This window comes from Desulforamulus aeronauticus DSM 10349, from assembly GCF_900142375.1.
In the GTDB taxonomy this organism is placed as follows: domain Bacteria; phylum Bacillota; class Desulfotomaculia; order Desulfotomaculales; family Desulfotomaculaceae; genus Desulfotomaculum; species Desulfotomaculum aeronauticum.
This window is the reverse complement of sequence record NZ_FRAR01000010.1, coordinates 1-115,343: the sequence shown is the minus strand read 5'-3', so window position 1 is coordinate 115,343 and position 115,343 is coordinate 1. Positions and strand designations below refer to the sequence as shown.

General features: G+C 46.3%; 114 protein-coding genes and 2 riboswitches (1 of these 116 running past the window's edge). Of the genes, 94 read left to right on the top strand and 20 right to left on the bottom strand.

The window, feature by feature from the left end; all coding sequences use genetic code 11:
• The 11 genes from BUA78_RS06775 to fliY all read left to right on the top strand — a co-directional run.
• Positions 1 to 256 carry the 3' end of a MinD/ParA family protein gene (locus BUA78_RS06775; protein ID WP_072912343.1) on the top strand. Its footprint begins 584 nt before the window's first position, so 256 of the gene's 840 nt are visible here — the last part of the coding sequence; the start codon falls outside the window, past its left edge; it ends in the stop codon at positions 254 to 256.
• Between the two features lie 11 nt (positions 257 to 267).
• Complete coding sequence (locus BUA78_RS06770) at positions 268 to 930, top strand: flagellar brake protein (protein WP_072912341.1); 663 nt, start codon at positions 268 to 270, stop codon at positions 928 to 930.
• A gap of 15 nt (positions 931 to 945) precedes the next feature.
• Positions 946 to 1,701, top strand: a complete 756-nt coding sequence (locus tag BUA78_RS06765) for a sigma-70 family RNA polymerase sigma factor (RefSeq protein WP_072912339.1) — start codon at positions 946 to 948, stop codon at positions 1,699 to 1,701.
• A 31-nt stretch (positions 1,702 to 1,732) separates the two neighbouring features.
• On the top strand, positions 1,733 to 2,509 hold the full coding sequence (gene flgF, locus BUA78_RS06760; protein ID WP_072912338.1) for a flagellar basal-body rod protein FlgF: 777 nt from the start codon (positions 1,733 to 1,735) through the stop codon (positions 2,507 to 2,509).
• 39 nt (positions 2,510 to 2,548) lie between these two features.
• Positions 2,549 to 3,343: a flagellar hook-basal body protein gene (locus tag BUA78_RS06755; RefSeq protein WP_072912336.1), complete on the top strand. Its 795-nt coding sequence runs from the start codon at positions 2,549 to 2,551 to the stop codon at positions 3,341 to 3,343.
• A 19-nt stretch (positions 3,344 to 3,362) separates the two neighbouring features.
• Positions 3,363 to 3,863: a chemotaxis protein CheD gene (locus BUA78_RS06750; RefSeq protein ID WP_072912334.1), complete on the top strand. Its 501-nt coding sequence runs from the start codon at positions 3,363 to 3,365 to the stop codon at positions 3,861 to 3,863.
• Positions 3,864 to 4,634, top strand: coding sequence for a CheR family methyltransferase (locus tag BUA78_RS06745; protein ID WP_072912332.1), 771 nt, complete (start codon positions 3,864 to 3,866; stop codon positions 4,632 to 4,634).
• A gap of 24 nt (positions 4,635 to 4,658) precedes the next feature.
• Positions 4,659 to 5,276 carry a chemotaxis protein CheC gene (locus tag BUA78_RS06740; RefSeq protein WP_072912330.1) on the top strand — a complete coding sequence of 206 codons (618 nt, stop codon included), beginning with the start codon at positions 4,659 to 4,661 and terminating at the stop codon, positions 5,274 to 5,276.
• A gap of 23 nt (positions 5,277 to 5,299) precedes the next feature.
• Positions 5,300 to 5,668, top strand: a complete 369-nt coding sequence (locus BUA78_RS06735; protein WP_072912329.1) for a response regulator — start codon at positions 5,300 to 5,302, stop codon at positions 5,666 to 5,668.
• 165 nt (positions 5,669 to 5,833) lie between these two features.
• Positions 5,834 to 6,826, top strand: a complete 993-nt coding sequence (fliM, locus tag BUA78_RS06730) for a flagellar motor switch protein FliM (RefSeq protein WP_072912327.1) — start codon at positions 5,834 to 5,836, stop codon at positions 6,824 to 6,826.
• Positions 6,819 to 8,036, top strand: coding sequence for a flagellar motor switch phosphatase FliY (fliY, locus tag BUA78_RS06725; RefSeq protein ID WP_072912325.1), 1,218 nt, complete (start codon positions 6,819 to 6,821; stop codon positions 8,034 to 8,036). The genes fliM and fliY overlap by 8 nt, the downstream gene beginning before the upstream one ends.
• Before the next feature lie 72 nt (positions 8,037 to 8,108).
• On the opposite strand, the gene BUA78_RS06720 is transcribed toward fliY, so the two are convergent.
• Together BUA78_RS06720 and BUA78_RS06715 are read right to left on the bottom strand one after the other, a co-directional pair.
• Positions 8,109 to 8,540 carry a hypothetical protein gene (locus BUA78_RS06720; protein WP_072912323.1) on the bottom strand — a complete coding sequence of 144 codons (432 nt, stop codon included), beginning with the start codon at positions 8,538 to 8,540 and terminating at the stop codon, positions 8,109 to 8,111.
• Between the two features lie 14 nt (positions 8,541 to 8,554).
• Positions 8,555 to 8,884 carry a nucleotide pyrophosphohydrolase gene (locus BUA78_RS06715; protein ID WP_072912321.1) on the bottom strand — a complete coding sequence of 110 codons (330 nt, stop codon included), beginning with the start codon at positions 8,882 to 8,884 and terminating at the stop codon, positions 8,555 to 8,557.
• A gap of 168 nt (positions 8,885 to 9,052) precedes the next feature.
• Between BUA78_RS06715 and BUA78_RS06710 the strand changes: the two genes are divergently transcribed.
• The 32 genes from BUA78_RS06710 (at position 9,053) to hisIE (ending at position 45,212) form a co-directional block, all read left to right on the top strand.
• Positions 9,053 to 9,763, top strand: a complete 711-nt coding sequence (locus BUA78_RS06710) for a hypothetical protein (RefSeq protein WP_072912318.1) — start codon at positions 9,053 to 9,055, stop codon at positions 9,761 to 9,763.
• 157 nt (positions 9,764 to 9,920) lie between these two features.
• A complete protein-coding gene (gene hpt, locus BUA78_RS06705) occupies positions 9,921 to 10,460 on the top strand; it encodes a hypoxanthine phosphoribosyltransferase (protein ID WP_072912315.1) in 540 nt (179 codons plus the stop codon).
• A gap of 12 nt (positions 10,461 to 10,472) precedes the next feature.
• Positions 10,473 to 12,014, top strand: a complete 1,542-nt coding sequence (guaA, locus tag BUA78_RS06700; protein WP_072912312.1) for a glutamine-hydrolyzing GMP synthase — start codon at positions 10,473 to 10,475, stop codon at positions 12,012 to 12,014.
• A gap of 842 nt (positions 12,015 to 12,856) precedes the next feature.
• Positions 12,857 to 13,081: a hypothetical protein gene (locus BUA78_RS19665; RefSeq protein WP_084082332.1), complete on the top strand. Its 225-nt coding sequence runs from the start codon at positions 12,857 to 12,859 to the stop codon at positions 13,079 to 13,081.
• A gap of 8 nt (positions 13,082 to 13,089) precedes the next feature.
• Positions 13,090 to 13,368, top strand: coding sequence for a helix-turn-helix domain-containing protein (locus BUA78_RS06685; protein WP_238456748.1), 279 nt, complete (start codon positions 13,090 to 13,092; stop codon positions 13,366 to 13,368).
• Positions 13,369 to 13,370: 2 nt separating this feature from the next.
• Positions 13,371 to 14,936: a type I restriction-modification system subunit M gene (locus BUA78_RS06680; RefSeq protein WP_072912304.1), complete on the top strand. Its 1,566-nt coding sequence runs from the start codon at positions 13,371 to 13,373 to the stop codon at positions 14,934 to 14,936.
• The gene (locus BUA78_RS06675; RefSeq protein WP_072912302.1) at positions 14,929 to 16,038 is read left to right on the top strand and encodes a restriction endonuclease subunit S; all 1,110 of its coding nucleotides are present in this window, start codon (positions 14,929 to 14,931) and stop codon (positions 16,036 to 16,038) included. Before BUA78_RS06680 ends, BUA78_RS06675 begins: the two co-directional genes overlap by 8 nt.
• A gap of 27 nt (positions 16,039 to 16,065) precedes the next feature.
• Positions 16,066 to 19,191, top strand: a complete 3,126-nt coding sequence (locus tag BUA78_RS06670) for a type I restriction endonuclease subunit R (RefSeq protein ID WP_072912301.1) — start codon at positions 16,066 to 16,068, stop codon at positions 19,189 to 19,191.
• Between the two features lie 464 nt (positions 19,192 to 19,655).
• Positions 19,656 to 20,252 carry a PilZ domain-containing protein gene (locus tag BUA78_RS06665; RefSeq protein ID WP_072912299.1) on the top strand — a complete coding sequence of 199 codons (597 nt, stop codon included), beginning with the start codon at positions 19,656 to 19,658 and terminating at the stop codon, positions 20,250 to 20,252.
• A 371-nt stretch (positions 20,253 to 20,623) separates the two neighbouring features.
• Entirely contained in the window at positions 20,624 to 22,426 is a 1,803-nt protein-coding gene (ade, locus tag BUA78_RS06660) for an adenine deaminase (RefSeq protein ID WP_072912297.1), read from the top strand.
• A 140-nt stretch (positions 22,427 to 22,566) separates the two neighbouring features.
• Positions 22,567 to 22,666, top strand: a riboswitch (purine riboswitch).
• Positions 22,667 to 22,925: 259 nt separating this feature from the next.
• Positions 22,926 to 24,302, top strand: a complete 1,377-nt coding sequence (locus tag BUA78_RS06655) for an NCS2 family permease (RefSeq protein ID WP_072912295.1) — start codon at positions 22,926 to 22,928, stop codon at positions 24,300 to 24,302.
• Between the two features lie 18 nt (positions 24,303 to 24,320).
• Positions 24,321 to 24,854, top strand: a complete 534-nt coding sequence (gene purE / locus BUA78_RS06650) for a 5-(carboxyamino)imidazole ribonucleotide mutase (RefSeq protein WP_072912293.1) — start codon at positions 24,321 to 24,323, stop codon at positions 24,852 to 24,854.
• Between the two features lie 32 nt (positions 24,855 to 24,886).
• A complete protein-coding gene (gene purB, locus BUA78_RS06645) occupies positions 24,887 to 26,179 on the top strand; it encodes an adenylosuccinate lyase (protein WP_072912291.1) in 1,293 nt (430 codons plus the stop codon).
• A 111-nt stretch (positions 26,180 to 26,290) separates the two neighbouring features.
• Complete coding sequence (gene purC, locus BUA78_RS06640; protein ID WP_072912290.1) at positions 26,291 to 26,998, top strand: phosphoribosylaminoimidazolesuccinocarboxamide synthase; 708 nt, start codon at positions 26,291 to 26,293, stop codon at positions 26,996 to 26,998.
• A gap of 184 nt (positions 26,999 to 27,182) precedes the next feature.
• Positions 27,183 to 27,431, top strand: coding sequence for a phosphoribosylformylglycinamidine synthase subunit PurS (gene purS / locus BUA78_RS06635; protein ID WP_072912288.1), 249 nt, complete (start codon positions 27,183 to 27,185; stop codon positions 27,429 to 27,431).
• Positions 27,432 to 27,434: 3 nt separating this feature from the next.
• Complete coding sequence (gene purQ, locus BUA78_RS06630) at positions 27,435 to 28,136, top strand: phosphoribosylformylglycinamidine synthase subunit PurQ (protein WP_072912286.1); 702 nt, start codon at positions 27,435 to 27,437, stop codon at positions 28,134 to 28,136.
• Positions 28,137 to 30,362: a phosphoribosylformylglycinamidine synthase subunit PurL gene (purL, locus tag BUA78_RS06625; RefSeq protein WP_072912283.1), complete on the top strand. Its 2,226-nt coding sequence runs from the start codon at positions 28,137 to 28,139 to the stop codon at positions 30,360 to 30,362.
• Positions 30,347 to 31,771 (top strand): amidophosphoribosyltransferase, encoded by a 1,425-nt coding sequence (purF, locus tag BUA78_RS06620; RefSeq protein ID WP_072912280.1) that lies wholly within the window; start codon positions 30,347 to 30,349, stop codon positions 31,769 to 31,771. The genes purL and purF overlap by 16 nt, the downstream gene beginning before the upstream one ends.
• 14 nt (positions 31,772 to 31,785) lie before the next feature.
• Positions 31,786 to 32,838: a phosphoribosylformylglycinamidine cyclo-ligase gene (gene purM, locus BUA78_RS06615; protein WP_072912277.1), complete on the top strand. Its 1,053-nt coding sequence runs from the start codon at positions 31,786 to 31,788 to the stop codon at positions 32,836 to 32,838.
• Between the two features lie 47 nt (positions 32,839 to 32,885).
• The gene (gene purN, locus BUA78_RS06610) at positions 32,886 to 33,512 is read left to right on the top strand and encodes a phosphoribosylglycinamide formyltransferase (protein ID WP_072912275.1); all 627 of its coding nucleotides are present in this window, start codon (positions 32,886 to 32,888) and stop codon (positions 33,510 to 33,512) included.
• A gap of 366 nt (positions 33,513 to 33,878) precedes the next feature.
• Entirely contained in the window at positions 33,879 to 35,423 is a 1,545-nt protein-coding gene (purH, locus tag BUA78_RS06605) for a bifunctional phosphoribosylaminoimidazolecarboxamide formyltransferase/IMP cyclohydrolase (RefSeq protein WP_072912272.1), read from the top strand.
• 17 nt (positions 35,424 to 35,440) lie between these two features.
• On the top strand, positions 35,441 to 36,706 hold the full coding sequence (purD, locus tag BUA78_RS06600) for a phosphoribosylamine--glycine ligase (protein ID WP_072912269.1): 1,266 nt from the start codon (positions 35,441 to 35,443) through the stop codon (positions 36,704 to 36,706).
• Between the two features lie 226 nt (positions 36,707 to 36,932).
• Complete coding sequence (locus BUA78_RS06595; protein ID WP_072912266.1) at positions 36,933 to 37,259, top strand: YerC/YecD family TrpR-related protein; 327 nt, start codon at positions 36,933 to 36,935, stop codon at positions 37,257 to 37,259.
• Positions 37,260 to 37,270: 11 nt separating this feature from the next.
• A complete protein-coding gene (gene hisZ, locus BUA78_RS06590) occupies positions 37,271 to 38,476 on the top strand; it encodes an ATP phosphoribosyltransferase regulatory subunit (RefSeq protein ID WP_072912263.1) in 1,206 nt (401 codons plus the stop codon).
• Positions 38,477 to 38,637: 161 nt separating this feature from the next.
• A complete protein-coding gene (hisG, locus tag BUA78_RS06585) occupies positions 38,638 to 39,306 on the top strand; it encodes an ATP phosphoribosyltransferase (protein ID WP_072912260.1) in 669 nt (222 codons plus the stop codon).
• Positions 39,293 to 40,606 (top strand): histidinol dehydrogenase, encoded by a 1,314-nt coding sequence (hisD, locus tag BUA78_RS06580; RefSeq protein ID WP_072912258.1) that lies wholly within the window; start codon positions 39,293 to 39,295, stop codon positions 40,604 to 40,606. The genes hisG and hisD overlap by 14 nt, the downstream gene beginning before the upstream one ends.
• Positions 40,590 to 41,675: a histidinol-phosphate transaminase gene (gene hisC, locus BUA78_RS06575; RefSeq protein ID WP_072912255.1), complete on the top strand. Its 1,086-nt coding sequence runs from the start codon at positions 40,590 to 40,592 to the stop codon at positions 41,673 to 41,675. The genes hisD and hisC overlap by 17 nt, the downstream gene beginning before the upstream one ends.
• A 1-nt stretch (position 41,676) precedes the next feature.
• Positions 41,677 to 42,270, top strand: coding sequence for an imidazoleglycerol-phosphate dehydratase HisB (hisB, locus tag BUA78_RS06570; protein WP_072912252.1), 594 nt, complete (start codon positions 41,677 to 41,679; stop codon positions 42,268 to 42,270).
• Between the two features lies 1 nt (position 42,271).
• Complete coding sequence (gene hisH, locus BUA78_RS06565; RefSeq protein ID WP_072912249.1) at positions 42,272 to 42,883, top strand: imidazole glycerol phosphate synthase subunit HisH; 612 nt, start codon at positions 42,272 to 42,274, stop codon at positions 42,881 to 42,883.
• The gene (hisA, locus tag BUA78_RS06560; RefSeq protein WP_072912247.1) at positions 42,880 to 43,611 is read left to right on the top strand and encodes a 1-(5-phosphoribosyl)-5-[(5-phosphoribosylamino)methylideneamino]imidazole-4-carboxamide isomerase; all 732 of its coding nucleotides are present in this window, start codon (positions 42,880 to 42,882) and stop codon (positions 43,609 to 43,611) included. Before hisH ends, hisA begins: the two co-directional genes overlap by 4 nt.
• A 4-nt stretch (positions 43,612 to 43,615) precedes the next feature.
• The gene (gene hisF, locus BUA78_RS06555) at positions 43,616 to 44,374 is read left to right on the top strand and encodes an imidazole glycerol phosphate synthase subunit HisF (RefSeq protein WP_072912244.1); all 759 of its coding nucleotides are present in this window, start codon (positions 43,616 to 43,618) and stop codon (positions 44,372 to 44,374) included.
• 154 nt (positions 44,375 to 44,528) lie between these two features.
• Positions 44,529 to 45,212 carry a bifunctional phosphoribosyl-AMP cyclohydrolase/phosphoribosyl-ATP diphosphatase HisIE gene (gene hisIE / locus BUA78_RS06550; RefSeq protein ID WP_072912241.1) on the top strand — a complete coding sequence of 228 codons (684 nt, stop codon included), beginning with the start codon at positions 44,529 to 44,531 and terminating at the stop codon, positions 45,210 to 45,212.
• Positions 45,213 to 45,264: 52 nt separating this feature from the next.
• On the opposite strand, the gene BUA78_RS06545 is transcribed toward hisIE, so the two are convergent.
• Positions 45,265 to 45,726 (bottom strand): hypothetical protein, encoded by a 462-nt coding sequence (locus BUA78_RS06545; RefSeq protein ID WP_072912238.1) that lies wholly within the window; start codon positions 45,724 to 45,726, stop codon positions 45,265 to 45,267.
• 145 nt (positions 45,727 to 45,871) lie between these two features.
• Between BUA78_RS06545 and pcrA the strand changes: the two genes are divergently transcribed.
• From pcrA to BUA78_RS06520, 5 genes are all read left to right on the top strand, one after another.
• Positions 45,872 to 48,046: a DNA helicase PcrA gene (gene pcrA / locus BUA78_RS06540; protein WP_072912236.1), complete on the top strand. Its 2,175-nt coding sequence runs from the start codon at positions 45,872 to 45,874 to the stop codon at positions 48,044 to 48,046.
• A gap of 29 nt (positions 48,047 to 48,075) precedes the next feature.
• Positions 48,076 to 48,954 carry a lipid II flippase Amj family protein gene (locus BUA78_RS06535; RefSeq protein WP_072912233.1) on the top strand — a complete coding sequence of 293 codons (879 nt, stop codon included), beginning with the start codon at positions 48,076 to 48,078 and terminating at the stop codon, positions 48,952 to 48,954.
• Between the two features lie 19 nt (positions 48,955 to 48,973).
• Positions 48,974 to 50,980: an NAD-dependent DNA ligase LigA gene (ligA, locus tag BUA78_RS06530; RefSeq protein ID WP_072912230.1), complete on the top strand. Its 2,007-nt coding sequence runs from the start codon at positions 48,974 to 48,976 to the stop codon at positions 50,978 to 50,980.
• Between the two features lie 137 nt (positions 50,981 to 51,117).
• On the top strand, positions 51,118 to 52,293 hold the full coding sequence (locus BUA78_RS06525) for a PQQ-binding-like beta-propeller repeat protein (RefSeq protein ID WP_072912228.1): 1,176 nt from the start codon (positions 51,118 to 51,120) through the stop codon (positions 52,291 to 52,293).
• A gap of 3 nt (positions 52,294 to 52,296) precedes the next feature.
• On the top strand, positions 52,297 to 53,658 hold the full coding sequence (locus BUA78_RS06520; RefSeq protein WP_072912225.1) for an S-layer homology domain-containing protein: 1,362 nt from the start codon (positions 52,297 to 52,299) through the stop codon (positions 53,656 to 53,658).
• 48 nt (positions 53,659 to 53,706) lie between these two features.
• Here the strand turns inward: BUA78_RS06520 and BUA78_RS06515 are convergent, their stop codons facing one another.
• Positions 53,707 to 54,144, bottom strand: coding sequence for a RidA family protein (locus BUA78_RS06515; RefSeq protein WP_072912222.1), 438 nt, complete (start codon positions 54,142 to 54,144; stop codon positions 53,707 to 53,709).
• Positions 54,145 to 54,320: 176 nt separating this feature from the next.
• Between BUA78_RS06515 and gatC the strand changes: the two genes are divergently transcribed.
• The 12 genes from gatC to BUA78_RS06455 all read left to right on the top strand — a co-directional run bounded on the left by gatC (position 54,321) and on the right by BUA78_RS06455 (position 69,677).
• Positions 54,321 to 54,602: an Asp-tRNA(Asn)/Glu-tRNA(Gln) amidotransferase subunit GatC gene (gatC, locus tag BUA78_RS06510; protein ID WP_072912220.1), complete on the top strand. Its 282-nt coding sequence runs from the start codon at positions 54,321 to 54,323 to the stop codon at positions 54,600 to 54,602.
• Between the two features lie 126 nt (positions 54,603 to 54,728).
• Positions 54,729 to 56,186 (top strand): Asp-tRNA(Asn)/Glu-tRNA(Gln) amidotransferase subunit GatA, encoded by a 1,458-nt coding sequence (gatA, locus tag BUA78_RS06505; protein WP_072912217.1) that lies wholly within the window; start codon positions 54,729 to 54,731, stop codon positions 56,184 to 56,186.
• A gap of 12 nt (positions 56,187 to 56,198) precedes the next feature.
• Positions 56,199 to 57,638 carry an Asp-tRNA(Asn)/Glu-tRNA(Gln) amidotransferase subunit GatB gene (gene gatB / locus BUA78_RS06500; RefSeq protein ID WP_072912214.1) on the top strand — a complete coding sequence of 480 codons (1,440 nt, stop codon included), beginning with the start codon at positions 56,199 to 56,201 and terminating at the stop codon, positions 57,636 to 57,638.
• 277 nt (positions 57,639 to 57,915) lie between these two features.
• The gene (locus BUA78_RS06495) at positions 57,916 to 59,526 is read left to right on the top strand and encodes an L-lactate permease (RefSeq protein WP_072912212.1); all 1,611 of its coding nucleotides are present in this window, start codon (positions 57,916 to 57,918) and stop codon (positions 59,524 to 59,526) included.
• A gap of 343 nt (positions 59,527 to 59,869) precedes the next feature.
• Complete coding sequence (gene nifV, locus BUA78_RS06490; protein ID WP_072912209.1) at positions 59,870 to 61,003, top strand: homocitrate synthase; 1,134 nt, start codon at positions 59,870 to 59,872, stop codon at positions 61,001 to 61,003.
• The gene (locus BUA78_RS06485) at positions 60,975 to 62,261 is read left to right on the top strand and encodes a 3-isopropylmalate dehydratase large subunit (protein WP_072912207.1); all 1,287 of its coding nucleotides are present in this window, start codon (positions 60,975 to 60,977) and stop codon (positions 62,259 to 62,261) included. The genes nifV and BUA78_RS06485 overlap by 29 nt, the downstream gene beginning before the upstream one ends.
• Before the next feature lie 8 nt (positions 62,262 to 62,269).
• A complete protein-coding gene (locus tag BUA78_RS06480) occupies positions 62,270 to 62,770 on the top strand; it encodes a 3-isopropylmalate dehydratase small subunit (RefSeq protein ID WP_072912204.1) in 501 nt (166 codons plus the stop codon).
• Positions 62,771 to 62,782: 12 nt separating this feature from the next.
• A complete protein-coding gene (locus tag BUA78_RS06475; RefSeq protein WP_072912201.1) occupies positions 62,783 to 63,784 on the top strand; it encodes an isocitrate/isopropylmalate dehydrogenase family protein in 1,002 nt (333 codons plus the stop codon).
• 276 nt (positions 63,785 to 64,060) lie between these two features.
• Positions 64,061 to 64,444 carry a carbohydrate-binding protein gene (locus BUA78_RS06470; RefSeq protein ID WP_072912198.1) on the top strand — a complete coding sequence of 128 codons (384 nt, stop codon included), beginning with the start codon at positions 64,061 to 64,063 and terminating at the stop codon, positions 64,442 to 64,444.
• Positions 64,445 to 64,592: 148 nt separating this feature from the next.
• The gene (locus tag BUA78_RS06465; protein WP_072912195.1) at positions 64,593 to 65,828 is read left to right on the top strand and encodes a glycosyltransferase family 4 protein; all 1,236 of its coding nucleotides are present in this window, start codon (positions 64,593 to 64,595) and stop codon (positions 65,826 to 65,828) included.
• A 44-nt stretch (positions 65,829 to 65,872) separates the two neighbouring features.
• Complete coding sequence (locus BUA78_RS06460) at positions 65,873 to 68,341, top strand: mannose-1-phosphate guanyltransferase (protein WP_072912192.1); 2,469 nt, start codon at positions 65,873 to 65,875, stop codon at positions 68,339 to 68,341.
• Positions 68,342 to 68,474: 133 nt separating this feature from the next.
• On the top strand, positions 68,475 to 69,677 hold the full coding sequence (locus tag BUA78_RS06455) for an alanyl-tRNA editing protein (RefSeq protein WP_072912190.1): 1,203 nt from the start codon (positions 68,475 to 68,477) through the stop codon (positions 69,675 to 69,677).
• Positions 69,678 to 70,110: 433 nt separating this feature from the next.
• On the opposite strand, the gene trmL is transcribed toward BUA78_RS06455, so the two are convergent.
• The 3 genes from trmL to BUA78_RS06440 are packed head-to-tail and all read right to left on the bottom strand — an operon-like array spanning position 70,111 to position 71,616.
• Entirely contained in the window at positions 70,111 to 70,569 is a 459-nt protein-coding gene (trmL, locus tag BUA78_RS06450; RefSeq protein WP_072912187.1) for a tRNA (uridine(34)/cytosine(34)/5-carboxymethylaminomethyluridine(34)-2'-O)-methyltransferase TrmL, read from the bottom strand.
• Positions 70,569 to 71,204 carry an endonuclease III gene (nth, locus tag BUA78_RS06445; RefSeq protein ID WP_072912185.1) on the bottom strand — a complete coding sequence of 212 codons (636 nt, stop codon included), beginning with the start codon at positions 71,202 to 71,204 and terminating at the stop codon, positions 70,569 to 70,571. Before nth ends, trmL begins: the two co-directional genes overlap by 1 nt.
• Positions 71,194 to 71,616 carry a CoA-binding protein gene (locus BUA78_RS06440; RefSeq protein WP_072912183.1) on the bottom strand — a complete coding sequence of 141 codons (423 nt, stop codon included), beginning with the start codon at positions 71,614 to 71,616 and terminating at the stop codon, positions 71,194 to 71,196. The genes nth and BUA78_RS06440 overlap by 11 nt, the downstream gene beginning before the upstream one ends.
• A gap of 96 nt (positions 71,617 to 71,712) precedes the next feature.
• Between BUA78_RS06440 and BUA78_RS06435 the strand changes: the two genes are divergently transcribed.
• Both BUA78_RS06435 and BUA78_RS06430 read left to right on the top strand, forming a co-directional pair.
• The gene (locus BUA78_RS06435; protein WP_072912180.1) at positions 71,713 to 72,021 is read left to right on the top strand and encodes a LysO family transporter; all 309 of its coding nucleotides are present in this window, start codon (positions 71,713 to 71,715) and stop codon (positions 72,019 to 72,021) included.
• 84 nt (positions 72,022 to 72,105) lie between these two features.
• On the top strand, positions 72,106 to 72,705 hold the full coding sequence (locus tag BUA78_RS06430; RefSeq protein ID WP_072912177.1) for a LysO family transporter: 600 nt from the start codon (positions 72,106 to 72,108) through the stop codon (positions 72,703 to 72,705).
• Between the two features lie 128 nt (positions 72,706 to 72,833).
• Here BUA78_RS06430 and BUA78_RS06425 read toward each other — a convergent pair whose 3' ends face one another.
• On the bottom strand, positions 72,834 to 73,511 hold the full coding sequence (locus BUA78_RS06425) for a CPBP family intramembrane glutamic endopeptidase (protein ID WP_072912175.1): 678 nt from the start codon (positions 73,509 to 73,511) through the stop codon (positions 72,834 to 72,836).
• A 269-nt stretch (positions 73,512 to 73,780) separates the two neighbouring features.
• Between BUA78_RS06425 and BUA78_RS06420 the strand changes: the two genes are divergently transcribed.
• The 17 genes from BUA78_RS06420 to BUA78_RS06340 all read left to right on the top strand — a co-directional run bounded on the left by BUA78_RS06420 (position 73,781) and on the right by BUA78_RS06340 (position 91,901).
• Entirely contained in the window at positions 73,781 to 74,461 is a 681-nt protein-coding gene (locus tag BUA78_RS06420; protein WP_072912172.1) for a DUF4912 domain-containing protein, read from the top strand.
• Positions 74,462 to 74,475: 14 nt separating this feature from the next.
• Positions 74,476 to 76,089, top strand: coding sequence for a glycoside hydrolase family 57 protein (locus tag BUA78_RS06415; RefSeq protein ID WP_072912169.1), 1,614 nt, complete (start codon positions 74,476 to 74,478; stop codon positions 76,087 to 76,089).
• Positions 76,090 to 76,222: 133 nt separating this feature from the next.
• Positions 76,223 to 76,957: a bacillithiol biosynthesis deacetylase BshB1 gene (bshB1, locus tag BUA78_RS06410; RefSeq protein ID WP_238456746.1), complete on the top strand. Its 735-nt coding sequence runs from the start codon at positions 76,223 to 76,225 to the stop codon at positions 76,955 to 76,957.
• Positions 76,954 to 78,078, top strand: a complete 1,125-nt coding sequence (bshA, locus tag BUA78_RS06405; protein WP_072912166.1) for an N-acetyl-alpha-D-glucosaminyl L-malate synthase BshA — start codon at positions 76,954 to 76,956, stop codon at positions 78,076 to 78,078. Before bshB1 ends, bshA begins: the two co-directional genes overlap by 4 nt.
• A gap of 6 nt (positions 78,079 to 78,084) precedes the next feature.
• Positions 78,085 to 78,396, top strand: coding sequence for an antibiotic biosynthesis monooxygenase family protein (locus tag BUA78_RS06400; RefSeq protein WP_139257275.1), 312 nt, complete (start codon positions 78,085 to 78,087; stop codon positions 78,394 to 78,396).
• 41 nt (positions 78,397 to 78,437) lie between these two features.
• On the top strand, positions 78,438 to 79,226 hold the full coding sequence (locus BUA78_RS06395) for a C40 family peptidase (RefSeq protein WP_072912160.1): 789 nt from the start codon (positions 78,438 to 78,440) through the stop codon (positions 79,224 to 79,226).
• Positions 79,227 to 79,310: 84 nt separating this feature from the next.
• Entirely contained in the window at positions 79,311 to 80,000 is a 690-nt protein-coding gene (locus BUA78_RS06390; protein ID WP_072912157.1) for a DUF2225 domain-containing protein, read from the top strand.
• A 95-nt stretch (positions 80,001 to 80,095) separates the two neighbouring features.
• Positions 80,096 to 83,740: a DNA polymerase III subunit alpha gene (locus BUA78_RS06385; protein ID WP_072912154.1), complete on the top strand. Its 3,645-nt coding sequence runs from the start codon at positions 80,096 to 80,098 to the stop codon at positions 83,738 to 83,740.
• 104 nt (positions 83,741 to 83,844) lie between these two features.
• Positions 83,845 to 84,513 carry a TrkA C-terminal domain-containing protein gene (locus BUA78_RS06380; protein ID WP_072912151.1) on the top strand — a complete coding sequence of 223 codons (669 nt, stop codon included), beginning with the start codon at positions 83,845 to 83,847 and terminating at the stop codon, positions 84,511 to 84,513.
• A 90-nt stretch (positions 84,514 to 84,603) separates the two neighbouring features.
• On the top strand, positions 84,604 to 84,834 hold the full coding sequence (gene mtrB / locus BUA78_RS06375) for a trp RNA-binding attenuation protein MtrB (protein WP_072912148.1): 231 nt from the start codon (positions 84,604 to 84,606) through the stop codon (positions 84,832 to 84,834).
• Between the two features lie 169 nt (positions 84,835 to 85,003).
• Positions 85,004 to 85,195 carry a putative signal transducing protein gene (locus BUA78_RS06370; protein WP_072912146.1) on the top strand — a complete coding sequence of 64 codons (192 nt, stop codon included), beginning with the start codon at positions 85,004 to 85,006 and terminating at the stop codon, positions 85,193 to 85,195.
• Positions 85,196 to 85,225: 30 nt separating this feature from the next.
• Positions 85,226 to 86,077, top strand: coding sequence for an acetyl-CoA carboxylase, carboxyltransferase subunit beta (gene accD, locus BUA78_RS06365; protein WP_072912143.1), 852 nt, complete (start codon positions 85,226 to 85,228; stop codon positions 86,075 to 86,077).
• Positions 86,078 to 86,089: 12 nt separating this feature from the next.
• Positions 86,090 to 87,034, top strand: coding sequence for an acetyl-CoA carboxylase carboxyltransferase subunit alpha (locus BUA78_RS06360; RefSeq protein ID WP_072912140.1), 945 nt, complete (start codon positions 86,090 to 86,092; stop codon positions 87,032 to 87,034).
• An 88-nt stretch (positions 87,035 to 87,122) separates the two neighbouring features.
• Complete coding sequence (pfkA, locus tag BUA78_RS06355; protein WP_072912137.1) at positions 87,123 to 88,085, top strand: 6-phosphofructokinase; 963 nt, start codon at positions 87,123 to 87,125, stop codon at positions 88,083 to 88,085.
• 28 nt (positions 88,086 to 88,113) lie between these two features.
• Complete coding sequence (gene pyk / locus BUA78_RS06350; protein ID WP_072912135.1) at positions 88,114 to 89,865, top strand: pyruvate kinase; 1,752 nt, start codon at positions 88,114 to 88,116, stop codon at positions 89,863 to 89,865.
• 266 nt (positions 89,866 to 90,131) lie between these two features.
• Complete coding sequence (locus tag BUA78_RS06345) at positions 90,132 to 90,731, top strand: DedA family protein (protein WP_072912132.1); 600 nt, start codon at positions 90,132 to 90,134, stop codon at positions 90,729 to 90,731.
• Between the two features lie 240 nt (positions 90,732 to 90,971).
• On the top strand, positions 90,972 to 91,901 hold the full coding sequence (locus tag BUA78_RS06340; protein ID WP_072912129.1) for an SGNH/GDSL hydrolase family protein: 930 nt from the start codon (positions 90,972 to 90,974) through the stop codon (positions 91,899 to 91,901).
• Between the two features lie 28 nt (positions 91,902 to 91,929).
• Here BUA78_RS06340 and BUA78_RS06335 read toward each other — a convergent pair whose 3' ends face one another.
• Entirely contained in the window at positions 91,930 to 92,157 is a 228-nt protein-coding gene (locus tag BUA78_RS06335) for a hypothetical protein (RefSeq protein WP_072912126.1), read from the bottom strand.
• 295 nt (positions 92,158 to 92,452) lie between these two features.
• On the opposite strand from BUA78_RS06335, the gene trpE reads away from it, so the two are divergent.
• From trpE to BUA78_RS06290, 9 genes are all read left to right on the top strand, one after another.
• Positions 92,453 to 93,979 carry an anthranilate synthase component I gene (gene trpE, locus BUA78_RS06330; protein WP_072912124.1) on the top strand — a complete coding sequence of 509 codons (1,527 nt, stop codon included), beginning with the start codon at positions 92,453 to 92,455 and terminating at the stop codon, positions 93,977 to 93,979.
• The gene (locus tag BUA78_RS06325; RefSeq protein WP_072912122.1) at positions 93,960 to 94,541 is read left to right on the top strand and encodes an anthranilate synthase component II; all 582 of its coding nucleotides are present in this window, start codon (positions 93,960 to 93,962) and stop codon (positions 94,539 to 94,541) included. The genes trpE and BUA78_RS06325 overlap by 20 nt, the downstream gene beginning before the upstream one ends.
• Before the next feature lie 25 nt (positions 94,542 to 94,566).
• Positions 94,567 to 95,604: an anthranilate phosphoribosyltransferase gene (trpD, locus tag BUA78_RS06320; RefSeq protein ID WP_072912119.1), complete on the top strand. Its 1,038-nt coding sequence runs from the start codon at positions 94,567 to 94,569 to the stop codon at positions 95,602 to 95,604.
• Positions 95,601 to 96,413, top strand: coding sequence for an indole-3-glycerol phosphate synthase TrpC (trpC, locus tag BUA78_RS06315; RefSeq protein WP_072912117.1), 813 nt, complete (start codon positions 95,601 to 95,603; stop codon positions 96,411 to 96,413). The genes trpD and trpC overlap by 4 nt, the downstream gene beginning before the upstream one ends.
• Positions 96,388 to 97,023, top strand: a complete 636-nt coding sequence (locus tag BUA78_RS06310; RefSeq protein WP_072912115.1) for a phosphoribosylanthranilate isomerase — start codon at positions 96,388 to 96,390, stop codon at positions 97,021 to 97,023. Before trpC ends, BUA78_RS06310 begins: the two co-directional genes overlap by 26 nt.
• Entirely contained in the window at positions 97,010 to 98,200 is a 1,191-nt protein-coding gene (trpB, locus tag BUA78_RS06305; RefSeq protein ID WP_072912113.1) for a tryptophan synthase subunit beta, read from the top strand. Before BUA78_RS06310 ends, trpB begins: the two co-directional genes overlap by 14 nt.
• Complete coding sequence (gene trpA, locus BUA78_RS06300; protein ID WP_072912110.1) at positions 98,197 to 99,018, top strand: tryptophan synthase subunit alpha; 822 nt, start codon at positions 98,197 to 98,199, stop codon at positions 99,016 to 99,018. The genes trpB and trpA overlap by 4 nt, the downstream gene beginning before the upstream one ends.
• 195 nt (positions 99,019 to 99,213) lie before the next feature.
• A complete protein-coding gene (sigI, locus tag BUA78_RS06295) occupies positions 99,214 to 99,960 on the top strand; it encodes an RNA polymerase sigma-I factor (RefSeq protein WP_072912107.1) in 747 nt (248 codons plus the stop codon).
• Positions 99,953 to 101,065, top strand: coding sequence for an anti-sigma-I factor RsgI family protein (locus tag BUA78_RS06290; protein WP_072912104.1), 1,113 nt, complete (start codon positions 99,953 to 99,955; stop codon positions 101,063 to 101,065). The genes sigI and BUA78_RS06290 overlap by 8 nt, the downstream gene beginning before the upstream one ends.
• Positions 101,066 to 101,125: 60 nt before the next feature.
• On the opposite strand, the gene corA is transcribed toward BUA78_RS06290, so the two are convergent.
• Both corA and BUA78_RS06280 read right to left on the bottom strand, forming a co-directional pair.
• Positions 101,126 to 102,094 carry a magnesium/cobalt transporter CorA gene (gene corA / locus BUA78_RS06285; protein WP_072912101.1) on the bottom strand — a complete coding sequence of 323 codons (969 nt, stop codon included), beginning with the start codon at positions 102,092 to 102,094 and terminating at the stop codon, positions 101,126 to 101,128.
• 164 nt (positions 102,095 to 102,258) lie between these two features.
• Positions 102,259 to 102,426: riboswitch (M-box (ykoK) riboswitch) on the bottom strand.
• 140 nt (positions 102,427 to 102,566) lie between these two features.
• Complete coding sequence (locus tag BUA78_RS06280; RefSeq protein WP_072912098.1) at positions 102,567 to 103,298, bottom strand: hypothetical protein; 732 nt, start codon at positions 103,296 to 103,298, stop codon at positions 102,567 to 102,569.
• Between the two features lie 337 nt (positions 103,299 to 103,635).
• Between BUA78_RS06280 and BUA78_RS06275 the strand changes: the two genes are divergently transcribed.
• On the top strand, positions 103,636 to 105,351 hold the full coding sequence (locus BUA78_RS06275) for a [Fe-Fe] hydrogenase large subunit C-terminal domain-containing protein (RefSeq protein WP_072912095.1): 1,716 nt from the start codon (positions 103,636 to 103,638) through the stop codon (positions 105,349 to 105,351).
• Between the two features lie 94 nt (positions 105,352 to 105,445).
• Positions 105,446 to 105,613, top strand: coding sequence for a hypothetical protein (locus tag BUA78_RS20170; protein ID WP_175548980.1), 168 nt, complete (start codon positions 105,446 to 105,448; stop codon positions 105,611 to 105,613).
• Between the two features lie 160 nt (positions 105,614 to 105,773).
• Here the strand turns inward: BUA78_RS20170 and BUA78_RS06270 are convergent, their stop codons facing one another.
• Positions 105,774 to 106,229 (bottom strand): hypothetical protein, encoded by a 456-nt coding sequence (locus tag BUA78_RS06270; RefSeq protein WP_072912093.1) that lies wholly within the window; start codon positions 106,227 to 106,229, stop codon positions 105,774 to 105,776.
• Positions 106,230 to 106,446: 217 nt separating this feature from the next.
• On the opposite strand from BUA78_RS06270, the gene BUA78_RS06265 reads away from it, so the two are divergent.
• The 3 genes from BUA78_RS06265 (at position 106,447) to BUA78_RS06255 (ending at position 108,684) form a co-directional block, all read left to right on the top strand.
• On the top strand, positions 106,447 to 107,415 hold the full coding sequence (locus BUA78_RS06265; RefSeq protein WP_072912090.1) for a sulfite exporter TauE/SafE family protein: 969 nt from the start codon (positions 106,447 to 106,449) through the stop codon (positions 107,413 to 107,415).
• Between the two features lie 76 nt (positions 107,416 to 107,491).
• Positions 107,492 to 107,869, top strand: a complete 378-nt coding sequence (locus BUA78_RS06260; RefSeq protein WP_072912087.1) for a PadR family transcriptional regulator — start codon at positions 107,492 to 107,494, stop codon at positions 107,867 to 107,869.
• A complete protein-coding gene (locus tag BUA78_RS06255) occupies positions 107,866 to 108,684 on the top strand; it encodes an extracellular solute-binding protein (RefSeq protein ID WP_072912085.1) in 819 nt (272 codons plus the stop codon). Before BUA78_RS06260 ends, BUA78_RS06255 begins: the two co-directional genes overlap by 4 nt.
• Before the next feature lie 22 nt (positions 108,685 to 108,706).
• On the opposite strand, the gene BUA78_RS06250 is transcribed toward BUA78_RS06255, so the two are convergent.
• The 5 genes from BUA78_RS06250 to BUA78_RS06230 form a co-directional block, all read right to left on the bottom strand.
• Complete coding sequence (locus BUA78_RS06250; RefSeq protein WP_072912082.1) at positions 108,707 to 109,120, bottom strand: metal-dependent transcriptional regulator; 414 nt, start codon at positions 109,118 to 109,120, stop codon at positions 108,707 to 108,709.
• A 79-nt stretch (positions 109,121 to 109,199) separates the two neighbouring features.
• Entirely contained in the window at positions 109,200 to 110,042 is an 843-nt protein-coding gene (locus BUA78_RS06245) for an ATP-dependent DNA ligase (protein ID WP_072912079.1), read from the bottom strand.
• 89 nt (positions 110,043 to 110,131) lie between these two features.
• Positions 110,132 to 110,533, bottom strand: coding sequence for a YidH family protein (locus BUA78_RS06240; protein WP_238456745.1), 402 nt, complete (start codon positions 110,531 to 110,533; stop codon positions 110,132 to 110,134).
• Positions 110,534 to 110,798: 265 nt separating this feature from the next.
• Positions 110,799 to 112,265, bottom strand: a complete 1,467-nt coding sequence (locus tag BUA78_RS06235) for an aminotransferase class I/II-fold pyridoxal phosphate-dependent enzyme (protein WP_072912077.1) — start codon at positions 112,263 to 112,265, stop codon at positions 110,799 to 110,801.
• Between the two features lie 69 nt (positions 112,266 to 112,334).
• Positions 112,335 to 112,754 carry an EamA family transporter gene (locus BUA78_RS06230; protein WP_072912075.1) on the bottom strand — a complete coding sequence of 140 codons (420 nt, stop codon included), beginning with the start codon at positions 112,752 to 112,754 and terminating at the stop codon, positions 112,335 to 112,337.
• 127 nt (positions 112,755 to 112,881) lie between these two features.
• Between BUA78_RS06230 and BUA78_RS06225 the strand changes: the two genes are divergently transcribed.
• Positions 112,882 to 113,361, top strand: a complete 480-nt coding sequence (locus BUA78_RS06225) for a YhcN/YlaJ family sporulation lipoprotein (protein WP_072912072.1) — start codon at positions 112,882 to 112,884, stop codon at positions 113,359 to 113,361.
• 83 nt (positions 113,362 to 113,444) lie between these two features.
• On the opposite strand, the gene BUA78_RS06220 is transcribed toward BUA78_RS06225, so the two are convergent.
• From BUA78_RS06220 to BUA78_RS06210, 3 genes are all read right to left on the bottom strand, one after another.
• Positions 113,445 to 113,663 carry a sulfurtransferase TusA family protein gene (locus BUA78_RS06220; protein ID WP_072912069.1) on the bottom strand — a complete coding sequence of 73 codons (219 nt, stop codon included), beginning with the start codon at positions 113,661 to 113,663 and terminating at the stop codon, positions 113,445 to 113,447.
• A complete protein-coding gene (gene yedE / locus BUA78_RS06215) occupies positions 113,623 to 114,726 on the bottom strand; it encodes a YedE family putative selenium transporter (RefSeq protein ID WP_072912067.1) in 1,104 nt (367 codons plus the stop codon). The genes BUA78_RS06220 and yedE overlap by 41 nt, the downstream gene beginning before the upstream one ends.
• Positions 114,727 to 115,079: 353 nt before the next feature.
• A partial coding sequence (locus BUA78_RS06210) for an IS3 family transposase (protein ID WP_139257273.1) occupies positions 115,080 to 115,343 on the bottom strand: 264 nt, incomplete at its 5' end.

Genomic DNA, 115,343 nt, shown 5'->3' with positions numbered 1-115,343 from the left:
TTGGCAAACCTATCGCACCATAGAGGCTACAACCAAACAATTCTTAGAAGTTCAGTTAACGAACTTGGGGTTTATTCCCCATGATACTACTGTAGTTCAGGCAGTAAAACGTCAACAACCGTTTATTTTAATGGCTCCCTCGGCTGCTGCGTCCCAAGGAATTGTGAGAATCGTAAACCAACTGCTGCCTAGGGAAGAGGAGCCGCCGCGGGGTATACAAGGTTTCTTTGGCAAATTAATGCGTTTATTCGGCTAGGAGCTGAGAATGTGACAGATAAGCTAAAGATTGGCCAAAAGCTAATCATTCTCCCTTTTCATACTGAAGAACAGTTTGTAAGTTCTGTTTATGACTTGGATACCAAGGGTATCTACGTTCCCATACCTTTCAACAATAATCATCCCCTGGTTTTAGGACACGGGGAAAAGGTTCGTGTCAAATATATGGGCAAGACAAGTACGTACCTTTTTGTTACCGAGGCTGTCGGCAGAAAAGTAGAGCAGGATAAACTGCCTATGTATATTTTAAAGTACCCCAAACAAGAGGACATTACCAGGATTCAAATGAGGGAATTTGCACGAGTACCTGTCATGATGGATATTCAGTTTGCACTACCTCCGACCAAAAACCAAGAACCGGCCTTTCAAAAGGCTTATACTGTGGATTTAAGTGGCGGGGGACTGAAAATAGCCCTTAAGGAACCCGTTAAAGCCGGCACAACTTTCTTACTTAGTTTTACCCTTTACATCAGAGCTAAGAAAAAACAGCAGGAGTTTCAACTGTTGGCCAAGACAATACGCTGCCAACTGGTGGATCAAGAAGCTAGAATTTATCATGCCAGCTTAAAGTTTTTGGATATTCGACCGGCTCAGCAAGATCTAATTATGGCCTATGTTTTTGAACGCATGGTGGAAATAAAACGCAGACAGTAACTGGAAGTGGAAAGTATGTCGAATGAGAAGATATGGGAAAAATATTTAACCACCCGTGATGTGGAAGCCCGGCACATGTTAATTTTGCAGCATCTGCCCTTAGTAAGGCATTTGGCTGGACGTGTGGCGGTAAAGCTTCCTGCCTTTATTCAGCAGGAGGATTTAGAAGGCTATGGTGTCATTGGACTCATGGAAGCTCTTGAGAAATACGATCCTGCCATGGGTAACAGTTTTGATTCCTATGCCTACCATCGCATTCGGGGAGCCATGTTGGATGAGGTACGCCGGCAGAATTGGCTGCCCAGAACCGCTTGGCAAAAATACCAGTTATTAAAGACGACCAAGGAACGCTTGGAAGGGGAGCGGGGTGAAGCCGTCTCCGATGAGGTTTTGGCTAAGGAAATGGGTGTTTCTTTGGATGAGCTGCATCAGTTGGTTTTTCATGCCAACAAGATGTATTTGCAATCCTTGGATGAAGAAGTAATGGGGAACGATGGCAGCCAGGTGAGCAAATTGGAGATGGTTGAGGATAGTAACAGTCCTGATCCCTTAAGTATCATCGAAGAAAAAGAAAATAAAAGACTGTTGGCAGAAGCAGTGGGAGAATTAGGAGAAAGGGATCAGCTAATCCTGTCCCTTTATTATACGGAAGAGTTAACCTTGAAGGAGATAGGCCAGGTTTTGGAGGTTTCGGAATCCAGAGTTTGCCAACTCCATAGTCAGGCTATGAAAAAATTACGGAAGCATTTACAGGATATGATGAACAATTAAGTGTTGATAACGGTTATTGGGAGGGAAAAAGATGCTGCGAGGCCTATACATTGCCACAAACAGTTTGGATGTGCAACAGGCTAAAATGAATACTATTTCGAATAACCTGGCCAATATATCCACCACAGGTTATAAAAGAAATCAAGTGGTAGATAGTAAATTCGCGGATTCTCTGCAATTGGCCTTGGAGGCCAACGGACCCGGTGGTAAGCGTCAGCCTTTGGGTGAGGGCATCCTGGGCAATATGGTCACGCAGGTGCACATAGATTTTACCGCCGGTCCCCTGTCGGAGACCGGCGGTGTTACGGATTTTGCACTGGAAGGCAAGGGTTTCTTTGTGGTTGAAAATGAGGCTGGGGAACAGTTTTATACCCGGGATGGCTCCTTTCACCTGGACGGCGAAGGAACTTTGCTAAACAGTGAAGGATTCCAGGTACTGGGTGAAGGGGGATCCATCACCATTGAAGATGCCGGGAAGAAGCTAGCGATCAAAGAGGATGGCACGATCCTGGTGGGTGAAGGCACCGACATAGAAGAGTTAGATAAACTGCAAATTGTGGAATTTGCCGACCCAACCCTGCTAAAGAAAACCGATGGCAATTATTTTACCGACCCCGAGGGAACTGCAGAGGAGGCGATGTCCACCAAGGTAGTTCAAGGGTGGTTGGAAAGAACCAACGTAGATCCTGTGGAAGAGATGATTGATATGATTCCGGCGCTCCGTGTCTATGAATCCAGCCAGCGGCTGGTGCAGATTAATGATCAGTTGCTGGATAAAGCCATTAATCAAGTGGGACGTGTAAAATAAGAACTTTTGCTAATAATTTTTAAATAAGTAGGTGATTTCATGTTATTAAAAACTCTGAACAGCGGTGCCTCGGGTATGCGAGCTCACCAAATAAAGCTGGATGTCATTGGTAACAACGTTGCCAACGTCAACACAACATCCTTTAAGAAGAGTCGGGTCAATTTTGCGGAAATGGTTCGCCAGGCCGTAGGTGATGAGGGGGTTCCTACAACCAATAATCCTCGCCCCGAAGAGGGCAGCGGGGTAAGAATGGTATCCATTGCCAGAATGATGGACCAGGGAAATCTGATTCATACCGGCCGGGAATTGGACTTGGCCATTGAGGGGGAGGGCTTTTTTAAAGTTGTTCCCATCGATGGAGACAGTGACCAGGAGTATTACACCAGGGATAGCACTTTCTATATAAATAATGAGGGACTGGTGGTTAATTCCCAGGGCTATCAACTAGATGAAGGTATTACTTTAGATACTACTGAGTATAAGTCCTTTGCAGTGGACGAAAATGGTACCATTTGGGGAGTTCCTGCAGATAGTACGGGGTCTCGGGAAGAAGTGGGAAACATCCAGCTTTACACCTTCCAGGCACCGGCCAATTTAGCCAAGAAGGGTGATAATCTCTATATGGCCACAGAGGCCAGCGGTGAGCCCGAAGGAGAGACTCCCGGTACTGAGGGGAGAGGCTTTATTCGTCAAGGCTATGTAGAACTTTCCAACGTGGATTTGGCTACCGAAATGATTGGCATGATTGAGGCGCAGCGGGCCTATGCCTCTAATGCCAAAACTATTCAAACCGTTGACGAGATGTGGGAACGAGCCAATAACATGCGCAAATAAAACATAAAGGGGGGCAGACATGGCACTGGCAAAGGTAAATGAGGAAATACAAGTCGGGATTGCTGATTATAAGGTGGCAAACTCCCCCCATCGACTGATAACGTTAGGCTTGGGTTCCTGTGTTGGGGTAGCCTTGTATGATTCTGCAGCCAAGGTTGGGGGGCTGTTGCACATCATGCTTCCCGACAGTACACAGTTTAACAATGTAACCAAGCCTGCTAAATTTGCCGATACCGGGATTCCTTTAATGATTGATCATATTAAACGTCAGGGCGGTAATCCTCACCGATTAACAGCTAAACTAGCCGGGGGAGCTCAAATGTTTTCTGGCCTGGATGAAAAATTTGTCTTAAATATTGGCCAGCGCAATGCGGCGATGGTACGTGAAATACTCCAGAAAATAGGTATTCGCGTGCTAGCCGAAGAATTAGGCGGCAATCGTGGCCGAACCATGATTTTCGATACCGCTAATGGGCAAGTTACTATTCGTACTATTGGATCTCCACTGAAGGTGATATAAATGACAGATTTTAATCGCTTTAAAGAAAGAATTTATCAGACCTTTGGTCTGGATTTAAACAGTTATAAAGAAAACCAACTCAAAAGACGTTTGGATAATTTACTTTCTCGCAAACAATATGCGGATTACCAAGCCTTTACTAACTACCTAGTTAGCAATAGAAGTGCTTGGCATGAATTTTTAGATTATCTAACGATTAACGTATCCGAATTTTTTCGAGATACTAAAATGTTTCAAAGCCTCGAAAGTAAGGTATTGCCAGAACTGTTACAGAAGAAAAGCAATCTTAAAGTTTGGAGTGCAGCCTGTTCCAATGGCTGCGAGCCCTATTCCCTGGCCATTATTTTGGAGGAAATTGCTCCGGGCAGAAGGCACCAGATAGATGCCACTGATTTGGATAAAACCATTCTGCAATCAGCAGCCACCGGAGTATATGGGGCGGATGCGATTCGTAATGTGACCAAAGACAGGTTAGCAAAATATTTCATCCTGGCACAAGGGAAGTACCAAATTACCAACCAAATTAAAACGAAGGTTAACTTTAAACAGCACAACCTGCTGGCTGATGAATATGCACGAGGTTACGATCTCATTGCCTGTCGGAATGTAACTATTTATTTTACCAGGGAAGCCCAGGATAAAGTAAACTCTCGTTTTGCCCAGTCTCTGAATCCTGGAGGATACTTATTTATCGGCGGCAGTGAAACCATCTTTAATTACGCGGAATTGGGATTTGAGAAGATATCCCCATGTTTTTATAGGAAGAAATAATGGTGGCTGAAAGGATGGGATGATATGTCTGATCACCAGCTATTAACAGAGACTCATATGGATGTGCTAAGGGAAATAGGCAACATTGGTCTTGGTAATGCAGCGACTGCTTTGGCTACCATGGTAAACAAGAAAATTGATATGGCGGTGCCTCAAAGTAAATTTCTTGCCATGGATGAGGTAATGGAAATCGTTGGCGGTTCAGAAGAGGTGGTAAGCTGTGTCAGTTTACGGTTAGAAGGCGATGTTCCCGGACAAATCTTATTTTTATTTAATTTAAACAGCACCCTTAGTTTGGTGGATACCTTGCTGGGGGTGGAGCATGGAACCACCAAGGAATTGGATGAAATGGGAGAATCCGTCGTCAAAGAAATTGGCAACGTATTAACCGGTTCATTTCTTAGTGCCATAGGAACCTTGACAGGTTTAAATATGATACCCACGGTGCCTATGTTTGCAACGGATATGTTGGGGGCAGTCCTCAGCACCTCTCTGGTGGCAGGGGGCTATGTGGAGGAGCATATTTTAACCATTGAAACGTTATTGATGGAAGACCATCAACAGATTAAAGGGCACTTTTTCTTAATCACCAAAGAGGGTGCCTTGGAAACTTTATTTGGTTCTTTGGGACTAACACTTTAATACTTAGGAGGAGCTGTAAAAACATGAGTAAGCGTATCCTGATTGTGGATGATGCGGCATTTATGCGGATGATGATTAAAAATATACTTAGTAAGAATGGTTATGAGGTTGTTGGGGAAGCAGAAAATGGCGCTATGGCCTTGCAAATGTTTACCGAACTAAAACCCGATCTGGTAACCATGGATATTACCATGCCGGAAATGGACGGTATTCAGGGTGTAAAGGCTATCCGTGGGGTAGACCCTAATGCAAATATTGTTATGTGCAGTGCCATGGGGCAGCAGTCGATGGTAATGGAAGCGATTCAGGCTGGGGCCAAGGATTTTATTGTCAAGCCCTTCCAACAGGATCGTATCCTACAAGCCATTGAACGTGTACTGTCCAGGGGCTAAGGATACGTGTTATCTTGGCTATCGGAAAGTATAAAACTTTCCCACATGCATAAGGGCAAACTAAGCTTCCACCGGCATCTAAAGATTTGGCGTATCCTAAAGGACATAACCGAAAGGTCGCAGGTAAACAAGCCAAGTTTTTCTAAGTTAAAGGGGGTGTAAAAGTTGTCCAAGGAAGTACTAAGCCAGGGAGAAATTGATTCGCTACTTGCTGCACTAATGTCCGGAGATGTACCCCAGGAAACCATTGAAGCGAAAGAACATAAGAAACTAAAACTTTATGATTTCCGCAGGCCAAACAAATTTACCAAGGAACAGCTGCGCACCCTCCAGGTTATGCACGAGGGATTTGCCAGATTGTTAACCAACTTTTTATCCGGGTATTTACGGTCTGCCATTACCATCGAAATGGCTTCCATTGGTCAATTTACCTACGAGGAGTTTGTCAATTCGGTTCCCAATCCCACGGTAATGACAGTTTTTAGTCTGTCTCCTCTTAAGGGAACAGCTCTTATGGAAACGAACCTGCAGTTTTTGTTTCCGGTGATTGATTTACAGTTTGGTGGGCCGGGAGAAATGCCTTTAAAAATAAGGGAACTTACCGATATTGAGTTGTCGGTGGCCAACCGAATTATTAAAAGGCTATTGGATCATTTAACCATCTCCTGGAAAGATTTTGTTTCCATTACACCTAAGATTGAATCCATTGATGCTAATCCACACATTCATCAACTGATGTCACCTAATGATATCGTGGCGGTGGTTACATTATCTGCTGGTGTAGGTAGTGAAGTAAGGGGACTCATTAACCTCTGCTTACCCTATAGCCTATTGGATTCGATTCTTTCTAAGTTTTCTTTAGCCAACCAATTTACTCGGAACACAGAGCAGGAAGAAACAGATTTGCGTTCATTGGAATACTGGTTGGGTGAGTCTGATGTGGAGGTTAATGTGGTAGCGGGACAGGCAGATATTTGTGTCAAGGAGTTCTTACAGCTTCAGGTAGGGGATGTACTTCCCTTGGACAGAAGTTTTACCCAAGATCTCGATATGTATATAGGTGAAGAATTAAAGTATAAAGTCCAAGTGGGAACGGTCGGCCAGAGCCTGGCGGTTCAGGTGACCTCACTGGCCGAGGAGGCGTGGGAAATTGTCTAAGCTATTAAGCCAGGAAGAAATAGATGCTTTAATGAAGGGTCAAGTAACAAGTGTAGATGAGGAAATTCCTCAGGTGCCAGAGGAGGCACTACCGGAAACCGATCTTCCGTTAGAGCCCTCGGTAGGTGCTCCGGCCATTGAGTCTGTAGATATCGCCAACTTGTTATCACCGGAGGAAATAGATGCTTTGGGGGAAATTGGTAATATCTCCATGGGCTCTGCCTCCACTACCCTGTCTGAAATATTAAGCCAAAAGGTGAATATTACCAGTCCGAAGGTAAAGATTCTCACCAAGCAGGAATTATTTGATTCTTTTACGGTTCCTTATCTCGTCATTAAAGTGGATTTTAGTGAAGGCCTTAATGGGTACAATTTACTGGTAATTCGACTGAATGATGCTGCCACCATGGCCAGTTTAATGATGGGTGGGGGAGGGACCCCCTTGTCCGAAGAAATATCGGATCTGGAGATTAGTGCGGCCTCAGAGGCTATGAATATGATGATTGGTACGGCGGCTACTTCTTTATCGCAAATGTTTCATCGGCCCATTAACATTTCGCCACCGCAAACCAATTTATTAAAAACACAAGGAGATCCTTTGGCGCAACCGCCGGAGGATATAGAAGATGTAATTGTAGTTGTTTCCTTCTCCATGAAGATCGGTGAACTGGTGGATACCGAGATTATGCAAATCATGAGCGTAGACACGGCCAAAGAAGAGGCTAGTCTTTTGCTGATGGATATCTTTGGCGTGGAAGAAGCTGCTGCTCCTCAGGCACAACAGACAGCTCCTGCATCTATCAAAACCGACGGTTTGGATCCGTTGGCTGCTTTGCTGGTGGAAGATGAACGGCCGCCTGCGCCACCTCCGGCACAAGCGCCGATTGTATCACAGCCATCCAGTGTGGTACAGGAATACAAAGCGCCTTCACTGGGATCTCTGGAGCAGAGAAATTTAGAGTTGATTTTGGACATCCCACTCCGGGTAAGTGTAGTTTTGGGCAGAACCAAGCGTCCCATCAAAGATGTACTGAAAATAGCTCCCGGTTCGGTAGTTGAGCTGGATGCAATAGCCGATGAGCCTGTGGAAGTACTGGTGAACGGAACGCTGGTGGCCACCGGTGAAGTGGTGGTCGTCAATGAAAATTTTGGTATTCGTATCACCAATATCATTAGCCCTATGGAGAGAATTAAGCGTTTAAGTAAATAAAAGGGCAAGCTAAGCCTCCGTCGGTGTCTGAGACTAGTGGAGGCTTAGTTTTTAGTGTTCGTTAGCGTTTTTTTATTCATGAATGATCAAAGCCAGGGCATATTGACCGTCTTCTACGGCTTGCAAGGCGGCTAGGAGATCGTCTGAGTAGGAGATGAGATCAGCTTGCTCATGTTGGCTAAAGCCGAGGATAGTCTCTAGAACAACTTGCTTTAACAAGCTTAGGGTAGAGTGTTCACCATTGGCCACCTTTTGTAGGAGACTGCTCTTATCTTTCAGCGTGTTGATAAATGAACAGTCACCACCAGGATACAGAGTGAAGACCGGTAGGGGAGCATTGTGGGAATTTTCACTAAGTGCTTTCATGCGTCCCAGTAAAACACCCAGGTTAGTAAACCCATGGGAAAGAATATAATCTTCTTGTAGGAAGTCCTTGGTTAGCCTGTCCAGGATGGACAGAGGATGAAGACTACCTGCTTTTTTAAGTAGAACTATTTTAGCCATTCGAAGACACCCTCCTACTGTTCCTCAGGTTGGATGCGGGTCCAGCGGTTGCTGTCCCGTTCCCGATATTTATTCATCATATCTTGAAAGGCCTTGTCCAGGTCGATGTTTAAGGAATTAGCAAAACAGCCGATAATGAACAAAATATCCGCCAGTTCCAAAGCTAGGTTTCCCTCTGCTTCCTCCTCTTTCTTAGGCTTTTGGCCATAATGGTGATTGACCTCCCGGGCCAGTTCACCCACTTCCTCTGTTAACCTGGCCAGCATGGAAAGGGGGTGCCAGTAGCCCTCCTCAAACTGACTGATCCAGCCATCTACATCATTTTGCATATCCTTAAGACTCACAGAAACCCCTCCAAATTATCCAACGAAATGATACAGGTATATTATACCATTGACTCCCTTATATTGTTACCCCTGGAGCCTTTTTCATGTGTTGGGTGTGTTATTGGCATAAAGTATCCCTTTTAACCGTATTATTAAACAAGAACAAAGCACCTGGGGGGGTTAATTGTGCTCACACCAAGATGGATATTCTTAAATAGACGCAGGCTTGGACCAATTGCGGCGGTTGCTGGATTAATTTTACTGATGATTGTCATCAGTAAGTTTTGGTTTTTCGGAACCACCCGTGTAGATGAGGCAAAAACCTTGGAAGAAGCCTTGGATAAAACCTTTGCCAGTCAGAGTTTTCGCTTTGTGGTGGAATCGAAACTGGTAGGGGAAAATGAGTTTTACAGCAAGGTTGAGGGTGAGCGAGTATTGCCGGACAAGGTACATATTAAGGGGACAGTTCTTAAGACCCCGGTTGAATTTACTCAGATAGACAACAATACTTACATGAAGGACCCCTTCTCCGGTAAATGGCTTACCCTAAAAGATATGAAGATGTCCCAAACAGAGTTGTTTGTAAGCGAATTAAATCCGTTAGCCAATTTTAATTTTAAAGATATACCCGAACAATCCTTGGTGGGTGAAGAACGGTTAGATGGCACTAAATGTTTGGTCTATGAGCTGAAACCTAACGTAGAGAATGTTTTTTTAGAAGATCAATTTGATGATTTTTATTATAAGGTGTGGGTAGATAAAAATGAACTCACCATCCGTCAGGCCACCATCCGAGCTAACAAAGTGGGTAGTGACCCCGGTGGTTTAGAAATCCTCATTAAACTTTGGGATTATAACGGAGTTTTAAAAATTGATGTTCCAGTGGAACAGCAATAAATTATTTGGCCGTTCTTGACAAGAACGGCATTTTTAATGGGACTCCAGGAGAACCTAAACATGAGAATAAAAAAGGAAGTTTTTATGACGCCTATTGACGAAAAAAAGACTTTTTTGTTATGCTCTGTTGGTAGAATATTGGCAAGGAGTGAAAAACATGCATCCCGATGTGGAAAAAATACTGTTAGATGAAGAGCACATCAAAGAGCGGGTAGCTCAGTTGGCCCTGCAGATTTCTCAGGACTACCAGGGTGAAAGTATCCTGATGGTAGGGATTTTGAAGGGTGCCATGGTCTTTTTAGCTGATTTGGTGCGCCATATCAATGTTCCCACTTTTTTTGATTTTATGGCAGTATCCAGTTATGGAGCCGGTACTGTTTCTTCCGGAGCAGTACGTATTTTAAAGGATTTGGATAAAAGCATCCATGGCAGACATGTCATTATTGTGGAGGACATTGTGGATACCGGTCTAACCTTGCAGTATTTAGTAGAAAACATCAAAGCCCGGGGACCTGCTAGTTTGAAAGTTTGTACGTTGTTGGACAAGCCTAGCCGCCGTAAAGTGGAGGTACCTATTGATTATAATGGTTTCTCCATTCCCGATGAATTTGTGGTGGGTTATGGTTTGGATTATAACGAGAGATACCGTAATTTACCCTATATTGCTGTATTAAAACCAGAAATTTACCAGATTTAAGGAGGACATGGCATGTCTTTAGCCGAACAGGAACTGATTTTAGTCCTGGACTTTGGAGGGCAATACACCCAACTTATTGCTCGCCGCATTAGGGATTGCAATGTATACTGCGAAATTGAACCTTATAACGTAGCAATCGATAAAATTAAAGCAAAACAGCCCAAGGGTATTATTTTCTCTGGTGGACCGTCCAGTGTTTACGGGGAGAATGCACCTACCATTGATCCACGGGTATACGAACTAGGTGTTCCAGTATTGGGCATTTGCTACGGTATGCAACTCATGACCCACCAACTGCAGGGTAAAGTAGTTTCTGCAGAAGATCACGAGTATGGCCGTACCAACCTGAAGATCGTTCAGTGTGATAATTTATTTAAAGGATTGGCAGCAGATGAAGAATGCTGGATGAGCCATGGAGACCGCGTAGAGGCAGTTCCTCCGGGTTTTGAAATAACTGCCAGCACTGATAAGGCTCCCATTGCAGCCATGGCCAATAAAGAAAGAAGTCTTTATGCAGTGCAGTTCCACCCGGAAGTTTTACATACCCCCAGGGGTACAGAAATATTAAAGAACTTCCTCTTTGCTATCTGTAGCTGCAGTGGCACCTGGAATATGGGTTCTTTCTCCACAGAAGCCATTCAGGAGGTCAAGCAACGGGTAGGTAACCGCAAAGTACTTTGCGCCCTGAGTGGCGGTGTGGACTCTTCGGTAGCAGCCGTATTGGTACACCGAGCAGTGGGCGATAATCTCACCTGCGTCTTTGTGGATCACGGGTTGTTGAGGAAAAATGAGGCCGAGCAGGTAGTCAAGACCTTCCGTGACTTATTTAATATTAAACTGGTGCATGTGGATGCTTCCGAGCGTTTCCTGGAAAAATTAAAGGGTGTTACCGACCCGGAACAAAAACGGAAGATCATTGGTACTGAATTTATCCGAGTGTTTGAGGAAGAATCCAGAAAACTAGGCGAAATTGATTTTCTTGTACAGGGCACCCTGTATCCCGACGTGGTGGAAAGTGGCACTGCCACGGCAGCGGTGATTAAATCCCACCATAACGTGGGGGGACTGCCCGAAGATATGAAATTTGAATTGGTGGAACCCCTACGCTGGCTGTTTAAGGACGAAGTTCGTCGGCTGGGTGAGGAATTAGGCCTACCCGCTGAAATTGTTTGGCGCCAGCCTTTCCCCGGCCCAGGTCTTGCAGTAAGGATTCTGGGAGAGATTACTAAGCCGAAGCTGGAGATTTTGCGGGAAGCAGATTTCGTGGTTACCGATGAAATCAAGCGGGCAGGCTTAGATAGGGAAATCTGGCAATACTTTGCCGTTCTGCCCGATATGCGCAGTGTTGGTGTCATGGGTGACGGTCGTACCTATGCTTATGCTGCCGTAGTACGGGCTGTCTACAGCCACGATGGCATGACTGCCGACTGGGCTAAGATTCCTCACGACATCCTGGGCAATATCTCCACTCGCCTGGTGAACGAGGTGGCCGAGATTAACCGAGTGGTTTATGACATCACCTCCAAGCCTCCTGGCACCATTGAGTGGGAGTAGGATTGAGGTGGCGTAATGCCTTGGTTTATAAGGGTTAGATAGGTTTGATTTCTTTGTACTGGTGGTTTAGAATTTTGACTGTTTTTTAGGTCATCTAAACCACCAGTTTTGTTTTACCAGCAAAAGGAGAAACTCAAAGGAGCTGGTACTATGAAATCAAAAAATGGACTTAAACGAAAGAGTATGTTAAAGAACCAGGATTTAGCATTTGTGGAGTTACAGAAACAAAAGGTTAACAATCTATCAGAGTATACAATTCAGTTTTATAAGGTGAGCTGCAGGACATTTAGTAAGTTTGTAAACCTAGAAGAATTAAAAGTATTTAATGTTACCAGGGATTTGATAGACGATTACATCCTTTTTCTAAGGGATACTGGGGGTAAAAGGATGTTACTATAAATACATATATTCATGGGATTTCCTCAATCATTAAATATGGTATGGATTAATAATAAAGTTCCCTTTTAAAGAGATAAAAACGGTTATTGAGGGTTTTTTATAAAATAGTGTGAGTTAAGGAGACAATAACATAGCGTATATTAAAGGGGCTGTCTTACTGCGACAGGCCCATTATATTTTGAGACGGGATTGATTAATATGGAAAAAGCTAAAACATGTTGTTTTACAGGGCATCGCAGATTGCCGAAAGATAAAATCAAGCGCATCATAATACGCCTTAACCAAGAGGTAGATAACCTCATCAGTCAAGGCGTAACAAACTTTATATAGGGAGGTGCGCTTGGGTTTGATCAGATAGCAGCCTCATTGATTGTTGCGAAAAAGGAGATGGGGTATAACGTCCGGCTGATATTTGCTTTTCCTTGAAGAAATCAAGATGAACTTTGGAACGCAGAACAGAAAAGCTATATCGTGGGTTGATTGGTGAAGCGGATGAGATTATTTATGCTTCTAAGGATTACACCGACGGCTGCATGAAAAAGCGGAATCAATATATGGTGGATAGGTCGGCTTATTGCATTTGTGCTCAAGTATATCCGACTGGGGGAACAGCGCAGGTGAGATATGCAAGAGAAAAGGAGTTGCAGATTATCAATGTGGCCGGCTGAGGAAAAAATTGCCGAAAAATACACACAATGCTATGTCATGTGCTATACTTTTCGGTGGGGTGATGTTTATGAATTTTCCTTCCATCGTCAAATATTCGCGTGAAAAGCTGGGCATGAGCCAAGAGGAAATGGCACACGCCCTACAAATTAGCTTTTCGACCATCAATAGGTGGGAAAACGGAAAAACTCATCCTAACAAAATGACTCGCTCAGTGTTTTTTGATTTCTGTGAGAAACATGGAATTAAGGCGCGAGAAATGCTTCAAGAAGATAATCAGGGGGAATAGATATGGCAGTATTAAATAGTTCAATTGAGAAAAAATTGTGGGATGCTGCTGACGCCCTGAGAACTAATTCAAAATTGAAGTCGTCAGAATATGCTACTCCAGTTTTGGGGCTGGTGTTTTTGCGATTTGCAGATTACCGTTTTACACAGGCATCACTTGTGATTGACAAAGAATTTGAAAACAGCCGGAGAGAGCCGAGCGCAATTGACTATCAAAGGTTGCCCGGTGTAATGTTTGTGCCTCCCAAGGCGAGATATAATTATTTGCTTAATCTTCCAGAAGGTGAAGATATCCAGCAAGCTGTTATTCAGGCGATGAAAGATATTGAAGAAGTGAACCCAAAGTTGAAAGATGTGTTATATAAACACTATACTCGTGTGCCCAAAGACCTACTTCTATCTCTTTTGAAAACATTCTCAGAGATTGACATGCAAGAGCATAATGGTGATACCTTTGGTGCTATATATGAGTATTTTCTTAGTAAGTTCGCCTTGTCCGAAGGGCAAAAAGGTGGCGAATTTTTTACGCCAACCACGCTGGTTCAGCTTATCGTAGAGATATTGGAACCGAACAAAGGGAATATTCTCGACCCTGCCTGTGGCAGCGGCGGTATGTTTGTGCAAAGCGCAAAATTTGTGAATCGACATAGTGGGAATGCTAATAGTGATATTAGTATATTCGGACAGGAGAACATCACCGATACCGTCCGGCTATGTAAAATGAACCTTGCTGTTCATGGATTAGAAGGCGATATAAAGGAGTTTAATACATACTATCAAAATGTACACGGTTGCTATCAGAAAATGAATTATGTCATGGCCAATCCGCCCTTCAACGCAAAGGGTGTTGATAAAGAGCGTATTAAAGGCGATAAGCGATATCCTTTTGGCATCCCGACAAATGACAACGCAAACTATCTGTGGATTCAGGAGTTTTACAGTGCCATGAAGCCGGGGCAAGGTAAAGCTGGTTTTGTTATGGCTAATTCTGCTGCCGATGCACGGGGCAGCGAGCTTGAAATCCGTAAAAAGATTATTCAGTCGCAAGCTGTTGATGTGATGATATCAATCGGCTCCAACTTCTTCTATACGGTGACACTGCCCTGTACCCTTTGGTTTTTCGACAATCATAAGGAACGCCATACCAGAAAAGATACGGTGATGTTCATTGATGCTCGCAATATCTTCACACAGATTGATCGCGCCCATCGTGAATTTTCACCTGAACAGATTGAGTACATTGCCAACATCGTGCGGCTCTATCATAATAAGGATATTGAAACTCGTGATGGAAGCGGGACTTTGCTTGCTGAAAATTTTCCTGATGGAAAATATCAAGATATTGCAGGGCTATGCAAGGTTGCCACCATTGAAGAAATTGAAGCGCAGGGCTGGAGCTTGAATCCGGGGCGCTATGTGGGCACTGCGGTCGAAGAGTTTGATGAAGAAGATTTTTGGGAGACTTTCTCTGCGCTGAATAGCGAATTGCAATCGTTGAATAGTGAGGCCCAGGAACTGGTAAGGACAATAGAACAGAATTTTCTATTGCTGGTGAAGGGGAATGAGTGATGTTACATTATCATCTGTCTGCGTAGATATATTTGACTGTGAGCACAAAACCGCACCGACTTCGCAATCGGGATATCCGTCAATACGCACGCCAAACATTGGACGAGGTTTTATCATTTTCAATGATCTGAATCTTGTTGATGAAGATACATACAAAGCATGGACAAGGAGAGCGGTTCCTCAGAAAGATGATATTATTTTTGCCCGTGAAGCACCTGTTGGCAATGCAATTATTATCCCTGAAAATTTTTATCCTTGTTTGGGGCAAAGAACGGTCTTGATTCGCCCGAATAGTGATATCGTAAATCCGCGATATCTGCTATATAGTCTGCTTGGCAATGAAATGCAAGCACAAATACACTCCCTAACCAATGGTGCTACTGTACATCATCTAAACGTAAAAGATATCAAAAATCTTAAGATTATAAATTTTCATGAAAGAGCTGAGCAAGACAAGATAGCAGAAATGATAACTGTATACGACAACCTAATTGAAAACAACAATCGCCGCATTGCCATTCTGGAAAAAATGGCGCAGAAGCTCTACCGAAATGAAAGCTTGAAATCGGAAACCACTTGTCTGCTCGGAGAACTTGTAAGGTTCAGACGTGGAAAAACTATTACCAAAGCCACAATATCCGAAGGTAATGTTCCGGTGGTAGCAGGTGGCATCCAGCCTGCTTATTATCATAATCGAGCAAATGCAAAAGCACCCGTATTAACGGTGAGCGCATCAGGTGCAAATGCTGGATATGTCAATTTATATCATGCTGATATATGGGCATCAGACTGCTCTTTTATAGATATCAACGACACCGAGAATGTATATTATTTTTATGTAGCAATGAAAGATTTGCAAAATCAAATTACTTTTATGCAAAGAGGCTCGGCACAGCCTCATGTATATCCAGATGATATATCGAGGCTTGAGATACCGGCTTTGTCGCGAGAATTGGTGGATAACTTAAACAAGATATTAACTGATATCTTTAATTCCATCGGGAATCTCAAAAGTAAGAACGAAGTTTTACACAAAACCCGCGACCACCTTCTCCCACGCCTAATTTCAGGCGACATTGATGTATCAAAGATAGAACTATAACGATTAAACAAGTTTAGGGGTGAGTTGATGAACTCATACACCGAAGACCATCTGGTTGAGCAGCCGGCGATGGAACTGTTGCAATCCATAGGATGGGAAACTAAAAATTGTTATGATGAAGACTTCGGTAAGGAAGGCACGTTAGGGCGTGAAACTACTTCTGAGGTAGTTTTAACGCGCTACCTTCGTGATGCCATAAAGCACCTCAATCCACACATAAATCTCGATGCTGTTGATATCGCTGTTAATGAGATAACGAGAGACCGTTCCAGCCTCAGTCCGTTAAAGGCTAATCAGGAGATTTATCAATTGCTTAAGGATGGTGTGCCGGTTACATATCGAGATGAATACGACGAACAGGTAGATGGTCGGGTTTATATTGTTGATTGGAAAAATCCAGAGAACAATCATTACCTTATGGTCAATCAGTTTTGGGCTTCAGGTCCAATTTATAAGCGCCGCGCAGATATTGTTGGCTTTGTAAATGGTATCCCATTTGTGTTTATGGAGCTAAAGGCAAATCATAGAAATATTGCTGATGCCTATAATGCCAATTTACGCGATTATAAGGACACTATTCCGCAAATATTCTGGTACAATGCTCTGATTATCTTATCAAACGGTAGCCATAGTAAGGTCGGCAGTATAACATCTACCCTCGACTTTTTCAATGAATGGAAGAGGGTAGATTCCGAGGAGGAAGAAATCAAGGTCAGTCTTGAAGCGATGCTTCGAGGTGTGTGTGACCACGGCAAGCTCTTGGATATTGTAGAAAATTTTGTTCTCTACAAAGATGATGTGGCAAAAATAGTACCTAAAAATCATCAGTATTTGGGTGTAAATAATGCCATAGAAGCCGTACATGACATTAAAAACCGTGATGGCAAGTTGGGTGTCTTCTGGCACGCTCAGGGCAGCGGCAAGAGTTTTTCGATGGTTTTCTTCACTCAAAAGATACTCCGCAAGATACCGGGCAACTGGACGTTTGTTGTGGTAACGGATAGAAACGATTTGGACGACCAAATCTATAAAACCTTTAGCTCTGTTGGTGCAATCAATGAGGATTGTCAGGCCGATAGCTGCGAAGGGTTGCGCCAAATGCTTAAAGAAGACCACAAAATGGTCTTTACGCTGATACAGAAATTCCAATGGGAGGGTGTAGCCAAGCCTGTCACTCTCAGGGATGATGTTATCGTCATAACGGATGAGGCGCACCGTAGCCAGTATGATACGCTGGCACAGAATATGCGTAGAGCGTTGCCCAATGCCTCTTTTATCGGCTTTACTGGAACGCCGCTCATGCAGGGCGATGCAGTTACTCGTGATGTGTTCGGGAATTATGTAAGTGTATATGATTTTTCTGCCGCCATTGAGGATGGGGCGACGGTTCCGCTTTACTATGAAAATCGCATACCTGAATTGCAGCTTATCAATGAGGACTTAAACGACGATTTGAACCATGTGATAGAAGATGCCATGCTGGATGACGACCAAGAGGCTCGGATGGAGCGTGAGTTTTTGCGCGAGTATCATCTTATCACCCGCGAAGAACGCCTTGATAAAATCGCTGAGGATATCGTTTCCCATTATATGAATAGAGGCTATATGGGGAAGGCGCTTGTTGTAAGCATTGACAAAATGACCGCTGTAAAGATGTATTTTAAGGTAAAAAATGAATGGGCAAAATATCTGGCAAAACTCAAATCAGAGTTGGCAACGGCAAGCGATAATGAAGCAAAGGCTTTGGAGATTAGAATCAGCTATATGGAAGAAACCGACATGGCTGTTGTTATATCCTCATCGCAAAATGAGGTTGACGATTTCCGAAAGAAAGATATTGATATCTTACCTATCCGCAAGCGTATTCAGAAAGAAACGCTTGATGAGCATTTCAAAGATGCTGAACACCCGATGCGCATAGTTTTTGTATGTGCCATGTGGATTACAGGATTTGATGTGCAATCGCTTTCTACTGTTTATCTGGACAAGCCAATGCGAAACCATACCCTTATGCAGACCATTGCAAGAGCCAACCGTATTTTTGAGGGTAAAACAAATGGGTTGATTGTCGATTATGTCGGCGTATTTCGAAATTTGCAGAAGGCACTATCTATTTACGCAAAGCCCGGAACCGGTGGGATAGATGTGCCGGTTAAGAACAAGGAACAGCTTGTAAATGACATGATCGAAACCATAAGTCAAGTTAAGGGTTTCTGCCTTGAGAACAATATTGACCTAAATCGGACTATCGCGGAAACCAGAGGGTTTGAGAAAATAGCCCTTATGGACGATATGGTTGATGCTTTGGTCGCTTCGGACGATACAAAGAAAAAGTTTATGCAATATGCTTCTTTGGCTTGGCGTATTTTCAAAGCAATTTTGCCAGATGCGAAAGCAAATCAATTTGAGGCTGTGTGTCAACTGCTAAGGAGTTTATCTGAAAAAATCCGTTCTTTAACGGCTCCACCCAATATTGACCATGTAATGGCTGACATTGAGCAGGTGCTTGATTTGTCAATTGATGCAGAGGGGTATATCATAGCAGAGGATGCGGAAAACACTATAGACCTTTCTGGCTTAGATTTTGAGAAGATGCGACAGGGTTTTGCTAAGAAGCACAAGAACACGGAAATGCAAAAACTGAAAACAAAAATTGAGCAGGTATTATTCAATATGGTTGCTCAAAACAGAACCAGAGCTGATTATTTGGAGCGCTTTGAGAAGATGATTGAAGAATATAATTCGGGAAGTAAAAATGTTGACATCATCTATAAGAATCTTGTTGATTTGGCTGAAACATTGAATGATGAACAAAAACGTCATATTCAAGAGAATCTATCCGAAGAGCAATTGGCCTTATTCGACATTTTGACTAAGCCGGAGTTTGATTTGACCGAAAAGGAGAAGCAACAAGTGAAGGTGGCGGCTCGCCAGCTACTTGAAACCCTAAAAACCGAGAAACTTGTGCTTGACTGGAGGAAAAAGCAGCAAGCTCGTGCGGAAGTCCTGTACACAATAGAAAAAGTTTTGGATGATGATCTTCCACGTTCTTTTTCAACAGAGCTTTATCGCAAGAAGTGTGAATTGGTTTATCAACACATTTATGATAATTACTATGGTGATGGACGCAGCATCTACGACATTGCCAGTTAACAATGGTTGATAACAAAACCTTGATAGCTTTTTGATAACACAATATCAGCGAACATCGAGAAGGTGGATAACTGGTATCAAATGGAGTAAAAACCTATCACGAAACATAAACAGAATTGTTTAGAACAGGCTTTAAATTTGCGAGTGGGAGTAGGGTAAAAACAGCTTCTTTATGGATGAATAGTTTGACCAGTTGTTCCTAAAAAGAACAGCTGGTCATTTTAGACATGCATTTTAGAGATGAGATGTTCGAATATTATACATTTTTTTGTTTTTACACGCATAATTTCTGGCATGGTTTTTGTATTAGTAAAGGTTAACCTCTTTGGTGTATTGTTATTAGGGTGGCTATATAGGCCACTCTTTTTATTTGATATTTTTCCCAACTATTTTCCATGTAAAGAAGGATAAAAGAAAAATATGGCAAATTTCTACATATCGGATATCTAGTTAGGGGTAGTTGCATGAACTCGAAAGTGGATACTTTTGTCCCAGGTACGCCCATTAGTATTATCTGTTCTTTGGATGACTTGGCGTATGCTGGGGAGATTGTGGCAAATTACGGCAGCTTTTTAGTTATCAAGACAGCTCGAGGTTGTCTTCCAGCTGGCCAACAGATGCAAATAATGGTTCAGCAGGTAAGCTGCCCAATATCCTTTGAGAGCTATATTTGCTTTATGGATGAGGAAAATCACAAGGGATATTATTGTATCCACGTACCCGTTGACCTAGTCAGCAAAGAACGACGTAAGTATCTTCGATTAAATATTGAACTGAAATTGACCTATGAAGTTGAAGCTCGGCTGATTCAATCAAAGACCATCAATGTCTCCGCTGGAGGAGCCTATTTTTTTACACCAGAACGTTTAGCCTTGGGGCAGGAGATTAAACTGGAGCTTCATCTGCCGGAGGTAGTGCTGCTTTTAAAGGCGAAAGTGCTGCGGGTAATGCAAAATGCAGCCAGTGTTGAGTTTTATGAAGAAATCGATAAATTAGAGGTATTGGCAGATTTTTTGTACCGTTTCTCCTTAGTCAAGCAGATTTTTAACGCCACAGAATAGGGTGTTTATTTTGTTGGCAAGGGGAGACAGCCTTACTGCTAGAAAGTAGTTATTAAGTATAATAGCCAATATGCTTAGGAATTGGCCCGGGCGTTGCTACCCAGCAACCGTAATGGCTGGATTACGGAGGGAAAATATACCGCGGGTTCCACAACCTCCGGGAGGTTGGTTTTGCTCTTAGCGGTACAGGCGATTTTACGTTACACCGCTAGGAATAAAAGCCCAGGCGGCAGGTTTCACTCTATCAAGATGAGACCTGCCGCCTGGGCTTTTATGAAGGCCATTGGCTAATTGGCTAAAGCTGTGCCCAGTTGCCAGTGATAATTTAGGCAAAATCTTTTCATACTATCAGTCAGTAGGAGGAGTTCGACATGAAAAAAAGATATTCTTTAGCGGAAGTTACACAGGAATTGGCGTTTGTGGCTATGGGCCGTAAACCGGCAGAGGTGGTTTTAAAGAATGGCCGACTGGTTAATGTAAATACCGGGGAAATTATGCCGAACATGGATATCGCTATTACCCACGGTCGAATTGCTCTGGTGGGAGATGCTTCCCATACCATTGGTGAGGGTACTCAGGTGATCGATTGTCAGGGCAATTATCTGACCCCCGGCTTTATGGATGGCCATATCCATGTTGAGAGCAGTATGATGACAGTACGAGAATATGCCCGCAGCGTGGTACCCCGGGGGACCACCACCATTTATATGGACCCCCACGAAATTGCCAACGTGCTGGGCATGGATGGTATAAAATTAATGATTGAGGATGGTAAACAAGTACCGCTGCGTGTTTACGTAGCCATGCCTTCCTGCGTACCGGCTACACCCGCCTTTGAAGATGCCGGTGCTGTGCTGGGGCCGGATGAAATTCGGGAGGCGATGCAGTGGGAAGCGGTGGCCGGACTGGGAGAAATGATGAATTTTCCCGGTGTAATGTATGGCGATCCCAGCATTCATGCTGAACTTCAGGCCACCTTGGGGGCCAACAAGACCATCACCGGACACTTTTCCATTCCAGAAACCGGTCAGGGGTTAAACGCCTATGTGTCCACCGGCATTCGTTGCTGCCATGAGTCTGTACGGGCGGAGGATGCTTTGGCTAAAATGCGGTTGGGTATGTATGCTCAGCTCAGGGAAGGTTCTGCTTGGCACGATGTTAAAGAAACCATTAAAAGCATTACTGAAAACCGTATTGATAGCCGCTACGCCACATTGGTTAGTGATGATACCCACCCGAATACCTTGCTATCTCTGGGCCACTTGGATCATATTGTGAAAAGGGCTATTGAGGAAGGGGTAAACCCGGTGACTGCTATCCAAATGGTTACCATTAATGTGGCCCAGTGCTTTAGCATGGACCGTGATTTAGGCAGTATTTCCCCAGGTCGCTGGGCAGATATTCTCCTCATTAGCGATCTAACCAAAGTGAAGGTGGAAAAGGTTTTGGTTAACGGAGAACTGGTGGCAGCAGGGGGACGTATGTTGGTAGACCTGCCACCGGTAACGTATCCTGAATTTGCCCGTCAGTCCATGCACCTGGCAGCACCTTTAAAACCGGAAGACTTTATTGTCTCCACGAGTAACCCCGAAACCACCAAGGTACAGGTGCGTGTCATGGAAATTATGGAAGCCAAGGTGGGCACCTTGGCCCGTGAATGCCTGCTGCCGGTACAACAGGGCGAAGTAGAAATTGATCTGGCGCAAGATATCATCAAGGTGGCTGTTATTGAACGTCACAAAGCCACGGGAACGATGGGTAAAGGTTTTGTCAAGGGTTTCCACCTAAAGGCAGGAGCGGTGGCTTCCACCGTCGCTCACGACAGCCATAACCTGTTAGTGGTCGGTACCAATGATAACGATATGGCGCTGGCTGGGAACAAGCTGGTCGAGGTAGGTGGCGGTATGGTGGCAGTACGGGACGGCCAAGTGATTGCCTTACTACCTCTGCCCATTGCCGGCTTAATGTCTGACCAATCGGTGGAACAGGTGGCAGAGTTAGTGGAAGAGTTGGATCAGGCCTGGAAAAAGTTGGGTTGCCATTTAATTTCACCCTTTATGACCATGGCCTTGTTGCCTTTGGCAGTGCTGCCGGAATTAAGACTTACCAACCGGGGCTTGGTGGATACCGTCAATTTCCAATTTATTGATTTAATTGTATCTGAGCAAGTATAGAAAAGAAAATAATAACTGAAAAGTTAGTATGGATAGCACCATCCCCTGCGACAATATTATTTTCTATGCCCCGCGATTTGTAAATTGTAAAAATTTGTCCTAACTCGTTGACAAACGTTCTTGGTCTTGTTACTATTGGGTTGTGCAAATTGAATATTTTCCGTATATGCTTGGGAATTGGCCTGAGCGTTTCTACCCGGCAACCGTAATTGCTGGACTACGGAGGGAAAGTGTACCTAGGGTTCCACAGCCTCTGAGGGGTTGGTTTGGTCCAAGCGGTACAGGCGTTTACGCTACACCGATAGGGATAAAAGCCCAGGCGGTAGGTTTCACTCTGATGAGCTGGAATCTATCGTTCTGGGTTTTTTTGGTTTTCTTAGATGGCTGTTACATCCTCTGTTTGTATGGAAAAAATGTAAGAGGTAATAATAACCTGGAAAAACCAAGGAACACTGGGTACACCGAAATTATCTTTTTTATTCTAAGGAGGAAGCATCACGTGTTGGAACAGTTATTTAAACTCCAAGAAAACAAAACCACAGTTAGAACTGAAATTGTGGCAGGCCTAACAACCTTTATGACCATGGCCTACATTCTGTTCCTCAACCCCAATATCCTTGCCGGAACCGGTATGGATAAGAATGCAGTGTTCTTTGCCACCGCTGTGGCAGCCGGTGTTGTTACCATTGCCATGGGTCTGTTTGTTAATTTCCCCATTGCACTGGCTCCCGGCATGGGTCTGAACGCTTACTTTGCTGCAGTGGCTGCTCAGGGAGTGGGTATGCCCTGGCAAGTTGCACTAGGAGCCGTATTTATTTCTGGTATTATATTTTTTATTCTTACAATAACTCAGGTTCGTCAAATCTTGATGGTGGCCATTCCTAATTCACTAAAACGGGCTATTACTGTTGGTATCGGCTTGTTTATCACCGTCGTTGGTTTAAAAATGTCCGAAATTACCATTATTAAAGCGGGTCCCGTCATTCCTCCTACCCTGGAAGCCTTACAGAAGGATGGCGGCGTAGCTACCCTAAATTTCTTCGAATGGAACATTTTCATGGGTTCCTTCCATAACCCCTCTACCATGTTGGCGATTATTGGCCTAGTCATCACTGCTATTCTAATGGCGAGAAAAGTAAAGGGCTCCCTGTTAATTGGTATTGTTATTTCCACTCTGATTGGTATCCCTATGGGAGTTACCGTCATCCCCGAAAATTTCACCCCCTTTTCCATGCCTAATTTCAGTGGTTTATATGTAGGCCATCTGGATATTATGGGTGCTTTGAAAATGGGTCTCTGGACAGTGGTATTTACCTTTACCTTTGTGGAACTGTTCGATACCTTCGGTACTTTAGTAGGAACCGCCAACAAAGCGGGTCTGCTAGATAAGAATGGTCAGTCCCCGAAAATTGGTAAAGCTATGCTGGTGGATGCACTGGGTGTTTCCTTTGGTTCCTTTATGGGTACCAGTACCGTAACTTCTTATGTAGAAAGTGCTGCCGGTGTAGGCGAAGGAGGACGTACCGGTTTGACCGCTGTGACCACCGGTGTGATGTTCCTGCTGGCGCTGATTATTGCACCGCTGGCCGGTTTAATTCCCAGTGCCGCCACTTCTCCTGCTTTAATCATTGTCGGACTTTTGATGGTATCTGCTATCAGTGAAATCGATTTTAATGATTTTGCCGAAGGGTTTCCTGCCTTTATGACACTGATTTTAATGCCCTTAACTTATAATATTGCCAACGGTATTGCTGCTGGGATCATTTTCTACACTATTTTAAAAGTGTTGTCCGGCCGGGCTAAAGAGGTTCACTGGATGATGTATCTGCTCTTTGTCATCATTGTTGCTCGCTTTGTTTTCTTAGGTGGAGAATAAGTTTAGGAGGTTTGAACGATGAATCCTCAGGTTGGTATTGTACTAGGTAGTGACTCTGATCTGCCCTTGATGAAAGACGCTGTCAAGCTGTTCGATAAGATGGGGATTTCTTATGAACTAACCATTTCTTCTGCTCACCGGGCACCAGAAAAAACAGCTACCTATGCTAGAACGGCTGAAGACAGAGGCCTCAAGGTAATTATTGCTGCTGCTGGCTTGGCAGCGCACCTGCCTGGCGTTATTGCGGCTCACACCATACTACCCGTGATTGGGGTGCCGGTTAAATCCGGTGCATTGGATGGGGTAGATGCTCTGTATTCCATTGCCCAGATGCCGCCAGGAATTCCTGTGGCCTCGGTAGCCATTAACGGGGCGAAAAATGCAGCCATACTGGCAGTACAAATACTGGCCACAGCGGATGAAGCATTGGCAAACAAACTTCGACAGCTTAAAGAGGATTTGGCTCGGGAAGTAGAAGCAAAGGATGCACGCCTAAAGGAGCTAGGTGTTGAAGGCTACTTATACCCTATAGGGCACGAGACGAATAAATAGTTATAGTTCATATGAACGGAGGAACCGATTCCATGATTGATCGCTACACCTTACCTGAAATGAAACATATCTGGTCGGATCAAAACAAGTTTCAAAAGTGGCTTGATGTGGAAATTGCTGCTTGCGAAGCCATGGTGGAACTGGGTCAGGTTCCGGCTGAAGCGGTAGAAAACATTAAGGCCAAGGCCTACTTTACCGTAGAACGTATTTTAGAAATCGAAGAAGTTACCCGGCACGACGTCATTGCTTTTTTAACCTGTGTGGCCGAAAACGTTGGGGAAGACTCTAAATACATCCATATGGGCCTAACCTCTTCTGATGTTGTGGATACCGCGCAATGTGTTCGTATGAAAGAAGCCGGTGAACATGTCCTAAAGCGTTTGCAGCGTCTCCGTGAGGTGTTACTGGAAAAGGCCAAGGAACATCGTCAAACTCTGATGATTGGCCGAACCCATGGTATCCATGCCGAACCCATGACCTTTGGTTTAAAGATGCTGCTGTGGGTGGCTGAAACGGAACGTAATCTTGAACGTTTGGAGCAGGCCATTAAGGCAGTCAGTGTTGGGGCCATCTCTGGTGCGGTAGGAACCTATGCCAATATTGATCCTCGCATCGAAGCGTATGTTTGCCGCAAGCTGGGGCTAAAACCCGCCCGGGTGTCCACCCAAATTCTCCAGCGGGATCGACATGCCGATTATCTTTGCACCATGGCTGTCATTGCCGCCTCCCTGGATAAGTTTGCCACTGAAATTCGCAACCTGCAGCGGACAGATATTTTAGAAGTGGAAGAGTATTTTAATAAGGGACAAAAGGGTTCCTCGGCCATGCCTCATAAGCGTAACCCCATCACCGCTGAAAACGTTTCCGGGCTCAGCCGAGTGGTGAAGGCCAACGCTATGGCAGCTTTGGATAACGTGACTCTCTGGCATGAACGGGATATTTCCCATTCCTCTGCCGAGCGGGTGATTATTCCTGATAGTACTACCGCTCTGGACTTCATGATTTTCCGATTTACTGGCGTTATGGAAAAACTTCTGGTGTATCCAGAGAACATGAAGCGTAATCTGGAAAAAACCTTGGGCTTGGTATTTTCCCAACGAGTATTGCTAGCCTTGGTAGACAAGGGATTAACCAGAGAACAGGCCTACGAACTGGTGCAGCGTAATGCCATGGAAGCTTGGCGTACCGGCACTCGTTTTATTGAATTACTGGAAGCCGATGCAGCTATCAAACAACAACTCACTTCCGAAGAATTACAAAGCCTCTTTGATTACAGCTACCACTTGGGCCATATTGACGATATTTATGCAAGGTTTGGGTTATAGAGTCTAAATCTATGTAGAAATAAGGTGAGTGTAATAAGGTAAGACTTAGATTTTTAACAACCTAAGTCTTACTCTCACCCATCTCACCGCTCAAAAGAGGGAGGAGTTCCTGTGCAGAAGTTAGAGATGATTTATGAAGGTAAAGCCAAGAAGGTGTATCGTACCGACAGCCCCGATTTATATTGGGTGGAGTACAAAGACGACGCCACGGCCTTTAACGGTCAGAAAAAAGGCACCATTGATAACAAAGGCGTGGTAAACAACAAGTTATCTGCTGTTTTCTTTAAAATGTTGGAGGAAAAGGGGATTGCCACTCATTTTGTGCAATTGATTAATGACCGTGAAATGGTTGTTAAAGCTGTGGAAATTATCAAGGTAGAAGTAGTGGTAAGAAATATTGTGGCTGGCAGTTTAGCCAAAAGAGTAGGTTTACCGGAAGGAACGCTTCTGTCGAAAACGGTTCTTGAATATTATTATAAAGATGATGCACTGGGTGACCCACTCATTAACGCTTCTCACATTGCTGCACTGAATTTAGCCACCCCGGAACAAATGGCTATCATTAAAGAAATCTCCCTGCAAGTAAACGATATTCTGCGAGAATTTTTAGCTCCTGCCAACATCGACCTCATTGACTTCAAATTGGAATTCGGCTTACACCATGGTCAAGTGTTGCTAGCTGATGAAATCTCCCCCGACACCTGTCGCTTCTGGGACAAAACCACTGGAGAAAAACTGGATAAAGACCGCTTCCGCAGGGATATGGGCGGAGTAGAAGATGCGTATCAGGAAGTGCTAAAGCGGCTCGGTGGAGAGTAGGGCCGATTTAGAACCTTTAGCCATTAGTACCTAGTTGTTACGATTAATGGTAAGAATAAGTTGATGGAAAGAAAAAGAAAAACCGGCTTACACTTTGGAAAGAAAGTTTTGAAATAAAATCTAAAAAAGCCAATTTACAGAATAGCAAAACTATAAGCTTAACACAAAAAAGGGGGTACTAGCGTTGTTCCAAGCCAAAATTTACGTTACCCTTAGAAAAAGTGTTCTTGATCCGCAGGGCGGTGTGGTCCGTAAGTCACTTTATGCCATGGGATATCAAAATGTACCGGAGGTTCGCATTGGCCGTTATATGGTAGTGGACCTCGAGGTAGCAGATCAAGACGCAGCAGCCAAGCAAGTTCGGGATATGTGTGACAAGCTGCTGGTAAATCCGGTCATTGAAGATTATACATTTGAATTGGTGGAGGTGTAAAGCGTGAAATTTGGAGTGGTGGTATTCCCCGGCTCCAATTGTGACGCCGACTGCCTGCACGCCATCAAAGTTGTCACCGGGCAGCCGGTAGAGTACATTTGGCATAAATCGGGTAGCGTGGATGGTTTTGATTGTATTGTGCTGCCTGGAGGTTTTTCCTACGGAGATTATCTAAGATGCGGTGCGGTGGCCAGATTCTCGCCGGTGATGACACCGGTAATTGACTTTGCCCAAAGGGGAGGGCTCTTGCTGGGCATTTGTAACGGCTTCCAAATTCTCACCGAGGCGGGGCTGCTGCCCGGTGCCTTGCATCGCAATAAAAATCTACAGTTCCTTTGTCACGATACCCATTTAAGAATAGAAAATAATCAGACTCCCTTTACTTCCCTGGCAACGGCAGGACAGGTGATTCGTGTTCCCATTGCCCATGGCGAAGGGAACTACTATGCCGATACAGCTACTATCCAGCAACTGGAAGAGAATAAGCAAGTTTTGTTCCGTTACTGCGATCCCCAAGGGGAAATTACTCCCGCAGCCAATCCCAATGGCTCCGTTAATAACATCGCCGGTATTTGCAACAGACAGGGCAACGTACTGGGCATGATGCCTCACCCGGAGCGCTGTGCAGAAGACATCCTAGGCAATACCAACGGTCAACTTATTTTTCAATCCCTTTTACAACAGTGGCAGAGGAGGTGTGGCTAAATGACATTAGAGCCGCAAATCTGGCGCGAGATGGGCCTCACCGACGATGAATATGAAAGAATTGTGACTATTTTGGGTCGACAGCCAAACTATGTGGAGGTTGGCATCTTTGCTGTGATGTGGTCTGAACACTGCAGTTATAAAACCTCCCGGCCCGCTTTAAAAACCTTGCCCACTGAGGGACCTGCCATTTTGCAAGGACCCGGTGAAAATGCCGGTATTGTTGATATTGGTGATGGACAAGCGGTGGTCTTCAAGATTGAGAGTCATAACCACCCTTCGGCTATCGAACCTTATCAAGGGGCAGCCACCGGTGTGGGCGGCATCTTGCGGGATATCTTTACCATGGGAGCCCGTCCTATTGCAGTGCTGGACAGCCTGCGTTTTGGTGAATTGAACAGCCCTCGGGTACGCTACCTCTTCGATGGCGTAGTAGCTGGTATCAGTGGTTACGGCAACTGCATTGGTGTACCCACAGTGGGGGGCGAAGTATACTTTGCTGATAGTTACGAAGATAATTGTTTGGTCAATGTGATGTGTGTAGGACTCATCGACCAAAAGGATATTAAAAAAGGGGTGGCGTCCGGCGTTGGCAACCCCGTGATGGTGGTGGGTGCAAAAACCGGTCGAGATGGTATTCACGGTGCCACCTTTGCTTCCGAAGAATTATCCGAAGCGGCAGCGGAAAGGCGCCCTGCCGTACAGGTGGGTGACCCCTTTATGGAGAAACTGCTGCTGGAAGCCTGCCTAGAAGTGATTAAAACTGGTTATGTGGTGGGTATTCAAGATATGGGGGCGGCAGGTCTCACCAGTTCCTCCTGTGAAATGGCCAGCCGAGCCGGTACCGGCCTGGAAATGGATTTAGCGTTGGTACCTCGCCGGGAAGAGGGCATGACACCCTATGAACTGATGCTTTCGGAATCCCAGGAACGGATGCTGTTGGTGGTACAACAGGGTACCGAGGAGAAAGTAACAGAAATCTTTGCTAAGTGGGATTTAGACTCAGTAGTGGTGGGCCAAGTTACCGCTGATGGTCTCTTACGCCTAAAGGAAGGCGACAAGGTAGTGGCTGAAATACCGGCCAAAGCCTTAACTGATGAGGCACCGGTGTATCATCGTCCTACGGAGAAACCGGCCTATTTAGCAGAAGTACAGGATTACCCCGTGGATGCCCTGACGATGCCCGATGATTACAATGAGGTGCTGTTGAAGCTTTTGGCTTCACCTAATATTGCCAGTAAAGAGTATGTCTACCAACAGTACGATCATATGGTGGGACTCAACACGGTGGTACGGCCTGGGTCCGATGCAGCGGTGCTACGGGTAAAGGATACCAACAAAGGTATTGCCATGACCACGGACTGCAACGGTCGTTACTGCTACCTGAACCCGAAAACTGGTGCCGCCATTGCGGTGGCCGAAGCAGCTCGCAACTTGGTTTGTTCCGGTGCGAAGCCCCTGGCTGTCACAAACTGTCTCAATTTTGGCAACCCGGAAAAACCCGAAGTAATGTGGACCATTTGGCAATGCGTTGAAGGCATGGCTGAAGCCTGCCGGAATCTGGAGACTCCGGTTACCGGTGGTAATGTCAGTTTATATAACGAAACGAAAGGCAATGCAATTTACCCTACACCTACCATTGGCATGGTCGGGTTGGTAGAAGATTTGAACAAGGTCTGCACCCAGGGCTTTAAACAAGAGGGAGATGTCATTTTCCTGCTTGGCGAAAACCTGCCGGAACTGGGAGGCAGTGAATATTTGAAGATTCATTTCGGGTTGGAACAGGGGAATGCCCCGGTTCTTAATCTGGAATTAGAGAAAAAAGTACAACAATTGGTTTTAGCAGAAATTAAGAGCGGGTTGATCCAATCCGCCCACGACTGCGCTGAAGGTGGTTTGGCCGTGGCTTTGGCAGAATGTTGTATGGCTGGTAACCTGGGCGCAGACATTACGATGGTGCGTCGCTTTAGGGGGGATGCCCTGCTCTTTGGCGAATCCCAATCCCGGATTATCATCTCAATAAATCAAGAACACTCGGTGGAACTGGTAAAGAAAATGGTAGAGGCCGGCGTACCCTATACCCAATTGGGCAAAGTGGCGGGTGATTCTTTGCTGCTGAATGTAGTGAATCCCGGTTGCAGCGGTTGCGGTGGGAACTTGTTGAACCTGCCAGTTGCTAAACTAGCAGAGACCTGGCGGGGGGCGATACCATGTCTAATGCAGTAGAGCCCTTTGTATTACCAGACAAGCCAGTGGAGGAATGTGGTGTTTTCGGCATTTATGGCTCTGGTTTGGATGTGGCCAAGCTAACCTACTATGGCCTCTATGCCTTGCAGCATCGGGGACAGGAAAGTGCCGGTATAGCTGTGGCCAATGGCCAACAAGTGGAACTACAAAAGGGTATGGGACTGGTGCCAGAGGTCTTTACCGGTCATTGCCTGGACAAGTTAACTGGCCATGTAGCCATCGGTCATGTTCGCTATTCGACCACCGGTAGCAGCCAACCCCTTAATGCGCAGCCCTTGGTTTTCCGTTATGCCAAGGGCATGATCGGACTGGCCCACAACGGCAATTTGACGAATATTGCAGAACTGCGGTCGCAGTTGGCTTACAGTGGCTCGGTATTCCAGTCCACCACGGATAGTGAAGTGTTGGTTAACCTCATTGCTCGTTACAATGCTAATAGTTTGGAAGAAGCTTTGATGAAATGTATGATTGATGTTAAAGGAGCTTATTCCCTGTTAGTTATCACCGAAGATGCATTATATGCGGCCAGAGACCCCTATGGCTTTCGGCCGCTCTGTCTGGGCCGTTTGGACAAGGGCTATGTGGTGGCCTCGGAATCCTGCGCCTTAAACACGGTGGGAGCCACCTTTGTTCGGGATATTGAGCCCGGAGAGATCATTCGTATAGATCGGGAAGGTCTTAGCTCCACCCAAGGATTGCAAGCTAAAAACCCGGCTCATTGTATTTTTGAATACATTTACTTTGCCCGCCCGGACAGCACCATGGACGGTTTTAATGTGAACCGGGTACGCAGGGAAATGGGTCGTCAGTTGGCCAGAGAGTATCCGGTGGAGGCAGATATTGTCATTCCTGTACCGGATTCCGGTGTGGCTGCGGCCCGAGGTTATGCGGAGGAATCGGGTATTCCCTTTGAAGAAGGGTTAATGAAAAATCGTTATATCGGCCGTACCTTTATTCAACCTACTCAGCAGATGCGGGAGATTGGCGTAAGGTTAAAACTCAATGCCATTCGGGAAGTGCTGGAGGGTAAGCGAGTGGTGATGGTGGACGACTCCATTGTGCGGGGCACCACCAGTCAGAAGTTGGTGGCTATGTTACGGGAAGCCGGAGCTAAGGAAGTACACCTGTGCATTAGCTCGCCACCGGTATTGCGCTCTTGCTATTACGGTATTGATACCTCCGATGAACAGCAACTTATTGCTGCACAAAAACCCCTGGCGGAAATCAAGCAGACCATTCAAGCCGATGGCCTGCATTACCTAAGTATAGAAGGACTTCTGGACATCTTTACCCCGAAGCAAGATTACTTTTGCACGGCCTGTTTTGACGGTAATTACCCAGTGGAAGTGCCCCGGTCTAAGGATAATGCTAAGTTTAGTCTGGAATAGGGGAGTGTGTACCGATGACAGAAACAAAATCCCAGCCCCTCACCTATGCCAGTGCAGGGGTTGATATAGAAGCTGGCAACCGAGCCGTATCTTTAATGAAGCAAGCGGTACGCAGCACCTTTCGGCCAGGCGTACTGACCGATCTGGGTGGCTTTGGCGGGCTCTTTGCCCTGGACACTAAGAAATATCAAGAACCGGTCTTGGTTTCCGGTACCGATGGGGTGGGCACCAAACTACGGGTGGCCCAGCTAACGGGCCGACACAACACCATTGGTATTGATGCCGTGGCTATGTGTGTCAATGACATTTTGGTGCAGGGTGCTGAGCCCTTGTTCTTTCTGGATTATTTAGCCGTGGGTAAGCTGGTACCGGAAAGGGTAGCCGACATTGTAGCCGGTGTGGCTGAAGGCTGCCGTCAGGCCGGCTGTGCCTTGATTGGTGGAGAAACGGCGGAAATGCCCGGCTTTTACGGCGAAGAAGAGTACGACATCGCTGGCTTTGCGGTGGGTGTGGTAGATCGGCAAAAAATCATTGACGGCAGCACCATTGGGGCAGGAGATGTAGTAATCGGCTTACCCTCCTCGGGATTGCACAGTAACGGTTACTCCCTGGCTCGTAAAGCTCTATTGGAAGTGGCCGGGTATGAGATAGCTACCTTTGTGGAAGCTTTGGGTTGTACCGTGGGGGAAGAATTAATAAGTCCCACCAGGATTTATGTGAAGGCTATGCTACCCCTGCTGGGAAAATACACTGTCAAGGGGATGGCCCACATTACCGGGGGCGGGCTGACTGAGAATATTCCACGCGTCTTGCCTAAAGGTGTTAAGGTGGTACTGAACCGTGACGCTTGGCCGGTATTGCCGATATTTCAGCTAATTCAACAAATTGGCCAGGTCGACGAGGCGGAAATGCTGCGCACCTTTAATATGGGCATCGGCATGGTACTGGTGGTTCCTGCCCTGGAGGCAGAAAATATTCTGCAGGAATTAGCCAGCCAGGGTGAGCGGGCGTATCTAATTGGCAAGGTGGTAGCGGGAAGCCCTGGTGTGGAGTATATTCGCGGTTAATGTGTCAACAGAACCGTCCCCTTGACAACACAGGAGGGTCACTTGTAATGGAGAAACTACGTATAGGTGTCCTAGCCTCAGGACGAGGCTCTAATCTGCAAGCCATACTAGATCAGTGCCAGGCAGGTCTGCTTCCAGCGGAAGTTGTGGTGGTGATCAGCGATAAGCCGGGAGCCTATGCCCTGGAAAGGGCCAGAGCTGCGGGGATTGCTGCTTACAGTGTGCCGGTAAAGGACTATCCCAACAAAGAGGAGTATGAGCAGGCCATTGTCCGTATCCTGCAACAGTTCCAAGTACAACTTCTGTGTTTGGCGGGCTATCTGCGTTTGGTGGGTGAACCACTGCTAAAGGCATTCCCCAACCGCATTATGAACATCCATCCCGCTTTGCTTCCATCCTTTCCAGGACTGCACGGTCAAAGGGATGCGCTGCACTATGGGGTAAAGATATCGGGCTGTACAGTTCATTTTGTGGATGAAGGAATGGACACCGGTCCGATTATCTTACAGGCTGCGGTACCGGTATTAGACGACGATACGGAAGAAACCCTGGCTGCCAGAATTCTGGAACAAGAGCATAGACTTTATCCCCAAGCGGTAAAGCTATTTGCGGAAGGTAGATTAGAAATTCAGGGGCGGCAGGTTGTGGTAAAAACAAAGAGTAAACCGAGTTGAATTAGCTAAAAAGAAAAAAGTAAATGCGTCGCAGGGTATGGTGTTATCCGTAGCGAACGACTTGCGGAGCGTCGTGAACAACACTTGACGAACGGAGGGTGGAATTAGGGGAGCGCGCACAGGACGTGCGCGCTAGCCGAACTGAAACAGGAGGTTGAATTGAGGCGACCCTAATTCCACCCGTAGTGAGTCTTAGTGTTGTCGACGCGGAGTACGGAGTTGAGCGTGGATAACACCATACCCGAACTAACCTTTCATTTATCCTTCAAAACAAAGTCGTTGGCTATGGATAACACCTCACCCTGCGACGCATATTTTTATTGTTTTAAATGCCTCTCTTTTTAGATAAGAGTTTCGAAAGGCGGGATGTTAGTGATAAAACGGGCGTTAATCAGTGTTTCAGATAAATCGGGACTGGTGGAGTTTGCCCGGGGTTTAGCTGCCCTAGGAGTGGAGATCGTATCTACCGGGGGCACCGCCAAAACCCTACGGGAAGCAGCTGTGCCAGTAACCTATGTTTCGGATGTAACAGGGTTTCCAGAAATCCTGGGAGGCCGGGTGAAGACTCTGCACCCCAATGTTCACGGCGGTATCCTGGCCCTGCGTAACGAAGAACACCTGCAGCAACTACAAGAACACAACATTACTCCCATTGATCTGGTAGTGGTTAATCTTTACCCCTTCCGGGAAACCATTGCTAAGCCCGGGGTCACCTTGGTTGATGCCATAGAGAACATTGATATTGGCGGACCTACGATGGTGCGGGCAGCAGCGAAGAATCACGCCTATGTGGGTATTGTAGTGAATCCCGACCGCTATGGTCAGGTGCTGGAAGCTTTGCAGCAGGACGGGAAATTGGGAGAATCCTTACGGCTGGAATTAGCTCGGGAAGCCTTTGCCCATACAGCCAGCTACGACACAGCCATTGCCAATTATCTCTCTGGGGTGATTGGGAAGGAAGAATTCCAGCCGGAACTTAACCTGTCCTTGGTAAAGGCACAAAACCTGCGTTATGGGGAGAACCCCCACCAACGGGCAGCCTTTTATCAAGACCCTACAGTGACTGGTCCCTGCATTGCGAATGCCCGGCAACTTAACGGGAAAGAGTTGTCCTACAACAACATTTTAGATGCCAACAGTGCCCTGGAATTAGTAAGGGAATTCAGCGAGCCCTGTGTCGTTATTATTAAACACAATAACCCTTGCGGTACGGCTGTGGCCGAAACCCTGGTGGATGCTTACCGTAAGGCCTATGAGACAGATACTGTTTCCGCCTTCGGTGGTATCGTAGCCTTGAATAGAGAAGTAGATGCTGAGGTTGCTTCCGAGATGGCAAAAATTTTCCTAGAGGCTATTGTGGCACCGGATTTTGCCCCAGAGGCTTTGGCAATCTTAGCTCAAAAGCCTAACCTGAGAGTCCTGAAAACCGGCGATCTCGGTCAGCAGACCTCAGATGAGCTGGAAGTGAGGAAGGTTAACGGCGGTTTGCTGGTACAGCAGGCAGACAGAGTGGTTGTTCATCCTGAGGAGTTAAAGGTGGTTACCGAAAGGCAGCCTAACCCGGCAGAAATGAAGGAATTGCTGTTGGCTATGACCGTGGTGAAACACGTCAAATCCAACGCCATTGTTTTGGCGAAAGAGGGACAGATTATCGGAGTCGGAGCAGGCCAGATGAACCGAGTAGGTTCTGCCCGGATTGCTTACCAGCAGGCTGGGGAGAAGGCTCCAGGCTCTGTATTGGCCAGTGATGCCTTCTTCCCCTTCCGGGATACAGTGGATGAAGCAGCCAAGTTTGGTATTACAGCCATTATTCAGCCTGGCGGTTCTATTCGGGATGAAGAATCCATTAAAGCCTGCAATGAGCACGGCATCGCTATGGTTTTTACCGGCATCCGGCATTTTAAGCATTAGGAGTGGAGTGAACGCACATGAAAGTATTGGTGGTGGGCGGCGGTGGCCGGGAGCATGCTTTGGTCTGGAAACTTCGCCAGAGTCCGAAGGTAAAAGAAATTTTCTGTGCACCGGGAAATGTCGGGATTGCCCAAATGGCAACCTGTGTCAATATCCAAGCGGAGGATGTTCCCGGACTTTTGACCTTTGCCCAACAGGAACAGATTGACCTAACAGTGGTGGGGCCGGAAATTCCCCTGACCAATGGTATTGTGGATATATTTCAGCAACAGGGACTGAAAATTTTTGGGCCTTCCCGAGCTGCGGCTGAGATTGAAGGCAGTAAGGCATTAGCCAAGGATATCATGGCCAAATATAACATTCCCTCGGCTCGCTATGCTACCTTTGATACCGCTAAGGAGGCCCGGGCTTATGTGAAGCAGTACGGTGCCCCCTGCGTGATTAAAGCAGATGGCTTGGCAGCGGGCAAGGGTGTCATTGTAGCCATGGATGAAGAAACAGCCTTAGCGGCAGTGGATTTTATCATGGCGGAGCGGGCCTTTGGTCAGGCCGGGGACCGGGTGGTTATAGAGGAGTTTTTAGAGGGCGAAGAGGTTAGTGTATTGGCCTTTGTGGATGGGCAAACCATCGTACCCTTGGTGTCCTCCCAGGATCACAAACGGGTGGGGGACCAGGATACCGGTCCGAACACGGGTGGCATGGGAGCCTATGCACCGGCTCCGGTTTATACACCGGAATTGGCCGAGGCGGTGGAAAGGGACATCCTTTATCCCACAGTGAAGGCCCTGGCAGCAGAAGGTAGACCCTACCGGGGTGTTTTATATGCTGGATTGATGGTGACGCCAACCGGACCCAAGGTGCTGGAGTTTAACGCCAGGTTTGGTGATCCTGAGACGCAACCCGTGTTAAGTCTGCTAGAGACGGATCTGGTGGATATTATCGAAGCCATTTTGCAAGGAAGACTGGCTGAACAATCAGTCCAGTGGAAGGATGGGGCAGCGGTCTGTGTGGTGATGGCGGCTGCGGGCTACCCAGGCAGCTATGAGAAGGGCCAGGAGATAACAGGCTTTGAAAAAGTTCCTGAAGGTGTGGTGGTTTTCCATGCCGGAACCACCAGTCGGGAGGGTCAGGTAGTAACTGCCGGTGGTCGCGTACTGGGCGTAACTACCACCGGGAAAGACATACAAGAGGCCATCAAGCGGGTGTATCAGGGAGTAGAGTCCATTCACTTTGCGGGTGCACACTACCGCAAAGATATCGGGCAAAAGGCCGTGAATCGATAGAATGGCCAACAGCCAAAGACCGGTTTTTATGTGACAGCTACTAGATGGTTAAAACTAAATAGAGTAACTAATTGTCGGTTGTTCTTCCAAGCAACCGGCAATTTTGTTTCTTTAAAGTAATAAAATAATAAAGGATTTATCTTGTTAACGTCGAAAAGGGGAACAAGATATAGATGGGGAATGCTTTTCCTGGTCATAATATTAGGTGTAAAGGGAGGGATTTCCTTTGGGTTATCATGGCAAATTAAAAGCGCCTCTTAATGATCGTCTTTTTGAGGCGATACTCGCCCTGAAGGATAATGATGAATGCTATCGGTTTTTTGAGGATATATGTACCGTGGCTGAGCTACATTCTCTGGCTCAGCGCTTGGAAGTGGCCAAGATGTTAGAGGCGAATCGCACCTATGGTGAAATAGCGGGGAAAACGGGTGCTAGCACGGCCACCATCAGTCGGGTAAAACGTTGCCTAAATTACGGTGCCGATGGCTATAAGCTGGTGTTGTCCAGATTGCCGGACCCCAGTCCTTTGGTGGAAGACATTCAAGAATCGTAAGAGGTGAAGCAATGACATCCAGTAGATTTGGCAGACTGGCTCCTGGGGTAAGAGATGTCTTGCCTGCGGAAGCTCATTTGATGCGCAGTTTAAAAGATCAATTTGCTAGTTTAGTGGAAGGGTGGGGTTATCAAGAAGTGGTTACCCCCACCTTTGAGTACATGGAGAACCTAGCTTCAGAAGAAATACAGGAAGATAAGTTCTTTAAATTTCTCGATCGTCAAGGGCATCTGATGGCCCTGCGTCCGGATATGACTCGTCCGATGGCACGGCTGGTGGCCACCAGGATGAAAGGAATCACCCCACCCCTAAGACTTTTTTACCTGGCTAATGTATTTAACTACGAGCAGCCCCAGGTGGGACGGCAGCGGGAGTTTTACCAGGCCGGGGTGGAATTGATGGGCGCTTCTTCACCGGAAGCCGATGCCGAAGCGGTGGCCCTGGTTACTGAATATCTGAAGCAAACCGGTCTGGGCGATTTTCAAGTCAGCATTGGACACGTGGGAATCTTTCATGGCTTGGTTACGCAATTGAATTTACCTGAAGAAGCGGCTCAATACCTGAAAGAGGCATTGGGGAATAAAGATTTTGTCCGAGTGGAAGAAATACTGGCTGCCCATGCTGCTACCCCTGAAGAAGCCAGACGGGCGCTGGACCTTATAGAACTTCGGGGAGGACCGGAAATTTTAGATAAGGCCAGGGAACTAGCCCAGGAGGGTCCCGCCGTGGATGCCATTCTCAACCTGCAGCAATTATATGCGGGGCTTAGCTGTTATGGTGTTGAAAGATATATTACTTTAGACTTAGGGCTTTTAAGAGGCTTGGATTATTATACCGGTCTGGTATTTGAGGGCTACACTGTGGCTGTGGGCTTTCCCATCTGTGGTGGTGGCCGTTATAATCAATTACTGGCTAACTATGGCTATCCCATGCCAGCCACCGGTTTTGCCGTGAATTTAGATCGGGTGCTGGTGGCCCTGGAAAGACTACAGGGTATACCTCAAGAGCCTATGCCTGACGTGCTGGTGGCTTGGGAAAACGAAAGTATGGCGAAAGCACTGACGACAGCACGTGAATTAAGAAATAGTGGACTGAAAGTGGTAACGGCTTTGTTTGAGTACCCCCCAAATAGAGCAAAGTCCGAAGCACGTACCCTAGGGGCGTCCCGGGTGATTTATTTCTATGCTGATGGGAATCAAGAAGAATTTACTGTGTAAAAAAACGCCGGGCAACCGGCGTTTTGCTATAGCAAGTAAAGAAAATATGTTCAGGGTATGGTATTATCCATCTCATCTTTCATAAAAAATTCCCTCTTGACACCACTTCAATACTAATCTACCATATTAATAGTTTAATAAACTAAAGAGGTGATGTAGACTTGGTTGCAGCCAGAGAAATGCTAACCATTGCTTTACCCAAGGGCACCCTATACCAACCCTCGGTCAAGTTACTTGGTTTGGCTGGTTTACAAATAGAGGCGATTCAAAATCCAGGACGTCAACTGTTACTTTATTCTGAGCAGGATGCGGTGCGGTTTATTATCTGTCGCCCAACGGATATTCCCACCTATGTAGAATATGGTGCCGCGGATTTAGGATTAGCGGGAAAAGATACGATTGTGGAACAGCATAAGGATGTTTATGAATTGCTGGATTTAAAATATGGTGGCTGCCGCTTTATGGTAGCTGTACCGGAAGGCAAGGAGCAAGCATTGCAGCAATGGAACCAAACCCGGGTGGCTACTAAATTCCCCCATATCGCAGAGGAATTTTTCCGCCGCCAGGGTATGCAGATGGAAATTATCAAACTGCATGGAAATATCGAGTTGGCCCCCATTGTTGGCTTGGCAGAGATGATTGTGGATTTGGTTTCCACCGGTCGTACGCTGAAGGAAAACAAGCTGGTACCCATTGCAGATGTTTTAAGCTCTACCACACGTTTAATCGCCAACCGGGTTAGCCACCGCCTAAAAAGCGAGAGAATCAATCCGCTGGTGGAGAAAATGCGGCAAATTGTGGAGGAGGGCATACTGGATGGGTGTCATTAGGATCATCAAGGCAACGGATGCAGAACAACTGAGTTCCTTATTAGATAAACGCATCACAAACATAGATGAATTGGCCGCCCGAGTGGCGGCAATTATGGAAGAGGTTCGGCAAACCGGCGATGCGGCCCTTTGTGCCTTCACACGGCGTTTTGATGGTGCTAGCCTGAGTACTGCCCAGTTAAAAGTAAGCCCTGCAGAAATGGAGCAGGCCTATGCAGCGGTGGATCAAGAGGTTTTAAAATCCCTTCGCTTGGCTAAGGACAGGATTGAAAAGTTCCACCAGAAACAATTATCGCGCTCCTGGTTTCAGCCTGAACAGGACGGCACTATCCTGGGGCAGCTTATCCTTCCCCTGGAACGAGTGGGTATTTATGTACCTGGAGGTACCGCTTCCTATCCCTCCTCGGTGCTGATGAACGCTATTCCGGCCAAAGTGGCCGGCGTTGGTCGGATTATCATGGTAACGCCTCCTCAAGCAGACGGCAGTGTTAATCCTTATACCCTAGTGGCAGCAGCCGAGGCAGGGGTGGATGAAGTTTACAAAGTGGGCGGGGCCCAGGCGGTGGCAGCGTTAGCCTATGGCACAGAGTCCATCCAACGGGTGGATAAAATCACCGGGCCGGGTAATATCTATGTTACGCTGGCGAAACGGCTGGTTTATGGTCAAGTGGGTATTGATATGCTGGCTGGTCCCAGTGAAGTGTTGGTGGTGGCGGATGGATCGGCCAACCCGGAATATGCCGCAGCGGATATGCTTTCCCAGGCAGAACATGACCGTCTGGCTTCGGCCATCTTCCTGACTCATGATGAAGACCTGGCCATTAAAGTAGGCGAGGAATTGGAACGGCAACTTACAGAGCTACCCAGGCAGGAGATAGCCCGGTCAGCGCTAACCAACTATAGTGCCATCGTGATTACCGACGGACTTCAGGAATCCCTGGCCTTGGCCAACCAGTTTGCCCCGGAACATCTGGAACTACTGGTAGCACAACCCTTCGAATGTTTGGGACAGATTAAAAATGCCGGTGCTATTTTCCTGGGTGCTTACTCACCGGAACCAGTGGGAGATTATTTAGCTGGGCCCAACCATGTACTGCCCACCAGTGGCACTGCCCGGTTTTATTCTCCTTTAAACGTGGATACTTTTATGAAGAAATCCAGCGTGATTTCTTTTTCCAAAGAAAGCCTACTGCAGCTGGGACCGGATATTGTTCGTCTCGCTGAGGTTGAAGGACTGCAAGCCCATGCCAATGCTGTTAGAGTGCGGTTGAAAGGAAGTGAAGATGGTGTTTCCCTTTGATTTAAGTAGTATCGTTCGGAAAGATTTGGATAAGTTGGTAGCCTATGATGCTCACCTCTATTCCGATGTGGTAAAGCTAGATGCCAATGAAAATCCCTATCCCTTTCCTGCAGAGGTAGCACAGCGGTTGGGGGAATTGATTGCTGATGAAATGCTCAGCCGTTACCCCGACGGGGAAGCCGTCGCTCTGCGCCGGGATATTGCAGCCTATGTAGGGGTAAGCCCGGAGCAACTTATGGTAGGGAATGGCTCTGATGAGTTAATCCTAAACATTCTGCTTACCTTTGGTACCGGTGGTCGGGTACTCATTACCAATCCCACCTTTTCCATGTATCGTATTCATTGCTTGGTGGCCGGGGCAAAACCCATACCGGTACCCCGCCGGGAGGATTTTTCCCTGGATGTACCTGCTCTCTTGTGCTATGCTCGGAAACCAGATTCCCGCGTGCTGTTCATTTGTTCACCTAATAACCCCACCGGCAACGCCTCTACCTTGGAAGAAATAGAAAGTGTACTGCAAGCGGTGAACTGCCTCGTGGTGGTTGATCAGGCCTATCTGGAATTTGGTGGGCAGGATTGTTTACCGTTGCTGCAGCGTTACCCCCATTTAGTGATCCTGCGTACCTTCTCCAAGGCCTATGCTTTGGCTGGACTGCGGGTGGGGTATATGATTGGTAACCCAGATGTGCTGCGCCAAATTAAAAAAGTGAAGCAACCTTTCAATCTAAACTCCTTTTCCCAAGCAGCTGCTAGGTTGGTACTGCAGCACAGGGAAGTCTTTGCCCAGCAAATCCAAGACATTATTGAGAGTCGCAATAAGCTTTGGCAAGAACTGCAAGGGATGGCAGGGGTTACACCCTATCCCTCGGTAACCAATTATATTCTTTTCCGAACTAATTACGAAAGCAAAACAGTTTATCAGGGGCTGCTGGACAAAGGGATATTGATTCGCAAACTGGGTGGCCCAGAATTGCCAGGCTTTCTCAGAGTTTCTGTGGGAACCCCGGAACAAAACCAGCGATTTATCCAGGCATTGTCTGCAGTGCTTGCAGAGTTAGGAGGGGAATAAGGTGGCCCCGGAGCGCAAATCAGAAGTGGCACGGATGACCACAGAAACGCAAATTAAGCTGGTCCTTATCTTGGATGGTACCGGTGAATACCAGGTGACCACCGGGGTAGGCTTTTTCGATCACATGTTAAACCTGCTTAGCAAACACGGGGCCTTTGATTTGATCGTCGAGGCTAATGGTGATACCCATATCGACGATCATCATACCGTGGAAGACGTGGGGATTGCGTTAGGGCAGGCTCTTAAGAGCGCCCTAGGCAATAAGGCAGGGATTACTCGCTATGGTCATGCCCTGGTACCCATGGATGAGGCTCTAATCCTAGCAGCCGTGGATATCAGTGGTCGGGGTCATTTGGAAATGGATTTACCCTTACCGGCTGCCAAAGTAGGCACCTTTGATACAGAATTAGTGAAGGAGTTTTTCCGCGCGTTGGCCCTCAATAGTGGTATCACCTTACATATTCGGATGTTCAGCGGACACAATACCCACCACATTATTGAAGGGGCTTTTAAGGCAGTGGGCCGTGCCTTACGGCAGGCCATGGCGAAGGATAATCGCCTGACCGGAATTCCTTCCACCAAGGGGGTGCTGTAATGTGATTGCCATTATTGATTACGGCATGGGCAATTTGCGCAGCGTACAAAAGGGGTTTGCCCGGGTCGGCTGTGAGGCCTCGATTGTACAGGACCCGGCCGCTGTGGAGGCTGCTCCGGCAGTGGTGCTGCCGGGAGTAGGTGCCTTTGGCGATGCTATGGAGAATTTAAAAAAGTCTGGCATGATAGAAGTGATTCAGCGGGTAGTGGCGGCCAGGAAGCCTTTTTTGGGTATTTGTCTGGGGCAGCAGTTACTTTTTGATGTCAGTGAAGAATTTGGCAATACCCAGGGATTGGGGATTTTTCCGGGCAAGGTAAGACGCTTTCCCGAAGGTCAGTTAAAGGTACCCCATATGGGTTGGAACCAGGCGGTAAAACAGAAAGCCAGCCCCTTGTTGGAGGGAGTTCCCGATGGTTCGGCCTTTTACTTTGTACACTCCTATTATGTGGAACCAGCTGACCCGGAACTGACCATTACTCGTACTGAATACGGGCTACCCTTTGCTTCGGTGGTAGGGCGGGACAATGTCTTTGGCATTCAATTCCACCCGGAAAAAAGTAGCAACCTGGGTCTACGCATTTTGCAAAATTTCGGAAAGCTGGTGAAGTCATGATTTTATTTCCTGCTATCGATTTAAAGGAAGGCCAGTGTGTACGACTGATTGAAGGGCGCATGGATCTTGCCACCGTTTATTCCCAGGACCCAGGCAGTACCGCTAAAACATGGCAGGAGCAAGGGGCCGAGTTTATTCATGTGGTGGATTTAGATGGCGCCTTTGCCGGACAGCCCCGGAACCGGGATTCCATTGCCCAAATTGTGCAGGCAGTGAATGTGCCGGTGCAGGTAGGGGGCGGTATTCGGGACCTGGCAACCATTGAGGATTTACTATCGTTAGGTGTCCAGAGAGTGATTTTAGGGAGTGCTGCTATTCTAGAGCCTCAATTCGTAGCAGAGGCAGTAGAGAAATATGGTGAGCGAATTTTAGTGGGGATTGATGCCAAAGATGGTCTGGTTGCCATTCAGGGTTGGGGTGAAACCGTAGAAAAAACGGCCCTGGAATTGGCCCTGGAAGTAAAGAAATGGGGTATTGGCACCATTGTGTTTACGGATATTCGGCGGGACGGCAAGCTCTCCGGTCCCAATCTGGCTGCCACAGGTGAGTTAGCCAAAGCCAGTGGGCTTAGGGTGATTGCCTCCGGTGGTGTTTCCTCTTTGGCGGATATCAGAGCTTTAAAAGAACTGACAGCTGATGGGGTAGTGGGTGCCATTATGGGTAAAGCGCTCTATTCCGGAGCGGTTCAGTTGCCGGAAGCTCTCGCCATCGCCCGGGGGGAGGGGTAAGTCTATGCTGATGAAGAGAATTATCCCCTGCTTGGATGTTACCGGTGGTCGGGTGGTCAAGGGGACTAATTTTGTCAATTTACGAGATGCCGGCGACCCGGTGGAACTGGCCGCGCTGTACGATCGTGAAGGGGCCGATGAGCTGGTCTTTTTGGACATTACCGCTTCCTCCGATGGCCGGGCCACCATGTTGGAAGTGGTGCGACGTACCGCGGAAGAGGTGTTTATTCCCTTCACGGTTGGCGGCGGCATCCGTACGGTGGAAGATATGCGGTTAATGCTAAAAGCCGGAGCGGATAAGATTGGCATCAACACCGCAGCCATTAAAAATCCCCAGGTTATTTCAGAAGGGGCCCTTAAGTTTGGCAGCCAGTGTATTGTCGTAGCCATTGATGCCAGACAGGTAGGGGACAGTCACTGGGAAGTCTACACCCACGGGGGACGCACTCCTACCGGTATCAATGCTGTTGAATGGGCCATGAAAGCAGAGGAACTGGGGGCTGGGGAAATCCTACTTACCAGCATGGACCGGGATGGCACCAAAGAAGGTTTCGACCTGGCTCTCACCCGAACCATTGCCCGCAGCGTAAAAATACCCGTCATTGCCTCCGGTGGCGTAGGGAATCTGCAACACATTGCCGAGGGCTTTACGGAGGGCTTGGCGGACGCCGCCCTGGCAGCTTCCATTTTCCACTTCGGGGAGTACACCGTCCGGCAAGCTAAAGAATATCTAGCCGCACGCAATATTCCTGTGAGGATGTAACGAAAGGGTTTGTCCCTTTTGGCATATCAGAAAATAATAATGTCGCAGAGCATGGAACTTAATTGCGGTGGATAGCACCATACCCCATATTAACCTTACAGTTATTATATGAAACGGCAAACGGGCGTGAAGTTTTTCTAAGGGGGATTTACAATTGCAGTTTGCTATTGAGAGCTTAAAGTTTAACGAAGCGGGTCTTATTCCTGCCATTGTGCAGGAGGTAGACACAAAAGAAGTTTTAATGATGGCCTGGATGAACCGGCAAGCCGTGGAGAAAAGCCTTGCTACTGGGGAGGTCTGGTTTTACAGCCGCAGCCGTCAGAAGATGTGGAAGAAGGGTGAAGCCTCCGGTCATGTCCAAAAGTTAAAGGGTTTTTACTACGATTGTGATGCGGATACCTTATTGGTGCTAGCCCAGCAGGTAGGTGGCGCCGCTTGTCATGAGGGGTATAGCTCTTGCTTCCATTATCAAGTGCAGCCGGATGGCGTAGTCACCACCGCAGGGCAACAAAAATTCAACCCGGCGGAAGTTTATGGTCAAAGACAGTCTGCTGCCGGGCCGGAGATTATGGATGAACTGTTTGAGGTGATTCTTGGCCGTAAGGCAGAGATGCCCGAAGGTTCCTATACCACCTATTTATTTGATAAGGGTGTTGACAAGATCTGCAAGAAAGTAGGAGAAGAAAGCGCCGAGGTTATTATCGGTGCCAAGAACAACAACAAAGAAGAACTCGCTTACGAAGCGGCGGATCTAATGTACCACCTGTTGGTGCTGTTAGCCAACCAGGAAGTATCCATCGGAGAAGTCTATGAACAATTGGCCAAGAGAAGAAAATAGCACTCAGGGGGCGTCGCGAAAAAATAATTTTGCGACGCCCCCTGAGTATTTATTAAGAAATTTTATTAACGTTAGTTAACTTGGCTTCATGTTTAACTAATTTCAACAAAGCATAGTCTAAATTGTTATTAATATCGCTAAGTTCTCGGAGGATCCGTTCGGCGTTATCATTTTGCACTTCCCTGGCATCATAAAGGGCACGAATTTTATCAATTATTTCATTCTCCATGCGGGTTTCCAAACGCATCTGACAGGTTTCCAGTCTATTCATTCTGGTTTCCAAACGCACCTGGCCATCTTTAAGTTCGCCAATATCTGCTTTAATTTTACCACTGTCTGCTTTAAGTTCGCCAATATCTACTTTAATTTTACCATTGTCTGCCTTAAGTTCACCAATGTCTGTCTTCATTTCCTGTTGGCCTTTTTCCAAGCTGTCCATTCTACAATCCAGCTTGTCCATCTGTAGGTTTAGAGATTGTAGTTCTTGAAGGATTTGGGCTAATACCTTTTCCATTTGCTAATCCTCCCAAAATCATATCTTCAAAGACTCCCCCTGTTGACTTCCTTCACTCAACTATAAAACCAGTGGTAATAGATGTCAATGGAATGTTATAATGTACTGTGTTTCTTTTCATAACACTTACCAGACGGAGGAAATTATGGACATTTTAGCGAATTTGAACCCTGCCCAAGCAGAAGCGGCAGGACATACGGCAGGGCCCCTGCTGGTGTTAGCCGGGGCAGGTTCCGGCAAGACCCGGGTGCTGACCCACCGGATTGCCTACATCTTGAATCAAGGGGTACCCCCTTATAACATACTGGCCATCACCTTTACCAATAAAGCGGCGGCAGAAATGAGGAACCGGGTGGAACAACTGATGCCGGAGGCGGCCCGGGACCTGTGGGTAACCACCTTTCACAGCGCTTGTCTGCGCATTTTGAGGAGGGAAATTCAGGCCTTAGGCTATAATACGTCCTTTTCTATTTATGACGATGCGGACCAACAAACTCTGATGAAGGAATGTCTTAAGGAGTTGGAGATCGATGAAAAGCGTTTCCAACCTCGAGCCATCCTATCTGCCATTTCCGGGGCCAAAAACAAACTTATGTCGCCGGCCCAGTACGAGAGGCAGGCCTTTGAATATTTTGAGCAAGTGGCTGCCAGAGTTTATCGCTCCTATCAGGAGAAACTATTTAAAAATAATGCCCTGGACTTTGACGATTTACTAATGCTTACCGTACGTCTATTTCAAGAGAATCCCCATGTGCTGGGGTATTATCAGACAAAATTTAAATATATCCTGGTGGATGAATACCAAGATACCAACCATACCCAATATACACTGGTCAATATGCTGGCCGAACGTCATCGCAACGTATGTGTAGTGGGGGACCCCAACCAGTCTATTTATAAATGGCGGGGTGCTGATATTAATAACATCCTGAGTTTTGAAAGGGACTATCCCGAAGCCAAAGTGGTGAAATTAGAGCAAAATTATCGTTCCACCGGCACTATTTTGCAAGCTGCCAATACAGTGATTAAGAACAATCTGGAGGCTAAGGAATTAAAGCTCTGGACCTCCCAGGGAGCAGGGGAGCTCATTCACGTTTTCCGGGCAGAAAGTGAACGTTTTGAGGGCCATTATATAGCCGATCGGATCAAAGATCTGCATTTCACCAAAAATCGCAAATACAATGACATAGCCATACTCTACCGCACCCATGCTCAATCCCGTGTCTTTGAAGAAGTTTTTCTCCGATTGGGGATTCCCTATACCATCTTTGGTGGCCTAAAATTCTACGAGCGTAAAGAGATTAAAGATTTGTTGGCTTACCTAAGGGTGCTGATTAATCCGGTGGACAGCCAAAGCCTGAACCGGATTATCAATGTTCCCAAACGAGGCATTGGGGCAGCCTCCTTAGAAAAAATCAACAACTTTGCCCTGGAGCGGGATGTAACGCTCTTGATCAGCCTGGCCATGGTGGATGATATACCGGGTGTGCCAGCCAAAGCACGCAAGCAGTGTCGGCTGTTAGCCGATTTGTTAGCCTTGCTCAAGCAGCAGGCTCAGTTCCTTTCAGTAACCGAAATTGCCGAAGAGGTAATCAAGACCACCGGCTACCGGGCGGAGTTAGAAGCAGAGGATACAGTAGAATCGCGCACCCGTTTGGAGAACTTACAGGAATTCCTGACCGTTACCCGGGAATATGACAAACAACATGGTGAAGAGGGTGGTTTGGCAGATTTCCTCTCCACCATCTCTCTGGTAACCGATCTGGATCGGCATGACCCAGCAGCTGACCAAGTAGTGATGATGAGTTTGCACAGTGCCAAGGGTCTGGAATTTCCGGTGGTATTTTTAACTGGCCTGGAGGAAGGTGTATTTCCCCACAGCCGAGCCCTTTACGATCAGGAAGAACTGGAGGAAGAACGACGCTTGGCCTATGTAGGAATCACCCGGGCCAAGGAGCAATTACATTTAACCCACTGTTGGGAAAGAACTCTCTTTGGTCGTACCAATATGAATCCGAAATCCCGATTTTTGGAAGAGATTCCCGTGGAGCTAACCGTTGGACAGAGCCCCGTTAAAAAAACAATTCCTAGCCAGGCTAGTTCGGCGATTTTTGGTACAGCCGGTAAAACCACCGCCCCTACAGCGTCAGCAGCCCCCAAATCCTTCTTGCTGGGGGATCGGGTGAGCCATAAAAAATGGGGTGAAGGGGTCATTGTCAAGGTTAAAGGTGAAGGTGGCGATGCAGAATTAACCGTAGCCTTCCCGCAGCAGGGCTTAAAAACCCTGATTGCCCAATTTGCCCCTTTAGAAAAAGTCTAAAATGGTAACACTACTGGCGGAGGAATACCATGGACCGCTTAATGATTGTGGTGGTTTTAACTGCCGTTATACATTTGATTAATACGTTAATTTACTCAGTGCGACCGGCCGGGGTGATCACGAAACGGCTGGCGACTGCCTATTCCCTGTTTAATGTCATCTTTTTAATTGCCCAAACTTCCAATATGCTGCAGGCCCCGCTGTTAGGTTCTATTGTTGATTTGACCATCAAAAGAGGCAGCGAAGCAGCGGGGAGGGCGGTGCAGTATATCAATACACCCGGTTACCAACAGGAGCTCTTAGTTCTTGATCACGAAATGAGAATCATCCTCTTGGGGGCTACCCTGGGAACCTTAGTGGGAGTTTTCTTTATCCCCGCCTTTATCGGCTTTTTTGTTCGAGGGATTGATTTGTTCGACCAAGTGAAATCCGTACCTAAGATGATGGGTAAGATTTTATGCTCACCCCTCAAGGTGGGGAAATCCTTGAAAGGCGCGGTACGGATTCCTAATCGGCAGTTTTTTAAACAAGCCCTGACGGAGAAGTTAACCATACCTAGGAAATTTCTCATTCTAAATATTGTCATTACCGGTGTTTATACCACGGCGGTTTTATCATCCATGTATGCTTGTGCTTTGTACCCGGATTTTCGTACTACGACTGCCTATCTGTCCGGTGTCATTAATGGGATTGCCACCATTTTGTTTGCCACCGTGGTGGACCCCACCGCTGCCAGCATTACCGACCAGGCGCTAAGGGGTGAAAGGCCGGAACAGGATGTTAGGCAAATGTCCTTTTACCTGGGCATCACCCGCCTGCTAGGCACCGTCCTGGCTCAAATCATCTTTATTCCGGCAGCTTATATCATCCAATATGTTGCTAAGTTAATAGCCCAAGGTGGTTTCTAAAATACAGGGGGGATAGGTTTTGGTTGATGATTGTAAGGGTAAAGATCGGGTAGAGGCATTGCGCCGGGAGATTCATCGCCATAATTATCAGTACTATGCCCTAGATAATCCTACCATTCGTGATGACGAATATGATCAATTAATGCGAGAATTACTGCAAATAGAAGAAAAGTACCCGGAACTGGTGACCGCGGATTCCCCAACCCAGCGAGTGGGAGGCGTGGTGCAGAAGGGGTTTACCTCGGTGCCCCATAGAGTTCCTATGCTTAGCCTGAGCAATGCCTTTGATGAAGGAGATTTGCGGGAATTCGACCGGCGGGTGCACAATAATTTGCCTGGTGAAGAAGTTTCCTATGTGGTGGAATTAAAGATTGATGGTTTAGCCATTTCCCTCTGGTACGAAAAGGGTATGTTTGTTCGGGGTGCCACCCGTGGTGACGGTGAAATGGGCGAGGATATTACCGTAAACCTAAGAACTGTGAAAGCGATCCCGTTACGCTTAACGGAAGAGGTGCCTTTTATCGAGGTACGGGGCGAGGCTTATATGCCCAAGGATTCCTTTTTGCGTTTAAATGAGGCTCGGGAGGAAGCCGGCGAGCAGCTCTTTGCCAATCCACGCAATGCCGCGGCAGGCAGTTTGCGGCAGTTGGATCCCAGAATCACTGCTTCCCGTAACCTAAGTGTTTTTATGTATGCCATTGGTTTTTTGGCAGGAAACAATCCCGGCAGTCATGACAAAGGACTGGCTTGGCTGAGGGAGCTTGGTTTCCGGGTAAATCCTGAACACAAGGTCTGTCAGGATATCCAGGAAGTGATTGCCTATTGTCAGCAGTGGCAGGCGAAACGGTTTGATTTACCCTATGCCATTGACGGCATGGTGATTAAGGTAAGTTCATTGGAACAGCAAGAACGTTTAGGGGCTACTTTGAAAAGTCCCCGTTGGGCGATTGCCTACAAGTTTCCAGCCGAGCAGGCCGTCAGTACCATTAAAGACATTATCCTGCGGGTGGGGCGGACCGGGGTAGTAACACCCACCGCTCTCCTGGAGCCGGTACAGTTGGCAGGAACCATCGTTAGCAAAGCTACCCTGCACAATGAAGATATTATTCTGCAAAAGGATATTCGCATTGGTGATAAGGCTTTGGTACAAAAGGCCGGTGATATTATCCCGGAAATTGTTCAGGTGTATCCCGAACAGCGTACCGGTCAGGAGATTCCCTTTACGATCCCTACCACCTGCCCGGAATGTGATGCACCGGTGGTGAGGGTAGAGGGAGAGGCAGCTCACCGCTGTACCAACGAGAATTGCCCTGCCAAATCCCGGGAAGGAATTATTCACTTTGTTTCTAGGGGAGCCATGGATATTGTGGGGCTGGGAGAAGGCATTATTAATCAGCTTATTCGAAGTAACTTGGTGAAGGATCCGGCGGATCTCTATGATTTACAATATGAAGAGTTAATTCGTTTGGAGCGCATGGGAGCGCGTTCATCCCAAAAGCTGCTGGATGCCCTGGCAGCCAGCAAAAATAATTCTCTGTCCCAATTGCTATTTGGTCTGGGAATTCGACATGTGGGAGAGCGAGCGGCAAAAATCTTAGCCCAGCATTTTGGCTCCCTAGCCGCCATTCGGAAGGCCCAGGTGGAGGATTTAACCAACATTCCAGAAATCGGCCCTAGGATTGCCGAAAGTCTGGTGGAATATTTCAACAAACCGGAGAACCAGACACTTATAGAGCGGTTGGCCAAGGCTGGTGTCAATATGCAGGAACAACTGGTACAGCCAGCGCCAGGTGAACAAACTCTGGCAGGCAAAACCTTCGTCGTTACCGGGACACTACAAGGCTTCTCCCGTCAGGATGCCCAGCAAGCCATTGAAAAACTGGGGGGCAAAGTTTCCGGCAGTGTTAGCAAAAAAACCGACTATGTGGTGGTGGGAGAAAACCCTGGTTCGAAGCACGAAAAGGCCCTTCAATTGGGTGTTACCGTTTTAGATGAAGAGGGGTTTATTGCTTTGCTAGAAAGTTGATAGTCTAAGGAGTCCCCGGACAACGGGGATTTTTTCTTTTAAGCTTTCCGGTTTACGGCCGATAACTTTATTATAAGCTGTTTGTGGGAAGGAATTGCCAACTCAAGTCAAGAAGAAAGTCCCAAGGGGGGTTGCTTATGAAAAGATGGGTATTCCTAGTAACACTGATTATTTTTTCTCTGGGAGCCACCAGCCCGCTGCTGGCTGCCGGTAGATTTGATCCCTATGGCCAAGTAAAGTGGCAGGTGGAGAAGGCTGGCAAGCCTTCTGCGGAGGTTACAGTTACAGAGAATGGTCTGCTATATTACCCGGTAGGCAATAAAATCATCTGCTATGATGTCAATACCGGTACCAAGCTATGGGAAAGAAAGATGGAAGTGGGCGGAAAAATAACGGAGCCCCTGTTGGTAGAGGGACAAGACCTATACGCCACCGGTACAGAGGGTGTACAACAGATGAAACCAAATGGTAGTCTCAATTGGGTCTACCGTGTTTATCCCAAACCCAAGGGTAACAGCAGTAGTGGCGTAGTCTCCAAGGGCCCTGAAGATCTTCTTTATGTTGGGGTAGCGGATGGGCTATATGCGGTGGAGCCGCAGAAAAATTTTAAATGGCGCTACTCAGACGAGAAAAATGTTGTACAGCTCCTAGGGGATCAAGAGGCGGTCTACGTTTGTACCGGGGGCAAGGAAGAGGGCTATAGTTTACGAGCTTTGGACCGTCAAGGGGAGCGCATATGGCATAAGGGTTTGGGAACCCTGAAGAATGTTCGTATGGCCTTTGGGCCGGATGGGCGTTTATATGTCGTTACCAACCCGGCCCAAGTTGATAGAAACACATCGGGTGAAATTCTCTGCCTAGACAAGGACACTGGCCAAGAGATTTGGCGTTATGGTGTGAAAACCGATGACCTGTCTAGTTTGGCTTTTTCCTCGGATAAAACTCTATTCTTGTCAGGACAAAACAAACTCCTTGCTTTAAACCTTGCCGATGGTTCTCTTCGTTGGAATGTGCCACTCTTAAATCTTTCTTCTGGAGTGGCAATTGACAATGCCAAGCAGCGCTTATATGCAGGCAGCAAGGACGGGCGCATCTTTTGTGTCAGTTTTACCGGCCGATTGATCTGGGACAAAGAAATTGACAAAACGATCAATCAAACCCTCCACAAGGATGGTGGCATCATGATTGATAAAGGTAAGGATGATAAGGACAGTATCACTAAAACGCCGGTGTTTTTAAAGGACGGGGGAATTGTCGTCTGTACGGATAAAGGTGCTATCTATAAATTTGTGGATGTCCATAAGGAGAGTTAAATTATGAAGTTTTTCTTAAAAGGTTTCATTCTGACCCTGGTTTTGTTGGTTTTTTCCACCACTGGCTGGGCGGCCAATACCGCACAACAACAGGCCCCCTATTTGACGGATATACAAGGCCACTGGGCTAAGCCTGCGGTGGAAAAGGTTTACGCCCTGGGTCTGGATAAAGGGTTTCCCGATGGCACCTTCCGACCCACTCAAGCGGTGCAGTGTTTAGAAGCGATTACAACCATTTTAAACAGTACGGGCTACAAAGAGCAGGTGGCCAAGATTAAACGAGCCAAAAACGCTCCGGCCGGCCCGTATCCAGTGCCCCGGGATCAGAACTATATGGATTTTGCAGTACAGCAAAAATTTATTCCCTCTGATTTGTTAAAAACGTTTAAGTATGACCGTCCCATTAGTCGTGGTGAGTTAGCGACCCTGTTGGCCAATACACTTTACTTAATGCCACCAGACACAGGCAAAATTTTTACCGACGGTGACACCATGCCAGCCGAATATTTGGCTGCGGCTCAGGCAGTCAACGACCAGGGCCTTATGTCTGGTTACCCGGATGGAAGTTTTCGTCCCCAGGCATCGGTGAGCCGGGGAGAACTGGCAGCCATTTTAAACAAGCTCTACGACCAGGGGTGGGTTAAGGTAGATGCCAAAAGAAAAATTGATGGTTGGGTAGCTGGTGTTGCCCAGGGAAAAAAGGGATTAGAAGTTGAAGTGAATTCTCTCAAAGGGACTCAGAAAATTGCCGTCAGTGAAAACTGTCAGGTCTACTATCTAGGGCAGATGATGGATATTCAACAAATCGTTAACTACCGTATCGCAGGGATTTTAGACGACAGGCGGCAGTTGGCCTTTCTGGAGTTGCTGGAGAGACGAAGCTTTTCGCCCGTACAAAGGGATACCTATGGCAGCTTCCTTCGCTTGGCCGAAGGGGAACCGCTGATGTTCACAGTAAAGGATTTGCTTTGTGAAGAAGTGGATTACCCTGTGGCTTGGGATGCTGTGATTACAGACGAAAAGTCCAAAAGTAAAAGCAGTAAGGATTTATTGAAAAAAATCAAAGTAGACCAGTTTGTTAAGCTTGGTATCACTTCCGGCGGCACCATTAAAGAAATCACATTGCTGGATGTGAAGAATATCAGCGGGGATATTGACCGAATTGACAGAGCCCTATATTTGAAATCAAGCAAGAGTAGCAGCAAAAAATATGTACCAGATCGTTTCTATGGCTGGGATGCGGGGCGCCTAGTGGATAAGGACGGTGAGGAAATCAGTAGTGTCAGTGAAAATGATAAGGTAAAGATCCTTTATATTGGCGAACCCTTTTATGAGCGAGTCTTGGAAATTCAAAAGCTAAAGTAAAAATAAAAAGGACATGGATCAAAAACAGCCATGTCCTTTTTGACGCTACTAACCCCCGCAGCCGCAACCGCCGCTGGAACCATGACCATGACCATGTTCATGTCCGGGTGCAGCAATGACTTCAATTTCAACGCCTACGTCCTTAGGCAGACGGGCCACCTGCACCAGAGAGCGGGCAGGAGAAGGGGAGGGGAAGTACTCGCCATAGATTTGGTTGATTTTCTCAAAGTCGTTCATGTCTTTAATAAAGACCGTAGTTTTCACCACGTGTTCCATACCGGCACCGGCTGCTTGTAAAACAGCCTTAACATTGTCCAATACACGGCGGGTTTGGGCCTGAATATCGCCAGGTACAATAGCTCCATTGGCGGGGTCAAGGGGAATTTGACCTGAGGTGAAGAGTAACGGTCCAAAGGCAATCGCCTGGGAGTAAGGACCGATGGCTGCCGGTGCCTGATCGGTGCTGATGACTCTTTTGTTGTGCATGAAGTTACCTCCTTTTTTATGAAAGGGAAAATAGTCATAATTAGCGTACCCAAAAATAATTCAACCATGAAATATCTTTTGGTAAAATGGCATCTAAATTATGCCTATGTTGCACCATAAAAGCCAATTTTGGTATAATATTGTCAGTTTTCTAAATGAAAAGGAAGGTGTACCAGTTGATATCTAAACAGGATGTAGATCATGTGGCACTCTTAGCCCGATTGGAGCTAACCGAAGAGGAAAAGGAATTGTACACCCAACAGTTAAATAAAATCCTCAATGCTGCTAAGGCTTTACAGGAAGTAGATACAGATAATATACCCCCCACCGCCCATGTATTACCCATTCAGAATGTCTTTAGGGAGGATCGCGTGGGCAAAAGCATTGACCCCGAAAAGGCATTGGCTATCGCTCCCGAACGGGAGGAGAGCTTTTTTAAGGTGCCGAAGATCGTCTAGCTTATGGGAGCAAGCTAAGGGGTCGGTTATTGGCCTTTAGCCGTTGGCCATTGACAAAGATTTCCCCAAACCTTTTAAAAACCCTACTCCTACAAACCACGATATAAACTAGAAGGAGGAACCATTTTGGATCTCTACCAGTTAACCGCCCATCGGCTCCATGAAATGCTGGTTAAGAAAGAAGTCTCCGCTGCCGAGATTACGAAGGCAGTTTTTCAACGCATTGAGCAGGTGGAAGATAAAGTAAATTCCTATATCACCTTGACCCAGGAAACAGCCGAAGCCCAGGCTGCCGAGGTGGACAAAAGACTGGCTGCTGGCGAAGCCATTGAACCACTGGCTGGTATTCCTGTGGCCCTTAAGGATAATTTATGTACAGAGGGTATTCGTACCACTTGTGCTTCTAAAATGCTGGGGGATTTTGTCCCGCCTTACACTGCCACCGCCGTACAGAGGCTTTACGATGCTAACCTAGTGTTGGTTGGCAAAACGAACCTGGATGAGTTTGCCATGGGTTCTTCCACAGAAAACTCAAAATTTCATTTAACCCACAATCCCTGGGATGCCGAACGGGTACCCGGCGGGTCCAGTGGCGGGTCTGCTGCTGCTGTGGCCGCTGGACAAGCCATTGTTTCTTTAGGTACAGATACCGGTGGTTCCATTCGTCAACCTGCTTCCTATTGCGGTGTGGTAGGCATGAAACCCACCTACGGCGGGGTTTCCCGTTATGGTGCAGTGCCCTTTGCCTCCTCCCTGGATCAAATAGGTCCCATTACTAAAGATGTCACTGATATGGCTCATATGTTAAATGTTATTTGCGGTCATGATCCCTTGGACAGCACCTCAGCCAATCTACAGCACCCGGATTTTACAAAATATCTGGTTAATGACATTAAGGGTCTGAAGATTGGAGTACCCAAGGAATATTTGGCGGAGGGTATTGACTCCCAAGTTAAAAATCGGATCAAAGAAGCTATCGAAAAAATGACCGAACTGGGTGCCTATGTGGAAGAAACCAGCATGCCCCATACGGACTATGCCATGCCCGCTTATTATCTGCTGGCCACCGCCGAAGCCAGTTCCAATTTGGCCCGTTACGATGGTGTGAGCTTTGGTTTCCGGGTAGCAGATGCCGAGGATATAGTAGATATGTTTAAACGTAGCCGTAGCCAAGGTTTTGGCGATGAAGTTAAACTGAGGATTATGCTGGGAACATATTCCCTGTCGGCTGGTTATTATGATGCTTATTACCTCAAGGCCCTTAAGGTACGTACCCTGATTAAACAGGATTTTGATCAGGCCTTGGAAAAATACGATCTGTTATTAGGCCCCACTTCACCCAGTACCGCCTTTAAAATTGGGGAATTGATTAATGACCCCATTAAGATGTATTTACAGGATATCTGCACCATCCCGGTGAATTTAGCCGGTCTACCAGCCATTTCTCTCCCTTGTGGTTTAGTTAATAATCTACCTGTGGGGTTACAATTAATCGGTAAAGCCTTTGATGAAGGTACCCTATTGCAGGCGGCCTTTACCTTTGAACAAAATACCGAACATCATAGGCTACGGCCGGAACTATAGGGGGTGGCGCAAATGACACAATACGAAACCGTCATTGGTATTGAAGTACACGTAGAGTTAAAGACCAATACAAAAATCTTTTGCAACTGCACCACTGAGTTCGGGGGTGAGCCCAATCATCATACCTGTCCTGTCTGTCTGGGTCTACCCGGCACATTGCCTGTATTAAACAAAAAGGTAGTGGAATATGCTGTAAGGGCTGGTTTAGCCCTTAACTGCCAGGTGGCGGAATTCTCTAAATTTGATCGCAAAAACTACTATTACCCAGATTTACCGAAAAACTATCAAGTATCTCAGTTCGATCTGCCCATTGCCCGTCAGGGCTACGTGGAGGTCGAGGTAGAGGGGCAAATTAAGCGGATTGGCATTCACCATATGCATATGGAAGAGGATGCTGGTAAATTGGTGCACCAGGGTAATATTATGACCACACCTTACTCCCTGGTGGATTATAACCGTGGTGGCATGCCTTTAATAGAAATTGTTTCCGAGCCAGATATGCGTTCCCCTGAGGAAGCCCGGGCCTATGTAGAAAAGCTAAGGGCCATTATTCAATACACCGGTGTTTCTGATTGTCGTATGGAAGAAGGCAGCCTGCGCTGTGATGTTAATATTTCTGTACGTCCCGTGGGTCAGCAGGAACTTGGTACTAAAGCGGAAATAAAAAACCTCAACTCCTTCCGGGCCTTACAAAGGGCAGCGGCCTATGAAGTGGAAAGACAAATTAGTGTTCTGGAAACCGGCGGCAGGGTGATTCAGGAGACCCGTACCTGGGACGAAGCCAAAGGCATTACCGTATCCATGCGCAGTAAGGAAGAGGCTCACGATTATCGGTACTTCCCAGACCCGGATTTGGTACCTGTAGTGCTGGACAACCAATGGATTGAATTCATCAAGGATTCTCTGCCCGAGTTACCAGACCAACGTCGCAGTCGCTATGTGGAACAATATGGTTTACCAGAGTACGATGCAACCATTCTAACCTTAACCAAAGAAATGTCCGATTACTTTGAAGAAATCATCGGGCATTATGATAAACCTAAGGTTATTAGCAACTGGATGATGGGTGAAATGTCTCGCCTATTAAACGTAAGCGGTACTGACATAACCGCCTGCAAAATTAAACCGCTTCAGTTGGCAGAACTGGTGAAGCTAATTGATCAGGGTACCATCAGTGGTAAAATTGCTAAGACGGTTTTTGAAGAAATGTTTGAATCCGGAAAAGATCCAGCAGTGATCGTAAAGGAAAAGGGTCTGGTGCAAATTTCTGACGAGGGAGCCATAGCCTCGGTGGTGGATGAAATGATTGCTGCCAATCCCAAATCGGTGGAGGATTTTAAGGCCGGCAAAGATAAAGCCATTGGCTTCCTAGTGGGTCAAGTGATGAAAGCCACCAAAGGTAAGGCCAACCCAGACGTAGTTAATAAACTACTCCGGGAAAAACTGCAGTAGAAAGTCTCTTTGCAGATTTAAAGCAAGAACTGTTTCTAACATGAATGAGTTTATTTGGAGAGTAGTTTCCGAAGGGAACTACTCTCCATTTTAATTTAAACGAAATATTCTAAGTTTTACATCAAAAGGAGCAGGAAAATAGTGCTAAGAAGCCAATGTTTTGTAGTAAACCATTTTGCTAAAGTACCTGAAAGTACATCTTCTGAAAAAGGTAGGTGAAAAAGCAAAATCTAGGTCTAGCTAGCAAATAATTACAGAAAGGTGGTACATCACATCTATGACCTGGACTCAGGATTATAACCCCCTTGGTAGTCTCCTCTTATCTACATTAATCGCACTTATGCCAATCGCATTTTTTTTCTGGGCTTTGGCAGTTAAGAAAATGAAAGGACATATTGCAGGCTTAACCACGGTTCTTATTGCCGTTATCATTTCTGTTATAGCCTATGGTATGCCCGCCGGCATGGCAGTGACTTCCACTGTTTATGGTGCACTCACTGGTTTATGGCCCATTGGTTGGATTGTGATTAACGCAGTTTTTCTTTATAAGATTACCGTAAAAACCGGGCAATTTAATATTATTCGTTCTTCTATTACATCTCTCACCGATGATCGCCGTCTACAGGTCTTATTAATTGCTTTTTCCTTTAGTGGCTTTATCGAAGGTGCCGCTGGTTTTGGTACCCCGGTAGCCATTGCCGCAGCGCTGTTAGTGGGTTTGGGCTTTAAACCCTTATATGCAGCAGGTCTCTGCATGATTGCCAATACAGCTCCGGTGGCCTTTGGTGCCATTGGTATCCCTGTGATTACTGCAGCCAAAACGACGGGTCTGGCTGCTACTGATATAGCTGCAGTTGCTGGTTTGCAACTGGGTATCCTAGCTGTGATCGTTCCTTTCTGGGTGGTTTTTGCTATGGCAGGGCTGAAGGGTGTTATGGAAGTACTGCCAGCTATTTTGGTATCGGGCTTATCCTTCGGTATCACCATGTGGGCCTCAGCAACCTTTATGGGACCGGAACTGCCCGCCATTATTGCTTCCTTGGTTTCTCTATTTGCTTTAGCCCTTTTCCTAAAAGTTTGGCGTCCGGCTAAAGTATTTAGGTTTGAGGATGAAGCCAAGTCTACCCTTAATCCCCATGTGAAGTATACCACTGGACAAATTGTCAAAGCCTGGTCTCCCTTTGTTGCCCTCACTGGCTTCATCACCCTGTGGGGTGTTCCTTCAGTGAAGACTGCTTTGAAGGCCTACGACATTGCTATACCCGTGCCGGGACTGGACAAATTAGTTATGAAGGCTGCTCCTATTGTGGCCAACCCCACACCCTATGCTGCGGTGTACACCTTTGACTGGCTGGCTGCAGCTGGCACCGGTATTTTGCTGGCGGCATTATTATCCATGTTCCTTGTGCGGATGAGCTTTGGACAATGGGTTGCCACCTATTTCGAAAACTTAAAAGAGTTAACCTTTCCCCTGATTACCATCGCCTGTGTGTTAGGCTTTGCTTACATTGCAAATTACTCTGGTATGAGTGCTACCATGGGTCTGGCTGCTGCTAAGACCGGCAGCTTTTTCCCCTTCTTTGCCCCCATTTTGGGCTGGTTGGGGGTATTCCTCACAGGAAGTGATACCTCTTCCTGCGCACTGTTTGGTAACCTACAGAAGATTACTGCCGATCAAATCGGTGTAAGTTCCACTCTAACCGTTGCTGCCAACGCCACCGGTGGTGTAGCCGGTAAAATGATCTCACCTCAATCTTTAGCAGTAGCAGCTGCCTCCACAGGGTTGGTAGGTCGAGAATCTGAGATCTTCCGGTATACTCTGAAACATAGTATTGGCATGGTATTGTTACTTTCGGTGATGACTTACTTGATGTCTTTTATGATGTAATAACATCGTTCACAAAGAGGGAGTGGCGCAAAATTATTTTTTGCGCCACTCCTTCTTTGGCTTTCGTCCTCAGCAATTCATTGTGCAACAGCCTCTTTTCTTGTGGAAATATGTGCAGAAATATATACAAATTAAAAAGTGTACAAAAAATAGTGTCTAAATAATGGTTCATAATACGCAATATGAAATATAGAGCAATGGAAAGATATTAGAAAATATTTTAAATTAATCGTCCAAAACTGGATATAGCTATGTATACAGTATAAATGCAGCACAAACATATCCCTGAACGAATCTTTTGTGGTAACATATCCTTTATAGTTATTGTTTTGGAGGTGTCCTAATGGAAAAAAGAAAAATCTGGATTGTTGATACAACCCTGCGAGACGGTGAACAAACTGCTGGGGTGGTTTTTGCCAATCGCGAAAAAATCAGGATTGCCAAATTTTTAGATGAATTAGGTGTAGACCAAATAGAAGCGGGGATTCCAGTCATGGGCGGGGATGAACAAGATGCGATTAAACAAATCTGCAGCTTGGGTCTGAAGGCCAGTATCATGGGTTGGAACCGGCCGGTTATCAGAGATATTGAAGCGTCTTTGGCCTGTGGAGTAGATGCCCTAGCGATCTCCATTTCCACCTCTGACATTCACATTAAACATAAGCTCAAGACCAGTCGCGAGTGGGTATTGGAACATATGGTGCGGGCTACTGAGTTTGCCAAAAAAGAGGGCGTTTATGTATCGGTGAACGCCGAGGATGCTTCCCGCAGTGATATGAACTATCTCATAGAATTTGCTAAGGCTGCCAAGCAGGCTGGAGCAGACCGCCTGCGGTACTGTGATACAGTAGGTATCATGGAGCCCTTTACCACCTATGAAAAAATTAAAACTTTAAAAGAAGCCGTTGATATTGAGGTTGAAATGCATACGCACAACGACTTTGGTATGGCTACTGCCAATGCCTTTGCCGGTGTGAAGGCTGGTGCCAATTGGGTAGGGGTTACCATTATGGGTCTGGGTGAACGGGCCGGTAACTCACCTTTGGAAGAAGTAGTCATGGCATTAAAACACCTCTATGATATTGATCTTAATTTCAAGACCGAGATGTTCCGGGAAGTTGCCGAGTATGTGGCCCGGGCTTCCGGTCGTGAACTGCATTGCAGTAAGGCTATTGTGGGTTCCAATATGTTCGCTCATGAATCGGGTATTCATGCTGATGGAGCCATTAAAAATCCTAAAACCTATGAGGCCTTTCAGCCGGAAGAAGTGGGTCTGGAACGTCAAATTGTTATTGGTAAACACTCCGGCTCTGCTTCTTTAAGAATGAAATTTGCTGAGTATGGCATTGACTTATCCAAAGAAGAAGCGGAGGATCTGCTGCCAAAGATTCGTTCTGCCTCGGTTTCCCTAAAGCGTTCTTTGTTTGACAAAGAATTGGTTTATATTTATGAAGACCATTTCGGAAAGAGGGATTAATTTGGGCAAGACTATCATAGAAAAAATTCTCACTTCCCATAGCGGTCAGGAGTGCCAAGCCAACGACATTGTGGTGGCAACGGTTGACTTTGTGATGGGACAGGACGGCACTTCACCTTTGGCCATCCGTGCTTACGAGAACATGGAAGGCCAGGAGTTATTTAACCCGGATAAGGTTGCCCTGGTCATTGATCATAGCTCCCCCAGCCCCTTGGAAGGTGTTTCAGCGTTACACACCATTATGCGTAATTTTGCTAAACAAAAGGGCTGCCGAATTTATGATATTGGTGAGGGTGTTTGCCATCAACTTATCCCGGAAAGTGGTCAGGTGGGCCCCGGCAGCTTAGTGATTGGTGCCGACAGTCACACCTGCACCTATGGCGCTCTCAATGCCTTTTCCACCGGGGTAGGTTCAACCGATCTAGCAGGTGGCTTGGTATCCGGCAAAATGTGGTTTAAGGTGCCGGAAACAATTAAGTTTGTTTGCAACGGCGTACTGCCCGCCGGTGTTTATGCTAAAGATTTGATTCTTTACCTAATGGGTCAAGTTACCGCCGATGGTTGCACCTACATGGCTGCTGAGTATACCGGTGAAGCGATTCAAGCCCTTTCCATGGAAGGGCGTTTTACCGTTGCCAATATGGCTATCGAAATGGGAGCCAAGGCGGGTCTGATGGAAGCCGATGAGAAAACCTTCTCTTGGCTGCGTCAATTTACGGAGCAAGAATTCACCGCTGTTAGTGCCGACCCGGATGCTCAGTACCATAAAGTTCTAACCTTTGATGTTTCTGAACTGGAGCCCCAGGTGGCGAAACCCCACCGGGTGGATAACGTTTCCCCCTTGTCTGAGGTGGCAGGTACTCCCATCCAACAGGCCTTTATCGGCACTTGCACCAATGGCCGTCTAGAAGATTTACGGATCGCGGCTGCCATTTTGGCAGGTAAAAAAGTGCACCCTGATGTTAGGCTTATTGTGGCCCCGGCATCCCGCAAGGTATATTTAGATGCCATGAACGAAGGGATTATCCAACGCTTGGTGGAAGCTGGTGCTGCAGTAGTTACGCCGGGCTGTGGTCCCTGCGTAGGGACCCATAATGGAGTGCCCTCCGATGGTGAAACGGTAATTTCCACCGCTAATCGTAATTTTAAGGGCCGTATGGGTAACAGCAATGCCGAAATTTATTTAGCTTCTCCTGCCAGCGTGGCAGCCTCTGCCCTAACTGGCGTTATTACCGATCCCAGACAATTTATGAAGTAGGTGAGGCCATGAAATTTCAAGGAAAATGCCACAAGTTTGGCAATGATGTGAATACCGATTATATCATTTCTGGTAAATATAAATTTAAGACCCTGGACATGAATGAGCTGGCTAAGCACGTGATGGAAGATCTGGACCCGGATTTTTACAGTAAAGTGACTGCGGGGGATTTTATCGTAGCGGGCAATAATTTTGGCTGTGGTTCATCTCGGGAACAGGCACCCCTGGCCATTAAGCATGCGAATATTGGTGCAGTATTGGCTAAATCCTTTGCCCGAATTTTTTATCGCAACGCCATTAATACCGGTTTACCGGTGTTGGAATGTGATACTGACTTGATTGATGCCGGTGATGTGTTGGATATCGACTTGTCCCAAGGCGTCATCATCAATCGTACCAAAGATATGAAGATAGCTGTAAAACCCTTGCCCCAGGTAATGATTAAGATCCTTCATGATGGTGGTTTAGCGCCCCACTTCCGTAAGCACGGCGGTTTTAACTTTGACTAGGGGGTGTGGACCATGCATCTTGTTACGCTAATCCCCGGAGATGGTATTGGCCCGGAGATTACCAATGCTGCCAGGCAAGTTATCGAGGCCTCGGGAGTAGCCATTCAGTGGGAAGTAGTAGAGGCTGGGGCTGATCTCATACCCTCCTACGGGACACCCCTGCCAGACTATGTACTGGACTCTATTCGTCGGAATAAAGTGGCTCTTAAGGGCCCCATCACAACACCGATCGGGAAAGGGTTCCGTAGTGTCAATGTAACGCTGCGTCAAGAATTGGATCTTTATGCTAACCTGCGACCCTCTCGCAACATCCCCAATGTTTTTAGCCGTTATCAGGAAGTGGACTTGCTGGTGGTACGGGAAAATACCGAGGACTTGTATGCCGGAGTGGAACACCGGGTGGGGAAGGATGCTGCGGAGAGTATTAAAATTATTACCCGGGAAGCCTCCGAGCGGATTGCCCGTTTTGCCTTTGAAACGGCTAGGAGCCAGGGAAGGCAAAAGGTGACGGCGGTGCATAAAGCTAATATTATGAAGCTTTCCGATGGCTTGTTTTTGGAAAGTGTTCGGACGATAGCGGAGCAATACCCCACGATTATCTATGAAGAAATGATTGTAGATGCCATGTGCATGAAGCTGGTACAGGAACCAGAGCAGTATGATGTATTGGTGCTGCCCAATCTTTATGGTGATATTGTTTCCGACTTGTGTGCGGGTTTAGTGGGTGGTTTGGGTGTGGCTCCCGGGGCCAATATTGGTCAGAGTTACGCTGTGTTCGAGGCTGTGCACGGCAGTGCACCCCAACTGGCAGGTCTTAATCAGGCCAATCCCCTGGCTCTCATCCTGTCTGGAGTCATGATGCTGCGTCATCTAGGTGAGTTCGCTAGCGCCAAGCGCATTGAAACAGCGGTGATTGAAGTACTGGCTGAAGGGAAACAGCTCACCTTTGACTTAGGCGGCCAAGCCACTACTACGGATATGGCCGAGGCGATTATAGAAAAGTTACGTAGATAAAAAAACAAACCATAAGCTGTTGGCTTGTCGGTTTAAATAAGAACCCTTTCCTTCGTAATGTTAGCTATTGGGTAAGCCAAATTTTTAGGTATTGATAAAAGTCCCGAAAGCCTATGGCTTAGGGAGTAGTATAGAAAAAGTCACCTTTGGGTGGCTTTTTGTATTTTATTTACAAAATGTCTACGAATGGGCTAAAGTCATAATATTTACCTCCTATAAAGAAGGGTACAGTTTCAGATACTAATTATGAACCTAATGCTAAAAGGAGGTGCATTTATGTCCAATAGAACAAATTTTGGGGAAGATGTCTTGGGAGCCTATCGTTTAAAGGATATGCACGATGCTCAATTTCCCGGCGGCGTTGTTGTTGATCCTACACCCATTACTGCCGGGCAGGATGTAGTTGTTTTTTATAACGGTTTGCTAGCCAATAGTGGTGCACAGGAAGTGTATATGCATTGTGGGTTTGGCAACAACCAGCACTGGAATGGTGTACAGGATGCGCGCATGGCCAAGACTGGTTTTGGTTTTGTCAAGTCAATGACTATGCCGGATATCCATACCCAGTTCAATTTCTGTTTTCACGACAATGCCATGAATTGGGACAACAATAATGGCCATGACTGGACCTTCCAAGTTCATAACGGTACCATGAATTAACCCTAATGGGCCCTCCCTACTGGCTTGCCGGTAGGGTTTTTTTAGTGTACTATACACCTTTTAGTAAGGCCAAGTTTTTCTACTAAAAAACAAGAAGTTGGTAAATACTAGCCAAGACTACGAATTAATAGAGAAGGGTGTGTAGAGTTTGAGGGTAATTGTTTTTTCCTGGGAATACCCACCCGCGAGTGTAGGCGGACTTGCTTCGCATGTTTATGACTTGACCCTGGCGATGGCCCAACAGGGAGACGACATCCATGTTATTACCCGAGGTAATGCAGGTACACCGGAATACGAAAATGTCCACGGTGTACATGTATATCGAGTGAATCCTTTTAGGGTATCCTCTGCGGATTTTATAACCTGGGTAATGCAATTAAATCTAGCCATGCTGGAGAGAGCTTTACCGTTACTGCAAGAATTGGGAGAAGTAGACATTGTACATGCCCATGATTGGCTGGTGACCTACGCAGCCAAAGTGTTAAAACATACCTATAAGTTACCATTACTATCGACCATCCATGCTACCGAGTGGGGGAGGCACAATGGATTACATAACAATATACAACGTCATATTAGTGACATCGAGTGGTGGTTAACTTACGAGTCTTGGCGAGTCATTTGCTGCAGTTATTATATGCAGGGACAACTAAAACACATATTCCAATTGCCGGAAGATAAACTACGGGTGATTCCCAATGGTGTGGATCCGGAAAACTTTCGATATGATTCCCAGTCTCTGGTAAAAAGGCTTCAATATGCCGCTCCGATGGAAAAGATTGTCTATTACATGGGAAGGCTGGTGCCGGAAAAAGGTGTGCAAGTATTAATTGATGCCATACCAAAGATTTTACAATATCAACCAAATACAAAATTTGTCATAGCCGGTACCGGGCCCTTTGAAGGAGAGTTAAAACAAAAAGCAGATCAAAGGGGAGTTGCTCACAGAATCTACTTTACGGGTTATGTCGATGATAAAACCCGTAATAGCTTATATCATTTTGCAGATGTGGCGGTATTTCCCAGTCTGTACGAACCCTTTGGTATCGTAGCACTGGAGGCTATGGCAGCGAAAACCCCGGTGGTGGTATCGGATAATGGGGGGTTGGGTGAAATCGTTGAACATGGAGTTAACGGTATGAAGGCTTATACCGGTAATGCTAACTCTTTGGCCGATAATATTTTACATATTTTAATGGACCCGTTGTCTGCCCGGAAAATCCAAGAAAGAGCCTATCAGGAAGTGGTGGAAAAGTATCATTGGTCCGGCATTGCTCAAAAGACCCGGCAAGTGTATCAGGAAGTGGTGGATGCCCACCGGATGGCTCCCTGGAGACAGCAAGCCAAAGGAAAACTAATGGGTAAATTGGTAAGGGTACATTGAGAGGAAGAGTCAGGTGTATTTAGTTAAGTTAGGAGTGGATTAACCTGAAAGCAATCATTATGGCCGGTGGTGAAGGGTCAAGACTACGCCCGTTGACCTGTGGTCTGCCTAAACCCATGATGCCGGTAGCAAACCGACCCATGATGGAACATATTTTAGAACTCCTAAAAAAACACGGTGTACAGGAAATAGGGGTAACCCTACAATACCTACCGGAAGCCATCCAAGGATATTTTGGCAACGGCTCCGACTTTGGAGTCCATATGCGTTATTACGTAGAGGAAGTGCCCTTGGGGACGGCTGGCAGTGTTAAAAATGCGCAGAATTTTTTAGATGAAACCTTTGTGGTGATCAGTGGGGACGCTCTTACAGATTTAGACCTCAGTCAGGCCATGGAATTCCATCGACAAAAAGGCGCTCTGGCCACCTTGGTTTTAACACCGGTGGATATTCCCCTGGAGTATGGAGTTGTCATTACTGACAAAGAGGGACGAATCGCTCAGTTTCTAGAAAAACCAGGTTGGGGCGAAGTATTTAGCGATACTGTTAACACAGGTATCTACATCTTAGAACCAGAAGTACTTAATTACTTTGCGCCGGGCCAGAAGTTTGATTTTAGTAAAAATTTATTTCCTCTGTTATTGAAGGAAAAACAGCCTTTATTCGGGGTTGCTTTGTCTGGATATTGGTGTGATATCGGCAATTTACAGCAATATGTGCAGGCTCATCAGGATTGTTTAACGGGTAAAGTAGCGGTTACTATTCCGGGCACAGAGGTGGTACCAGGTATTTGGGTGGGGGATAATAGCGTGATTCACCCGGATGCATCTATGAAAGGACCGGCACTTATTGGGGATAATTGCCGAGTGGGTAGCGGGGCACTGATCGATGCCTATAGTGTCATAGGCAATGGTTGTTTAATTCAAGAACATGCCAGTATTAAGCGAAGTGTCTTGTGGGATAATGTTTTCCTGGGAGGCCGTGCTGCTATACGGGGTACGGTATTGGGAAGCCAGGTTAAAGTGAAGGCTAATGCTGCTATTTATGAAGGCTCAGTGGTAGGCAGTGATTCTATCATTAAAGAAAGGGCCATTTTGAAACCGGATGTGAAGCTGTGGCCAGGCAAAGTTGTTGAATTAGGGGCTTTGGTGGAGAGCAGTTTGGTATGGGGTACCAACAAAGCCAAAAATCTCTTTGGTATCGAGGGTATTTCCGGCCTTACCAATATTGAAATAACACCGGAATTTGCCAGCCGGGTAGGCTCTGCTTACGGAACTAATTTAGCCATAGGAACAAAAATTGGTCTTTCCAGCGACCGTTTTCCAGCTTCCCGTATGATTAAAGAAGCTTTGGCCTGTGGTTTGCAATCTGCTGGTATCGAAGTGGTGGATTTCGGAGCAGCCTTTACACCGATGCACCGTTTTGCTGTGAGAGCAAGTCATTGCCAGGGGGGGATTCATATAAGAATCAGCTCCCAACGGGCAGATAAAATAAACTTGGTTTTCACCAACGAAAAAGGGGGGAATATTTCTCGCAGCCAGGAACGCAAGATCGAAAATACCATGGCTAGGGAAGATGTTCGTCGCTTGGAGAGTCCTGATATTTTGCCTGTTCGTAGAGTAACGGATACCCCAGAGCAATATCTGACTCATTTATGCCAAGGAATCAATAGCAAGCTGCTTAGAGAAGCCGGACACCGCCTGGCATTAGTATATGATCGGCAGAATTTAGATCCCTTTATGACCACGGCCTTGGATTCCTTAGGTATTGCTGCAGAGCACCTGGAAGCCGGGCAATCCACCACGGAACCAAAGGATTGGCAGTGGTATAAGCAAATTATCAATAAACTGTCAGCCAATGTTCAACAGAGTGGTAAAGCCGCGGGTGCTATCATTGATCCTAACGGGGATCGTCTCATACTGGTAGATAGTCAGGGTAACGAGGTGAGCGAAGAAATTCTGACGGCTCTCATTTCTCTGATTATTCTCAAGGAACAGGCTGGGCCGGTAATTGTTCCTGTGACTGCCCCTAGAGCAATTGATGAGTTGGCAGATAAATACCGGGGTATGGTGATAAGAACCAAGACTTCCCAGCAGGATTTTATCGATAAGATTATGAACCACCAACTGCAAAATAATCAGGAAGTATCACATCATTTTATGAACTTTGATGCACTGCTAACGTTATTTAAAGTATTAGAGTTCTGTACCAGGGAGGGCATCAGCCTAGAACAATTAGTGGCTGAAATTCCGAGTTTTTATCTGCAGCAAAAAGAAGTGGCTGTTCCCTGGGAAGCAAAGGGCAGAGTTATACGCAGACTTATCGAAGAACCTTCCGGTGAATTGGAATTACTGGATGGCGTAAAGGTCTTTCACCCGGAGGGTTGGGCTTTGGTGCTGCCGGACCCAGAGGAGCCAGTTTGCCGTATCTTTACTGAGGGAATTTCTATGGAAGCTGCAGAGGAATTAACAAACTTTTATTCAGACAAGATCAGGAAAATTAGTGAAATGTAATATAACGTACATTTTTATCTAAACCTAACCCCAACGGTTAGGTTTTTTTCTGGTCAAAATTATCAACAAGGAGTTGGTGCGTTTTTGTCGAAATAAGTACGATAATTCACAATTCGGAGAGGAGATGGGTAGCTTGCAAGGGATTTACCAACAAGATCCCTATCTATTACAATATCGGTCCCTTGTCACAGGCAGTGTCTCGGAAAACGGGAGAAACGGCATTTTTCTAGAGAATACAATCTTTTATCCAGAAGGGGGAGGGCAGCCGGCGGATAGCGGAACTTTGGTGTGTGCCCGTCGTTCCTATGAGGTGCTTCATGTGGAGGAAAGAGCCGACGGAATCGTTCACTGGTTGGCAGGTACAGCTGCACCTGAGATTGGTACCACTGTATTCATGGCGGTAGATGTGGCAAGACGCAGAGACCATATGCAGCAACACCACGGGCAGCATATTCTTTCCGCTATTCTGGAACAAAAGCATGGTTGGCAGACCATCGGCTTTCATTTAGGAGAAGAAACTGTTACTATCGATCTGACTACCCGTGATATTGCTCCAGAATTATTGCGTGAAGTAGAAGAAGAAGTTAATCATATCGTAATGGAGAATTTACCAGTCAAAGTAGAGAATTACCGGCGAGAGGAGCTGCCTGAGAGCCTGTTACAAAAGATTCCGGGAGATGAAGAGGAAATTCGGCTAGTCATTATTCCAGGTATTGATGAAAATGCCTGCTGTGGCACGCACCCTCGGAGCACCGGTGAAGTGGGGCCTGTGAAGATAGTAAAAACGGAGAAGGTGCGGGGTAATCTACGTCTGCATTTTATCTGCGGCTCTCGTACCATCCGCTGGATGGGGCAAACAGCAATAACCCTACGCAACCTGGAACAAGCGATAGGGGCCACTGGCAGTGAAGCCCTCAGCCGGTTGGAAAAACGAGAAGCAGAGCTTAAAAAATTGCACAAAGAGCGAAAAGAACTCTTACTCCTTAAATATCGCTGGGAGGCAGAACAGCAGGAAAGCTGTGCTGCTATGATAGGAAGTCTATCCGTTCTGGTTCAACACTTTGCTGAAGCAGATATGGAGATGCTGCGGGGGATTGCGGCTGTCTGGTGTGAAAAACCTGGTCGACTGGCAGTGTTGGCTGGTGGTTGCGGACCCAGTTATGATGTAGTCATGGCCAAAGGACAAGCCGTATCCGCTGCCGTTAACACACTGGCGGTCGACATCTGGCCTCTACTTAAAGGGAAAGGCGGCGGCAGCCCAGACATTGTACAAGGTAAAGCCAGCGAACTGCCGTTAAACGAAGTGAAAAAACGATTGGCAGAAGCCTTAGTCTAACAAAACACAAGGGGACGGTTCTTCTGTGCTTAAAGGAAGGTACGTATGAAACCGTGCCCAGGAAGCCAAGGGGGAAGGGTGAAATAGGAATCTACCATGTTATAGTAAGGGAATCGGCCAGCGGAGCTATTGAAAACAACGAAGATCGTTGCCTGTATTATGATAAAAGCAACCGAATCAGAGAAAGTGGATCATACAAAATTACCAAGAAAATAATGAATGGTAAGGTGCTAGAAGTTTACAGGTCATGGTCCAGGATGCACAAAACAAAATATTGAGTCGTTTAAGAAATGATGGAGTAAGCCTGCAGCAAATATACAGGATAACCTGATCAGCATTCCACATTGTTCGAAAGGCTTAGAGGAAAGACACAAAAGAACCGTCCCCTTGTGTCTCCCGATGCACCATCAATTCATTGTGCACCATCCCCAATTTACTTCATGCCAGGGAAATTTAGTTGTCTGAGGGCTTCGTAGAGGGCGATAGCTACCGTGTTGGATAAGTTAAGGGAGCGAACCTCCCCCTGCATGGGAATCCGTAGACATTGCTCTGGATTGGCCGCTAACAGATCCTTGGGTAAACCGGCGGTTTCTTTGCCAAATACGAGAAAATCATCCTGACCAAACTGCACTTCGTGATACGGACGGCCACCTTTGGTGGTGAAATACCAGAAACGGCCCTGGGGGAATTTTTCTCTCAGGGCGTTAAAATTTTTATGGTAGTGTAAATCCAGCAGATGCCAATAATCCAGACCAGCTCTCTTTAAATAGCGGTCGTCAGTGGAGAATCCCAAGGGCTCCACGAGATGTAAGCTTGCCCCTGTTATAGAACAAGTTCTGGAAATATTACCTGTATTGGCAGGGATTTCTGGCTCCACTAAAACAATATGCACTAAATTTCCTCCCTTTTACCACCTGTAGGACAGAGAGCCTGCAGCGTGCATTCACCACAGCGGGGTTTGCGGGCATCGCAGACCTTTCTGCCGTGTTGAATAATTTGATGATGGACAGCTTGCCACAACTCAGGCGGTATCAAAGCACATAATTCCCTTTCCGTTTGCTCCGGGGTTTTACCGGCAGCTAAACCCAGGCGATGGGCCAGCCGGTGGACATGGGTATCCACGGGGAAAGTGTGCTGCCCAAAGGCAACTCCTAACACCACATTAGCTGTCTTTCGACCCACACCAGGTAATTTTTCTAATTGTTCCCGATTTTCGGGGACATTTCCGTTAAACTGTTCCGCGATGATCCGGCTGGTTTCTACAATAAATTTACTCTTATTTCTAAACAAACCACAGCCTTTGATATGCTCAGCTAATTCTTCCGGGGTTAGTGCTGCAAAATCCGCCGGGGTACGAAATTTTTGAAACAGCCGTTCCGTAATCCTATTTACCTGGGCATCGGTACTTTGGGCAGATAAAACCACCGCCACCAGCAATTCGAAGGATGTGGAAAACTTTAAATCTGTGGTGGCATTGGGATAGGCCTCTGCCAGCCGGGCCAAAATTTGTTCTACTCTACTTTCCATTGCCAAAAAGCCGAGCGTGTTCTACTTTGATGCAGCGGTCCTGTACAAAGTCCATATCAGCAGCTTTGGCGATGGCAGCCGCTTCATCATTTGCTATGCCCAATTGCAGCCAAATTGCCCGGGGTTTGAGGGGGATGGCCTGCTCCACCACAGCCGGAGTTTCTTCACTTTTGCGGAAAACGTTGACCAAATCAATTTGATCCGGAATATCCGCCAGGGTTTTGTAGGCGGGTTCTCCCAATACTTCGGATACCCGGGGATGCACGGGGATAATGCGATAGCCCTGATTTTGCATATACTCCGCCACTTTAAAACTGTCCCGGTGGGGTTTGTCCGATAGACCTACCACAGCAATGGTCTTACATTCTAGTAGTAGTTGCTTCATTTGGTCATCACTGACTGGTTGAACCATTTTTCATTCCTCCATATCTGTTGGTTATTGACCCTTTTTTAGTGGACGTGCTAAAGTAATAACTAGTGTTTATATCCTTTTCCAGGAAGTGATTAAATGACAAAAGTCTTAATAGCAGTGGCTTTGGGGGTACTGGTAGGCCACTTTAATATCATGTCTGTTAATCCGAAGAAAATTAGCAAGCTTACCTCCCTTTGCTTGTTCATTATGCTACTGGCCATGGGAGCCCAACTGGGTGCCAATGATAAGCTGCTTGGTGATCTAGGTCGCTTAGGTTGGCAGGCCCTGGTGCTGGCCTTTGCCAGCATTGTCGGCAGTGTGCTACTGGTACGCCTGGCAGAAAACCACATCAGTAAGCAGTTAGAACAGAGTAAGCAAAAGGCGAAAAGGGCCATTGGACATTAGTCATTGGCCTTTGGCTTTTAGGAGTTTATTCTTGGCCAACAGTTTAACCCTTAAGGAATACCCCAAAGTAAAGAGGTGTACAGGATGACTTGGATAATTCTTGGCTCCGTAGGAATAGGCTTAGCATTAGGACATTGGCTACTCCCTGAACAAATTGTTCAGTACCTGGATACAGTTACCACTACGGCGCTCTATTTAATGCTATTTGGCATTGGCATTGACTTAGGACGGCAGAAAGAAGTATGGGTTAGGCTTTGGAACATGGGCTGGAAGGTTTTATGGTTACCCATTCTAATTGCTACCGGTAGTTTGGCAGGAGCAGCCGTGGCAGGTTTATTGATTGGTCTTCCCTTTAACGAATCCACTGCCATTGGAGCTGGTTTTGGCTGGTATAGCCTATCCGGTGTTCTCATTGCTGAAATCTATAATGTAGAAACAGGAGCACTGGCTTTTATTACCAATGTGGCTCGAGAATTATTAACGTTTCTGTTGGTGCCTCTGGTGGCCCGTTATATCGGTCGCTTTTCTGCTGTGGCACCGGGCGGAGCTACGGCTATGGATACAACCTTGCCAGTGATTACAAAGGCTACTGGCAGTGATATGGCCGTTATTGCCTTCATCAGTGGCTCAGTATTGACCACCTTAGTGCCAATACTGGTACCGTTTTTTATACAACTTAAGTAGCCGCTAGCCGTTTCTTCGTTTTTACTTTGGCCTAAGCCGAAAGCCTCGGCCTACGGCCAATAGCTATTTTACCATATTTACAGCTGAATTTACCAGTCTCATACATATAACAACACCACGCAACATTTTCAACTCCCCCAATACACCATTAGGAGGCGGCTGCTATTGACCAGGCCATGGGCAATCATGCCAGGTATCAGTGAGCCGGTCAGATAATAAATCATGGCTAGCCCCCCACCCACCGCAGCAATTTGGATAAACCAGACACCACTGAAATGGGCCAGCGAGAAAAAAACAGCGCTGGCCAGTAAGCCCATGATTAAGCCCCATTTGCGGCTAAAGACAGTAAAAGCCAGGCCCCGGTAATACAATTCTTCGGTTACTGGAACTAGCACTCCGCCAATGAGCAGTGGCCAAACCAGAGCAGTTGGCGTGTTTGCTACCGCCGCTGCTTTCACTAATGGATTGCTACCCACATCTGCTGCCAGCAACCACACTAAAGCCCTCTGACTGCCCTCTGCAATAATAAAGAGAAAACCCCCACCCAGCACGCCATACAATATTTGCCTGCCAAATTGATCAAAGCGAAGCCCCAACTCATGCAAATTACCTTTCCTCAGGACAAAAAACAAGGTTAACCCCAACAAAATAGCCCTATCCATTACCTCAACAAAACGAGGAGAAATGCCTGGCAGCAGTGGCAGTAGGCCTTTTCCTATTAAATAGACCAAAGCTAAACGCAAAAGAAATACCCAGAGAACATCAGATACGGACCAGGGATGGTTGGTTGTTTCAAATTTCATCATGTTTTACTACCTCCAGAGAGTGGGATGTTGATGTCTGGCCAAAGGCCGTAAGCCAGAGGCTTTTTATGTTTTAGTCAACGGCCTATGACTACATTTTTAAAAAATTTCCATACTTGTTAAAAGCCCCAGATAATAAAGAAAAAACTGCTGGGCAATACTAAGTAAAGTCATGTTACGAATATTAATGTACCTCATTATTTTCTTTTTAGTAGTAAGAACACTTTATTTCGGTTCTAAAAATAATTTCAAATAAAAAGGGGGGAATGGATATGGATTCTGTATGGCTCTGGTTACTGGGCTCGGTGATCGTAATCGCCTTGATTGTGTTTATGCTTCCATCACTCCGCAAGCACACCTTAGCCTCCAAAAAGTCAGAATTGCCTCCAAAGCCAAAGCGGTCGATTGAGGAAATGGCTGAAGAAATTTGCCCGGTTCCATCCAGCAAATGGCGGCAAGATGAACCCTTTATACCCCACCATTACGGAGTCAGCCGGTTAGTGGTGCTAGTAAAGGATCCCTATTGGCTTTATGCCTATTGGGAGGTCTCCCTAGACAAACAAAAGGATTTTATAAAGCGATATGGTCAAGAAGCGTGGCACAATTCGCGGCAGATATTGCGAATCTATGACGTCACCGGCTTAGATAATCAGAGGACTTTAACCGGGCACAGCTTTCAAGAGATATACTTGGACCCTTTTGCAGATAATTGGTTTATCCATGTAGGCCAACCAGAACGGAGCTTCTTCCTGGAATTAGGAAGACTACTTCCCGATGGAACTTATATCAATCTGCTTACTTCCAATAGAGTCTGCACACCGAGGGATACAATTTCTCCGCGCATGGAAGAACAATGGATGTGGATTGAAGGTATTTACCGGAACTTTGGTAACATGCGATATGGTACCAGCTCTGCTACGCTGGCTGGTACAGAGGAAGGATACAAACAGTAAGAGGGGGAATTCCCTTGGCCAAAGGATATCTGGCGCTAGTTTTACATGCTCACTTACCCTATGTTAGGCATCCGGAAAGTGAGAAATTCTTAGAAGAGAGATGGTTTTACGAAGCATTAACGGAAACCTATATCCCGATGATTGATGTCTTTGACCGTCTGGCATGGGAGCAGGTTCCCTTTCGTCTTACTTTTTCTATTTCTCCACCACTTTTAACCATGTTATCTGATCCCTTGCTTCAGGACCGATATGTACGGCATTTGGAGAAGCTCCTGGAATTAGCTTATAAAGAAGAAGCCCGAACCTATGGCGGTCCCTTTCATCAAGCAGCTTTACTGTATAAAGAAAAATTTCAACGGGCTTATGAGATCTTCGTTACTAGATATCAGCGTAATCTTGTACAGGCTCTTAGCAGATTGCAAAGGTTAGGATACTTAGAAATTACCACCTGTGCGGCTACCCATGGCTTTTTGCCTTTAATGATGACCAACAAACAAGCTGTGCGTGCTCAGCTTGAGACAGCGGTAAACTTGCATGAGCAGCAAATCGGTAGTAAACCGAGGGGTATCTGGCTGCCGGAATGCGGTTATATTCCGGGTTTAGATGAAATTCTTTCTGAATATGGGCTCAAGTTCTTTTTCACTGACAGCCATGGAGTGATGTATGCCGATCATCGACCCCGTTTTGGTGTCTTTGCACCCATCTATACGCCTTCCGGAGTGGCTGCTTTTGGCCGGGATACAGAAAGTTCCAAACAGGTTTGGAGTGCCGATGAGGGCTATCCGGGAGATGGTGATTATCGAGAATTTTATCGTGACATTGGTTATGATCTGGATTATGAATACATCAAAGACTACATACATCCAGACGGTATTCGCATCCATACCGGGCTAAAATACCACCGAATTACCGGCAGAGTTGACTTGTCGGAGAAACAACCCTACCAACCAGAGTGGGCCAGTCATAAGGCGAACATTCATGCGGCAAATTTTATGTTTGATCGGGAAAAACAGATCGAGTATTTAGCTAACTTGATGGAGCGGCCACCCCTGATCGTCGCACCCTATGATGCCGAATTATTTGGTCATTGGTGGTTTGAAGGGCCTATGTGGCTGGAATTTTTTATTCGTAAGGTGGCCACTAACAACAAGATAGAACTAATCACACCCTCGGATTATTTAAATCTCCATCAACACAATCAGATGACCAGGCCTTGTCAGTCCACCTGGGGAAATGCTGGCTACAATGAGGTATGGCTAAATGAAAAAAATCACTGGATTTACCGGCATTTACACATGGCCGCAGATCGTATGAATGAGTTAGCGGATCTGTTTCCAACGGCAGATGGTAATCTGCGTCGGGCCTTAAAACAAGCGGGACGCGAATTACTGCTGGCCCAAAGCAGTGATTGGGCCTTTATTATTTCCACCGATACCATGGTTTCCTATGCCCTGAAAAGAACCAAAGAACATTTAGCTAACTTTGTGCGATTATACGACGATATTAAGTATTGTCATATTGATGAGGCATTTGTTTCCCAGCTAGAATGGCAGAATAATATCTTCCCAGACATTGATTACCGCTCCTGGCGGACCCGGGAGTCTGAGCAAGAAAGGGCGATATCATAAGTTTTGGCAAGAGGCTACTCTTTGAAGTGGCCTTTTGTTTGTTTTTGGTCATTAGCTAAAGGTCAAGGGCTAACGGCCAAAAGGAATATCTTGCCGACCATCGAATTACTTATAGAAGTAAGGAGATGGTTTCGTGACTGTGACAGCGACAAGCAACATAGATATTCTGGCTATTGGTGCTCATCCCGATGATGTGGAAGTAGGTGCCGGGGGACTGATGGCTAAATTTAATAAATTGGGTTTAAAAACTGCCATCATTGATTTATCTGCAGGGGAACTGGCTACCAACGGGACTCCTGAAATTAGGGGGCAGGAGGCTCTACAGGCTGCCCAGGTGCTGGGGCTTAGCTGGCGAAAATGTCTTAACCTGCCAGATCGAGGGCTAAAAACCAGCCGTCTTACTATCGACAAATTGGTTCAAATTATTCGAGAAAGCCGTCCTAGGCTTATTCTATGTCCCTATTGGGAAGACCGTCATCCAGACCATGTTCAGGCAGCCCGGTTGGTTGAGGAGTCTTGGTTTGATGCAGGGCTGACTAAAATACAAGCCCAGATCAAACCCTATCGGCCACCTCAGCTTTGGCATTACTTCTTGTCTAGGGCCGGAGAACCGAAATTCATTGTGGATGTATCGGATTATTACGAGATAAAGCGAGAAGCTATTTTAACCCACCGTTCACAATTTGGCAGACAGGCCAGCAGTCAGGAAACCTTTCTTAACTGTGGACCGGGTAGTATGCTAGCCATTGTCGAAAGCAGAGACCGTTTTTTGGGTTCAAGCATTGGCTACTCCTATGGAGAAGGCTTTACCACAAGAACACCTTTGGCCATTGACAACCCCTTGGGACTGATGGGGGTGCCACGGTGAAAATTGGTATTTTATGTCATTCTACCTATGGTGGCAGCGGGGTAGTAGCTTCGGAACTGGGAAAACTCTTGGCCAGACGGGGGCATCAGGTGCATTTTATTACGGTGGGGTATCCCTTTCGACTGGCGGATTTTGAACCGAATATATTTATCCACGAAGTAGCTGCTTTTCAGCATCCGCTCTTTAAGGCACCTCCCTATTTTCTTACCCAGGTGACCAAAACGGTGGAGGTACTACAGCAGCATCAATTGGATTTACTGCACGCTCATTATGCGGTGCCCCACTCTCTAGGGGCTCATTTGGCCAGACAGATTGCCGGCAGACAGGTGCCAGTCATTACTACTCTGCACGGTACTGATACCTCCCTGGTAGGAGCTCATGAGGAATTTTATGAATTAACTCGCTATAGTTTAGAGGTTAGTGATTTAGTAACGGTGGTATCCAACTTTTTAGCTAAGCAAACCAGGGGTACTTTTGAATACCAAGGAGAATTACCGGTAGTCTATAACTTTGTAGATACCGAAGTCTTTAGACCAACGGATCAATCCCTTCGTAATCAACTGACACCCCAAGGAGAAGCACTCATTGTTCACCTTTCTAACTTTCGCCCCTTGAAAAGGGTATTGGATGTACTGCATGTGTTTCATAGAGTCAGGCAGCAGCAACCGGCCCGTCTGGTTATGATTGGCGACGGTCCGGAGTTACCAGCTGCGGAAAAATTAGCCGCCGAGCTTAATCTGACCGGAGATATTTTGTTTCTGGGTCAACAGGATACAGTGGCCCCGCTACTGGCTGCGGCGGATGTTATGCTGTTTCCCTCATGCTGTGAGAGTTTTGGCTTAGCTGCTCTGGAAGCTCTGTCCTGCGGCGTTCCTGTCATTGCTACCACCTCTGGGGGTATCCCAGAGGTCATTTTACACGGAGAAGTTGGTTTTCTAACGGGTGTGGGTCAAGTGGAAGAGATGGCCAACTACACGTTGCTGCTTCTGAAAGATGATCTTTTACGACAGAGAATGTCTCGTCTAGCCAGAGAGCACGCCTCTACCAGGTTTAAGGCAGATCGATGGGTGGAAAGATATGAACAGATTTACCAAGAAGTACTACAGCAAACTGGGAGGTAGGGAATTTTGAACACAATTACCTTTGGCCTGCTGGAGGCCCAGGAAGGTAAGCACGAAACGCTCATGAAAGTGATCAAAGATCATATGAAATATCTTGATGGGCAACCAGGATTGTTGCATGGCTATATTGGCAGGGCCAAGGGCAACCATGACAAGCTGCTGGTGATCTCGGTATGGGAAAGCGAAGAAGCCCAACAGGCTGCCATGACAAAGTTAAGCAGCCATCCTGATGCTACGGCTGGTTTTCTGCAAATGATGCAGTGCCTCAAGGGACAGCCGGATTTGGCAAATTACCTGGTGGAAAGCATAACTAAGTAAATAAATGAATAAGTTAGGGTAACCGGCAAGGGAGTGATCTTATGCCAGATCTCAGGGAAGTGGAAGCGGGAACTACCGTGTTAACGGCGGTACCCCTGGTGGATGTGTTAGAACAACCGCAGGCTGGAATTCCCTTGGTAACCCAGTCCCTTTTAGGCTGGCCTGCTCTGGTTATGGGAGTTGAGGGAGATTGGTTGCACATTCAGTCTTATGATGGCTCCCCAGGCTGGGTTAGGATGGATCACTTTACATTGCCAGACAGACTGGAAAATAACACCCGTATCGAAATTAAGCAAGCCGCGGCTCCTTTATACACTGGGGCTGTCCAGATTGATACCTTGTATATGGGCAGCCGCTTGCTGGTCCTAGAGTCAGGAAATCAGTTTTACCAGGTTGCCTTACCCGGGGGAGGTAAAGCCCTGGTGCAAAAAAACCACGCAGTTATTATAAAGAACCGTACGATCTACCAGCCGCAGGAAATCGTAGCTGTTGCCAATCAGTTTACCGGGGCACCTTACCTATGGGGAGGGATGTCTGTCCGAGGAATCGATTGTTCCGGGCTCACGTATATGGCTTACTTTAGTTTAGGTTACCACTTGCCTAGAGATGCCCAAGATCAATTTAAGGTGGGGGTGCCCGTGACGAAGGACCAGCTGCAGGCGGGGGATTTAGTATTTTTTTCAACCATTGATCCGGGTCCATCCCATGTTGGTATCTATCTCCAGGAGGGACTTTTTTTAAATGCCAGAACGAAGGAAGGAGTTACCGTCACTTCCTTTGAAGATGCTTTTTTTGCTACGCGCTATCTGGGAGCGAGAAGGTATATTTAATTTGCTTAAGAAAACTATTCTCCCCAGTTAGTTAGCAAACATGTATAATATAGGTAAGCATTTTTGGGGAGGCCTTTGACAACGATGCAAATTAGTGAAGATATGTTGTATTATTCAAAAATGACTTGTCCCAATTGTCAACGAGAGTTCCAACACCCAGAGGTAAGAAGTAAATACATTTCTTTGGAGAAACAAGATAGCGATTTTTGTGGTTACTATACCGGAATTAATCCTATTTTCTATGATGTTTTCGTCTGCAAGGATTGTGGCTATGCCTTTACCAGGGACTCCAACACGCCGTTGCTGGATGAGGAAAGAGCCACCATTAAAACGATTATGTCCGGTTGGCGCAAAGAGGGTCACCAATATGGCGGCTTGCGCACCTTGGATCAGGCTATAAAAATTTATAACCTGGCGATTCTTTGCCAAGAGTTACGAAATGCCAAGGATTCTGTTAAAGGTTCACTTTATCTGCGTTTGGCTTGGCTTAACCGTTATCTGGGAAATCAGGAAAATGAAATGAAGTCCTTACAGAGGGCGTTGGAATTTTCGAAACGAACCTATGAGCGGGAAGCCTTCTCGGAATTAAAAAAGGAATTACGGATGATGTATTTAATCGGTGAATTGTCTTTCCGTACCGGCGATTATAAGGAAGCGGTAAAGTGGTATCAGGCAGTTATTCACCACCCGCAGGCGGAAAACTACCCGGTCTTTACCAGGATGGCCCGTTCCCGCTGGCAGGATGCCAGGGAGGAGTACAAGCAAAATAATTAGTTTACGGAGGTGCCCGAGGGGGCATCTCTTTTTTAGACCCAAAAGACGGGTCGCCGTGATAAAATGTTAGTATTGGTAGGAAAAAGGAGTGAGTGGTGCTGGATAAACAATTTGTGCACCTCCATCTTCACAGTGAGTATAGTTTACTGGATGGGGCAACCAGAATTAACCAGGTAGCCAAGCAAGCCAAGGAAAGTGGTATGGAGGCATTAGCCATTACCGATCATGGTTGTATGTTTGGCGTAGTGGATTTTTATAAAGCGTGCCATAAAGAAGGAGTCAAGCCCATCTTGGGTTGTGAAGTGTATGTGGCACCTCGCCGCCGCACGGATCGTACCCCTAAATTGGATGACCAGCCTAACCACTTGGTATTGTTGGCCGAAAACCAAAGGGGTTATCAAAATTTGCTGAGGCTGGTGTCCCTGGGCTATACGGAAGGTTTTTATTATAAGCCTCGCGTGGATAAAGAATTGTTAGCCCGTTACCATGACGGAATTATTGCCCTAAGCGGTTGTCTGGCCGGAGAAGTGGCGGATAAAATAGTCAATGGTCAACCAGACAAGGCCCGTCAGTCGGCCCGGGAGTTGGCAGATATTTTCGGACCGGGTAATTTTTTTCTAGAAATGCAGGATCACGGTTTTCAGGAACAACGGCAGGTTAACCGTGGCTTACTAAGTATTAGCAAAGAGCTAAAAATTCCTCTGGTGGCCACCAACGATGTACACTACTTGAAGCGAGAGCATGCGGAAATTCAGGATGTTTTACTTTGCATCCAAACCGGTAAGAGTATCAACTCCGCGGATCGCATGAAGTTTGACTCCCAAGAAATGTACCTGAAAGATTACTATGAAATGAACCTGTTGTTCGGGGAAATACCAGAGGCTCTTAGCAATACTGTGAGGATCGCGGAACGCTGTCAGGTAGAACTGGAGTTTGGTAAGCTGCACCTCCCCTATTTCGTCGTGCCGGAGAGCTTTTCAGCGGCCTCTTATCTGAGAGAAAAATGTGTAGCCGGAGCCATCAAACGCTATGGCCACTGCACCGGTCCGGTGCAGGAGCGCCTGGACTACGAGCTACAAGTAATCGGCCAGATGGGCTATGAAGAATATTTTCTAATTGTCTGGGACTTTGTTAAATATGCCAAGGATCAAGGTATTGCCGTAGGACCTGGCCGGGGCTCCGCTGCGGGCAGCATCGTGGCCTATGTATTAGAAATTACCAACATTGATCCATTGCAGTATGGATTGTTGTTTGAGCGGTTTTTGAATCCAGAAAGAATTTCCATGCCGGATATTGATATAGACTTCGATTATGAGCGTCGGGGTGAGGTCATTGAATATATTGTCCAGAAATATGGCACGGAACGGGTAGCTCAAATCATTACCTTTGGTACCATGGCTGCCCGGGCGGCCATTCGGGATGTGGGGCGAGCCTTGGATATGCCCTATGGTGATGTGGATAAGGTGGCTAAACTGGTGCCCATGGAGCTTAATATGACCATCGCCAAAGCCCTGAAAAACTCCCCCAATTTAAACAATGTCTATGAGCAGGACGAAAACGTCAAACGGCTCATTAACACCGCGGTAGAACTGGAGGGAATGCCCCGGCATGCTTCCACCCACGCTGCCGGGGTGGTGATTTCCCGGGAACCGCTGGTGGAGTATTTGCCTTTAAATAAAACTTCCGACGGACTGATTACCACCCAATTTCCCATGAACACAGTAGAAGAATTAGGTCTTTTAAAAATGGATTTGTTGGGGTTGCGTAACCTCACGGTGATCGGCGAAGCCATTTTGATGATTGAAAAACAAACAGACAATCAGCTTGATATCAATACCATTCCACTGAATGACCAAGCCACCTTTGATATGTTGACCAGAGGGGAAGGTATTGGTGTCTTCCAGCTGGAAAGCAGCGGCATGCGCAGTATCCTGCGGGAACTTAAGCCGAACGCCTTTGAAGACATTATCGCTTTGGTGGCACTGTACCGACCGGGACCTTTGGGCAGCGGTATGGTGGAGGATTTTATTCAGCGAAAGCATGGGCAAACCCAGGTGGATTATTTTCACCCAGACCTGGAAGCTGTTCTTAAAGAAACCTATGGCGTGATTTTGTACCAGGAACAAGTAATGATGATTGCCCGCATTATGGCCGGTTATTCCCTGGGACAAGCAGACTCTTTACGGAAAGCTATGGGGAAGAAGATAGCCCAAATTATGGCTATGCATCGGCAGTGGTTTGTCAGTGGAAGTTCCCTGGATGAAAAGGGCAAGCCCCTGAAATATCCCATTGCAGGGTCGGTGGCGCGGGGTTACGACAAACAGTTAGCAGAAAAAATGTTTGATCTGATGGAGTACTTTGCCGGCTACGGCTTTAACAAATCTCACTCCGCTGCCTACGCACTGGTTTCCTATCAGACGGCTTATTTGAAGGCCAATTACCCGGTGGAATACATGGCTGCTTTACTAACTTCTGTCCGGGATAATACAGATAAAGTGGTGCTTTACATTGAAGAATGCCGGCGTATGGGCATTCAAATGCTGCCGCCGGATATTAATCATAGTTTGGAGAATTTTACAGCCACCCAAGGTGCCATTCGCTTTGGTCTGGCAGCGGTGAAAAATGTGGGTTGGGGAGCGGTACAAGAGCTCATCCAGGCTCGCCAAAAAGGTGGCCCCTTTACTGGTTTTTCTGATTTCTGCAGCCGGGTGGATACCCGCGTGGCCAATCGGCGAGTACTGGAAAGTTTAATCAAGGCGGGAGCCCTGGACATTTTTGGTCACCGGGCACAACTTATGGCAGGTCTCGATACCGCTATCGAATTCGCAGTGCGGGCTCAACAGGACCGAGAAAATGGACAAGTGAATCTATTTGACTTAATGGCCGACAGCCCTCAGGAAGATTTGCAGGTGAGACTGCCGAAGGTTTCCCCCTTTACTTCCAAACAGCAATTAGATTATGAAAAGGAAGCTCTGGGACTGTATATCTCCGGCCATCCTCTGACAGAGTTTACTTGGCTGCTGGAATCCTTGGAAGTGCAGCGGGCAGCAGATCTGCTGGAAATACCGGACGGTCAATCCCTGTTGCTAGCGGGTATGATTTCTACGGTTAAACGGATTACTTCCCGCAAGGGGGATCCCATGGCCTTTGTCAGTGTGGAAGATGTAACAGGTGCTTGCGAAGTGATTGTTTTTCCCGAGGTTTACCGCCGCCAAGCCAGCATGCTCGATTTGCGAGATCCACTGCTGATCAAGGGTCGGTCCAGCAACAATGGTGAAGAAGCCAAGGTGTTGGCGGAAGAAATGATTCCCCTGGACAGTATGCAGCTAGAACTATGGTTGCAGGTTGACGATGACCCGGAAAGAATTAACTCGGTCGAAGCAATATTGGGACAAAGCAAGGGAAATACACCGGTTATTATCTTTCATCAGACCACGAGAACGCATCGACAATTGGCAGAGTGTTTATGGGTCAATCTGCAGCCCCAGCTTAGGAAAGATTTAACAAAACTTTTGGGTGAAGAGAATGTTAAACTACGTTGTTTAACTCCCTTGAAAGTTCCGCTGGCAGCTACCAGAGAGCAACGGAGCAGAATGACGCAGGGAGGTAGGCCCCGGACTCCGGAGCCAAACAAGCCAGTAAAAACGGTGAGCAGGGAGAGACCACGACAAGGACAGTCGGGCTCCCCTACCTTTGATCCAGATACGTACTTGGTACCCAATAGTTTGTTAGATATATAAAAGCAAAAGCCAAAGGCTATCAAGAGCCAATGGCTTTTTGTATGTCTGGATGGATATTAACACAAAATAAGGGACTGGGCAATTTTCTACCGAGGGGTGATGATGTGAACTTAATCTTCTTGGTGTCCTTTATTTTAGTGCTGTTTATTCTTGTGGAAATTTCTGCTATTGTTTTGAAGTTAACCGGTATGGATTTACCCATGGCTCGTTTTCAAGCCCTTTCGGCCCTGGTAACGGTGGGCTATACTACCTCCCATTCCGAAATTGTGGTAAGGCACCATGCCCGGCGGCGAATTATTATGGTTTTGATGGTGTTGGGCTACCTGGGTACAGCCACCATTGTGACAGTCTTAATCGACGTTATGCGTCACCCCCTGACCTTGGTCCAGGTCGCTACCGCCATCATGATTTTTTTAGTGGTCATTAGTTTGGCTTCCAGCCGCCAATTTCGTGGTCACTTGGATAGAGGCATCGAACGGCAGCTATCTCGCCGCTATAGAATGGAAAAACAAACTGTTGAACAAGTGCTTCATTTAAATCGGGAATACGGGGTGGCAGAGGTTATTTTACAAGAGAATACGATTCTCACCGGGAAAACCATTGCAGAAAGTAAAATTAGAGATAAAGAAATTTTTATTTTAGCCATTGAACGTCAGGATGATTTCATCCATTCACCAAGGGGTAGCCAACGACTGCAAGCAGGGGATAAGCTGATAGCCTATGGTAAGATGCGTAACCTTCACCTGCTACTTTGTGCCGACTGCACTGGATAAAACAAGGCTGGGCTTTCCAGCTTGTCAACCAGGGTTAAATATGATATGATGTAAGCTGTAAAAATGAGGAAATTTTTGAGGTGGTCACAGATGGCAGATAACAACCAGATTGGCGGCGACTATGTTGTTATTAAAGCATTGGAAAATGGTGTTACGATTATTGGTTTAACCAGAGGTGGGGCAACTAAGTTTCATCATTCCGAGAAATTGGATAAGGGTGAAATCATGATTGCTCAGTTTACTGAGCACACTTCCGCCATTAAAATTCGTGGACGGGCGGATTTAATGACTAAACACGGGCGTATCCGGACAGACGAATAAAATGCAGCATTAGCGGAGAAGCTGATTTGACGTGAGGCATCAGTATCCAGAGATTAAACTCTGGATATACTTATTTTTGTAGGGAAAAAGAGGAATACCCAGGGATTTAATAGAAACAAACATAAATATGATTTACACTATCTAAATGTAATTTGAGGGGGCTTATGGTGTGTGGACGGTGGTATATATTGCGCCCAACAAAAAACAAGCCGAAAAATTACAACAAGCGCTTTCGCAGGAGGGCTTGCTTGTAAAATTACGCAATATCGGACTACCGAATGGTAATGATAATGGATCGGTAGAAATTTTGGTACCTGAATCCGAGGTTGACGAAGCATTAGAGATTATTAACACAATATAATCGTCTGCTAAGTTAAGGGAGAGGTGAGTTTTGGCTTTAGATATTTTTCGTAAAACCAAATATGTAACCGTACGACCAGAGGGTAACCAAACAGAAAAAAGGGATATTCCCGAGGGTTTATGGGTTAAATGTCCACGCTGTAATGAAATCCTGTATACCAAAGAATTGGAAAAAAACTGTAAGGTTTGTCAGAAGTGTAATTACCATTTTCGTCTTAATGTCCAGGAAAGAATACGCATGACGGTGGATGAGGGGTCTTTTCAAGAGCTTGATCATGAGTTGACTACTATAAATCCGCTAAATTTCCCCAACTATAGTGAAAAGATTGCAGATGTGCAAGAAACCACTGGTCTAAAGGAAGCGATCCTGGCTGGTGAGGCTACCATAGAAGGGAACCCAGTCATGATCGGTGTGATGGATTCCCATTTTATTATGGGTAGCATGGGCTCTGTAGTGGGGGAGCAAATTGCTCGGACGATTGAAAAGGCGATCGAACGACGCTGTCCGGTGCTTCTCTTTTCCACCTCCGGTGGAGCAAGGATGCAGGAAGGGATTCTTTCTCTAATGCAAATGGCTAAGACTTCCGCTGCTTTGGCCAAGCTGGATGAGGCGGGGTTGTTGTTTATTTCGGTCTTTACCGATCCCACCACTGGTGGCGTTACTGCCAGTTTTGCTTCTTTGGGAGATATTATCATCGCAGAACCAGGGGCACTGATTGGTTTCACCGGACCTCGGGTGATTGAGCAAACCATCCGTCAAAAACTACCGGAGGGTTTCCAAAGAGCAGAATTTATGCGCCAACATGGGATGGTGGATATGATTATCAACCGTCTTAAGTTACGAGATACATTGGCCAAGATTCTTTCACTCCATCAGGTTTAAAGGAGGCCAAGAATGGCACTTGATTTTGAACGGCCCTTGCTGGAGCTTGAGGCTAAAATCGAAGAGTTAAATCGTTTTACCCAAGAAAAAGGTATTGATTTTTCCGAGGAAATTGCCCTCTTAGAAAAAAAATCCAGAGACATGAAAGAGAATATCTACAGTAATCTAAGTCCCTGGCAAAAGGTGCAAATAGCCAGACATGCTGCTCGGCCCAACACCTTAGATTATTGTAAAGCCCTTTTTACAGATTTCTTGGAACTACATGGTGACAGACTGTTTGGGGATGATCCTGCGATACTGGGAGGCCTCGCCCGTTACAAAGGAATTCCGATTACGGTAATAGGACATTTAAAGGGCCACGATACCAAAGAAAATGTTCAACGAAATTTTGGCATGGCTCACCCGGAAGGGTACCGTAAGGCCTTACGATTAATGAAACAAGCAGAAAAGTTTGGTCGCCCGGTAGTTTGTTTTATTGATACTGCTGGTGCCTACTGTGGCATGGGCGCCGAAGAACGGGGCCAGGGAGAGGCTATTGCCAGAAATCTCATGGCGATGTCCGCCTTAAAAGTGCCGATAATTTCTGTGGTGATTGGCGAAGGTGGCAGCGGGGGTGCATTGGCTCTGGGTGTGGCCAATAAAATCCTAATGCAAGAACATGCCATTTTTTCTGTTAGTTCTCCGGAAGCTGCAGCCAGCATTCTCTGGAAGGATGGCAGTAAAGCGAAGGAAGCGGCAGAGGCTTTGAATCTTACGGCGGAAGATTTATTGCGGCTGGGGGTTATTGATGAAATCCTTCCAGAACCCCTGGGTGGGGCTCATAGCGATTTAACCGCTACCTACAGCCTATTGGACGAAGCTCTGGAGCGCCATTTAAAGGAATTATTACAACAATCCACGGAACAGTTGGTTGAGATGCGCTATGCCAAATTTCGTTCCATGGGACAAACAGGATAAAAATAATTTAGATAAACCTGGATAAGCCTGCCGCGAAGCGGCAGGCTATAGGTGTATAACCCTAGTATTTGAAGGAGGAGTTAAGCGGGTGCAGAGGATTGGTGTTTTAACAAGTGGCGGCGATGCCTCGGGCATGAACTCCTGTATTCGGGCAGTTGTCCGCAAGGCCATTTACCACGGCTTGGAAATTATCGGGATCAACCGAGGCTATAGTGGTTTTGTCGATGCTGATATGGGTCCGATGAATTTAGGCTCTGTTGCTGACATTATCGGCAGGGGCGGCACCATTTTACATACAGCCAGGTCAAAGCGCTTTCAAACCAAAGAAGGCCGGGCTTTGGCCTTTGAGAATGTGCAGCGCTTTGGGGTACAGGGATTGGTGGTTATTGGCGGGGATGGTTCCTTTACCGGGGCCAGTATTTTTCAACAGGAATATGGAATACCGGTGATTGGGGTACCGGGAACCATTGACAATGATATTGCCGGTACAGACTATACCATAGGCTTCGATACGGCAGTTAATAATGTGGTAGAGGCCATTAATAAAATCCGTGATACGGCAACCTCCCATGAGCGGACCTTTGTTATTGAGGTCATGGGTCGCAATTCTGGTAACATCGCTTTAGCTGCGGGCTTAGCTGGAGGGGCCGAAAGCATCTTAATTCCTGAGATACCTTTTAATGTAGAAGATATCTGCAAAAAACTATTGAGTGGGATTAAAAGGGGTAAGCTTCATTCGGTAATCCTGGTGGCTGAAGGTGCAGCCAGTGGAATAGAAATTGGCCAGGAAATTAAAGAGTTTACCGGTTTTGATACCAAGGTTACCATCCTGGGTCATTTACAACGAGGCGGCAGCCCCAGTGCATTTGACCGAATTCTCGCCGCCAGGTTAGGCGCCAAAGCGGTAGAATTACTAATGGCTGGGGAAACTAACAAAATGGTTGGTATGAAGGCCGGGGAGATTGTGGCCAGCGATTTATCCGAAGTTATCGGCAAGGCAAGCCCGATTAATAAGGAAATGTACGAATTGGCCAAGATTCTCTCTATCTAAGTTTTTCTAAACGACAGGGGGTTCTTCCATGAGGCGGACAAAGATCGTTTGTACCATTGGGCCTGCCAGTGAAAATGTAGAAACGTTAAAGAAAATGATGCTGGCTGGCATGAATGTAGCCAGACTCAATTTTTCCCATGGTACCCATGAAGACCACGGCAGAAGGATCGCTGCTATCCGCCAAGCTGCGGCAGCAATTGGTAAAAATATTGCCATTATGCTAGATACCAAGGGACCGGAAATCCGTTTAAAAACCTTTGCTCAGCCACCGATTACTCTAGAAAAAGATCAGCGGTTTACCCTAACCACCCGGGATCTGGTGGGGGATAATACCATTGTTTCTGTAACCTATCTGGATTTACCCAAGGATGTGCAGCCAGGCAGCCGTGTAGCAGTGGCAGACGGCTTAATTGAACTGGAAGTAGAAGCGATAGACGGACAGGATGTACACTGCAAGGTAATTAACGGGGGACAGCTTTCCAATCAAAAAGGTGTTAATCTACCGGGCGTTAATGTTAATTTACCTTCTATTACAGATCGTGATATTGCCGATATTCGCTTTGGATTGGAGCAAGGAGTAGACTTTATTGCGGCTTCTTTCATCCGTAAAGCAGCTGATGTTTTAGCCATCCGTCAAATTGTCGAAGAATATGGCGCAGATGTGGATATTATTGCCAAAATCGAAAGCAGCCAGGGTGTGGATAACCTCGATGAGATCATTAACGTTGCCAATGGTATCATGGTAGCCAGAGGAGATCTAGGGGTAGAAATTCCTGCCGAAGAGGTACCAGTTTTACAAAAGACCATGATTGAAAGGTGTAACCTTGCCGGTAAACCAGTGATTACCGCCACGCAAATGCTGGAGTCCATGATCCAGAACCCTAGACCTACCCGGGCTGAGGCCAGTGACGTGGCGAATGCCATTTTTGATGGCAGTGATGCCATTATGTTATCCGGTGAAACTGCTGCGGGCAAATACCCGGTGCAGACAGTAGAAACCATGGCACGTATTGCCCAGCGGGCAGAGTTAGCGGTAGACTTTGATGATTTGTTGGTGGCCCGGGGGGCAGTTATCCAAAGAACCGTTACCGATGGTATCAGCCATGCTGTGTGTACCCTGGCTAAGGAATTGGGTGTAACCGCTATTATCACAGCCACGGCCAGCGGTCATACTGCCAGAATGATTGCCAAGTATCGCCCCAAGGTAAATGTGATAGCTGTTACTCCGAGGGATAAGGTGCTCAGAAAACTGTGCCTGGTATGGGGTGTGGAACCTCTGCCCATCAGCGATGTTACCGGTACTGACGAAATGATTGCCAGTTCAGTAGATGTTTCGCTGGCTGCGGGGCTTATTTCTGGCGGAGATTTGGTAGTAATAACCGCTGGTGTGCCTGTTGGTGTTCATGGTACCACCAACATGATGAAGGTACATACCGTCAGTACCATTTTAGCTAAGGGCACTGGCATTGGTCGCCGTAGTGTAACCGGCAAAGTGAGAATTTGCCAGACTGCTGAAGAAGCTTTAGCTAAGGTACAGCCGGGAGATATCTTGGTGACCATGGCCACTGACCGCGATTTTGTGCCGATTATGGCAAAAGCAGCCGCAGTGATTACTGAAGAAGGCGGTTTAACCTCCCATGCCGCCATTGTTGGCCTGGAGTTCGGTATTCCGGCCATTGTGGGAGTGGAGAATGCCACAACTCAGCTGACTGATGGTGAAGTAATTACCGTGGACGGGCAGCGAGGGTTGATTTACGGTGGAGCGGCTAGGGTGTTGTAAGGATTTTGTTGGTTGATGTTCCGAGGTTTAACGTAATAGTTGCCTTCGTATAGGACATGCCATTTGTTAAAAAGAATCGAGTAAAGGTAGCCAAGTGACTGAGGGCCGTGGCTGATGGCCAAAATTGGACTGTTAAAAGTTTTCAGAGTTACCCAATAACCTGTAAACCACCTGCATTTTTGCTGCAGGTGGTTTTTGTATGTTACAGAGACAAATATTAATGCTGCTTTTTTGCCATAATAAGCTGGGGAGGGGGAGAGACTGCTTTGGTTGACCGGATTTTGGATATTTTCACAGGGTTGGGGTTACCAGGCTTATTTGTTGGCATCTATTTGGAAGCTTTGGGACTTCCTTTTCCTGGCAGTGTATTATTGGCTTTGATCGGCTTCTTGTCCCGGCAGGGACAATTGAATATCGTTTTGGCTTGGCTGGTATCAATGTTGGCCTACATTCTTGGCTCCGTATCAGCCTTTTCTATTGGACGCTATCTTGGCGAACCCTTTCTAAAAAAATGGGGTAAGTATATTGGTGTAACCCCGAAACGTTTTGCCAGGGCCCAGGAACTTCTAACCAACTCTGCCCCGGGCTATATCATTGGGGGGAGATTTTTACCCACGGTGGGCAATATAACTCCCTATGTGGCGGGCATCAGCGGTATTTCTATGAAAAAATTTCTGCTTTACGATACTATCCACGCGATACTTTGGCTAACCACCTTTTTAGGGGCAGGTGCCTTGCTGGGTAAAGGCTGGCAAAAGTTTGTCAATGGGTCCTGGGTTACTTGGCTGGCAGTGGCTGGGGGACTGTTGTTAGCGTTTTATTTGGTTCGGCATCTGTGGTTAGCACCGCAGAAGAATAAAGTTTAGTGCTATACGTAAGGGCAAACTAGGCCTTCGCCTACTTGGTGGAGACTAGTTTTTCTAGTTTGGCAAAGCGAAAAGTATGAAACTTTCCGCTTTGCATAAGGGCAAACTAAGCTTCCGCCTGCGTCTAAAGACTTGGCGTACCCTATAAGGCACAAGCAAGCTAAGTTTTTCTAAGAAGGAATTCCCTTATCGTAAGCGAAAAGATAAATAAGGTTTTCCTAAAGAAGGAGGTTTTGACAGATGATTCAAGTTATCCAAGCGGATTTATCTAAGCTTGGTTTGCAGCATCAAGAGCAGGAACAGGTGTTAAAGGCTGAGGATTTTAGGGATCAACAGTCGCCGATAGATAGCATCAGAGTTGTTACCAGAAAAGCTTTTAAGACTGCTGAAACGAAAAGGCTGCAGTCTTTGTTTATTCCGGTGATCAACTCGCGGCAAAAAGAAATCTCACCGGATACCCTGTCACAGGTTATGGTTGCCGAGGCCAGAAGGCACCTATCCTTGAATCTAAGTATTCGGGATATCACCTTCGCCTTGGCAGATGAAGCTGGTGTACAGGCCTTTCAAGGAGTAATCGAGCGAAAAAAAATAGTTTGCTTGGGAGACAGTATCACCTATGGTTACCCCGATGGACCGGATTACTCCTGGGTCAAGGTGGTGGCCGAAGCTACCGGGTGTAGGTTGATCAACCGGGGGATCAATGGAGAAACTACCGGCCAAATGTTGGCTCGTTTTGCCAGTGATGTAGTTGCCGAAAATCCGGCTTATGTTATTTTCGCCGGAGGTCATAATGATGGCTGGATGGGCATAGCGATAAGGGAGGCAGAAAACAATATCCGTCAGGTGGTGGAACTGGCACTGCAGCAGGGGATTTGCCCGATCTTGGTTTTGCCTTCCCCGCTCAATATAGAACAGCTCCTGCAAAACTTTCAGGGAACACGGGAGGATGCGGAAAAATATAACCATTCTTTGCAGCAAATTAGGAAGTGGATTGCTCAATATGCTGCGGACAACGAGCTTTTTACCCTGGATTATTATTTGCCCCTATTAGATAGTACAGGTCAAGGGATGCCCCGTTTGTTGCTAGATGGAGGTCACCCTTCCCATGAAGGTTACCGGGTGCTGGGGGAAGCGGCCATTCAGCAATTGCAGGGTAGGTTGCATATGTAAAAACCCCCGGTTACCCAGGGGTGACAAGTTATTTTCCTAATACCTCACGCAACGCCAGGATGTGCCGGCACTGAAAGGTTGGGTCCATCCGGGAACGCCAGCGGAAGGTGCAACAGTCGCAGCTAGTTAACGTGGTGGTCAATTCCCAGCGACAGTCTGCTTCAATCACGGAACCTCGATCCTCCCCAGTGACATACACCACTAAATTTCCTACTGCGTAAGGCTCAAATAATGTTATGCTTTTTTTATCTGTCAACTTCTAAAGCCACCTTTCTGCTATACCATGTCTATAATAGGTTATGCAGTAGAGATAAAATTTCCTTCCAAATAGTCCTAATTTTTTTAAGATACTTTTAAAAAATAGATTGACTAATCTATCCTGGTGTGCTAATTTTTAGAGTAAGTTTAGTGATTTATGAGATGAGTTTGAGAATAGTTGAGTTAAATAGTTGAGATGAGATTAGCTGAGGGTAGCAAAGTTATAAAGTGAGTTTATAATCGGCGCTCATTCTTTGAGCTGCCGGTTTTTTGTTTTTTGGAGGTGTCTGAAGATGTATAATCCCCCCCTTAAGAATTATTGCCGTTTGAGTGAAGAGTATAATTTGATTCCTGTTTACCGGGAATACCTGATGGATACTGAAACGCCAGTGTCACTCTATGGCAAATTATCACCCACGGGACCCAGTTTTTTGCTAGAAAGTGTAGAGGGAGGTACCCACTTAGCTAGGTATTCCTTTATCGGCCTAAACAGTTTGCTGAATTATCAATTTCACCAAGGTTGCGCCAGTTATCGGGGTACAGTGGGCAGTGCCAAACTACACGGGGGTCCGCTGGAGGCTTTAAAGGGCCTGCTAAGTAGGTTTCGCTCCCCCCAGATGCCAGGATTGCCCCGCTTTACTTCCGGTATGGTGGGATATTTTAGCTATGACTTGGTTCGTTACCTGGAAAAATTACCGGATCTGCAAAAGGAGAGCCTTTGTTTACCCCTTTGCCAGATGATGCTGCCAGGGGTAGTGTTAATCTTTGACCATGTCAAGCGTACCCTCCTAATCGTTGCTAACCTACCTCGACAAGGGGCACCGGAAGATACTTACCAGCAAGCCATTGCCACCATTGACCAGATGGCTGAAAGGATTTTTCAAGCCCCACAACAGTATGCCCAGAACCCTCTCCCAGAAGTTCTGCCCTGGGAAGAAGAAGAAAAACTCTACCGAGAACTTGCCAATTCTTCCACAACTACCAGAGAACAGTTTGAGGGATCCGTCAAAAAGTCCTTGGAGTACATTCGGCGCGGTGATATCTTTCAAGTGGTCTTATCCCAAAGATTCAGCCTTCCTTTCTCAGGCAGTGCTTTTGAACTATACCGGAGGTTACGGGCCATTAATCCCTCCCCCTATCTCTATTATTTTAATTTTGGTGACACCTATTTGGTTGGGGCATCACCGGAGATGCTGGTACGTCTGGCAGGAAATCAACTTTATAGCCACCCTATTGCCGGAACCAGGCCCAGGGGAGCCAATGAGCAGGCAGACCAACAGTTGGCTCAAGAATTGCTGGAAGACGAAAAGGAAAGGGCCGAACATCTGATGCTGGTAGATTTAGGGCGCAATGATTTGGGAAGAGTTTGCCAGCCGGGAACTGTTGAAGTTTCCCGGTATATGGAGGTGGAACGTTATTCCCATGTCATGCATTTGGTATCGGAAGTGAGAGGGCAACTAGAGCCAGATGGCCAGCAACTGGAGGCATTGGCCGCTTGCTTTCCAGCGGGAACTGTCTCTGGGGCACCTAAAATTCGGGCCATGGAGATTATCGAGGAATTGGAGCCAATACAAAGGGGGATTTATGCCGGCGCGGTGGGTTATCTGGATTTTGCAGGGAACATGGACACAGCCATTACCATCCGAACCGCTGTCATTCATCAGGGAAAGGCCTATTTCCAGGCCGGGGCAGGTATTGTGGCTGATTCTGACCCCACGAAAGAGTACCTGGAAACGTTACATAAGGCTAGGGCCATGGCAGTGGCTGTTCTGGCCTGTCAGAGGGGAGGGGAGCTTAAGAATGCTGGCGGTAATCGATAATTATGATTCTTTTACCTACAATCTGGTGCAGTTAGTCAGGGAATTAGGGTGGCTGGTCAGAGTTCACCGAAATGATGCCGTTACCACAGAAACCCTGCTGGACCCAATGTATAGCGGCGTACTGATTTCACCCGGACCGGGCAGACCCGAAGATGCAGGAATTTGTCTGGCTGCGGTACGGCATCTGCTAGGAAAAAAACCCATTTTGGGAGTTTGCTTGGGTCATCAAACCATTGCGCAGGCACTGGGGGGGCAAGTAATACTAGCTGGCAGGATAATGCACGGCAAAACCTCGGTCATTCTCCATGACGGACGGGGTATCTACGAAAATATTCCTCCATCATTTACCGCCGCACGCTATCATTCATTAACTGTAGAGGAGGAAAGCCTGCCTGACAATCTAACCATATCTGCCAGAACACCAGAAGGAGAGGTGATGGGCATCCGGCATAGCCGATATCCGGTGGAAGGGGTTCAGTATCACCCGGAATCCATAGCCACCCCCCAAGGAAAAGCCTTGTTAAAGAATTTTCTAAAGCAATGCCAAGTTGAGAAGAGTTGAGGGAGACGAGAAGGAGGAGAGATGAGTGATTAGTGAAGCCATTAAAAAAGTAGTGGCCGGAGAAAGTCTGTCTGAAAATGAGGCCAAACAAACCATGGCTGAGATTATGGAAGGCTTGGCTACCCAGGCACAAATTGCTGGCTTGTTAACAGCCCTTCATCTAAAGGGGGAAACGGTGGAGGAAATTACAGGTTTTACCCGTACCATGCGGTCCAAAGTGACGCCGGTAGCTACCCAGCGCCGGAGAGTGGTAGATACCTGCGGTACCGGTGGGGACGGTGCTAACACCTTTAATATTTCCACCGCCAGTGCCTTTGTACTGGCGGGTGCAGGATTGCCTGTGGCCAAACATGGCAACCGTTCAGTTTCCAGCAAGTGCGGTAGTGCCGACGTGCTGGAGTACCTGGGAGTAGCGGTTAGCCTTACTCCTGAGGAGGCCGGCCATTGCCTGGATAAAGTGGGTATTTCCTTCCTTTATGCCCCCCTACTGCATGGGGCAATGAAACATGCCGCCGCCCCCCGCAAAGAACTAGGGATTCGTACAGTATTTAATATTCTGGGCCCCCTGACCAACCCGGCCTTTGCAGAAAGGCAGGTACTGGGAGTTTACAGTGCGGATTTGGTTCCGGTGTTGGCCCAGGTGTTAGCCAATTTGGGCAGTAAAAAATCCTTTGTTATTCATGGCTGTGGGGGTGTGGATGAAATTTCCTTGGCTGGTGCAGCCCTAGTCTATGAAGTGGCAGATGGTAAGGTTAGCCGGATGACCTTAGACCCGGCGGAGTACGGACTGCCGCGTTCCCCGGTGGCGGCATTGGCTGGGGGAGATGTCAAAATGAATGCAAGAATTATAAAGAATATTTTAGAGGGTGCTTCCGGCCCCCGGAGACATGCGGTTATTATCAATGCGGCTCTGGGCCTAATAGCGGGTGGTCTGACCAACGATCTAGCTGTGGCTGTTCGCTTGGCCGGGGATGTCATAGATTCAGGCAAGGCTCGGAAAAAACTTAAGGAACTGGTAGAATTCAGCCAGTCTTTGGTGGGAAGGAGGATAGCAGCACGGTGATTTTAGAACAAATTGTAGCGGCAAAAAAACAAGAAATTCGAAAGCTGCTATCCCAGCTAAACAGATCTCAAATGGAAAAGGAAATTAGTGCCTTACCACCGGCTCGCAATTTTCAACAGGCCCTTAGTGACGGAAACAACGTGAAGCTGATTGCCGAAATAAAACACCGCTCCCCGACAAAAGGAGTACTCTGTAAAAATTTTAACCACCGCCGGTTGGCTGTCATTTACCGGGATCATGGTGCGGCAGCCGTATCTGTGCTGACGGATAGCCCTTTTTTTGGCGGGCACCTAAATTATCTACCAGAGGTTCGTCAGACCATCGAGCTTCCCTTGTTAAGGAAGGATTTTATCCTAGATCCGTTACAGGTTTATCAGAGCAGGCTGTTTGGAGCCGATGCCATTTTATTAATTGCTGCGTTGCTTAAAGAAGAGGAGCTTAGCTACCTAACCAACCTAGCCCGGGATTGCGGCCTGCAAACGCTGGTGGAGGTGCATACTGCCGATGAATTACAGTGGGTATTGGATTTAGGAATCAATATGATTGGTATCAATAACCGGGATTTGCAGAGCTTCCAGACTGATTTGGCTGTTACAGCTCGGCTAATGGAGTTAATCAAGCGGCCAGACATTACCGTGGTTAGTGAAAGTGGTATTCATTCTTCCCAACAGATGAGGTTTCTTCAAGAACAGGGAGTTAACGCTGCGCTGGTGGGAGAGGCCTTGGTTAGTTCAGAGGATATCCCTGCTAAAGTACGAGAACTGGTGAAGGGAGGTGGCACTGTTGACGGATCAGTCTGTACGCATTAAAATTTGCGGTTTGCAGGATGCACCCACAGCACTGGCCGCAGCTAAGGCTGGAGCCGATGCCATCGGTTTGGTGTTTGCTCCATCCAGACGCCGGGTGACCCCGGAGCGGGCCAGGGAGATATGTCAGGCTTTGCCACCCCTGGTGACTCGGGTGGGGGTCTTTGTGGATTCTCCGGCAGACGAAGTACGGCAGATCGCCGACTTTTGTGGCTTAGATAGCATTCAATTACACGGGCAAGAAAGTCCGGGTTATTGCCGTCAATTGAGTCTGCGGTGTATCAAAGCCATTCCTGCCAGGGATCGCGTTACCCTGGAACGGGCTAATGACTATCCGGTTAGTGCTATCCTAGTGGATACCTTTATACCAGGAAGCATAGGGGGCAGCGGCCAAACCTTCCATTGGCAATTACTGGAGGGACTCTCCTTAAAAGCCCCCCTAATCCTGGCAGGGGGGCTCCATCCTGGCAACGTAGGGCGGGCTGTGGCGTTGGTCCGTCCTTATGGGGTGGATGTTTCCAGTGGGGTAGAAGTGAACGGCCAAAAAGATAGGGTATTGATGAAAGCATTTATTCAACGCGTTAGGGAGGTGTGTGTCGGTGCCGCCGGATAAAAGGGGTTATTTTGGTTCCTATGGGGGAACCTTTGTACCGGAAACTCTTATGCCAGCCCTTGAAGAATTAATCATGGCCTACCAGAAGGCCCAGCAACAACCGGATTTCCAAAGGGAAGTGGCCTATTATTTAAAACATTACGTGGGAAGGCCCTCACCAATTTATTTCGCAGCGACCCTTAGTAAGCAAATCGGTGGGGCAGACATTTACCTAAAACGAGAGGATCTAAATCACACCGGGGCTCACAAAATTAATAACACAGTGGGTCAGCTTCTGCTGGCTCGCCGCATGGGTAAACAACGCATTGTGGCGGAAACCGGAGCGGGGCAACACGGGGTAGCCACCGCTACCGTGGCGGCTATGCTAGGGATGAAATGTGTGGTCTACATGGGCGAAGAAGATATGTACCGCCAGTCTCCCAATGTTTTTCGTATGCGATTATTAGGTGCCGAAGTGGTAAAGGTAAGCTCTGGCAGCGGTACCCTGAAGGATGCCATGAATGAGGCCATGCGGGACTGGGTAACCCATGTCAGGGACACCTTTTATTGCATTGGTTCGGTGGCCGGTCCCCATCCTTATCCGATGATGGTACGGGATTTTCAAGCTATCATTGGGCTGGAAGCCCGGGAGCAAATGTTAGATCAACGGGGAACTTTGCCGGATTGCGTGGTGGCCTGCGTAGGAGGGGGTAGTAATTCAATGGGAATGTTTTACCACTTTTTACCCCATAAACAAGTAAAATTGGTAGGTGTCGAGGCTGGCGGCCTGGGGTTGCAAACTGATCGACATGCCGCAGCGTTAAGTGCCGGTCGTCCAGGTGTACTGCATGGTTCCTACAGTTATCTGGTGCAAGATGCAGAGGGGCAGATCAGCCCGGTTCATTCCATATCGGCTGGATTGGATTATCCCGGCGTGGGACCGGAGCATAGTTACCTAAAAGACAGCGGGAGGGTGCAATACATCGCGGTTAGCGATGAGGAAGCACTGGATTCCTTTCACCTACTCTCTCGTACCGAAGGGATCTTACCCGCCTTGGAGAGCTCTCATGCTCTGGCCGGTGCTGTTAAGCTGGCGGCTCAAATGAATAACCAACAAAGCTTGCTAGTTTGCTTGTCCGGCCGGGGTGACAAGGATGTGCATACGGTGGCTAAAGAAATGGGGGTGGCATTGCCATGACCGGAATTGAACACCTCTACCAAACCTTTACAATGTTAAAAAAGCGTCAGGAGAAGGCACTAATAACCTATCTAGTGGCCGGTGACCCAGACCTTAAAGCTACCGCCCGGCATATTGAAGTAATGGCTCAGGCGGGGGCAGATGTAATTGAATTGGGAATTCCCTTTTCAGATCCTTCAGCGGATGGGCCGGTGATCCAACGGGCCTCTGCCAGGGCTCTTAGCAAAGGCACCCATTCGGCCAATATTTTGCAGATGGTGTCCGAGGTCAGACAGCGGGTGACCATCCCACTGATTTTCATGTCTTATTATAATCCGATTTTACAGTATGGTTTAACACAATTTTGCCAGGATGCAGCACAAGCCGGGGTGGATGGTGTTATTATACCGGATCTACCTGTGGAAGAAGCAGGCCCTTTGGCAACTGTTGCTTTGTCCAAGGGGCTGGCTGTTATTCCCCTGGCTGCACCTACCAGTACCAGGCAACGGTTGGCTAAAATTGCGGCCCTGGCCCAAGGGTTTATCTACTGCGTTACGGTGACTGGCATTACGGGTACCAAGCAGGTGGTTACCGGGGAAATCAACGGATTAACGCGCCAAATAAAAGAATTTACGGAACTTCCTGTGGTGGCTGGGTTCGGTATTGCTACACCAGAACAGGCGATAGCGGTGGCCCAACATTGTGACGGTGTGGTGGTGGGCAGTGCCTTGGTGCGATTAATAGAGGAACTAGGGGAAAACAGTCCCCAGGCGGTGGCCGATCTAACCAGGCAATTGAAGGAAGCCCTTACTATGGAATATATTGGTGCGCCAGGATAAAAGTTTGCGGGTTGTATCATATTGTCAAACAAGGTAAAATAAAGTTATCTTTGTCCCCTGCTTATTGTATAGGTTAGGGGATTTTTTATTACCGATACCCTCCAGTTTACCCTTCAAAAAGAATCGTGGCTTCGTATTATGAAGTAGAAAGTAAACCAGGAGGGAGCAGTTCGGGGTCAGGGGGAGTGACCACGTTTGACATTAGAGCAACCCACGGCACAGTACCTGAACCAGGCCAAACAAGGGGATGCAGAGGCCAGAGAGAACCTCTTGGCAGAGGCGCGATCTTTTGTTTTAAGTACTTGTATAAGATATTGTAATCGTCCTTTAGAGTGGGGCCGGGATGATGAATTAAGTATTGGACTGATGGCCTTTAATGAAGCGATTGATCGTTTCGAAGAAGAGAGAAATATCCCATTTGTAGGGTTTGCCAGGTTAGTAATTAAAAGTCGATTATCAGATTATTTTCGCAGAGAGGCCCGGCACAAGCACCAACCATTGGAATACCAAAGGGCCGATCAAGCCCCCGTACAATTGGAAACAGCCCAGGCCTGGGAAAAATTTTTGCTTGCAGCAGAGGCACAGGAACGACAAGAGGAAATCCTAGAATTTCAAAAAGAGCTTCTTGTCTACGGTATTAGTGTTAGTGAATTGGTAGAAGCTTCACCTAAACATAGAGATTCGAGAGACAATCTGATTACCGTGGCCCAGCAGGTAGCTGATGAACCAACCTTACTGGGGCATTTACTGCGAACAAAGCGGTTGCCGGTAAAGGAACTGACATTACTGTCCGGTTTACATCGGAAAACCATAGAAAAAGGACGTCGCTATATCATTGCCATGGCACTTCTATTATCGCAGAAGGAACGTTTTATCTATTTATTCTCCTACTTAAAACTAACCAGTTGGTCAGCAGGAGAGGGGGGCAGTCAGAGTGGTTAAGGGTATATTGTTGCAACTGAAGGGACCCTTTGGTGTGGTCATGACAGCGGACGGACGTTTTGTCCGAGTTTTAGTAACGACAAAGGACTGTACCCCCGGCCAGGAAGTGGAGGGCAGAGAGCTTACACTTCCGTCCCTCAAGCAGGGCCTCGCTGTGGCTTCGGTCCTGCTAATACTTATAACGGGTTTATGGGCTAACTTCATGATCAACCCTGCTGTTGCCTATGTAGCACTGGATATTAACCCCAGCCTGGAATTGGCTGTCAATGACACTGGAGTAGTCATCGGGGCCAAGGGTTTAGATCAGGATGGGCGGGATTTACTGGCACAAGTACATCCTAAAAAGTTGGAAATATACCGAGCTGTGGAATTGCTGGTAGAAGGGGCAGCTCATAGCCATTATCTGAATGATAGGAATAACGTAGTATTAACTACTGTCACTTCTCTTAAGGAAAATGCAGTGGTGATCGATGAAGAGAAGCTGCAGATGGCTGTAAAGAAGAAGGCCGAAGAGCTGACAGCCCCTGTGAAGGTAGTTTCCCAGCAGGCTACCATCAAAGAACACAAAGAAGCCGATAATCGGGGGTTATCGGTAGGGCGTTATTTAATCTATCAGGGTAGTTCTGGCAAAGGGAAAGAAGTATCCCTTGAAGAGGTAAAGACAAAGGGCTTGGGTCAGTTGGAGAAGGAAAAGGGCATTAGGCTAGAACAGATGTTACCCCGGGCAAACTTTAAAGGCAAGGTATGGATAACACCCGTAGCGAAGAAACAGGTGGAGAATCCAGCAGCTAATAAAGAAAAAGGGATGAAAAAGCAGGAACCGAAGAACGTTCAGGATAAACCTAAAGTAGATAGTAAAGTAATGAAGCCAATTCGAGAAGAAAAAGAGTTGGAGGATAAAAAGAAAGATAATAAGGAAGACAATAAAATGCGACGAGATGACCGTCGCCATAATCATTTAAACGATACTAAAAATGATAAAAAATCCGATAAAAAACAAACGAACGGTTCTGATAAGGGAAATAAAGATAAATGGAAAGATAGAGACAAGGATAAAAACGATCAGGAAAAGCGACAAGACTCTAAGTATCGCAAGGATGATTGATATGCAAGGCCCGCGAAAAGGCATCTGCCAAGTGAATTGGCAGATGCCTTTTTAAGCTAACTACATCCATTTCTTTTGGCGGAAAAGTACTACCATCCACAATGAAACCATAATTAAGCCCATGGTAATGCTGACTGTAGACCAGACAGATTCTTGATCCGGCAAAGGCACGTTCATACCGAAAAAACCGGTCACAAAGGTAAGGGGCATAAAAATGGTAGAAATTACAGTTAACACCCGCATGGTCTCGTTGGTTCGGGCACTAATAATAGAAGAATACGTTGCTAGGGCGCCGTCTACCAGATCCTTATAGCCATCAATGGTGTCCGATATTCGCTCTAAGTGATCCTTTAGATCTAAATAGTAGGGGTGATTATCTTCATTGACGATAAAGGAACTGCCGGTTAGATTATAAAAGATTCGTCGTTGAGGTGTAATGGCCCGACGCATGGTTAAAATGGTTCTTTTCAAGGCTAAGAATTCGTCAGTGGTTTCCCGACTGGGTCTTTCATAAATCTCGTCCTCTAAGTCTTCAATACGATCGCCGATGCGATCCAGTACAGGAAAGTACTCGTCCACTAAACCATCAATGATGGAATAGAGAAAAAAATCACGACCTTTATCAGAAACTTTAATGTCCGTTAGACAAATCTTAGCTAAGCGACCAAGGCTGGGCAGCGTATTCTTATGAACGGTAACAATATAGTTTTCACCCAGGAAAATGTTTAGCTGTACCAACATAATTTCCTCGTCACGTTCTTCATTATAACGAATGGCGTGAATTACCAAGAAATGATAATCGTCATAACGATCTAACTTAGCTCTGGGGCTGTAATGCATGCAGTCTTCTACAGCTAATTCGTGGAAATCAAAGGCATTGGCCATATATTTAATTTCCTGTTCGGTAAAGTTGTATAGATCCACCCAGAGCATATTCTCTTTATTGGCCAAAATCGGGTGCAAATTGTCCAAACTGATATCATGCCGCATGTCTTGGTTCTTATTATCGTATAGATAGGTTTTAATCAAGGGACTCACCTCCAAGGATTCAGGGTAAGAATGAAGAAACAATATCTAAAAAATTGCGCAGGATACGGATCGTCCACTCTTACCACCTCCCCTTGGTGACAAAAAATAAAAAAACCTTCAGGCAAAATGCGAAGGTTAAAAACAAACCCTAAAAGGGCATATTCAGCCTTCTCCACTCGTACAAGCTTTAGCACATACATAGCTAGGGTAGATTAACCCAGCCACATTAGGTAAAACCTTAATCCGGTAGAACCTGTTGGCCCGTTAGAGTCTCTCGACAGTCCGGGCAGTGGCATGTGTCTATGTAGAAGCCTCACCTAACGAAGAAACTATTCCCTTACTTAAAATATAGGACAAACAAATCTGCATGTCAACAAATTTTGTTAAATACTATCGTTTTTTGCTTTTTACGATTATTGTCTAAAAAATATTTTAATTAGCTAGCGATAGCTAAGCCAATCTAGCTATATCTTTAATTTTTCTCGTTCAAATCGCCCTCGATTGCTTTCATTTCCTGATGCTGACCCATAACTTTGCCGAGAAGATTGTCATCCAAACCTACTAGTCTGCCGACTGTGTAAATTAACTGGTCGGCCTGCCTAGGTATAAACTCAGGTGAACTGGCCACCGTTACGATCTCGGCTGGCTCTCGAAAAACAGGCAGGTCTTTAGCCTTTAGCAAATGATAGGGGATAACCTTAGGTCTCTCTCCAGGTAACACGCAATTCAGTTCTGCATGTAAAATATGATCCCTTACTTGTATCTTTCCCACCTGAGAAGGAGTAAACATGGAGTAAAGGATAGCTGGATCTGTGATATCCACTGCGTTTTCTGGTAACACCCAGTATATTTCCCCTACTAAACCCTCCCGGATGGAGTGCCATAAATAATTTTGGCAACCAAGCATTGGTAAATTAGATAAATCGAGATGAGAGTGCCCATATAAATCACTATGGGCATCAATATGAATAACTACATTATTCTTTTTGCCATGTAACCACCATCGTAGGTGACTTTGCATATGATTAATAAAGAGATAACGCCGATCACCCAGGGAGATACCTCTTTGCTGCAGCAAGTGAAATAAATCCAGGGGCTCACCAATCTGAACAGGTTGGTAGGCCGTGGGACGGTGATTGGAAACAGATTGCTTAATAATAGGTGACACAAAGTAATCTAAGTCTATATCCAGATAAAGGGACATAATTCCCCTCCTTTTGATCGGTATTCATTATATCATACAGCCAAGACAACTGACGAAGATTGGACATATTGTTCAATAATAATACTGTAGAAGTGTTTCGATTGGGAAAACTCAGTTAGAAAAACCGAAGTAACCCTCTCTTTTGCTAAGGCACTATTTTTGCATAGAAAATGGGTAAGGATGACAGAGTGCCCGATCCAATGAAGCAGCCTAGATATAAACAACCTTAAAAACACGTTTGATATGTATTCCTAAAACTAGTTGAATGTTAAAAGGATAAATAAGTATTCTGTCGAAATACACATAATAGTGACTTCTTAACCGGGAGGTGATTCCCATGCAACTTATAAAAACTGACCATGAAAATTGCCGTAAGTGTTATGCCTGTGTCAGGGCTTGCCCTGTTAAAACCATTGCCATCAAAAAAGGATTGCCGGAGATTATGGAAGAAGGTTGTCTGGCCTGCGGCCATTGTGTTTTGGCCTGTTCCATTGGTGCTAAGGTAGTTCATGATGATACAACTATGGTACAGCAGTGGATTGCCCAGGGGCAACCGGTAACAGCTATTGTAGCACCGTCTTTTCCGGCATCCTTTGCGATCTCGGGCGGTAAAATGGTAAGTGCTTTGCGTCGCCTGGGTTTTTCCACCGTTCAGGAAGTGGCCTATGGTGCTGGAGTATGTGCCAGGGAATATGCCCATTATTATCAACAGCACCCATCAAAGATGACGATTTCAACAGCCTGTCCGGCTGTTGTTCAATTGGTTGAGAAGCATTTCCCTAGTTTGCTGCCCCATCTGGCCCCCATTGATTCACCGATGTTAATACAAGCCAAGATCGTGAAGGCCCTGTATCCCGACCATAAAATCGTTTTTTTGGGACCTTGTTTAGCAAAAAAATATGAAGCCGAGGATGTTAATACTGCTGGCTACGTAGATGCGGTTGTTACTTTCCGACAGCTTAACCAGTGGTTTGCTCAGGAAGACCTTGATTGGCAGGAGTTGGCAGATGCCCTTTGGGATAATCCCAAGCCAGAACTGTCCCGGACCTTTCCAATCAGTGGAGGGTTGTTAAAATCTTCTAATATTCAGGAAGATATAGCCAGTATGGAAATTGTTGTGGTGGAAGGGGCTGGCCGTTGCATTGAAGTGTTAAAGGCGATGGAAAACGGCGAATTTACGCCTCGATTTTTAGATATGTTAGTTTGCGAGGGCTGTGTGATGGGCCCTGGTATGCTAAGTGATAAATCCTATGTTGTTCGTGCTCGTCAGGTTGCTGAACAAGTTCATCAAAATCAAAACAAAGAAATTGAAAAATTATCTACTCTGGTAGATCAGTTGGCCTTTGAACGAGTATTTACTCCCCAACCTCTAGAAAAGAAAAGTTTTACAGAAGAAGAAATTTGGCAAACTTTAAAAGAAACCGGTAAATACAATAATCATGATTTGATTAATTGTAGTGCCTGTGGTTATGACACTTGCTGGGAAAAGGCAGTCGCCTGTCTACAGGGGATGGCAGAAAAAGAAATGTGTTTGCCCTTTTTATTAAGGCAAGTCCCTTCTTTAACCAATAGCTTGATGGATATGAGCAACAAATTAATGCTCTCCATGGAGTCCATCAATTTCTCTACCCTAACCTTAAAGGGCACTACCTCAAAAATGAATAGTAAGAACCAACATTTAGAAACCCTCTTGGCGGAAACCAATGTAATTGCCAGCGATACCCTGGGATTAGCCCATAAGGTCTTAACCATGGTTTCCCAGTACGAGGTTCCAGCAGGTGGTCATAACGGGCCAGCTAACCTGGCTGCCGCAGAGGTGGCAGATATCAAGCAAATTGCCGCCCAAAGTAAGCTGCAGTCCGAGAATGCTACTCGTGTTTTTAAAGATATTGCCATTGTTTTAACACGACTTAAAGAAGATAGTGATATGATTTTGGAACAAGAAAAAGCTATTAAAGTGGTTACCAACTCTCTGGAGCAAATTGTGGCCACCTACGATCAATTACTTAACATCGGAGCGGCCATGGCTAACATAGGAAGAAATTATGTTTAAACATCCGGTAACTTGGCTACCGGATGTTCTTTTTGGCGTAGTTATTAAGCATGGATAAACTCTGACGAAGATACTACTTAGAGGAGGAATTTTAATGGAGAAAAAAGGTTCGGAAAAAAAGGGTCTACCTAAAACGGGTACCCTGGAATTATCACCAGAGCAGTTAAGAAAGCTAGAGCAAACTATTTCTATGAATACCATCCAGGGTACCGATACCAAAGACTTGGCAAAGGCATTAAGAGGGCTGCTAAAACAAAAGTAAAAGGAACCTCTCAACATGGATTAATATGCTCTCCTTGTGGTAGACAGTTGAATGATAAAACTGTCTACCACAAGGGGAGTTTTTTTCATGTGCTATAAAGCGAAAATATCAATAAGTCAAGTTCCTATTTATTGGGTTGGTTGCCCTAGAGTACATTTCTTTATAAAAGTTTAACGGCCCTTAAGTACTCAGCAACAGTTTTACCAGGCATATCATACAGATGAAGTTCTTGCTCTAATGCTTTGGCTTGTGTAGCCAAACCTTTCGGCAATTTGGCGATTGTTATATCCATGAGAAAAGCGACTGTATTAGCATCTGCTTCGGTAAAAACATAATCTCTGTCTCCACTGCCCAAAGTTGCTCGAATACCCACAATGGCAGGCTTAAGCCTGGCAAGACCATCCAAGACTGTTGAACGAAAACGGCCATCTAAAAGAACAGCCTTCACCAGAGCTGGTGAGCAGCTTGCGTATAGTGAGATGATAGTGCGGCCCTTCTCCGTTTGGCTAAGCAAATGATCCCGTATCTCTTTGACGATGGAAAGTATCTCAAAGGATGAACGGTTTTGACGTGCTGCTACAGAAAGCGGGCAAAGGCCAGGGTTCTCCCTCGACAAATGTTTCACCCCCATGATTAAACTCTACTGTATGATATTAACGCCATTGCCAATAGGCTACAGGTAATACAATATTGCCACAAAAGAAAAATTTCTTTGTAGCTGCGGATTTTTAGTTGACATATTTTTTCAATAAACATACTATTATAACAATCATATATGCACCATGCACTTATAAAAGGGCTTTGTTGCTTGACGAATTGAAGGGGGAGATCTTATGCATTTTCCTGTTTCCGGGGTCGATGTACTACCCTTTATTCCGCCATTGGTGGCATTTTTAGTATCTTCGCTGGTAGCTTCTGCCGGTGTGTCTGGAGCCTTTTTACTGTTACCCTTCCAAGTTAGTGTACTGCATTACACCAGCCCCTCGGTAAGTCCCACCAATTTAATTTACAATATCATCGCTATTCCAGGCGGTCTCTACCGCTATATTAAAGAGGGTCGTATGGCCTGGCCCCTTACCTGGATAGTTGTTATCGGTACCCTGCCGGGGGTATTCTGTGGAGCCTATATTAGGATTCTGTATCTACCCGATCCCAAAGCATTCAAACTGTTTATGGGGCTAGTGCTTCTGTACCTGGGCTATCGGCTGCTATCCGAAGTGTTGGGCTGGAACAAGAAGGTAAAAGAACAGAACAAGTTGATGCAGAAAAAATTTGCTGAGCAAGTGGCAAAAAAGAAGGAGGAAAACTCCAGTCGTCTGGCAGCAGGTTTGCCTGCCGAGGCAGTGGTAAAAACAAAATCCGTTTCCTGGAAAAAGATTGAGTACGAATTTTGGGGTGAAACCTATTCCTTTGGCACGATAGCCATTCTTAGCCTAGCTTTAGTGGTGGGTTTCATTGGGGGCATTTATGGTATTGGGGGTGGGGCAATTATTTCTCCCTTCTGCGTAGCAGTATTGGGCCTCCCTGTTTACACCGTAGCCGGTGCGGCTTTAGCCGGCACCTTTATTACCTCCATTGCCGGCGTTATTTATTACCATATTTTGGCCACCACTGCTATTGCCAGCCAGGTTGCTGTAGCACCGGATTGGCAACTGGGTGCTCTCTTTGGTATTGGTGGATTACTGGGCACTTACGTAGGGGCCCGTATTCAGAAGTTTATGCCAGATAAAGTGATCAAAGTTATCCTCACGGCCCTCATTTTGTTCCTGGCCTTTGGTTACATTAGCCAGTATTTCTTTTAAATAAATAGCCGTTTTCATCGTATCTCAATCATGTTAGTATTAGGCATACTTAGGTATAGAATTTGAGGTGAATCCTATGCAGGAAGAACAGCAAAACCCTGCCTATGTTTATATTACGGGACGCATCGATAAGATGCTGGTGCCTACTTTGCTCTACCAGTTAGCTCAAAAACCTGCCCATGGCTATGAGTTAATTCAGAAAATCAATGAATCCGGTTTTTCAGAAATTGAGGCAGATCCTGCCACCATTTATAGAAACCTCCGTCGGATGGAGGAAGACGGCTTGGTCATCTCCCATTGGGAAACCGAGCACACCGGTCCTGCCAGACGGTCTTACCAGTTAAGTACCGAGGGGCATCAGGCCCTGGATTACTGTGTGCAATTAATCAGTGAGAAAGTAGAAAAAATGCAGGCTTTTTTAGAGGAATATCGGCGGGAGGTGAAGGATAGGTGAGCAATCAGGTCTTAAAAATATTACATGCCGGTGCTTTGCGTAAGCCAATGGTGGAGTGTGCTAAACTCTTGCAGGAGGTTTACCCGGAAGTGGACATCCGTCCGGAATCTTTTGGTTCACGGGCATGTGCGAGGCAGGTGCGGGAAGGTAAGGTAGTGGATATTCTAGCGTTGGCGGACCCGATGCTTTTTGAAGAACTTCTGGGGCCGGAATATATAGATAAATACTATATTTTTGCTAATGACCAGATTGTGCTGGCGTATAACGAATTTTCTAAGGGTAGCGGGGAAATCAATGCGCAAAATTGGTTTGACATCCTTCGCCAAGAGGAGGTCATTTATGGGAGATCCAACCAAAACTTAGACCCTTGCGGTTACCGAACTCTCATGGTGTGGCAATTAGCAGAACATTATTATCAACGCCCTGATCTTTTCAGGAACCTCGATCGAAGGTGCCGAGGAGACTTGATTTATGCCAAGTCCTACGATTTGGCTGCAGATGTGCTGGTGGGTAAACTGGATTATGCCTTTGCCTATCTTTGTGTAACCAATCAATTTGGTCTTAAGCACCTGACTTTGCCAGAGAAGATAAATCTCTCAAATCCGGCGCATGCGTCCTATTATAGCCAGGCCACTGTCAGCCTGCAGGGAAAAAGCTCTGGGGAGATGATTACCATTGCCGGAGCACCTATTGAATTTGCTATTGCTATCCCTAAAAATGCCGAAAATATTGCTATAGCGAAGGTCTTTCTGGAACTGATTTTAAGCAAAAGAGGCCAACAACTCCTGGAGGACTGCGGATTAATACCGTATTAGCACGGACAGCTAACAGAATTGATTAGAAGTTTTTTTGGCAGAAGTTTTTGTATTGATCTAACCAAGCAGGATGCTCGTGGCTGAATTTTACGAAATTAATGATTGCCGACAGGGTGGGAAGAGAAAGATAATGCTCCATTGCTTCGGCCTCTGCCGCAACATCACATTCCGAGCCAATTAATTTTAAAAATTCACGGATAATACGGTTTCTCTCAACCAAAAAATGACCTAACTTCTTACCCCGATCAGTTAAAATAATTTCCCTGTAACGACGGTAGTTAATATAATTACTTTCATCCAGTTTTTGCATGGCTTTCGTGACGGAAGGCAAACTAACGTTTAGACAAGCAGCAATATCAGTTGCTCTGATTGTTTCTCCACTTAGGCTGATGCGGTAGATTTCTTCCAGGTAATCTTCCAAGCTGGGAGACAACAAGAATACCACCCCCTTTAATCAACATATCAAATGCTAGCAGAAATATTACAAAGTTCTAATACTTTTCTACCAGATTCATTCATACCTCAAAGCCCAGCCAATGGCAATCCCGCATATTGCCCTTAAGGGACCAAGTGGTGAATTTTACTCTGCCGCGAATTCCTGCTGGCAGCCAGGTAGTGGGGCCATCGGTAGTGCCGTATCTGGCTACGATCTCCCACAATGCGGCTTTATCATTTTTACCTATGCCCACAGCATGACCTTGTACCTCCTGGCCAGTGCCAACCAGAACAAAACCATCCTGCGGCTTAAAGCCCAATACGTTAATCAGAGCTTCCTGGTAATTCTTAATTTTTAGCCACTTTGACGAGCGCCCGTGTACATAGGGGCTATTTTTCTTTTTGGCCACGATTCCTTCCAGGCCGTTCTTTTTTACCGCTTCCCAAAGGGCTAGGCCGTTATTCTCCAGCCAATCCATCTTTGTTACATATTGATTATTTTGCAATGCCTGATCTAACAGACTTTTTCTTTCGAGAAGCGGTTTGTTGGTTAGGGATTCACCGTTATGCCATAAGATATCCCACACCACATAACTGACGGGCTTTTTTATCATTAAATCCTTTGCTGTCCGGGGGTTGGCCAAATATCTTCCCATAATCCCTTCAATGTCTGGTTTACTATCGGTAAAAACTGCTATCTCTCCATCAAAAATACATTCTGTAGCCTTTACCGGCGGATTTTGCAACTCTGGAAAGGCCTGGGTACAATCCCTGCCGGTTCTACTTTGCAGGCGCACCTGGCCTCGATTGTAGTGTAGGAGGCAGCGAACTCCGTCAACCTTCCACTCAAATAGATGATCTGGGGAATCAAAGGGATCTTTAGCAATTTCCAGCAGCATTGGCTTAATCGGAAAGGGAAGCACAGTATCACCTCAGGGGTAGTATACCCCGTAGTTTATAAGTGACGGCACAATAACTACAATCACTTACTTGAAGTGTAGGGAGGTGGATGTTAGGGGAACATGGTTAGGAGAAAGGTAGCTAAAACAGTAACTAAAATAATAATGGCGGCCAAAATAAAGTTAAGGGTAATGGAGGTGATATATTGCCCTTCATTGATTTGGCGCCTGGTTTGTTGAAAACGAATTACCGCCAGAAGGATGACAATGCCAGCCAGAACATTTAAAGCTGCCCCTAAGTAATTTGACATCAGGTGGGCTGGAGATAGTTCAATACCTTTCTTAAAGGGAGAAAGGTAAAAGGAGAATTTTTCTAATATAAAGCCAAGTCCCATTATGGTTATCGCGGTTCTGATCCATGACAAAAAGGTTCGTTCATTGGATAGGTGTTCACGGATGTGCATCCGGTCTCCCTGGATAGAACGATGGTTTTCTTTATTCTTACCTCTCTCCAAAAGGTAGGCACCTCCCAGTACCAAGCTCTAGATTTTCCTATATGTAGTATCTATATTTGATTTAATCAATATCCAGATAAAGTCTTTTAGAGAGAATGAACATTCCATTTAATATAGTAAGGAAGGTCTTTGATGTAAGATGCTCCCCTCATGGTAGTTGGTTTTATTCTTTAACCTATCTACCGTATGGAGAGCATATCAATCTTACATATATATGATTACTTTATTGCGTAAAGTTTTAGCAAATCCAGCAGTATTTTGCGAGTTATTTTAGCACTTGCACGGTTGCCAGGCTGGTATCAAAACTTCCTTGAAAATGCACTCCCAGATGGCGCATGGCAATGAGGTAATCAATAATATCCTGGTTATATCTTTCGCCGGGGCAAATAACAGGGATGCCCGGTGGATAGCAAGTGATAACCTCAGCGCTGATGTGCCCTACCGCTGCAGATAAAGCCACGGGGGTGGGAGAAGACCAAAAGGCCTCCCGAGGCGGTAAAGCCAACTCAGGAATAACGGGATAAGGGTTGATGTTTTCGACTGCCCCGTGGGCCGCTGTGATTTGCGGAGAAGTCTTCAGGGTGTAGGCCATATCGCTTAAGGCAGACAGCAGATTATTAGCATCGCTACGCCAATTGCCAAAGGTGACTAACAGCAGCAGGTTAAACACATCTGCCATTTCCACCTGCAGCCGATATGTTTCCCGCAGCCATTTTTCCGCCCACAGGCCACTGACTTTAAGACTTCGCAGAGAAATGGTGATCTTGGTAAAATCCAGACCATATACTCCCGGCTGCCCAATCATTTCTTCTCCTAATACCTGTAATCCCAGTGTTTTTAACTCAGTCCTCAAAAAATGGGACAGCTCCAGGGCACTTTCCGTCAGTTCCCTACCATGATGGGCTAGTTGGGCTCTGGCTCCGTCCAGGGAACTCAGCAGTAAGTAAGAGGTGCTAGTGCTTTGCAAAAGTCTTAGCATACTCTCCAGACGCTGTTGGTTAAGGCGATTACCCTTGAGATGTAACATAGAGGCCTGGGTAAAGGAGGATAGCATCTTATGGGTCCCTTGTACCACAGCATCAGCACCGGCCAGCAGAGCGGCTTTGGGCAAATCCTCATGAAAACCAAAGTGCGGACCGTGGGCTTCATCTACCAGTAGGGGCAAGCCATGTTGATGCACAATTTGGGCAATGGTTTCAATGTCCGAAGCAATGCCTTGATAGGTGGGATAGACCAGCAAAACAGCCCTGACGTCTGGATGTTTTTGCAGACACGCCGCAATGCCGGCCGGAGTTGTACCGAGGGGAATACCGTAATCATAATCATACTCTGGCATAAAAAAGACCGGCACTGCCCCGCTTAAAATAATACCACTTAGGATGGACCGGTGAATATTCCTAGGTACAAGAATTTTTTCGCCGGGTTTGCAGGAAGCCATCACCAGGGCCTGCAAGCCGCAAGAACTGCCGTTAATTAAAAAGTAAGTCTTATCAGCTCCGAAGGTAGCAGCAGCCAGTTCCTGGGCTTCTTTAATAATACCCTGGGGCTGATGCAAATCATCCATCCCCGGGACATTGGTGACGTCTGCCTGATAGACTCGATCACCCAAAAATTGGAGGGCGGGGTTATGAGTCATCTGCCCCCCCTTATGGCCAGGCATGTGCCAGCGAATGATCCTATCACTGTTATATTTTTGCAGCGCATCAATGATAGGGGTTTTTGTTTTATACATAGTCATTCCCCCGCATATTTTCTATACCTTAATATGCAGCGGGAGGGTTACTTGCTAGTGGAAATAAATTCACGATAGGCTAATAAAAATGAGTCCGATGGTGATAAAGGCTGCCCCAATCAATTGTTGACCGGTTACTATTTCGCTGAAAAAAAGAAAGCTAAATAACATGGTCACCAGGGGAGCGCAAGCCATCACGAGGGAAACCTCATTGATGTTGCCCTTTTTCAGGGCAGCAAAATACGCTAAATCTCCCAGAAGTGTAGCCAAAATGGCCTCAATACCGATAAAAATCCAGAACAGGGGAGGAATTTGTAGCATTTGTTGAAAGCCACGGGACCCAATTAACCAGCCCAGCACTAGGGTGGCAGCAATCATGGTTCGTAAGCAGAGAGCTGTCAGTGGGTGTACATTGTATAAACCCAGTTTGCCAAAAAGTGGTGCTAAGCCCCAGCAGAACATGCCTAAGAAGGCATAAAGAATAGCCATATCATTGCCCCCTGAAAGTTTCTCCAATTTTGTATATGCTTCCCTGCAAGGAAAAATACCTGTCCTCGCATAGCGCAGAGTACCAAGGGAATAATAGCATTGATCAATTATTAGGAGGCGTCACAACATGAAGGATATCAACAAATTAATTCTTCTGCCCATGACGGTGCTATTGGGGGCATCCCTGGTCTTTGGTGGTTGTACCGCTGCCAAGAAGCCTGAACCAACCACTCCTGCCCCTACCACCCCTCGAGCTACAACACCTGCACCAGGCTATCCTAGGGAAGTAGCAGACCGGACCGTGTCCGAGGCAAACAAGGTAAATGGAGTTCGTGGTTGCACAGCCGTTGTATCTGGCAAAAATATTTACGTGGGACTGGATTTAAACAGTAATTTGGAAAAAAACAAATCAGTAGCGGTGGAAAAAGAAGTTTTAGACAGGGTTAAGAAAAAAGAAGGTAACTATATGGTAACGGTCTCCTCCGATGTAGATACCGTTACCAGAATTAAAAAGGTATCTCAAGGGGTAGCAGCTGGCAAACCCATCGAGAGCTTTGATCAAGAAATGCGGGATATTGGCAATCGGCTGCAACCAAAAACCAAATAAGCCAAAAGTGACCCCAAAATAAAAACCAAGTTGACGTAAAGATACATCCGGTCAACTTGGTTTTTATTATGGAGTTGAGGTATTTATTTAATTTTTATCAGTGTAAGCATAAAGTCACTGTCTTGTTTTGTTACTTTAACCTGGCAGTTTGAGTTTTCCGCAATGCGAGTTATATTCTCCACAGCTACCTTGTTGTCTACCAATACGGTAATTTCTTGAATAACTTGATCCTGGAGAACCTGTCTGGTCAGGAGCACAGGTTCAGGACAGGAAAGTCCCCTGGCATCCACATGTTTTTTCATTTTTTACTTCACCCCCAACCTTAAACTTGCAAAGAGCAAAGCCCATACCTAGAGTAAAGATAAGTCCTAAAACAACTGCAACTTGACCCGCCTGAGGGACGCCTTTAGCACTTGCCGCCCAACCAAAATTATGAGCAAAGGCTGCACCGGCCAGTAAGCCAAGAACTGTGACAACTGCATCGGTATTACCCTCAGAAGCAGCTACCAATTGTCGCAGGGGACAACCTCCTAAAAGAATGGCAGTTAGTCCGGCAAGTAGCATTCCTAAAAAATTCCATAAACCGTCAGTATGGGCCAGTGGCTGGCCAATAAAACCTAACTTAAAACTTCCAACCAACAAATTTCCCACTAAGGCAGCAACGAATACTGCCAGAAAGCCATACATTAGATGATAGTCCTTAAAGAAGATAGCATCTCGAATTCCCCCAGCCATACAAAGCCTTGAACGTTGAGCCATTATCCCAATGACTAAACCTGCTCCAATGGACAGAAATAACGGTGCATGCATGGAACCGGGACCCGTTTTGCTAGCAAAAAAGAAGGAAGGAATTATGAGTGCGGCTATTAATAAACTAAGGATAAAGAGAGGAAAAACATAACCGTTTGCCGGAGACATTTTAGCAGCTCGCCCAAGGGATAAACCTCTTCTTAGGAACATAGTGCCAATGATAATACCTATTATCAGACCAATCAGACCGATGCCTGCATTAAAATCACCACCCGCCAGACGTAAAACCGTTCTTACAGGACAACCAAGAAACACGAGCATACCCAGCATACCCGCAAAACCTAGGGAAAATCTTATGATTGGGCTGGAGCCTCCGGTGGCCCGAAATTCCTTGGTGATTAGGGCAGCAAGGGTGGCACCTAAACTAAGACCAATAATTTCCGGTCGCAAATACTGAACGATCTGAGCCTGGTGCAGTCCTAAAGCTCCTGCAACATCCCGTAACATGCAAGCAATACAAACACCGTAGTTTCCTGGATTGCCCATGAAAACAAGAAGAACGGCCGAGATACCTAGGATTAACCCGCTTAAAATAATTAGTGCATGTTTTTGCAATGAAATCCCTCCTTAATAACAGTAGCAAAGACCACCCCTTTTTGATCACCTCACTTATATGCTTTTTTGGGTAATATTATCTATAATGAAATAATTATCCTTTATAACTGTTATGAATAATTTTTATAGTAGCGTTATTTTTGATAACTTAAAATAATAAGTTTGGATCATAATGATTTATGATTTGTATGTTAGTTTAGGATTGTGGTGGTTCTAGGAACAAGAAAGACTAGGTTTTAATTGATAGCTTTCTAGGCAATTGGCCCTTAAAATAAAAAAAGCCAACGGTGCTCTGAACCGAACCAGAGTAAATAGACACGGAAAAGAAAAGCAAATCGTAGAATATTTTTGATTTACACCGCCTGGCTCCGTTTTTCAAACGGGGTCAGGCGGTATTTTAACTGAAAACGCTCAAAGTTATAAAAATGGATATAATCATCAATCAATAATTGTGCCTGTTCAAAAGTTTGCACTCTCTGACGGGAAATGCATTCTGTTTTAAGGAACGAAAAGAAATTCTCAGCTAAAGCGTTGTCATAAGGATTTCCACGCCTTGACATGGACGGCGTAATGCCGTATCTTTGGGTCAGGTCAAAATATGCTTGTGAGGTATATTG

What these genes read in the sequence shown, in the direction of transcription:
- BUA78_RS06765 (WP_072912339.1), top strand. Translation starts at nt 946, where the DNA reads ATGTCGAATGAGAAGATATGGGAAAAATATTTAACCACCCGTGATGTG.
- flgF (WP_072912338.1), top strand. Translation starts at nt 1,733, where the DNA reads ATGCTGCGAGGCCTATACATTGCCACAAACAGTTTGGATGTGCAACAG.
- BUA78_RS06755 (WP_072912336.1), top strand. Translation starts at nt 2,549, where the DNA reads ATGTTATTAAAAACTCTGAACAGCGGTGCCTCGGGTATGCGAGCTCAC.
- BUA78_RS06750 (WP_072912334.1), top strand. Translation starts at nt 3,363, where the DNA reads ATGGCACTGGCAAAGGTAAATGAGGAAATACAAGTCGGGATTGCTGAT.
- BUA78_RS06745 (WP_072912332.1), top strand. Translation starts at nt 3,864, where the DNA reads ATGACAGATTTTAATCGCTTTAAAGAAAGAATTTATCAGACCTTTGGT.
- BUA78_RS06740 (WP_072912330.1), top strand. Translation starts at nt 4,659, where the DNA reads ATGTCTGATCACCAGCTATTAACAGAGACTCATATGGATGTGCTAAGG.
- BUA78_RS06735 (WP_072912329.1), top strand. Translation starts at nt 5,300, where the DNA reads ATGAGTAAGCGTATCCTGATTGTGGATGATGCGGCATTTATGCGGATG.
- BUA78_RS06720 (WP_072912323.1), bottom strand. Translation starts at nt 8,540, where the DNA reads ATGGCTAAAATAGTTCTACTTAAAAAAGCAGGTAGTCTTCATCCTCTG.
- hpt (WP_072912315.1), top strand. Translation starts at nt 9,921, where the DNA reads ATGCATCCCGATGTGGAAAAAATACTGTTAGATGAAGAGCACATCAAA.
- guaA (WP_072912312.1), top strand. Translation starts at nt 10,473, where the DNA reads ATGTCTTTAGCCGAACAGGAACTGATTTTAGTCCTGGACTTTGGAGGG.
- BUA78_RS06680 (WP_072912304.1), top strand. Translation starts at nt 13,371, where the DNA reads ATGGCAGTATTAAATAGTTCAATTGAGAAAAAATTGTGGGATGCTGCT.
- BUA78_RS06675 (WP_072912302.1), top strand. Translation starts at nt 14,929, where the DNA reads ATGAGTGATGTTACATTATCATCTGTCTGCGTAGATATATTTGACTGT.
- BUA78_RS06670 (WP_072912301.1), top strand. Translation starts at nt 16,066, where the DNA reads ATGAACTCATACACCGAAGACCATCTGGTTGAGCAGCCGGCGATGGAA.
- BUA78_RS06665 (WP_072912299.1), top strand. Translation starts at nt 19,656, where the DNA reads ATGAACTCGAAAGTGGATACTTTTGTCCCAGGTACGCCCATTAGTATT.
- ade (WP_072912297.1), top strand. Translation starts at nt 20,624, where the DNA reads ATGAAAAAAAGATATTCTTTAGCGGAAGTTACACAGGAATTGGCGTTT.
- purE (WP_072912293.1), top strand. Translation starts at nt 24,321, where the DNA reads ATGAATCCTCAGGTTGGTATTGTACTAGGTAGTGACTCTGATCTGCCC.
- purB (WP_072912291.1), top strand. Translation starts at nt 24,887, where the DNA reads ATGATTGATCGCTACACCTTACCTGAAATGAAACATATCTGGTCGGAT.
- purL (WP_072912283.1), top strand. Translation starts at nt 28,137, where the DNA reads ATGACATTAGAGCCGCAAATCTGGCGCGAGATGGGCCTCACCGACGAT.
- purF (WP_072912280.1), top strand. Translation starts at nt 30,347, where the DNA reads ATGTCTAATGCAGTAGAGCCCTTTGTATTACCAGACAAGCCAGTGGAG.
- purM (WP_072912277.1), top strand. Translation starts at nt 31,786, where the DNA reads ATGACAGAAACAAAATCCCAGCCCCTCACCTATGCCAGTGCAGGGGTT.
- purN (WP_072912275.1), top strand. Translation starts at nt 32,886, where the DNA reads ATGGAGAAACTACGTATAGGTGTCCTAGCCTCAGGACGAGGCTCTAAT.
- purH (WP_072912272.1), top strand. Translation starts at nt 33,879, where the DNA reads ATGTTAGTGATAAAACGGGCGTTAATCAGTGTTTCAGATAAATCGGGA.
- purD (WP_072912269.1), top strand. Translation starts at nt 35,441, where the DNA reads ATGAAAGTATTGGTGGTGGGCGGCGGTGGCCGGGAGCATGCTTTGGTC.
- hisZ (WP_072912263.1), top strand. Translation starts at nt 37,271, where the DNA reads ATGACATCCAGTAGATTTGGCAGACTGGCTCCTGGGGTAAGAGATGTC.
- hisD (WP_072912258.1), top strand. Translation starts at nt 39,293, where the DNA reads ATGGGTGTCATTAGGATCATCAAGGCAACGGATGCAGAACAACTGAGT.
- hisC (WP_072912255.1), top strand. Translation starts at nt 40,590, where the DNA reads ATGGTGTTTCCCTTTGATTTAAGTAGTATCGTTCGGAAAGATTTGGAT.
- hisA (WP_072912247.1), top strand. Translation starts at nt 42,880, where the DNA reads ATGATTTTATTTCCTGCTATCGATTTAAAGGAAGGCCAGTGTGTACGA.
- hisF (WP_072912244.1), top strand. Translation starts at nt 43,616, where the DNA reads ATGCTGATGAAGAGAATTATCCCCTGCTTGGATGTTACCGGTGGTCGG.
- BUA78_RS06545 (WP_072912238.1), bottom strand. Translation starts at nt 45,726, where the DNA reads ATGGAAAAGGTATTAGCCCAAATCCTTCAAGAACTACAATCTCTAAAC.
- pcrA (WP_072912236.1), top strand. Translation starts at nt 45,872, where the DNA reads ATGGACATTTTAGCGAATTTGAACCCTGCCCAAGCAGAAGCGGCAGGA.
- BUA78_RS06535 (WP_072912233.1), top strand. Translation starts at nt 48,076, where the DNA reads ATGGACCGCTTAATGATTGTGGTGGTTTTAACTGCCGTTATACATTTG.
- BUA78_RS06525 (WP_072912228.1), top strand. Translation starts at nt 51,118, where the DNA reads ATGAAAAGATGGGTATTCCTAGTAACACTGATTATTTTTTCTCTGGGA.
- BUA78_RS06520 (WP_072912225.1), top strand. Translation starts at nt 52,297, where the DNA reads ATGAAGTTTTTCTTAAAAGGTTTCATTCTGACCCTGGTTTTGTTGGTT.
- BUA78_RS06515 (WP_072912222.1), bottom strand. Translation starts at nt 54,144, where the DNA reads ATGCACAACAAAAGAGTCATCAGCACCGATCAGGCACCGGCAGCCATC.
- gatB (WP_072912214.1), top strand. Translation starts at nt 56,199, where the DNA reads ATGACACAATACGAAACCGTCATTGGTATTGAAGTACACGTAGAGTTA.
- BUA78_RS06495 (WP_072912212.1), top strand. Translation starts at nt 57,916, where the DNA reads ATGACCTGGACTCAGGATTATAACCCCCTTGGTAGTCTCCTCTTATCT.
- nifV (WP_072912209.1), top strand. Translation starts at nt 59,870, where the DNA reads ATGGAAAAAAGAAAAATCTGGATTGTTGATACAACCCTGCGAGACGGT.
- BUA78_RS06485 (WP_072912207.1), top strand. Translation starts at nt 60,975, where the DNA reads ATGAAGACCATTTCGGAAAGAGGGATTAATTTGGGCAAGACTATCATA.
- BUA78_RS06480 (WP_072912204.1), top strand. Translation starts at nt 62,270, where the DNA reads ATGAAATTTCAAGGAAAATGCCACAAGTTTGGCAATGATGTGAATACC.
- BUA78_RS06475 (WP_072912201.1), top strand. Translation starts at nt 62,783, where the DNA reads ATGCATCTTGTTACGCTAATCCCCGGAGATGGTATTGGCCCGGAGATT.
- BUA78_RS06470 (WP_072912198.1), top strand. Translation starts at nt 64,061, where the DNA reads ATGTCCAATAGAACAAATTTTGGGGAAGATGTCTTGGGAGCCTATCGT.
- nth (WP_072912185.1), bottom strand. Translation starts at nt 71,204, where the DNA reads ATGGAAAGTAGAGTAGAACAAATTTTGGCCCGGCTGGCAGAGGCCTAT.
- BUA78_RS06440 (WP_072912183.1), bottom strand. Translation starts at nt 71,616, where the DNA reads ATGGTTCAACCAGTCAGTGATGACCAAATGAAGCAACTACTACTAGAA.
- BUA78_RS06435 (WP_072912180.1), top strand. Translation starts at nt 71,713, where the DNA reads ATGACAAAAGTCTTAATAGCAGTGGCTTTGGGGGTACTGGTAGGCCAC.
- BUA78_RS06430 (WP_072912177.1), top strand. Translation starts at nt 72,106, where the DNA reads ATGACTTGGATAATTCTTGGCTCCGTAGGAATAGGCTTAGCATTAGGA.
- BUA78_RS06425 (WP_072912175.1), bottom strand. Translation starts at nt 73,511, where the DNA reads ATGATGAAATTTGAAACAACCAACCATCCCTGGTCCGTATCTGATGTT.
- BUA78_RS06420 (WP_072912172.1), top strand. Translation starts at nt 73,781, where the DNA reads ATGGATTCTGTATGGCTCTGGTTACTGGGCTCGGTGATCGTAATCGCC.
- BUA78_RS06395 (WP_072912160.1), top strand. Translation starts at nt 78,438, where the DNA reads ATGCCAGATCTCAGGGAAGTGGAAGCGGGAACTACCGTGTTAACGGCG.
- BUA78_RS06390 (WP_072912157.1), top strand. Translation starts at nt 79,311, where the DNA reads ATGCAAATTAGTGAAGATATGTTGTATTATTCAAAAATGACTTGTCCC.
- mtrB (WP_072912148.1), top strand. Translation starts at nt 84,604, where the DNA reads ATGGCAGATAACAACCAGATTGGCGGCGACTATGTTGTTATTAAAGCA.
- BUA78_RS06360 (WP_072912140.1), top strand. Translation starts at nt 86,090, where the DNA reads ATGGCACTTGATTTTGAACGGCCCTTGCTGGAGCTTGAGGCTAAAATC.
- pyk (WP_072912135.1), top strand. Translation starts at nt 88,114, where the DNA reads ATGAGGCGGACAAAGATCGTTTGTACCATTGGGCCTGCCAGTGAAAAT.
- BUA78_RS06340 (WP_072912129.1), top strand. Translation starts at nt 90,972, where the DNA reads ATGATTCAAGTTATCCAAGCGGATTTATCTAAGCTTGGTTTGCAGCAT.
- trpE (WP_072912124.1), top strand. Translation starts at nt 92,453, where the DNA reads ATGTATAATCCCCCCCTTAAGAATTATTGCCGTTTGAGTGAAGAGTAT.
- BUA78_RS06325 (WP_072912122.1), top strand. Translation starts at nt 93,960, where the DNA reads ATGCTGGCGGTAATCGATAATTATGATTCTTTTACCTACAATCTGGTG.
- trpA (WP_072912110.1), top strand. Translation starts at nt 98,197, where the DNA reads ATGACCGGAATTGAACACCTCTACCAAACCTTTACAATGTTAAAAAAG.
- BUA78_RS06280 (WP_072912098.1), bottom strand. Translation starts at nt 103,298, where the DNA reads ATGTCCCTTTATCTGGATATAGACTTAGATTACTTTGTGTCACCTATT.
- BUA78_RS06275 (WP_072912095.1), top strand. Translation starts at nt 103,636, where the DNA reads ATGCAACTTATAAAAACTGACCATGAAAATTGCCGTAAGTGTTATGCC.
- BUA78_RS20170 (WP_175548980.1), top strand. Translation starts at nt 105,446, where the DNA reads ATGGAGAAAAAAGGTTCGGAAAAAAAGGGTCTACCTAAAACGGGTACC.
- BUA78_RS06265 (WP_072912090.1), top strand. Translation starts at nt 106,447, where the DNA reads ATGCATTTTCCTGTTTCCGGGGTCGATGTACTACCCTTTATTCCGCCA.
- BUA78_RS06260 (WP_072912087.1), top strand. Translation starts at nt 107,492, where the DNA reads ATGCAGGAAGAACAGCAAAACCCTGCCTATGTTTATATTACGGGACGC.
- BUA78_RS06235 (WP_072912077.1), bottom strand. Translation starts at nt 112,265, where the DNA reads ATGTATAAAACAAAAACCCCTATCATTGATGCGCTGCAAAAATATAAC.
- BUA78_RS06230 (WP_072912075.1), bottom strand. Translation starts at nt 112,754, where the DNA reads ATGGCTATTCTTTATGCCTTCTTAGGCATGTTCTGCTGGGGCTTAGCA.
- BUA78_RS06225 (WP_072912072.1), top strand. Translation starts at nt 112,882, where the DNA reads ATGAAGGATATCAACAAATTAATTCTTCTGCCCATGACGGTGCTATTG.
- BUA78_RS06220 (WP_072912069.1), bottom strand. Translation starts at nt 113,663, where the DNA reads ATGAAAAAACATGTGGATGCCAGGGGACTTTCCTGTCCTGAACCTGTG.